This is a genomic window from Crassaminicella indica, assembly GCF_019203185.1.
Lineage (GTDB): Bacteria > Bacillota > Clostridia > Peptostreptococcales > Thermotaleaceae > Crassaminicella > Crassaminicella indica.
The window spans coordinates 865,071-980,413 of sequence record NZ_CP078093.1; the positions used below are offsets into that span (position 1 = coordinate 865,071).

Consider the following 115,343-nt stretch of genomic DNA (forward strand, 5'->3'; position numbering starts at 1 on the left):
ACCCCTTTGGACTATCCAATAAAAAATTAATATTTAATCCACATGCACCCTTAGAAAAAATATAACTATTGATATATAAAACTAAAACTATAAGTATGATACCACTTAAAACGCTCCATAGCTTTATCCCTATATATTTGCTTTTTTTCATAAGATCGTTCACTTCCTTGATTACATATCTATACTCTTTTTCATGTAATGAAAAAGCATATTCACCAAAAAAAGAATCATCATCAATACAAAGCCTGCCGCAAATAAAGCATGATAATGAAGACTATCTACCCCAGCTCCCCCCATCTCAAGGGCAATAAGTGATGAAATAGTCTGAGCTTTTCCAAAAAGCTTTGGGAAAACAGGACTATTTCCAATAACCATCATAACAGCCATTGTCTCTCCCATTGCTCTTCCGAAAGCTAATATAACTCCTGCAAGGATACTTTTTTTGCATGCAGGTAAAATCAAATAACGAATCATATGATATTTGGATACACCTAAGCCTTCTGATGTACTTTTATACTGTTTGCAAATTTTTATCATTGATTCATCACAGGTAGAAATGATAAATGGAAGAATCATAATAGAAAGGATTATCCCTCCAGCTAAAACAGATTCTCCAGATGAAAAATCAAAATGAACTTCGAAAAATTTTACAAAGACTAATAATCCTATTAGTCCATATATCACTGATGGAAGCCCTGCTAAAAGATCAATAGAAGGCTTTAATATTTTTCTCATTCTTTTATTTAGAATACTAGTTAAAAATACTGCTGATCCTACACCAATAGGAAGAGCAATTGCAACAGCTAATAAAGACACATAAATAGTTGCCAAAATCATTGGAAATATTGATACACTAGGAGGTTGCCCTAATGGGTCCCATTCTTTTCCAAGTAAAAATTCAAATACTGAAACTTTTTCAAAAATGCTTATGCTTTCTTTCATAATGAATATAATAATAAAGCTAAGCATTATTATAGATGAAAAAGTCAAACCTTTTATAAATATATTAAATATTTTATCAAGCCTCTTATACATTTTTTCCCCCCTAAAAAACAGAAAAATGCATAAATAAAATTCAGAAGGAAACCCCTTCTGAATTTTATTTATTTCGCAGGAACAAACCCCATTTTTTCAACTGTTTTCATTCCTTCTTCTGAAAGAAGCACATCTATAAAAGCTTTTTGTTGTGGCAATAATTCACCTTTTTTGATTATTAAAAGAGGTCTAGAGATTTTGTAATCACCACTTACAATATTTTCTTTTGTTGGAGCTATACCATCTACATCTAGTGGAACAATCTTTCCTGCATTTTGATTAACCATTCCATAAGAAGCATATCCAATTGCATTTTTGTTTTCCATAATTTTCGTAACTAATGCACCCATCGAAGGCGCTTGTATAGCATCTTCTCTAACTTTTTTATCTCCCATAACCTTCTTCTTAAATACTTTATGTGCACCACCACCTAAGTCTCTTGTAACAATAACAATTTCTTCATGAGGTAGACTACCTTCTACTTCATCCCAATATTTATATTCTCCTGAAAAAATCTTTTGGATCTCTTCTGTCGATAAGCTTTTTTTCACTTCATATATTTTATTTTCTGGATTTACAGATATAGTTAGTGCGTCTACCCCTAGTTTAAATTCTTGATATCCTTTTATTTTATCTTTTTCTTCATCAGAAACAGCTCTTGAAACCATTCCAAAATCACTGCTTCCATCCATAGCAGCCTTTACTCCTGCTGAAGAGCCTCCTGCTGAAACAAATATATCTACGCTTTTATTTGGAAAATCTTTATTGACTTTATCCCACGTTTTGTACTCTTCAATAAAATCAGTAGAGATCTTTGCAATCACTGGAGCCAATGTAGAAGATCCCTTAAACAGAATTTGTGACTTAAATACCTCTTCCGTATTTGAAGCAGCTTCATTACTACTTGCTTTATCAGCACATCCAGTAAGTATAATACTCAAAAGTAAAACTACAATGGTAATAACGCTCACTAACTTTTTCATTTATATTACACCTCTTCCATAATTTATAGTTTTCATATTACAGTATAGCATACAAAAAAATACTCCTGTTATTGTTTTTATCTATGCAAAATATTTTGTTATTGATTTTATCTATAATCATATTTCTATGTGCTTTTTTAAATCACTTTGAGAAAATAACATCAATATAAAAAAAAGAAATATATAAAGATAAGTGAATAAACTTACTGAAATTACACGAGAAATACGTTAAGAACCTTCATTGTTTAAACGAAGTGAGTTTTTAAGAATATTTATGGTATAATGTGTAAAGTAAAAGCATCTATTATCAGCCTATGCCTAATAACACAACAAATAAGGAGGAGCTTATGTTGAAGGAAATATTAGAATGGATCAAAACAATTACAGTGGCTGTTGTCATTGCACTAGTTATTACAACATTTGTTACACCCTTAATGGTAGATGGAATATCCATGTACCCAACCTTACATGATCATGACTATCTCATTTTAAAAAACACTCATACCATCAAGCGAGGAGATATCATTTCTTTTCAGTCAACCTTAGAATTTTCTCAAGAAGAACTAAAAAGCTTTAGTATTATCAAAAAATTAAAGCTAGGAAAAAACAAAAATCTCATAAAAAGAGTAATTGCTGTTCCAGGTGATGAATTGTTGATAAAAAACGGAAAGGTCTATGTAAATGGAAAAGAACTAAAAGAAAGCTATATTAATGGAGATTATACTTCTGGTGATATTCACATTAAAGAAATTCCTAAAGGTAAGATTTTTGTTATGGGTGATAATAGATGTAACAGCGTAGACAGCAGAGTTTTAGGACTAATAGATATTAATAAGGTTCAAGGAAAAGTATTGGTAAGACTTTTACCTATTTCAAATTTTGGAAAAATCCCATCACAAAAATAACTCAGCCTCCTAAAGACTGAGTTATTTTAAATATAAAAATCATGCAATTTAATGGTTTTATAGTATTTCCTATTACTCACAATCCAAAAATTCCTAGATTTTCGAGGATTTAAAAAATATAAACAATCCCCAATATTATTTTTCCCCTCCAAAGCAAGTCTTGCCGCTTTTATGCTTTCTAAAGAAGGTTGTTTGTAAATTCTTCCATTGGATACAGGTGTAAATTGAATACCATAATTATCATCAAATATGACAGCTTTGATTGTATTAGGAAATTCATCACTATATTTCCTATTAATAATCACATTGGCAACTGCCAGCTTTCCATCAAAAGGTTCATCCTCTGCTTCAGCATTCACTAATCTTGAAAGCCAGTATAAATCTTCTTCCGAGTAATTTTTAGTGCTTTCATTTGTATAAATATCCACCGCATGTGTATAAGCATTCCACTTTACGCTGCAATTAAATGCTTCAGCAACAAATCTAACAGGTACAAAAGTTCTTCCTTTGTATACATTTATAGGTGCATCTAATTCTATATTTTTTCCATTTATACTCGCATTCTTTGCCCCTACTGGTAAGTACACTGTATTTTCATTATGCTTCAGAATCGCTGTTTGGGTATTAGAATCCCAACGAATCTCATCTACATCTAAAGCTTTTGCAATAGATCTAATAGGCACAAAGGTACGAGAATTTTCTAAATAAGGTGATTCATCTGTAAAAATTTCTTTTCCATTTACTTTTATAGCAATATTTTTTCCCTCTGATACAGGTTTTATTCTTATTAAGTTTCCTGCATATAAGGTTTTACCTATATCTTGATTCATTTTTTCTAGTTCATATACATCCTTATTATATTCTTGTGATACTTTGAAATAGGTATCTCCCGGCTGAACGGTATGCATAACGTAGGAATCTGCATAGACAGGAATGCTTGACAAGAGTAACGCAGAGGCAAGAAATATTGACAATTGTTTCTTCATAGTATATTCCTCCTATCTTACTCTACAAAATTATATCATTCCTTTTATTTTACAAACAATGTAAAAATAGTAGCAGATTCCCCTCAAATTAACTATATATGAAAAAAATTGCTTAGTTAAACTTATAAACTGGTGTGATAAAATATACAGAGCTAATTAATTTAATAATTAAGAGGTGATAATGGTGAAATTTGATAAAGCTTTCTATATGAGAGATGGCATTACTCTAGCAAAAGACTTATTGGGAAAGCTATTAGTAAGAGAGGTTAATGGGAAACGAATCGTGTGCAGAATTATTGAAACAGAAGGATATATAGGGCCTGAGGATAAGGCTTGTCATGCATATAACAATCGAAGAACAAATAGAACAGAAGTTATGTTTTGGGAAGGTGGACATGCTTATGTATATCTGATTTATGGCATGTACAACTGTTTAAATATTGTAGCTAATAAAAATAATAAGCCTGAGGCAGTATTAATCAGAGCTGTTGAGCCTTTAAATGAATTTGAGTTTTTAATGAAAAATAGAAATATAAAATCGAATAAATTAAAGGATCTGACAAATGGGCCAGGAAAACTATGCAAAGCTCTTAATATCACCAAAGAATTAAATGGATATGATTTAGTGAACGGAAATGAGTTGTATATATTAGACTGTAAAAAAAAGTTTGAGATAATAAAAGCTAAAAGAATAAATATTGATTATGCAGAAGAGTATAAGGATAAGCTTTGGCGTTTTTATATAAAAAATAATCCATTCATCTCTAAAAAATAAGATGTGGTTGTAAGAAATTTTAAAGATGTAAGGAATGATGTGTTGCTATGATTCATATTGATTGGAAACCTAGTAGGGATATCTCAAAAACTTTATATATGCAGATTGTAGATTATTTTAAAGAAAAAATAAGCAGTGGAGATTGGCCTGTAGGATCTAGTATACCTACTCAAAGAGACTTGGCAAGAAAATTTGAGGTCAATAGAAGTACCATCGTTGCTGCTTTAGATGAATTAAAAGCCGAAGGAATATTGGAAGGTAATGGAAAAGGCGGAACAAGGATTATTAATAATAGTATACCTCTTTTAAGTAATATTCAGCCTAACTGGCAATCATATATTGAAGAAGGAATTCATATTCCAAATTTGAATACCATTAAGCGAATTAACGAACTAGAGTTTGAAAGTAGCTTTATACGATTAAGTACTGGAGAAGCATCTCCCGATTTATTTCCTACAAAAAAAATGGAAATTATTTTAAAGGAAGTTTCCCAAAATATAAAGAATCTAGGATATGAAGAATCAAAGGGAATGTTATATTTAAGGGAACATATTAGTAAATATTTAAAAAAATATGGCATTCATGTATCTGCTTCTTCTATACTCATTGTATCTGGAGCATTACAGGCAATACAGCTTATTGCTATGGGACTTTTGCAACCAGGATCTACGGTGTTTTTAGAAAAACCATCCTATTTGTATTCTCTTCAAATACTTCAATCTGTAGGTATGAGAAGGTGTGGTATTCCTATAGATGAGGAAGGGATTCAAGGAAATTTGATTCCTAAATATACAAAAAAAAATAAATCTTCCATTCTTTATATTATACCTAATTTTCAAAATCCAACAGGTACTGTCATGTCACAAAGGAGAAGAAAAGAACTTATAAAAATATGCCAAAAAGAAAAAATGCCTATTATTGAAGATGATGTATATAGAGAGCTGTGGATTGATACGCCACCACCTAGTCCATTAAAAAGCTTAGATACGAATGGACTTGTTTTATATGTAGGGAGCGTATCGAAAACTTTAAGCCCAGGTTTAAGAATAGGATGGATTGCAGGACCAGAACCTGTTATTGACCGACTTGCCGATATAAAAATGCAAACAGATTATGGCTCTAGTTCTTTGGCTCAACTTACTGTTGGAAAATGGCTTGAAACAGGACTTTATGAAGAACATATTGAGTACTTGAGAAAACAATTACATATAAGAAGAGAAGTAACCATTGATGCTTTAGAGACGTATTTTTCAGATATTGCTACCTGGAAGATTCCCAGTGGAGGTTATTATGTTTGGGTTACTTTAAAAGATTCTATAGCTATGTATAAGTTATTTGATGAAGCCTGCAAAATAGGAATTTTACTGTATCCTGGATACATCTATGATTTAAGTCACAATCAAAGCTTGAGAATATCTTATTCTTATGCATCTATAAAGGATCTGAAAGAAGGATTATATAGGTTATCAAAGCTCATTAGAAAATTAAAGAAAATATAAAACGACCATAAAATTTATGGTTGTTTTTTTTATATTTATGGTTGGGTAGTAAATGTTCAATATGGATGGAGATGTAATATTCCAAATTTTTTATAATATAATTAATGATAAGAAAATTTTGGGATATAAAACAAAAAATTCAAAGAACACGAGACCTAATTTTATTTCATAAATAGATTTTTCTAAAGGGGGAATTAGTATGATTAAACAAAAGCAAAAATATCCTGTGCTGCAAATTGATTTAAACAAAATCTATGAGAATGTAAAATGCACCGTTGATTTATGTAATGAGAATGGGATTAGTATTGCTGGTGTAGTAAAGGGGTTTAATGGGTTATTTCCAGTTGTTGATCAATTTGTTAAAGCTGGATGTAAATATATTGCCAGTTCAAGAATGGATCAAATGATCAAGCTTAAAGAATCTGGAATAAATTTACCTATGATGCTCATTCGAATTCCTATGTTTAGTGAAATTGATGAATTAGTAGAATATATAGATATCAGCTTAAATTCTGAGCTTGAAATATTAAATCAAATTGAAAAAGTATGTGAAGTTCAAGGAAAAAGACATGGTGTTGTTTTAATGTTTGACCTTGGAGATTTAAGAGAAGGTTTTGTTGATGAAGATGAGTTTGTTGATTTGGCTTTATATGTAGAAAATAACCTTCAAAATGTTGATTTACTTGGTGTAGGAACGAACCTAGGATGTTATGGTTCTATAAAGCCTACAGAAAAGAATCTTGGAAGACTTTGTGATATAGCAGAAAAAATAGAAGAAAGAATAGGTAGGAAGCTTGATATTATATCTGGTGGAGCTACAAGCTCTCTTCCTCTTGTTATAGATGGGAAAATTCCAAAAAGAATCAATCATTTAAGAATTGGCGAAGGAATGCTTTTAGCAAAGGATTTAGATGATTTGTGGAAAATAGACATGAGTCATATGCATCAAGATATATTTGTTCTGAAGGCTGAAGTAGTAGAAGTAAAAGATAAACCTACCTATCCTATTGGAGAAATATTTATTGATGCTTTTGGGAAAAGACCTATCTATGAGGATAAGGGTATACGAAAGAGAGCCCTATTGGCTGTTGGAAAGCAGGATTTTGGATTGCCTGATAAATTGATTCCTCAAAAACAAGGAGTTGAAATTATTGGAAGTAGTAGTGATCATTTGATTATAGATATTCATGATTGTAATGAAGAAATAAAAATAGGAGACATTCTTGATTTTCATATGTATTATCCACCAATGCTTTATTTAAGTGGTTCTCCATATGTAAAAAAAGTATATATTTAATAAAAAAATCATCTACGAAATGTAGATGATTTTTTTATATTATTATTTTATGCGTTTTCTCTTTTTTCCCAGCACTCAATATTTTTTAGTCCTGGAATGCTATCTGCATAAAATACTGGGTCTTTTCCTTGTTTCTTTTGTTCTACGTAATCTGTTAAAGCAGCAAAAGCAACTTTTCCAAGCATTGCAATTGCGATCAAGTTTATTACAGCCATCATTCCCATGAATAAATCTGCCATATCCCAAACGATTTGAATTTTTTGCACAGAACCCCATAAAACCATTAATGATACAGCTACTCTATAAGCAAATAGCCAGGTTTTGCTTCCACTCATAAACTCTATATTGGATTCACCGTAATAGTAGTTTCCAACGATAGAACTAAATGCAAATAGCAATATACAGACAGCTATAAATGTATTTGCCCAAGCACCTACTTGAGTGCTTAAAGCTGTTTGTGTAAGTTGAATACCTTTTAAATCACCATTTGTATAAGCTCCTGATAATATAACAACAAAAGCAGTAGCACTACAGATTAATAAAGTATCAGTAAATACCCCTAGTGTTTGAATCAAACCTTGTTTTACAGGATGTGTTACTTCAGCTGTTGCAGCAGCATTTGGAGCACTACCCATACCTGCTTCATTTGAGAATAAACCTCTTTTAATTCCCTGCATAAGGGCTTGTTTAATAGCTACACCAGCAGCTCCTCCAACAGCAGCTTTTAATCCGAAAGCACTACTGAAAATTAATGCAAATAAAGATGGAATTTGAGAAGCATTTTTAATAAGAACAAATGCAGCAACTAATACATATGCAATTGCCATAACTGGTACGATAGCTTCAGCAACCTTTGCAATTCTTTTTACACCACCGAATATAATAATAGCTGTTAAGATCATTAGAGTTAAACCTACTATCCATCTTTGAATACCAAATGCCTGTTCAAATGCAAGGGAAATTGTATTTGCTTGTACAGAGTTAAATACTAAACCAAAGCATAAAGTTATTAAAACAGAGAATAATAATCCCATCCATCTCTTGTTTAGTGCTTTTTCCATGTAGTATGCAGGACCGCCTCTATAACCATGCTCGTCTTTTACCTTATAAATTTGAGCTAGTGTACTTTCAACAAAACTTGAACCAGCACCAATTAAAGCGATCAACCACATCCAAAATACTGCTCCGGGACCACCAATTGAGATAGCGATAGCTACCCCTGCTAGGTTCCCTGTACCAACACGAGATGCAGTACTAATACAGAATGCTTGAAATGATGAAACGCCTTGTTTTTCTTTGTTTGTAACAGATTTGCTGGCACCTTCTGTAAGAAGCTTGAACATTTCTCCGAACAATCTAAATTGTACGAATTTTGTTCTTATAGTAAAATAAAGGCCGAGACCAATCAACATATAAATTAGAAGATAAGACCACAATATCGTATTTCCAGTACCAACTATTGCATTTAAAAAATCCATGTAAACACGCTCCTTTAAATTTTTTACTTAAAATATGCTTAAATTTAATTTTTCTGAAAGCTCTTCTAAAACTTTCTTTCCTCCAATACTGTTTCCACTTTCATCAAGAGCTGGTCCCACTACAGCAATACCCATTTTCTTTGGAACAACAGACATGATACATCCACCAACACCACTTTTTGAAGGAACTCCAATTTTCACAGCAAATTCACCTGATGCATCGTATAGTCCACAAGTCATCATAATAGCTTGTACAATTTGATTTACTTCTTTAGGAACAATCCTTTCATTAGACCACGGAGTAATTCCTCCATTGGCAATAACTGCTGCGATTGTAGCAACATCCTTTACAGTAACTTCAATAGAACACAATTTAAAGTAGGCATCTAGTACATCTTCTACATCTCGTTCAATAATATTTGCTCCCTTTAAATAATAAGCAATAGCTCTGTTTGTATTACCTGTAAGCTTTTCTGATTGGTATACGTTGAAATTTACTTGAATATTAGGATTGTTTGCCATTTTTTTAACCATCTCAATAACACGTTCAAATTTTTCAATACCATTATCACCAGAAACCAAAGATGTACAAGCAATTGCTCCAGCATTAATAAAAGGATTTAATGGTTTATGAGAATTTCTTGTTTCTAACTTTATAATAGAATTAAATGGATCAGCAGAAGGTTCTGTTCCAACCTTTGAAAATACAGCTTCTTTCCCTTTATCTATCAATGCACAAATAAGGGTAATTACCTTCGAAACACTTTGAATAGTGAAGGCTGTCTCATAATCTCCAGCGTAAAATTCATTACATTCTAAATCAAAGATATGAATACCCAAAGCATCTGGATTCGCTTTTGCAAGTTCTGGAATATATGATGCCACTTTGCCATGCTTTGTCCAAATTCTATTATTATCTATTATTGTTTTTAGCAATTCTTCCATGCATCGTCACCCCCTTGTTATAAACATATAGTTGCTAAAGTTTTTTACAGCTATCTAACAATATTTACGATAATGAAATATTTAAATAATGAATATGCAATAGCTTTGAAATTCTAGTTTTGTAGTTTTGTGAAAATTCATGAAAGCATACTACCTTTAAATTTGTGGTGCGATGGTAGTTATATTATAGCATAATTGTCGACCCAAAGCACTATTTATCCTATGCATAAATGTGCAAGTTATATGTTTATTTATTATATCATCAATATATATATGGATCCAACTTCAAAATGAAATATAAAAGATAGTTCATTCCAGATAACTTTTGAAAAAACAAAACTTCATTCCATGAAAAAATACTAAACCTTCAAAACTCACTTCGTTCAAACAATGAAGGTTCTTAACGTATTTTTCATGAAATTTCAGTAAGTTTTTTTACAAAAGTTATCGAAGTCATTCACTTATCTTTATATATTTCTTTTTTTATGTTGATGTTGTTTGCCTATATATAGATAAAAAAGAAACGAAATATAAAAAAATAGTTCATAACGGATATAAAGATGTAATTATGTTGTAACGGTTTTGTAACATTTTACCATGATAACTATAGTAATATATATATGGTAGTAAAAAATAAGCTTTTCATCAATATAGCAATCATAAAGAGGCATAAAGGGGAGATAACAATGAAAAAATATTTGATACTTATTTTAGCAGTTTTTATTGTATTAGGAGGGTGTACAGAAAAGACTAAAAATGTATCTGATGAAGTATATAAAAATAAAGAAGTCAATAAAGATGTAGAAAAACCTATACAAAAAGACAAAAATGATCAGGATGAGAAAAAATTATCAGAGGAAGATGAAGAAAAAATTATGATGCATTATAATGAAATACTTGCAAACAAAAAGCCGTATGAGGTACTTGCATTTATCGATAAAAATATATATGTATTATCTGAAAAAAATGCAGATGAACTCCTTATAGGATTAGAAAAAGTACAAAACAAATATAAATCTGAATATACTGATAGCTTATTAGAAGATGATTTTATAAAACAAAATAAATTGCACAAAATTTTCGGATATAAATTCAATAAGCGAAAGATAGAAGCAATAGAAGATGAAGATTTAAAAGCGCTTGTAGTAGAAATGGTTAAGGGTGGATATAAGCTCGTTACATTAGAAGGTTCTTTTTATCCAATAATAGATTATGGATATTTGAAAAAATACATGCCTTATGTATCTGATGAAATGAAAGGGTTTATAAATATTGTATCTAGGGAATCAAATCATCTTACATGGAATGGAGATAAGGTGAGTATCTCTTGGGATGAATTAAGCAATAGAGCATTAAAAGCAGAAGAATATTTGAAAAAATATAAAGAAAGTCAAATGAGAAAAGAAGTAGCCAATTTATATATGATGTATATTAATACTTTAATGAATGGATCACAAAACATGCCATTATTAGACGTTAAAACAAATAAGGTTAATAATAAAATTTTAAACAGTTATCAGAAATTGCTTACTGAAAATGCAACAACAACTACTGCAAAGATTATAAAAGAGTATATTGAAGCTATTGAAAAGAATGAAGCAAAAATAGATGATACAATCATTGAAGTATCAGATAAGCTTCGTCAGAAGGTTATTGAAGATTTAAATTTAGGAAAAGGACTTACAGACTATACTGCACAATAAATAAAAACCACTCAAAACTTCCTGTTTTTCTATTGATGGTGGTTTAGATTAAATCATTAAACTTAATACCTGTTTTTCTATTGATGGTGGTTTAGATTAAATCATTAAACTTAATAATGGATTATAAAAAGCAGAAAACATCTTCTTTGAGAATGAATTCTGCTTTTTAGTTTGCACTAAATAATATGTGTTATACTCCAGTATTCTATAACTATTATCAATAAACAACAAGTAATAAAAATAATTAGTTTTATTATTCCTAAAGTTGCATCAATGCAATAATTAGCAGTTCCTTTAAAAAATTTCAATTTATCAGTATAAAATACAACACATTTAAAAAATTCATATATGTTACCAAAAAAAAATGTTACATAAATATCTATATATAGGGAAATTTAGTATGAATAGAAAAAATAATATATTTTTTTTCATAAATACTCCCTTCAATTTAAAAAATGACTTAATATGCTCTAACCATTAGTTTAACATATATTATCCTATTCTATTATATCACAATCCTATTCCATTTTTTATCATTTTAAACACAGCTAAATATCGTTATATCTATAATGATATAGTTGAAGTTTATTGATTATTTTTTATAAGTTATCCACATATATCCACAAGTATTTGTGGATATGTAAAGCTTGTCCACTATATCTTGTCCTCATATTGATTCAAATTTAAGAAATAATCTAAAGTTCCTCTATATAAACCTCTCTCAAAACGATTATTGCTTGTTAAAGTAATATTATGTCCTTTCTTTAAAAGAACATCCACAAAAGGCATTAGCTTTTCTTCATAAATCTTCATAGATTCTTTTGGAAGAACTCCAGGCCAACCACTACAGCTAAGCGTTACTCTTCGATGTTTTGTACTAACCTGAGATGGAATATCATTATAAGCAATATCATCCTTTTCAAATATATATTTTTTTACATCTCCATGAGGAATTCCTTCAATAGCTTTTACCTGAATAGGTGATACAGATGCATCGTAAGGATCAGCTGTCAAATCTAATATAATACTATCTTCTTTTAAAAACTTGATATATTCATTTGGAACAATATATTTAGAAAAATCTATTCTCCTCGTTGCATCTATCAATAAATCCGTATCAGAAAAAATATCTGGTAATAAATTTTTATGCTTTGTAATATGTCTTCCAATATATTGCACCATAACACCCGGCAAATCCTGTTCTATTATCTTATCTAATAGTGCTTCATCTCCAAAAGACATACATATTCTTCCTGCTCTTACTCCTAACTGACCCATTCCAATAATCGTTACCTTTATAGGTCCTCTATTCCTTGAAAAGAAATCTTTTTTTCTTTTTTTCATTTCCTGAAAAGCAGCTCTTATACCACCTAAAGCTGTTAATTCATATGTTACTACCATTCGATTATGTTCATCATCAACAATAGAATCCATAGAATAGGAAATAATTTCTTTTTCTTTTAATTTTTCAACAATCTTTGGTCTTGAATCATAATGGAGCATAGAAATTAAGCTGCTCTTTTTTGGCATCATTTCTAATTCTTGAATCTTTGGAGCCTTTAGTACAATTACTAAATCCTTTTTATAAATTTCTTCATGCGGTACAAATTTCACTTTATTATTAGCTTTTAAATAATCTTCCTTGTGAAAACCCATTTCAACTCCATAATTTTCTTCCAAAAAAATATCTATATCATATGAACACAGCTTTTCAATAAAGCTTGGAAGAAAAGCTCTAATCTCACCGTTAATACCGTATATTTTAGGCAATCCTATTGAAGTAATCTTTTGCACATAGCTTCACCCTTTCATTTCCTATACTATATCTACTATTTTATGAATTATTTTAATATTTATAATACATTTTTTCAACCCCTAAAAAAATAGAGAGACATCAAATAGTCTCTCTACTTACTTAACATTTCCTTTACTTCATCCTTCGAAACCACTCTTCCAGAAGCTTTCACAGCTCCATCTACTACTATAGCTGGAGTTTTCATTACTCCAAAGGATAAAATCTCCTTCATTTCTGTTACCTTTTCAAACTCTGCATCAATTCCTAGTTCTTTCGCTGCCTGTACTGCATTTTCATAAAGTGCTGTACAGTTTTTACATCCTCCACCTAAAATCTTAATATTCATAAATAACCCTCCTATAAAATAATATTAAATAAATACCCTACAAATATAATAGATATTCCTGTAATAGTAATAAATATCCCAATAAGCTTTGGTTTCATCACCTGCTTTAAAAGAATCATTTCAGGCAATGATAAAGCTACTACACTCATCATGAACGAAAGAGCTGTTCCTACTCCTACCCCTTTATTAATCAAAGCCTCTACAATAGGCACTGTTCCTACTGCATTTGAATAAAGAGGAATTCCTAATACAACTGCTACAAATACTGCCAATGGATTATTAGGTCCTGCATATTTTACTAAAAAATCCTCTGGAGCATAACCGTGAATCCATGCCCCTATACCAATTCCTAATATTACATAAATCCATACTCTCTTTACAATATCTTTTACTGCATTAAAAGCAAATTTTACTCTTTTTTTATGATTCATCTCTTCGATGACTGCTTCACCCATATGCATCTGATAAACATATTCTTCTACTAAATGCGTTAAATTAAGCTTTTCAATAACAATTCCTGCAACAATTCCTATCACCATTCCTGCTGCCGTATAAAGAAATGCTATCTTAAATCCAAAGCTTATGAATAAAAATCCTAATGCAATTTCATTAACAATAGGTGATGTAACTAAAAATGTAAATGTAACCCCAAGTGGAATACCCGATTCCACAAAGCCTATGAATATAGGCACTGTCGAGCATGATCAGAAAGGAGATAATACTCCTAATATAGCTGCTGCTACATGTGCCCAAATACCACCAAACTTTGAAAGCATTCCTTTTACTTTTTCTGGTGGAAAATAGCTTCTCACATAAGAAATAGTGAAAATCATAAAGCTAAGAAGTAAAATGATTTTTAGTGTATCATATATGAAAAAATTTACACTATCTCCTAATCTAGAATGTAAATCTAGCCCTAATAACTTTTCTACAAACCAATCGGCAAATCCTTTTAACATTAAAAATTCCTCCCTTCTTAATTTTCTCCACAATATACATAAATTATTTTTTCTTCATTTCTAATTGTTCATGTGCCTCTTTTAATTTTTTTGCTAAAATATCCTGTACTACCTCTAAAACCGTATATATTTCTCTATATCTTACACTATATAAAACCTGTAGTCCTTCCTTTCTGCTTGAAAGTATACCCTGATCCTTTAAAATCTTAAGATGCTGAGATACATTTGATTGCTCTAATTCTAAATCTTCATATATGTGACATACACAAAGCGCTTCTTCATCTTTCAACCTCTCAAGAATTTGTATTCTAGTTGGATGAGCTAATGCTTTTAATAGTGATGAAGATAATTCATAATACATTGCATTCATTTTATCTCTCCTTACTATATTAGAATATTATAATATAATTATATGTTAAGAAATATATCAATGCAACTATTTTTTTCATCTTTCCTTTCCTTGTTTTTTTCTTCTATTATGGTATACTAGATAAGGAAAATAAGATAATTAGGAGTGTGCTTATGTCAAACAATATTGAAGTTGGAAACATTATAGTAGGAAAAGTAACTGCTATCAAGCCTTTCGGTGCTTTCGTAGCATTAGAAGAAGGAAAAGAAGGATTAGTTCATATTTCACAAATCGCTCACGGTTTCGTAAAAAATATTAACGAACATCTTTCTATTGGGGATGAAGTAAAAGTAAAAATATTATCAGTAGATGAAGAATCTGGCAGAATTTCACTTTCTATTCGTGAAACATTACCAGCTCCTGAAGCTACTGAAGGAAAATCAGAACGTCCTCGCCGTCCAAGACAAAAAAAGAGTGGAATGAACTATCAAGACCCAAAAAATAGAGAAAGCTTTAACTCTCTTGGAGAGCACTTAAAAGCTTGGTTAGAACAATCAAAAAAATAATCAAAAGAACCCACTGCTTTATAACAGGGGTTCTTTTTCATTATAAACTTAATAACGCTGTATAAAAAGGAATAAAAATTAAACTTGCAATAGTAGTCACACTAACCATCACTGTTGCATACTTATAATCTGCTTCATATGCCTGCGCCACGATTGCACTTTGAGTCATTACTGGCATAGCAGCTTCTATAACAAATACCTTTTTCATTAATAGAGGTACATCAAAATAATAGCAAGCTGAAAAAACGATCAATGGGCAAAATATAAACCTTCCAATCAAAAGCATAATCATATTTTTATCAAATCGAATATCCTTTATATTGATTTCATGAATAATTATTCCTATAAAAAACATAGAAAGTGCTGTAGTAAGATTTCCTATAGACCTACAGCTGTTTATAATAAACTTCGGCAACATTATTTTTAATAATATAAAAATAAGTGCTACTAAAAAACCCATCAGTGGTGGAGAAAAAATTCGCTTAACTGTATTTAGTGTAAAAATCCCTTCTTGATCATTTCTTCCACTATCCTTTCGAATATTATACACACCAATAGTCCAAAATGTAGTAGTGTTTGCAATATAATAAAGCAGTACCATTGGAACACTTTTTTCACCAAACAATGATAAATTTACAGGAAGTCCTATGAAAATCGTATTTGATAAAGCAAACATAGATTGAAATAATCCTCTCCTATTTGGAGGAATTTTCAAAAGCCTTGCTATGAGGATACTCACTCCATAAGCTAAAAACATGGTAAAAAAAGCTATCCCTATTCCAAGCTTTGATTCCATCAGCATGTCCTTATTAAAATTCTTCATTAAATTTGAAAACATCAATGCCGGTAGTGATACACTTACTACTAGCTTAGAAAATAATTTAGAAGCTTTATCATCTAACCATCCTTTATGCGCTAAAAAATATCCTACACCAATCATAATCACTATACTCAACACACTTTGTACAGCATCTGCTATTATCAATTTACTATCTCCTCGTATAATAAGTTTAAGTAATAAATTATTATCTATTGACTTGGATATTGAGCCCTATTCCTAGATAATAGAAGTATGGAATAAGGATCTATCTGGAAAAAGGCTGATGTCTCCTGCAGCAAGACTGCATTGAAAGACTGTCTCCCAGCCAACAGTTGTACTGCAAACTCACAAGCTGTATCTCTTGCCTGTCATACCGAATGTTAGCAGCTTCGGAGCAGCTTATGATTGGCAAGTATTGAATACTCATAAGCGAGGTTGTTGCCACCCTGTTGGTAACTAGGGATAGGTTTCAGTATCCAAGCCGTTCCAAATTCATAGAAAGGAGGTCCTATCCATGAAATTGTTTATTGGTATTGATGTTAGTTCTGAAAAACTTGACATTTGTTTTCTTGATAGTGAAGATCAAATTCTGCTTGAGATTTCACTACCAAATAATATCATTGGTGCTAGTAAAATCAAAGAGCATATTATAAGATTTACTGAGCATATCCAATATAAGCGCATCATTGTTGGTATGGAAGCCACTTCTGTTTACAGTTTTCATCCTTCAGCTTTCCTAGCAGAAGATGCTGAATTAAAGTCCTTAGGAATCGAAGTTGTTGTCATGAATCCAAAGACCATTCATCGCTTTAAAGGACTCTTTGAAGAAGACAAAACCGATAAAATAGATGCTTACCGTATTGCAGACTTTCTTCGTTTTGATCGTTTCAATATTTCTTTGATTAAAGAAGAACAATATATGGCTTTGCAAAGATTAACTAGATCACGTTACCAGCTCATTGGTCAACTGACTGAAATGAAGCAACATTTTTTAGAAAATCTTTATTACAAATGTAATACCCTCACTAAAGAAATCGATACATCTGTCTTTGGTTCAACTATGATGGACTTACTAACAGACTCTATGTCTCTTGAAGACATTGCCAATATGTCTTTGGAAGATTTGGCAACTGTTTTACAACAAAAAGGTCGCGGTCGCTTTAGCAATCCTCAAAAGCTTGCAAAGTCACTTTCCAAAGCCATTAGAGACTCTTATCGACTAGGAAAAGTCATGAAGAATTCAGTCGATGTTGTCTTAGCTTCATACGCTATGATGATCAAAACTATAAAAAAGCAAATCAAAGAACTTGATAAAGCTATTCAGGCACTGTTTGAAGTTCTGCCCGAATCTAAATCATTGCTCAGTATTCCTGGTATTGGACCAGTTTATGCTGCTGGTATCATCGCCGAAATCGGTCAAATTGAACGATTTGAAAATGAAGCGAAGATTGCCAAGTATGCAGGTCTTTACTGGAAACGAAAACAATCCGGCAATTTTGAAGCTGAAAGAACGACTATGACCAAAACGGGGAATCATTACCTTCGTTATTACTTGATTGAAGCTGCCAATTCAGTTATGCGAAATGAACCCGTTTATAGAGAATACTATCTCAAAAAGTATCATGAAGTTCCCAAACATCAACATAAAAGAGCCCTCGTCCTTACCGCAAGAAAATTTGTGCGCATGGTGGATGTGCTGCTACGCAATCACCAACTTTATGCACCTGAAAGGAGTGTATAATATCGAATAATATTCGATGCGTAATCCTTTCGTTTTATGCCTAATTTTCCTTAGGTTTATTAAGTGATGCCTTTTTTAAGAAATATTTTCATAAATTTAGTAAAAAATTATCTGTTTTCATCTTGACTTATTACCACAAGTCTTTTTTCTTTTTCTCTAAATTTATCTTATTATGCAAAATCTGTCAACTACATAAAAATCACTTGCTATTTATGAAAACAGCAAGCGATCACTCAATAAATCCTCTGATTGTGTCTTTTCAAAACAAGCTAAAAGCTTTTCTATTGTTAAATTTTTCTTTTCTTTTCCTCTAATATCTAATACTGCTTTTCCTTTGTGCATCATAATAAGCCGATTACCTAGTTTTATGGCTTGATTTAAGTTATGTGTTACCATAAGTGTTGTCATTTTTCTTTCACTTATAATATTTTCTGTCAAATTGATAATCCTCTCAGAGGTTTTTGGATCTAACGCTGCTGTATGTTCATCTAAAAGGAGAATATGAGGCTTGGATAGAGTAGCCATAAGGAGAGATAATGCTTGCCTTTGACCTCCTGATAATAATCCTACCTTTGTATTTAACTGGTTTTCAAGTCCTAATGAAAGCTTAGATAAAAGTTCTTTAAAAAATGGAATATCTTTTTTGGAAACGCCCATTGATAAATTAAATTTCTTCCCTTTATTCAATGCCATAGACAAATTTTCTATGATATTCATTGAAGGCGATGTTCCCATAGTAGGATCTTGAAACACTCTTCCTATCATTCTTGTACGTTTAAATTCCGGCTCATATACTATCTCATTGTTCTTTAATAGAATAGAACCTTCATCTGCTTGAATAGAACCAGCTATCATATTTAAAAGTGTTGATTTTCCAGCCCCATTACTTCCAATAATAGTAATAAAATCTCCTTCTTCTACATCCAATGAAAATCTATCAAAAACAACTTTTTCATTAACCGTATTTTTATTAAATGTTTTACACAGATTTCGGATTAGTAGCAACAGCTTCACCCCCTATTGAAAATAATTTCTTCCCTTTGAAAGGATTTTTTCCCTGATTGACTGCTAATGCTATAACAACAATAATAGCTGTAATCAATTTTAAATCAGTTGGTGGAAATCCAAGCTTTAATGCAAAAGCTGTACTGGTTTTATATAAGATAGATCCTAACAGAGCCATTGTAGTAGGAACAATCAAAGGAACTCTTTTAAAAATAGCTTCCCCAAAGATAATAGAAGCAAGACCCATAACAATAATTCCTGTCCCCATGCCAACATCTGAAAATCTTTGATATTGAGCAACAAGTGAACCTGATAATGCTACTAGTCCATTTGAAAGCATAAGAGCAATTATCTTAATCCTACCTATATCAATGCCTAGAGATGTAACCAGCTGAGGATTATCCCCTGTAGCTTTTACAACAAACCCAAATTTTGTTTTTAAAAAGAAATCTAATAAAAGCTTCAATAAAATGGCAAATATAAAAATAATCCAAATAGATTCTAAGCTACTGCTAAATATAGTTTGTTTATTAAATAAGGGAACATTTGCTTTTCCCATTATCCTTAGATTAACTGAATATAACCCAATCATCACTAATATACCTGATAATAGATTAGTAATTTTAAATTTTACATGAAGGTATCCTGTAACACCTCCTGCAATCATACCTGCTATAAATGAAGCAGCTGTTGCTGCAAATGGATTAATATCAATAACCAAAAGGGCAGCTGTAACAGCCGCTCCCAATGGAAAACTGCCATCTACTGAAAGGTCTGGAAAATCTAATATCTTATAAGTAATATATACACCAAGAACCATTACCCCAAATAGTAGTCCTTGTTCTAAAATATTTAACCAAAAGCTCATTATTGATCGCCTCCTAATAATTTTGCTTTATTCTTCAATTCCTGAGGCAGTTTTATCCCTAATGCTTTTAAAGTATCTAAATTGATTACTAGCTCAGTTTCCTTTAAAGTCTCTATAGACATATCCTTTGGAGCTTTTCCTTTGATTACTTCTACTGCTAAAAGTCCTGTCTGAAATCCTAATTGATAGTAATCAATTCCTTCTGTAGCCAACGCTCCATTTTCTACATGCGCCTTTTCTGCTCCAATGATTGGAATTTGATTTTTTATACATTCTGCTGATACTAAAGGCATAGCTGAAGCAACAAGATTATCAGTAGGAGTATATAAAACATCTATTTTATCAATTAGTTCATTTAACGCTTGTGGTACTTCATTCACACTTGTAATCCCTGCTGTAATTATTTCTAACCCAAACTCAGGTGCTACTTTTTTTGCATGATTGATTTGTATTTCAGAATTTGTTTCACTTGTATTATATAAAATCCCAACTTTTTTCCCTTCAGGCACTAATTTTTTTATTAACTCAAACTGTTTTTTAATAGGTGCCATATCACTTGTTCCTGCAACATTTGTTCCTGACTTTTCCCAAGATGAAACAAGTCCTGCTTCTTTAGGATCTGTTACAGCTGTGATGATAATAGGAATATCCTTTGTAGCATTAAAAGCTGCTTGAGCTGTTGGTGTTGCAATAGCCAATATCATATCCTTTTTTTGAGCTACAAAGTTTTGTGCAATTGTTTGTGCTGTTGGCATATCCCCTTGTGCATTTTGAAAATCAATTTCTACATTTTCTCCATCTTTAAATCCTCTTTCTTTTAGAGCATCAATAAAGCCATTTCTTGCTGCATCTAAGGCTGGATGCTCTACAATTTGAGTAATCCCTATTTTTATGGTGCTTTCTTTGCTATCTTCCTTTGAGGTTGTTGAAGCTTTCTTATTTGTGCATCCTGCCAATAATAACAAGCCTAACAATAATAATAAAATTCTCTTTGAAAAAATTTTTCCTACCATGCTACCATCCTCCTAAATATTTATTTTTTAAAATAAAAAAACTCCCACAAGGAGAGTATTTTTGTACACTAAAACAAGCCCTTTTAAAAAGGGTGATTTACCTTATTTCCTACAAAACTACCCACCTACATATTTCAATAACATTTATGAAACAAGCTCTACCAACCTACTAAATTAAATCTGATTATACAGAAAATTCATATATATGTCAATACCAAATATAAAATTTAAAAATTATTTTATATCAGGAATAGATCTGTGCGCTAATCCGATTACAACTTCATTCAAATGAAGTAATCCTATGCTCATAAAAATACATACACTTAAGTGTTCTCCATATCTTGCAATGCCTATTTTCCCGCCAACATTAAGTCCATTTGCTTTTGCTGCTACCTGCATTATGGCTTCTCTAGCTGCTCCTGCAACAGCCCCGTCATGAACATGAGACTCTACAATCACACCTGTTCTCCTTGCTGAAATAATCGCTCTTTCTATAATTTTTGGAATGGAATCAATTAAATTTCCACCTATATCAACAGCTACCGTTTTAATTCCTATATTTTTAAACTTTTTTATCATCTCCTCTTCTCCACTTCTTGAAGAAGAAATAGCTATTTTAACTGCTGCTCTAGCAACATCAATACTGTCATATTTCATGATTTTCCTCCTCTTTATTCCTTCCAATATTTTATTTGATTTATTTGTTATCTTTAGAGTACCTAACTTATAGCTTATTAATGGTTAACAATACTCTTTGATTTTCCATTTATACATACTAATCTTATCATATCAAAATATATTGTCCAAATATTCTAGGAGGGTAAAAAATATTAACATCCATAAAATTTTAGATATTTTTCAATATTTGATTGTATATATTCAGCACTATGATTACCATGAAATACATGATTTTGAGAATTTATGCCTTTTTCTTTCAATATTTTATGTAAAATTGAACAACCTTCGTAAAATCTACCTTCATCCTTATCTCCAGCATCAAGATAGACATCAATATCAGAAGAAATATTATTGTTTCTTGCAATATATATTGGATCATATTTTTTCCATACATCCATGTCTTTATAATATGGCTTGTCTTCATCTGCAAGTTCCAGTTCTAAAGCAGGCATATGCCCTCCTACTTTTGAAAACATATGCTGATGTCGAAATGTATTGTGAAGAGCTACATAACCCCCAGCAGATATCCCTCCTAGATATCTTCCTTTTCTATCTTTTATAGTATTGAACGTTTTATCTATTAAAGGTACTATTTCTTTCATAAAGTAATCTTCATACATTCCTAAATTTATGATTCTATTATTATCTCCAGGATCAGGTACCTCTTTACAGATTAAGGATGAATTCACTCCTCTGCTGTTTTCAATTCTTGGACATACAATTATCATAGGCTTAATTTCCCCGTTCTTTATCATTCGATCAACTTTAGTATTTATATCTATTTCAAGCATTAAGTTTTCACTCCCACTTCTTCCATGTAGAAAATATAATACAGGTAGAGGAGTTAAACTATTATAACATTCAGGTAAATACACCAACATTGACATTTCTTTACCAAGCACATCACTATAAAAATTTACTTTTTCTACTTTTGATTTACTCATTTTTATACCACCTTTTGAACTTAAATTGTTATGTTTCTAATACCACCATTAACCATATTTTTCATTTCGAAAGCTCGGCTTCAATAAAATTAATCCATCATATTTTACAATCACTAATTAACTTATACTTAATAGTATACCACTATATGTCATATATTGTTATTATATAAGGTGAAAAATTAGCATCATTTAAATAAAACATTTGATTTTAATATAAACAATTTCCATAGTTATTTATTAACTTTATGTCATTATTCAAATGAAGGTAGAAAAATTACTGATAGAGATATACAAGCTTTAAAAAAAATTATAGAATTAGAAAATGAATTAATACCAAAGAACTGTGATTTGTCTTTATTTAGTAAAAATTCTTATTATAATAGTCTTGTCCCATTATATAATAATTGTACTGACCTGCGCTATGCATCACAACGCCTTAGGAATATATTTAAAGAAATAGATAAAATAAGCATTAAAGCAACATCTCTAATACATTAGGAACAAGACTCAATATCAAGAGTAGATCATAAATAGATGATATATATTGATATAATGAAAAAACTGTAGAAATAAAAGAAGAATGGATCTCAATAATAACTTATTCCGATAACAATATCTTATAGAGAATGATAATAATAAAACATATACGTACTAAAACAAAATTTGCATGGAAAAACAAGGTGAAGTTTACAAATAATTGAATCGTGTAATAATTTTACATATATTCAAAATAATATTATAATAGTTTTAGGCTTTAAAGAAAAGAAAGGATGATAATAATGAGTAACGTTTTAGCAAATTTAAAACCAACCTCTGTTTTTAAGTATTTTGAAGAAATATCAAATATCCCTAGAGGCTCTGGCAACGAAAAAGAAATAAGCGACTATTTAGTTAATTTTGCGAAAAAACATAAACTAGAAGTTATACAAGATGAAGCTCTTAATGTGATCATTAAGAAAAAAGGAACAGCTGGCTACGAGAATGCACCTACTGTTATTCTTCAAGGTCATATGGATATGGTATGTGAAAAAAATAATGATACAATCCATGATTTTGAAAAAGACCCTATAAAATTAAGAATTGAAGGAGATATGATTTATGCTACGGATACTACACTTGGAGCTGATGATGGTATTGCTATAGCTTATGGACTTGCAATTTTAGCATCTGATGATATTCCTCATCCTCCTTTGGAAGTACTTATTACAACATCAGAAGAAACTGGTATGGACGGTGCTATCGCTTTAGATCCAAAAAATATTACAGGAAGATTTCTAATAAATATAGACTCTGAAGAAGAGGGTTTTCTTTTAGTAAGCTGTGCAGGTGGAATCACAGCAAGACAAATACTTCCAATTGTTTGGGAATCTCCAAATAAAAATGATATAGCTTATGAAATCAGCATAAGAGGACTTCATGGTGGTCACTCAGGATCAGACATTGAAAAAGGAAGAGGAAATTCTAATAAATTAATGGGAAGATTTTTAAATGATTTATTAAATACCTTTGATTATACTATTCATAAAATCAGTGGTGGATCTAAAAACAATGCAATTCCAAGAGAAGCTGATACGATTATTTTAATCAATCCAAAGCATGCATCTAAATTGGAAGAAAAAATCAATGAATGGAATAATATTTTTAAAAATGAATTAAAAGCTTCTGATCCAGAAATATATATAGATTATAAAAAATTAGAAAATACCTTTGAAAAAGCATTCTCAAAAGAAACCGCTAAAAAAGCAGTGCAATCACTTGTTCTTATTCCAAATGGCATTCAAACTATGAGTATGGAAATTGAAGGTTTAGTAGAAAGCTCCACAAATTTAGGAGTTGTAACAACAACTGATAATGAAGTAATATTTGAAAGTGCTGTTCGAAGCTCTATAAAAAGCTTAAAGCATAATATATTAGATCAATCAAAGCTTGTTGCTGATCTTTTAGGATGCAAATTTATAGCTAGTGATGACTATCCTGAATGGTCATATAATCCTGATTCAAAGCTTCGCCCAATATTTGTAGATGTATACAAAAAGCTATATGGAAAAGAACCTAAAGTAACAGCTATCCACGCAGGACTTGAATGTGGATTGTTTAAAGAAAAAATCAATGATTTAGATATGATTTCTATAGGTCCTGATATGTTCGATGTACATACACCAAATGAACATTTAAGCATATCTTCTACAGAAAGAACTTGGAATTATCTTCTTGCTGTATTAAAGGAAATAAAATAAGACCAGGCTTTGCCTGATCTTATTTTTTTATAGCTTCACAAATCATATCTCCTACTTCACTAGTAGTACCATTCCCACCTAAATCAGGAGTAAGCTTTTTTCGATCCTTTAATATTTCCTCAATAGCTCCCATTATTTTTTGTCCTAAATCTTCATGCTCTAAAAAATCAAGCATCATTTTTACTGTCCAGATCATAGCAATAGGATTTGCAATTCCTTTTCCTGCAATCTCTGGTGCTGAACCATGAACAGGCTCAAACATAGATGGATATTCTCTTTCAGGATTGATATTTGCACCAGCAGCAAACCCAAGCCCTCCTTGTAGCGTTGCTCCGAGGTCTGTAAGAATATCGCCAAAAAGATTAGAAGCTACCACTACATCAAAGCTTTCTGGACGCTGAATCATATACATAGAAGTTGCATCTACATGAAAGGTTTCTGTTTTTATATCCTTATGCTGTTCTGCTTTTTCTTTAAATATTTTATCCCAAAAAACCATGCTATAATTTAATGCATTAGATTTTGTTACACTAGTAACCTTGTTGAGTTTATTTCTACTCTTTGCCAATCTAAAAGCATACTCCATTACCTTTTCTGTATTTTTTCTAGTAAATACGCTAGTTTGAATAGCTAATTCTTCCTCTGTTCCTTCTCTTTGGATACCTCCAACCCCTGCATATTCACCTTCTGTATTTTCCCTTACAAAAACCATATCAATATCTTTTACTCCTTTATTTTTTAAAGGACAGTCCTCTTCTGCTAAAAGCTTTATAGGTCTTAAATTTATATATTGATTAAATTCCTGTCTTATTTTTAGCAATAAGTCTCGAAGGGATATATGATCTGGCACTCCCGGAAATCCTACTGCACCAAGAAGGATAGCATCATAGCTTTTTAATTTTTCAATTCCATCATCATCCATCATTTTTCCAGTAGTTAAATAATATTCACAGCCCCAATCATACCAATCAAAAATAAACTTGATATCTTTATTTAATTTTTCTAATGTATTCAATACCTTTATCCCTTCCTGCATAACTTCTATACCAATCCCATCTCCAGGAATTACTGCTATCTTATAAGTTTTCACAATTCTTCCTCCTCCGTATATTTATACCTTTTAACGAAACTTTATCATTATCATACTATATTATCATTTATGGTTCAATACAACTATAAAGCGGTAACTTCGTTAGAGGTTTGTGGAGTAGGGGATATTACGGGTACAGTATCTTCTGAAACAATTCAAAAGGAAGAGGCTAGAACTAATGAAAGGAAATACAATTATAATTTACAATCAGGATGCTTCTTTTGTTTTCTTTTGTGAAAATAAAAAGCTTAGCTTCGTTTCTGCAATAATAATCGCACAAAAGATCAGTATACAACCTATAATCATCCGTTCATTTAAAATGTCGCTCATAAAGATTACCCCAAAAATCGTTCCAAATACAGACTCTAATGATAAAATAATAGCTGCATGAGTAGACACAGTATATTTCTGTGCTACATTTTGAATTAAAAATGCACCCATAGTAGATACAAAAGTCATATAACTAAGGGAAATCATTAAATCAACTGCATTCCCCGAAAACTTTGGTACAGGCTCAAGGATTACTGCACCAATAATGCTTAGTATCGCTGTTGCTCCCATCTGTATAGTAGCAAGATTAATAGGGTCCATTCCCTCTGCAAAATATCCTACAGAAGTAATATGAGCTGCAAAAAACACTGCACAAGCAAGTGTAAGGCTATCTCCTATACCTATACTTAAACTTTCTTGTAATGTTAGAAGTCCTATTCCTAAAGCACATAAAAACGCTCCTATTAATGCATACCAATCAGGATGCTTTTTCGTTATTATCCAAACTAAAAATGGTACAATGACTACATTTGTTCCTGTTAAAAAAGCTGATTTGCTAACAGTTGTATATTGTAATCCTATCGTTTGGGTAATAAATGCAATCCACAAAAATATTCCTACAACAAATCCATATTTTAAATCCTTTTTAGTAATTTTTATTGTTCTTTTCCAAAATATAATGGCTAAGGTAATAGAAGCTATACTAAAACGCAAAGCATTCATATAAAAAGGCGTAAGAATATCTAAAGTATCTTTCATTGCTATAAATCCTCCACCCCAAATCATTGCTACTAAAAGTAACGAAAGATCTGCATATAAGCTCGTTTTTTTCTTTTTTGCATTTGATAAACCCACCATTTCTTCCCCGTTACAAAATACCTACAAAAACTTATAAATAAACTAAAGATTTATAAGTTTAATGCTTTATTCCTTGTTCATAGAGTCCAATTTTGCCTAAGCTACTCCTGTTTGATATGACTCTCAAAAGGCGTAAATTCCCCACTAACGAATGGGTACATATCAGTAGTATCTTTTTAAGTGATTAAGCTACTGATTTATCATATTTAGGATAATCTCTAAGGTTAAGGCTTGCATTATAATCTCTATCAATTGCATTTCCACAATCACATTTGTATATTCTATCAGACAACTTTAAATCCTCATTAATCTGACCACATTTACTACACAATTTGCTAGAAGGGAAATATCTATCTGCAATGATTAGCTCAACATTATACCAATTACATTTATATTCAAGTTGCCTTCTGAATTCCCTTAAAGATTGTTTCTGTATAGCTTTTGATAGTTTTCTATTTTTAAGCATACCACTTACATTCAAATCTTCAATAACAATATACTTTGGCTTGGCTTTCACCAAAGATGTTGTTATATGATGAATGTAATTGTCCCTTAATCCTTTAATTTTCCTATAAAGCTTTCTTAGTTTATTTTCAGCTTTTATAATATTTTTAGTTTTGTGGTATTTGTAACGGTTTTCACCTCCTTCTATTTTTGTTTTATTCATTTCATATTTTCTTGAAATTTGTCTTTGAAGTCTTTTATATTTCTTAATTAACTTCTTCATTTTTAGTGATTTGTTAATATTCTTATACTTATCACCACTACTAATTATTGCTAAATCTTTTACACCTAAGTCGATTCCTATAGGCTCTGTTTCTTTATCTTTTATTTCAATTTCTTCTTCAATGCCAACACTAATCCACCAGTTAAGACCATCAAAAGTTATCCTTGGATTAATATATTTAATGTTTTCACCTGTCGGTATCCTATCTTTTTCACCCAACTTAATCCAATTTAATTTTTGTCTATTTTTCTTTTTACTTGTAATTAACTTTTCTAGTTTAACATGAGTATCTGTAAATTTTATCTTCTCTATATCTTGATAAAAGCTAGGTTTAGTTCTTTTTTTAGACTTAAACTTTGGAAATTTACTATATCCATTGAAAAATCTTTTATAAGAGTTACAAGCATCTTTAATAGCTTGTTTTGTGATATTGTTAGAATACTCATTAAGCCATTTATATTCTTCTGTTTTCTTTAGCTGTGTTAGTTCTTTCCTTAAAACGCTATCATTTAAGAATTTACCACCATTTTTATAATTTTCTTTTTGTCTACCTAAAGTCCAATTATATGCCCATCTCGATACCCCTGCACACTCAAAGAGTTTAGTTCTTTGCTTGTTGTTAGGTTTTAACATTACTTTATATGTCCTAATCATCATTTCTCAACTCTCTTATCATTTTCTTAGCTTTGTTAGCTATTTTACCTTGCAGTTTAGCACTAAATACTGTTACAATTTGTATCATATCTTCAACTAACTCTTGCTCATCAGTTTCAGGGGTATTATCTATAATTTCTATTGTAGTACCATATTTTTTACATAGATTTTCAATGAGTTCAAATCCAAATCTAACTAATCTATCTTTGTATAAAACTACTATCTTATCTACTTCTCTATTAGTTATCATGTCTATTAATTTATTTAAGCCTTTTTTATCGTAGTTTATTCCACTACCAATATCAGTTATTATCTCAAACTGATAGCCTTTTGCTATCATATACTCTTTTACATATTTAACTTGTCTTTCTAAATCATCTTTTTGCTTATTGCTACTAACTCTGCAATATCCTATAGTTATCTTGTTTTTAGGATTTATCCCTAACATAGTATTTAATTGTTCTTTACTGTACATTCTATGTCCACCATCAGTAACATAAGCAGGTTTTAATTTACCACTATTATCCCAGTTTCTCAGTGTTTGCTGAGTTTTTCCAATTAATTTAGCAAACTCGCCTATGCTATAATATTTCATATTAACCACCTCATAATTAATTATAGTATAAAACTATAAAAAATTACAAGATTTTTATAAAAATTTATAAATATCTTTTGGCTGTTAATTTACCTCCTTATTTTGTAATAATATGTAATACGAAACAATTTCTGTATTTAGCGTCTCACGAATTAATTTTTCCGTCAAGCTATATTTGATTATAAAAAAATAAGAGCACCTAATTTTAGATACTCTTTATACTTCATAACATATTCCTTTTATAACTATATTACTTTCTCTTTTTAAATCACACATAAAAGGTTCCACAATCCTACCATCCTGCTTAATAACCCTAACAATAGGTCTTAATATATATTCACTATTTATTTCTTCTACTACAGCTATGCTATTATTACTCAAATATACAATAGTTCCGATTGGATAAGGATTTACATTTTTTACAAAAGCTTTTACCATATCCATATTAAAGTGTCTTCCACCTGAACCCATAATATATTCTACTGCTTCATTAGGAGGTAATGGATCTCTATAAGGTCTTCCTGATGTAAGTGCATCATATACTTCTGCAACAGCTGCTATTTTTGACAATTTATAAATTTGTACATCCTTTAAGCCATAAGGATACCCACTGCCATCTACCTTTTCATGATGCTGTAGTGAAATGATTCGTACCTTTGTACTCATATTTGTATTTTCTCTTAAATAGTTAAAGCCTCTTGTTACATGTTCTTTTACTATTTTAAATTCATTATCATCTAATTTTCCTTGTTTGTTGAGAATCTCTTGGGGTATGAACATTTTTCCAATATCATGAACCATCACCCCCATTGTCAAATCATAAAGCTCATTTCTATTTAATCCATAACCAATACCTAAGACTAGTGCCATAATTGCTGAATTTACACTATGATTATATGTATAATTATCTGAACTTTTAATATCCACGAGATTTATCATAATATCTCTTTGGGTAAAAATATCATCAACAATTAATTTTGCCAATTGCTGAATTTGATCTAACTCCTGCTGTGACCGTTTCTCTATTTTTTTTCTTTCAAATTTATTTAATTTATCATCCTCTAGATTTACACAGGTATTAAGGGTAGCTCTAACAGTAGCAATAGCCTTTTGTCTTATTTGAGGCTTTATAATATCATCTAACTCACCTTGACTATACTCATCAATAATATAAATACAATAAAAACCATGCTCTTTTATTCTATTTAATAGACTATTCGTAAGCTTTACACCCTTTGCCAATAAAATACGACCTTTATCATCATATATAGTTTGAGCCAAAAATGTGCTCTCTTTTGCTGCATTTATTGGAACTAATCGCATATAGGCTCCCCCTCAGTTGGGTATTTCATTATTTATAATTAATTTATCAAAATATATCTAGAAAATCAAATGGCTAATTTCCCTATAAAACGACATTTATATATTTTTTAAAAAAGAGGCTCTATCTGAGCCTCTAAAAGCTTATTTTGTAATTTTTTCAATTCCTCCCATATAAGGTCTTAAAACCTCTGGAATCACTACAGAACCATCTTCTTGCTGATAATTTTCAAGTATTGCAGCAACTGTTCTACCTACAGCTAAACCTGATCCATTAAGTGTATGAACATATCCTACCTTTCCTTTAGGCTCTGGTCTGAATCTGATATTTGCACGTCTTGCTTGGAAATCTTCAAAGTTACTGCAAGAAGATATTTCTAAATAACGGTCATAGCTTGGCATCCATACCTCTATATCATAAGTACAAGCTGAACTAAATCCCAGATCTCCTGTACATAGTTTAACTACTCTATAAGGAATATTTAATCTCTTTAATACTTCTTCTGCTGATAAAAGTAACTTTTCTAATTCTGTATCTGATTCTTCAGGTTTTACAAATTTAACTAATTCTACTTTGTTAAATTGATGTTGACGAATCAGCCCTCTTGTATCTCTTCCTGCAGAACCAGCTTCTTTTCTAAAGCATGGAGTATAAGCTGTATGATAAATAGGTAGTGTTTCTCCTTCTAATATTTCATTCATGTAAAGATTTGTTATAGGTACCTCAGCTGTAGGAATCAAGAAAAAGTCCTTACTTGGAATATGGAACATATCATCTTCGAATTTTGGAAGCTGTCCTGTTCCCGTCATACTGTCTCTATTTACCATAAATGGCGGAAGAATTTCTGTAAAACCATGCTCTGTTGTATGTAAATCCAACATAAAGTTAATCACAGCTCTTTCTAATCTTGCACCAAGACCTTTATATACAGTAAATCTTGCTCCTGTAATTTTTCCTGCTCTTTCAAAATCTAATATCCCTAAATCTGTACCGATATCCCAATGGGCTTTATGTTCAAAATCAAATTTTGTAGGCTCTCCCCATTTTTTCACCTCTACATTGTCCTCATCGCTATTTCCTATAGGAACATCTTTTTGAGGAGTATTTGGAATACCTAAAAGAATATTTTTTATTTCCTCTTCAACGTTTTTTACATTCTCATCTAGTTCTTTTATCTTTAAAGATAATGTTTTCATTTCTGCAAGTACCATTGAAGCATCCTTACCTTCTCTTTTAAGCTTTGGAATTTCCTTTGATACGGTATTTTGCTTATTTTTCATTTGTTCTACTTCTTGTAGAATTTTTCTCCTTTTTTCATCTAATACAACCACCTGATTTAATCCAAAATCTCCTTTTCCTCTTCTTTCAACAAGCTCTTTTACTTCATCAAAATTCGTTCTTATCCTTTTGATATCTAACATTTTTAAACCTCCTCTTTTATTTTCAAAAATAAAAACCCCTCATCCCTGTCTAGGGACGAGAGGTTATTCTCCCGCGTTGCCACCCTTATTGGCTAAAATTAAGTCCTCTCTACTGCGATATAACGGTCGCTCCCGACAAAACCTACTACAATTTCAGCCTGCGACTTCAGGATGGATTCAATAACAAATTTCATCGGTTTTCACCAACCACCGACTCTCTAAAGAAATTTTATTATTTACTAATTCCCTTCATTGTCTTTCCTATTTTTTAGGATATTTTAACATATTACATATAGCTTTTCAATGTTTTTATGATTTTATTCATTATTTTTTATCTATTTTCACATTTATAACATTTTCTTGTATACCCAAAAAGCTTAAATATCCACTGGTAACAGCTATCGTCCTACAATACAAGATTACCAATATTTATTTCCTCTAATATAGATGATTGTATCTTTCTACGAAATATAGCATTTATTTTCGCAAAAAGAATCCCCATACTAAAAGGCTTTGTAATATAATCGTCTGCTCCAAGTTCAATTCCTCTTATTTGTTCACTTTCCTCACTTCTTGCAGATAAAATTATAATTGGAAGATTATATTTTTTTCTAATCAATCTTAGGTAGTAAATACCATCAAATTTAGGAAGATGGATATCCAAAATAATTAAGTCCGGCTCTATACGTTTCATACTCCCCACTACATCATTAAAATCTATTTCTTTCTAGTGCTATTTTTAATACTATCTATGATACCACACACAATTTAACATTATTACATAAAATATATTTAAGTCATTCATTTAATTACTCAACTTTCGCATTACAAAAACACCTAACTACTTTTTCCTAAACCTCATTCGTTTTTTATCCTCATATGGTGGAGGTTGCGTAATGATACGGCATATTTGCTTATTTATGATACGGTTCACCCTTATTAACTAAATACATTACTTTCTCTTTCGTTATTTATATTATATACATAATGTAGTATTGTTTAAATAAAAAAAAACTAATATTGTGCTTAGTATAACAACCAAGGGCAATATTAGTTATTCCAATGCTTATCTGTCGAGTAAATACCCGAGACTTCAGCATTAACTATTCAGTTTGAGATTTACTTATTGAGTAAATACCCAAGACGTAAATATCTTATGGTGTTAGTATAGTTTTATGGACACAAATTGGTTAAATATATAAAATAATAACTGAGAGGATGTGTCCATAATGAACAATAAAAAATTCAATCAAGATTTTAAAAAGACAATTGTAGATCTTTATTATTCTGATCGTTCTGTAAAAGAATTAAGCAGCGAATATGGTGTTTCAGATGTCACTATATATAAATGGATTAAAAGATTTTCTCCTATATCTACATCAGATGGAAAAACTACTACATTAAATGATGTAGCAGAATTAAAAAAACAAATTGCACGCCTTCAGGAGGAGAATACTATCTTAAAAAAGGCTATCACCATATTCGCCAAAGCATAAATGACGATCAATTATTTAAAGTTATTACAGAGCAGTCTGATAAACATTCTATACAAGCTATGTGCAAAATACTAGAAGTTTCTCGTAGCTCTTATTATAATGCACTTTGTCATACACCTTCTAATCGAGAACTTGAAAATAAAGAACTAAAAGAAACAATTTATAACATCTATACTCAATCTAAAAGAAGATATGGTGCTCCTAAAATATATCATATGCTTTTAAAAAAAGGATACACAGTTAGCATAAAAAGAGTACAGAGAATAATGCGAAAGCTTGGTATTTATGCTATTACAGTCAAAAAGTATAGACCTTATTCAACAAAACAGAAAGTCATAGAATATCCTAATCTACTTAATCGTGATTTTCAAACCACTGCACTTAATCAAAAATGGGTAACGGATATCACTTATATACATACGATAAAAGATGGATGGTGCTATCTTGCATCTGTTATGGATCTTCATTCTCGTAAAATAATAGGGTATTCATTTGATACTGCTATGACTGTAAATGTAGCCTTACAGGCTGTAAAGAATGCTTATATTTCACAAAACCCTACAGATACACTTGTATTGCATTCCGATTTAGGCTCGCAATATACAAGCATGGAATTTGGGAGGTACCTTAAATCTAAGGGGATACAGCATTCCTTTAGTCGTAAAGGGTGTCCTTATGACAATGCTACTATTGAATCATTCCATTCTGTATTAAAAAAAGAAGAAATTCATCATGTAAAATATATAGATTTTTATACCGCTAAATTAGCTATATTTGAATACATTGAAAGTTGGTACAATAGAAGTCGTATTCATGGATCATTAAAATATAAAACCCCTCAACAAGTAGAAGATGAGGCTAAAATTGTATGTTAAAAACTAACTTTTTGTTGTCCAAAATATTGACATAGATCCACATAATGAAAAATAGTTTAAATCTTTCCCTGTTGCTGTCGGTAAACCAACTGAGTTGATACCCACGTAAAAAAGCTACCTCTTTAATTGAGATAGCTTTCATCTTATCTGCTTTAAAAATTAATCCTTAAAATAGTATTTCCTATATATATCTTTATTTCCCTGTCTCTTTAACAGATTCAAATTTCATATCAAAACCATTTACATAATTCCCATTCAAAGAAATATCTATGATTTTATTTCTACCTGTTTTTTCATCTTTTCCATATATAAATTCGTATTCTCCTAAACTATTACTTTCTACGAACTTGATGGCTTGGATACGTCTTCTTTATTTTTACGGCTAATCTTTTAAATGTATTAATTTCACAATCCATCGTAATTCTTCTTTGCTTACTTTAAGAGCTTCTTCCTTTGATATAGGCCATTTAAATTTGCAACAATCAAAAGTGCCTGATGTCCAAAGCTCCAGGCACTTTTAAAATTATAGAATTTGATTATTTACTATTTGTGATTCACTTCTGCGATATAAATCTTTGAATTCATTCTGCCTGCAATATCTATTGCTTCTCCGGCATCATCCACTGATAAAATAAACCTTCTAGATACCACATCCTTACCAATATGCAGCTCCACATTTGGTCTGGATTTGATTGAATCTGTATGAATTGTGTTTATTTCGGTCCAGTCCCACATATTATGAAACTGGACTCCACAGACAGTGTACAGAATATCCACTCCTTCTTGTGAAATCACATGTTTTCTGTCAGAAAAAGTGGCAAGAATCATGATAATTCCAAATGGTAGGTAAAACCAGTTATGATTTACAGCTGCGTTATAAACAACATAAGCTCCAAAGATGATAACTGCCACCTTTACCCACAGTTTTCGTTCCGGAATGATTCCGTAATATTCCATAGTATCTCCTCTCTTATATTAGCTATATTTGTTTCTATACGTTCTTACATAATCCAGCAGTTCTTCTTTCTGCAAGAGCCTTCATCGCCTTTTTATGTGCTTCTTCAGGTGCACCAGCAGGTCCATGACCCTTTTTTAGCTTACCAAACATATTAGTTCTTGATCCATCAGCATATAAAATATTTCCACCCCAACTTGCAGTAACAATAGCATAAATAGGGTTGATAATATTCATGAAGCAAAATGGCAAGTATGACAGTGTTGGAACTCCAAGTACTGCTGAGTGGTATGCACCGCAAGATGACCAAGGGATAAGTGGTGACCATAAAGTACCACCGTCTTCAAGTGTTCTTGACAGCATGTTCCTACCAAGACCCATTTCGTCAAAGTTATTCTTATACATTGATGAAGGAATGATTAATCCTAAGTACTGGTCGCACATAGTTGTGATACAGAACATTGAAGTCGTAATGGTAACAACAACTAACTGGAATGGAGTCTTAACCTTCTTGATAAGTCCACCAAGAAGTGATTCTACTGAACCAATCTTCTGAAGTATACCACCAAAAGCAACCGCAACTATTACAAGATTGTTAGTCCAAAGCATACTATCCATACCACCTCTATTTACAAGCTTTGTAAACAGTGCGTTTTCTGATTCAGCTGCATATCCATAGTGTAACATTTCGATGCAGTCAGAGATTCCGGCACCCTGGAAAATTAAAGCAAATACACATCCTATCAAGGAAAGAAGTACAACTGAAGGAATAGCTGGCATCTTTATTACTGCTACTACTATAATCAGTAAAATAGGAATAAGAAGAATTGGACTCATATATGTATAGTGGTGAATGATTGAAGCTGATAACTCATTTGCAAGAGTAGGGTCATAGTTCTGAACCTCTGAAAGTGAGAAAAATGCATATATACATGTTGCAATAACTACACTTGGGAAAGTTGTAGTTACCATAGCTGCTACATGATCAAAAAGTCCAGTTTGTGCAGAACCAGCAGCCAGATTTGTTGAGTCTGAAAGTGGTGAGAATTTATCGCCACAACATGCGCCTGAAAGAATAGCACCTGCAATAAGTGCTGGATTTAGTCCCATTGTTGTACCTATAGCCATAAATGCAATACCAAGAGTTGCTGTGACTGTCCATGCTGATCCAAGTGCAACACCTACAACTGCACAAAGAACTGTTACAAATGGAAGGAATACATCCGGTGTAAATAGCTTCAACCCATAATAGACTACCGCCGGGATAGTTCCACATGCAGTAAATGAACCAATCAGGCATCCCACAAGAAGAATGATAATTATTGCTTCAAGGGACTGATTAACAGCTTCCAGACCTGCAGCAAGCATTTCTTTGTAGTTATAGCCGCACAGTTTTCCAATAATCATGGCAACTGCACATGCAAGAGTTACAGGAATATGAGGATCCATTCCCCAGCCAAGTGCATAATTTGTGATCATTACTATCAGAAGAAAAAGAATTGGAATAAGAGCTTCCACTTTGTTAGGCAATCTGACTATCTTGTTTTTTTCACTCATAAAAACACCTCCGAAAATATAATGATTTATCAAATTACAATTCCATCATAATATTCTCTGCGTCAAGGAAGTGTCAATAAATATGAATATTAGTCAATTTTTTTAATATTTATTTTTCATATTTCTCCCTTTCGATGAAAGCATTAATCTCTTCAGCCCAAGAATACTGAGCCATATATTCGCCATGATAAAGCTTTCTGCCCTCTACACTGTTTTCTACCCATTTAAAGTAGTCGCACTGGATACATTCTAAGTTTGACAGTCCAATCTGGCCTCTTGCACTATATATTATTTTTCCACATCCAAGCTGGTTCATCACATCCTGCAAATCTTTTTTCAGCATCCTGTAGTACGAATCATGACCATCTTCCTCCCATAGAGTTGCAATTACTTCCTTTGAAGTACATCTTGTGCCCTTTCTGTGAACAAGATATGCCAGAAGCTCCTTTGTCTTTTCAAATTTAAATTTTACAGGTTTTCCATCTATACGTATCTCAAAATTTCCAAAGCAGGTTATCTGTATCCTCCGTTCCTCTTCCCCTACTGGATTCTCCTGAGATGAATATCTAAGATTTTCAAGTGCATGACGTATCTGCTCCACATTTGCTGGCTTCATGATATAATCACTGGCATCCAATTTAAATGCCTCTCCCATATGATCCGAATAACCAGTCACAAATATGAAATTGGTCTTAGGGTACAATTTTTTAAGCTTGTTGGCAAACTCTATCCCATTTAATCCCGGCATTTGTATATCAATGAAGCACACATGAAACTGCTGCTGCTTGGCAAGCTCCAGTGACTGAACAGGATTATTTGCCATTACAATTTCTGCTTTTTCATCAACTTCACATATTAATGCTACAAGATACTCTGCTGCAATTATCTCATCGTCCAATACTAAGTATTTCACGTCGTTCACCACTCTCCAGTCTTACATTTTTTCTTTCTCCCGGAATAATAATTTTTACAGTTGTTCCAATTCCTATAAGACTTGTAATTTCCATTTTTGCTTTAACCATACTTTTTAGCCGTTCATTTACATTATGTATGCCAACATGAGGCTTTCCATCATTTAATGCCTTGTCTATTTCAAAGCCTATTCCATTATCTTCAATTATTATGATGTGATCCCTTCCCTGCTTTTCTGTAGAAATCTTTATTGTTCCTCCCTCAAGCTTTTTGCATATTCCGTGCTTGACTGCATTTTCCACAATTGGCTGCAACGTCAGTCTTGGCATATTAAAATCATCTGATTTTATATCATATTCTACCTTTACCCGATCCCCAAATCTCAGTTTTTCTATATCAAGATAAATATTTGTATACTCCAGCTCCTGAGAAAAAGGATGTGTGTCATTTTCGCCCATGCTATACATATTTTCCCTAAGATATCTGGAAAATTTTATAGTAGTTTCCTCTGCAAGCTTCGGATTTGCTCGGCAAAGTGCAGTGATAGTATTTAATGTATTGTATAAGAAGTGAGGCTGTATCTGTGAAAGCATCAATGATACTCTTTGTTCCCTCAGCTTTATTTCCTTTTCCTCATTTACCTGCTGTGATATATATACATGTATTACAAGGTAATAAAACAAAAATGCTACAGCATAAGTTTCGTTCAATATTCCCGCTCGTACCCCTATTGATTCCATAATATTTGCAGTCATCAGCCAAGCTATACAGAAGAAGACTCCAAGAGGATTTACATCTGTTTTTTTATAAAATTCCATATTCAATATAAGAAGGAATATAACCCAATATACCCAGTCCGTAACAATAAAGGTATATCCCACAAGTCCAAGTTCAAGGCTTCCATCGGATCCAAAATAAAATACATTATTTTTAAAAAATGCACCACAGTAAAAAAGGAAATTCACTATGGCGGGAACATAGATTAATTTATTTTTTGGTTTCACCATATTTATGATTGTAGCCATAACCAAAGGTTTTAGAGAGTAATAGGTTATACCTGTTATGATGAGCGGCAATCCCACCATAGCTTGCTCCTTAAGATAATTCATATAGAACTCCGCTATAGACAGAATCAAAAGCAGTGTCATATTTATAACCATTCGTTTTTTTATAAATATATCTACTGCGGATTTCATGAAAACAACAAAATATATCCCCACTACCATTGCAATAAGTATATAGTTTTCAACAAGATAATTTTGCAAATATGTCTCTTTCACGTACTTCACCTCATACTATTTAAAAACACTTTAAACTGCCTAGCCTCATTTCAAATCAAGTGAGCTTTAGCGACTTTTCGCAAAATGGATATGTCATTTTTTCACTTCCATATAAGCATACAATAACTAACACTAAGAATTTTATTTTTACTTGAGGAAATTGCATAATTAGCATTTTCAAAATAGAAATTGAAACAACATGATAGCAAAGGCTCGTTTTCGAGCTAATTTAAAATCCTATTCAAATTGTAATTTGCTAAGCAATATTTTCCTCCATAAATTCTATTATTATGTTACCTTATTAGGCAACTTTCTTAATCTGATTTTTTATATTTAATGCAATTGTTCCTGAGATTAATACTATGCAATTTAATAATGCATGCATTTTTGCTTTTTTAATACCCTTAGATCTTATGTTATCAGTATTTAGATACTCCTTAAGCCTACTATTGCATCTTTCAACAGATGTTCTGCTATTATACTGTTTCTGCCATTGTTTACTGGATCTTAATGGATATCCATTAAGTCTAGGATTTTCTTTGTAATTGAGTTTTAGTGTGTATCCATAATTTGAATTAGAACACCAAGTCATTCCATGAGGGCAATTGCATCTGCCTACAGCATGAGGGCATCTAAATTTTATATAATCACTATCTTTTCTCCAATAAACTAGTTTATATCCTGCAGAGTAGATAGGATCAAAATCTTCATCTAATCCTTCTGGTGGAGCGTAGCTTCCTCTAGGATTGTATGCAATGATTGGAATCCCTTGAAATTTATTAACTATATCGTTATAAATATAGTCATAATCATATCCAGAATCCATTGAATAATAAGTTGTATTAAAGTGGTTTTTGTAGTGATTCTTAAATTGTTTAATCAATGGTATTGCAACTGTTCCATCATGTACACTAGCTGGAGTAATTTTTATATCTAACGGTAACTCGCTTTTACAGTCACATAGAATATGCAATTTCCAGCCAAACCATCGTATGTTATTACCGTTTGTATCTCGCTTCATACCCCAGTTAGGATGTGTTCCATCATCGATAATTTTTGATTTAGGAACCGCAGCTTCATAGCAATTTAGTTTAGTTGAATCAATAGATACATTATTTCCATCAATGATATCTTGTTCTTTAGCTTTAATAACTAAATCATGAAATAAGGTCTCTAATTCGTTTGATTCAGCTAATTTTTCTAAAAATCTACTGAAAGTTGATTCTGATGGTGTTTTTCCTAAAACTTCAAAGCCACAAGAATATCTTAAAATTGGATTTTCTTTAAGTTTTAGAACCAAATCTTTTATAGTTGGGATTCTTTCAACTTGCATTGCAAGCAAAGAGTATATTAAACATACAGGATCATAGCCTTTCGGACCTTTTTCAGAACTTGATTTTCTAATGCTGCTAGCTAAAGTAGAAATATCTAATTGTGAGAAAATCATTTCTAATTTTGTTTCTTGTTGAAAACTAATAATTTCTTCAAAGGAAAATAAGGTTGTTTGTCGAATATACATTAAGTGGTTTCGCTCCCTTCGGGTATTAGGTTTGGTCACTTAGTATATTCGACACTGTGGGGTGAAACCCATTTTTGTATTCAAAAATATTTAGTAAAATCAACACTTAGAAATTATGAAATTTGCTCATTTATAATATTACTATATCATTTTTACTTAATTAATCAATATGCACATGTGGAGTCTGTATCTGATGTTACTTTCAAACTTCTTAAATAGCATTTTCATACTTCCGATTATGTTGAGCGTAATCTTTTTCTCCATCTATCTGCCACATTTACAACAACTAATTTCGAGTAGTTATTGGACTTTAACTTGTCGTGCAGTCTTATATTTTTCGTTCTGCAATATCTTCTTCACAGTTTCTGATCTCCACTTTAGACTAGAGCTGCTATCAAAAGATAAAAAATAAGACTTCCAGCAGTCGGTGATTGTTAGCGAAAGTCTGGAAAGCTCTGATTTAAGACTTTCTAGACCTATTTATCTTTGCGTGACATCAAGACAACTGTCTCCACGTGTGTCATATGTGGAAACATATTATAAAAAGACCGCCGTTACTTGTGGTACGGTTCACCCTTATTAAATAAATACATTGTTTTTAGTAACCGTCAAAGATTTTCTGCCTAGTAGTTTGTACCTTACTTTGCTAGAATAACAGATAACAAAATCTATTGTATAGGAGGAGTTACCTGTTATGAAGGAAGAATCACCAGCTATTGACTAGGAAGATATTTTGAATAGATTTTCTTTACATAAAGGAACTATTAGATCTTTTTGCAAAGAAAATAACATTAGCATCCATCAACTATATTACAGAAGAAAAAATATCAAAAAGAAAGATCATCAAGTATTTCATGCTATCAACATTAAAGAAAAAACTTCTAAAAACGTATCTACTACATCTACATCGTATCCAGCAAATAGTATTAAAATTGAGATAGGAAAAGCCAAAATATATATTCAAAATAATGACAAGGCTTCTCTATCATCCGTTTTGGAAGCGATTATGAAGACATGTTAAATATAGATAAAATAGATACAGTATACTTAGCCTGTGGGGCTACTGATCTTAGGAAAAGTATTGATGGATTAAGTATCATTGTTCAAACCCAGTTTCAGCTAGATCCTTTTGAAAAGGCATTATTTGTTTTTTGTAATAGACAGATGAATAAGCTTAAAATACTACATTTTGATGATGGATTTTGGTTATACTACCATCGCTTAGAAAGAAATAAGTTTAAATGGCCTATGTCAAAAGAAGAAGCCCTTAAAATTACAGTAGAAGAATTAAGATGGTTGCTTAAAGGATACGAAGTAAGAACTGTTTCAAAATTTAAACCAATCAAAGGGAAAAATCATTTCTAAAAGATACCACAAAATCAAATTGGAGCTTAAAAATTCAATGATTTTGTGGTATAATTACCTGAATTTTAATAAAAAATGAGGGTAAAAATATGAGTGATTTGTTCAACAAAAATCAGTTAGATAAAAAAACTAAAGAACTGATTTCAAAAATGGAAAAAGAAATTGCATCTAAGGATAAAGAAATTACTAATCTAAAAAATGAGTTATTCTACCTTAAAAATCAAATTTTAAATAAAAATAGAAAAATATTCGGCTCTTCTAGTGAGCAAACAAACTCAATGCAAATATCCATCTTTGATGAAGCTGAAAAATTCAGCAATTTAAAAATAGAAGAACCAACAATAGAAGAAATCACTTACAAGAGAAATAAGCCCTCTAAAAATATAGGTAAAAAAGATAATTTAGCGAATTTAGAAAAAGTAGTGATTGAACATAAATTAGATGAAAATGAACAAGTCTGCGAAAAATGCTCATCAGATTTAGTAGTTATAGGGAAGAAATCAAAAGAGATTCTGAAAATAATTCCAGCAAAATTATATGTAGAAGAGCATATAATCTATAGCTATGCCTGTAAATCCTGTGAAAAAAGAGATGATCAGGCAAATATTATAACAACAAAAGCTCCTAGTACCTTACTATATAAAAGTATGGCATCAAATGAGATACTTAGTCATGTGATCAATTTAAAGTATCAGTATGCGATGCCTTTATACAGGCAAGAATCATACTTTAAAATGATGGGAGCAAAGCTTTCAAGACAAACCTTATCAAATTGGATCATAAAATCGGCAAATGCACTCATACCTATTTATGACCTTATGAAAGAAGAGCTTGTAAAAAGAGACTATATTCAAGCTGATGAAACCACCCTTCGGGTAATAGATGATAAGGGAAAAGATTCAAAGAAAAAGAAATATATGTGGCTTTATAAATCTCCAAGCAAAAAAGCCCCAATAGTCCTTTATGACTATCAAAAGACAAGGTCAGGTTCTTGCCCTAAGAACTTTCTAAAAGATTTTGCTGGGGTTATTCAAACAGATGGTTATACAGGTTATAATCAGATTGAAAATGTAAAAAGGATATATTGTCTAGCTCACATAAGAAGAAAATTTCATGAAATTATAGTAAATCTAAATGAAGAAGCCCTAAAAGAATCAAGAGCATTAATAGGGTTTAATTATTGTGCCAAGCTTTATAAAATCGAAAAAAAGCTTAGAGAAGAGCATAGTGAAAAAGAAGATTACTATAATATACGTTATAAAACAAGACTTGAAAAATCTAAGCCAATAATAGAAGAATTTATGAATTATGTAGATAGAGAAATAAAAGATGCAGTGCTTAGAAGTCCACTAGGAAAAGTGCTAGAATACACAAAGAAACTTTTACCAAATTTCTTTATCTTTTTAGAAAATGGAACACTTGAAATAGATAATAATGGAGCTGAAAGATCCATAAAGCCATTTGTAATAGGTCGTAAAAACTGGCTCTTTTCAGCATCATCAAAAGGAGCAGATTCAAGTGCACTGCTTTATAGTATTATAGAAACAGCAAAGCTTAATCACCTAGCAGTAGAAAAATATCTACTATACTTAATGGATGAATTATCAAAGCTTCAAAACAAAGATAAATCATCTTTATCAAAACTTCTTCCTTGGGCCAGTGAAATCCCAAAAGAACTAAAAATTTAACTTAAAAAAGATTAATCCAGTAAGAGATAATTCTGCTACTGGATTAAATTTTATCAGGTATTAAATTTATTTTCTATGCATCTATTTTTTGACGGATACGAACAAATCACTCATGTTTTTACCCTCATTTTTTATTAAAATTCAGGTAATTATACCACAAAATCATTGAATTTTTAAGCTCCAATTTGATTTTGTGGTATCTTTTAGAAATGATTTTTCCCTTTGATTGGTTTAAATTTTGAAACAGTTCTTACTTCGTATCCTTTAAGCAACCATCTTAATTCTTCTACTGTAATTTTAAGGGCTTCTTCTTTTGACATAGGCCATTTAAACTTATTTCTTTCTAAGCGATGGTAGTATAACCAAAATCCATCATCAAAATGTAGTATTTTAAGCTTATTCATCTGTCTATTACAAAAAACAAATAATGCCTTTTCAAAAGGATCTAGCTGAAACTGGGTTTGAACAATGATACTTAATCCATCAATACTTTTCCTAAGATCAGTAGCCCCACAGGCTAAGTATACTGTATCTATTTTATCTATATTTAACATGTCTTCATAATCGCTTCCAAAACGGATGATAGAGAAGCCTTGTCATTATTTTGAATATATATTTTGGCTTTTCCTATCTCAATTTTAATACTATTTGCTGGATACGATGTAGATGTAGTAGATACGTTTTTAGAAGTTTTTTCTTTAATGTTGATAGCATGAAATACTTGATGATCTTTCTTTTTGATATTTTTTCTTCTGTAATATAGTTGATGGATGCTAATGTTATTTTCTTTGCAAAAAGATCTAATAGTTCCTTTATGTAAAGAAAATCTATTCAAAATATCTTCCCAGTCAATAGCTGGTGATTCTTCCTTCATAACAGGTAACTCCTCCTATACAATAGATTTTGTTATCTGTTATTCTAGCAAAGTAAGGTACAAACTACTAGGCAGAAAATCTTTGACGGTTACATAAATATAGCTGAAATATTAGTTTTTAACTAATGTTTCAGCTGTAAATTTTAACCCTCATATTTTTGTATTTTACCTATTATTTTAATTTTTAAGCATAAAAAAACATTTATTCTTCTATTATTAAAAAAATAAATGCTTTTCTTAATTACATCTTTTTCTTTATTTTTCATTTAATACCACATGTATTTGAGAATTGAAAATTCCAATTTTCACTGAACATAAACAATTTTGCTATTACAGATAGCGTTCTCGAAGTTCGCGATCGCGCCTTACTCATACTCCACTTATAACTCCATAGCCATCATACATCCGTACTTGCGCAACACCTAGTCCTAAGATTGGCATGTCGCTAACTCGCGTATTAGATGAAAGATTAAATGATTATGCTCTATTAATAATGCTGTACAGTTCACAGATTTTTTCATCAATTATCTTGTCAATTTTTTTCTTATTCTCGTTGAATCTCATCACACGTTCTTTTTTATTATTTGGATCTTGAAAAATATCCAAAACCGTTGAACAACCCTTTTTATTGAAAAAATCAATACTTGAACTATTTGTATAAGGAACAATTGAAGATTCCTTTTTGTTTATAACTACACCTTTTGCCTTAAACTTGCCTAATACTTTGCGTAAGTTTTCATCGAAAGTTAAGAAAACAGGTATAGAGAATTCTGCTTTATCATTATCTATAATAAACCTTTCCATCACTCTAGTAGCCTGAAAATCCCATGCTATATTACTTATTTCCTTCTTCAATTGAGGATGACTTTTACCTCTCTGTATATATTTAAATATCTGATAATGACCTTTATTTTCAAAATAATCAAATGCAATCCTACTTTCTCGTTCATAAAAAATACCAATTTCGTCATAACAATATTTTATAAAATCAGGCATTTTGTTTTTTGCAGATTTTTTACTCTTCATGCCAACAATTAACATGCCTATTATCATTACCATCAATATTTTTTTCTGGACTATCGTTGATTCTAATACTTCCTTTCCTCTATGTGAATTATAGAATCCATTTATAATCTCATCAGCAAATATATACGCTTCACTCTCACTTATTGTAAATTCTATTTTTCCTGTTGATTTATAAATATTTTTATCAATACTTTTAAACAATTCTAAATTAACAAGATTTTTATAGAACTTTCCTATATCATCTTCTCTTGTCTTCTTATCCTTGCCTTTCGCCAAATATACATTTTCATAGTTTTCTAATAAGTAGAAGTAATAATCATAGTTAATATCTTCTTTGAGCAAAATATCAATTGTATTGTAAAACCTATAATCTGTAGTCACTTTAGAAGAATCATTTAAAAAATCATTTATATATCTAGTAAAATTCGAATCAAATGATACTGAGTGATCAATAGTAAAAGTATAACTTCCTAAACCTGCATTTTTCATTTCTTCAAAAACACTTTTACTTAGAAAATAAAAATTGCTAGATTGAAAATATGGTTCAAAATATGTTGCTTCTCTATTTAATATTTTTTGTAACTTGTCATTTAAAAGAATATTGGTACCTTCATCTAAACACGTTTGAATTGAATACTCACTATAATCTCCTAAAATGCTTGTCCATCCACTATACACATCAGATGGTGTTTTTGAATAAATTAATTCATATAAAGCATACAAGATTTTTTCGCTCATACAATCCCTCCATTTAATCTCTCGTCTAACGTTTCTAGAATGTTACAAACAGTCCACATGCTTTTTGCGGACTGTTTGCAAATGCTATATTATATGATGTTTAGAACCAATCCTCTGTAACAATCACTTATTCAATATTATACAATTTACTTTCAAAGAAATCTTCGTTCTCTATTATATCTCAAACTCAATATTGTAAATATCTTTTATAGTAATATTCTCAATAATACCATCAACAAAGGATGTAAAAGTTAAACTTACTGGCAAATTGTATTCTCTAGTATTTCTAACCCCTTGTAATGTTTTAATATTATCAGTATTCATAATTCCACTAAGAGTATATGTTCCTAAAAATACATGAAAACTTATCTCTCCTGTTAACCTTTTGAAAATTTTAATAGAAACTATTCCTGATTCATCACGGAATGTACTAAAACTTCCATTATATGATTTGTCTTCATATTCAATATTTAATTTTTCAATGTCTGAATGTTTATATTCTATCTTCAACTGTCTTATGACTTCTCTTTTTATTTTTTTGAAATAGTCTTGATCCTCAATACTATAGGCAACAAGTCTACATAATGAAATCCCTAGTTCTTCAGAGTCAGAACTAACAAAAAACCACATCCCTCTTGTATTGTTTTTCGTTTTTTGTTTATTATTTTTATTCCTAATAAAAATGCTACTCTCATTAGTATTTTTTAGATTCTCTAAAGAATTTTTTAAAATTACATCTCTCTCAATGTCTTCTTGATCTAAATCTTTTCCAATAGCTCTTAAGCTTGGTATTCTATTAAACAACGCGAATTCTGAAATACTAGTTATTTTTATATCATTGTTATTTAGATTTAGTGTAATTATATATGCACATTCATAACCAATATCAGTAATATTAATTTCATGATTCTGAGCGTCAAATTGGTTTATAGATAGTGAAAAATGCTTCAATGCATTGGTCTTATCCCCCAATCTACAATATAATAAAGCAATATTGCTATGGCATATTTTGCACTCAGTATCGTTAATAAGTGCATTCTGAAAGTAATTCATGGAGTCTTCGTTCTCATTTAAATCTTTTAACAATGTAGCTAGATTAATAAAAGCTTCATTTCTTTTTTGTGAGATTGCAATGGCATTTACATAACATTCCTTAGCTTCTTCTATTCTAAATAGTGAAGCTAGTAGGATTCCTTTATTGATATATGCATCATAGAACTTATTGTTTATATGTATTGCTTTATCATAGAATTCCAAAGCTAATTCTACTTCATTAGCAGAAACATAGCATATTGCTATATTAAAATATATTTTAGCATTTTCTTGAATCTCAATAGACCTTTCAAATGCTTTAATTGATTTTTGATGTCTTTTCATACAGTAATATAGTAATCCCAAACTATTCCATATATGAGAACACTTACTATTTAATGATATTGCTTTGTTGAGAAATTCCTCAGCTCCTCTGTAATTTCCGATACTAGCAAGATAATTCCCAAACAACTCATAAGTTTCAGCCCTATTTGGATGTTCAATGTATAATTTATTAACAATTTCAGAAACTGTATCAATCTCACAAATATTTAATGCACAGACCCCAGCATTATACTTCAACCAAAAATTACTCTGAAATGTTTCTGTTAAACTCATAAATATGTCATAAGCATTTTCATATTCATTTTTTTTAACAGATTCATAAGCTTTGTTGATTTTATTTTCCATTTCACCTGTAATCTCACTATCTAAATCTGTAAACCCAATCTCACTTAAAGTATCTGAAAAACTTGCGATATTCGTTGACAATCGGTGGTAATACCTAGACAAAATTATTGCTAAATCAGCTAATGCACTCTCATTAAACAGTGATTTTGTACTAACCTGTATTAAAGTATCTTCTGCGTTATCAACCCTTGTCCAATATAGTGACTTATTAGCATCATCATATACTACTAAGATTACTGGACGTCCACTACTTGCCCAATGATCTAAATTTTCTTGTGTTACAGTAATAGAGGTAGTATTTTTTTTAGTAATATAAGGTTTTGTTCGAGATTTTAACTGTACACTAATTCTTTTCTTAGGTACATTGACATGTGCCAACTCAATATCACCATCAATACCCTTATCATGATCTTTCTCATTCCTAAACAATATTCCGAGTTCACTACAAACATATGTAAAATACCCTGTTCCTCGTTGATCCACTAATCTGTTATTTTCTTTTGTCATACTCCACCGCTCTTCATCTAATACAAAAAATTACAGGAAGAGATATATCAAAATGTCCTCACTGTAGCTCTATCAACCTTAATAGGTTTATTTGTTGCAAATCTCCTCCTATCACTGTAAAAACTTCATAACATTAAAAATATGCCCTATTATGATGAGAGGGAAATGCTGTCCATATTTCTTTGTTTTATCTTATTTTTGTATATTCGCTATTATATTTTTTAACTAAACATTTAATTTATTTGAAAAATTATCCAATAAAAAACCATTCTTTCCCTATAGTAACTACCTATATTCCCGCAGTTTCGCGCTATCTTAATTATCCAAAGTTAGGCGAGGTAAATTTAATTTCAAACTCAAGTCCTTATTTTAGGGGTTGAGCTTTTTTACACCTACCTTCGTATAATTTGCTATGGATAATGGGAAGCTACTTTATTTTATATTCTTTTTAACCTACCCTTTTCCAAATATGCCAACATAAGTACCGAAGTATCAACATTCTCTCTAGCCGCCAATACATTTAGCTCAACAATTATCAGTGGGACATCATTTTCAAGTTTATGATGCCTTAAGAATTTAGACATTAGATCATATAAATATTTTCTCTTGGGTTTTGTCATTTCTTTATACATTTTTATTGTATATTCCGGTTTCATAATACTACCAGTAAACATTTTGGTAACAGTTAATATATCATACATTTTCTGTACATAACCCATAAATTTACTCATACTCCTTCCACAATTTTTGAACTTCTTCAAATTCTAGTATATCTTTATGATGTGTAATAAGTTTTTTAACATCTTCTATTTGACTTTTTTCATAATAGTAGAATATAATTTTTTTGATTTTTTGATTATTATCAATCATCTCAAATATATGAATATCATTATTTGGAGATAAACCAACTATAGTTAATGTACCTTTGATAGCTTCAAACTCTTTTATCGGATAATTCTCATCAAATTTCATATCTGGATTATTAATTTTTATTTTAATTGTCTCATACAGATTCTTTACTAAAATATTTTCATCATTTTTCCACATATCAACATCTTGTTGAATCTCTGGCTTTTCTATATATCCTTTTGCAAATTTATCCATTCCTTCATTTGCTAAAATCGCCTGCTTAATAATAAATAGTTTTGAGTTTCCACTATAAGAAGTCAACGCATTTGAATATAAGTAAAAATGCTCATCATCTATTACACAGTTATTTATTGGCCTATCAGACAAACTATTCCTTAAAGAATTCGGTTTATATATATCTTTTTTTATATAAAATGAGCCATGTAAATAGTTTATTTTCTGACCACTAAATATTTCAACATTTTTATCGTAGTTTGTTGTAAATATATCTTGAAACTGTCCAAAAAACTCCTTGAGACCATTTGGATAATTGTAATATATCTTTTCAACTTTTCCATGATTATATATAGAATAGAGAAAAAAGCATTTTAATGCCTCTCTAATATAAAATTTATCTGGATTATATATCTTATTTTTATAGCAAAAAAGATCATATATTAAATAATAATCTTCAAACCCAACATCCACTAAATTAATACTGTCCCATTTTTCATAGCGTTCAATAAAATCATTCAAACTGTTCTTTTCATCCGTTGTAAAAGCATATTGATCATACTTATGATCTAGTATATCACCTATTTGAGCATATAAATATCCCAAAAGTTGCAGTATAAGAACAGGTTCATCTACTATGATGTGTCTTGGATAATCTTGCTGTTTAGTTTCATTTATTGCACGTAAAATTATTTCTCTATTTGAATTCTCTTTATCGCCAAATTGAATGTTTATTCCATTCCCGAATAACAGTGTATTTTTTGTATCCATGTAATCCCCCCGATTATATTTGCAGCAAAACACATTAAATTTTCAGCTTTCCATTATTAGCCTAATAGATATATAGATAATTGTATCCAAGCATATCTTACAAATATTGTAATTACACTTTTTTAAAAAATAATTATCTAATTTCATATCCACAGCTATATTTATTTATGCTTCATTGAGGAATTTTCGTCTTTACAAATTCTATAAATTTTTCTACGTTGTTACTAAGTTCTATTGCAGTCGGTATATTGGTAATGGCCACTTTTAATCCCATTATACAAGTCTTAATAAGTCCTTTCTTGGGTATATCTTTTTTCAATTCTTCTTGTATGGTTTCTATATTTTCCTCAATCATTTCTTTTTCATCTTTTGGAACATTGTCATCCAATAATTCTTTAATACTATCTACTAATTTTATTAATCCATCTGAATTAGTTCCATTATTTTGTATTGCATTAATTGTTGACTGATCTTTTGCAATATTAACTTGTTGACCATTAACTGTAATCATATATTTCACATCCTCATCATAACCCATTTCAATTCCTATTCTAGTTAAATAAGCTTCAATATGATTTATTAATACCAAAGTTACTCTATTGTTAAAATCTTTAACCATATCTTGATATGCTCTTGCGTCAGAATAACTCCTTGCTATTCCCACAATGTCTCCTTCAGTTTCTGAAATATATTTCAATATAGTATATACAGTATAAATTTCTTCTTCAATTGTATTCCCTAAATCAAATATTGCTCGTCCATAACTAGAGCTAACTTCCTGTACTTCTTGAGTAACATCAAAGTCTTTTCTTGTACATGCTCTAACATAATCATTAATTATTGATGTATTTTCAATATATCCTATAAACATTTTGAGTACAGAATAAATTTCTATATAAGAAACTCTAAGCAACCTATTTGCCATACAATTAAAGTTATAACTAATTATTTTTAATTCCTTTTTATTCAAATTCATCATACATCACCCCACAATACGGGCAGTAACTGCCACACATTTTTATTAAAGGTTTTATTTTGGCTTCTTTTTTGCAACATTTATATTTCTGCATCTCCAAAGCTTCAATACCTGATACAATAGGTGTTTCTATTTCTTTTGGTGGTCTCTTTCCAGCATTAAATGAAACTCCACACCCTTTAAACTGTTTTTCCCACTTTTTCATTTCGTCAAATATCCTATCCATTGCAATATTAGTCCCCATTTTCATTGCAAGTTCTATTACATCTTCTGTAAAGTAATTTTCACTTCTTAATCCACAGCATGGACACCAAATTTCTATAACGTTATCTTCTTCCATATCCCTTGGCTTCAATTTAAAAAACTCTCCACATAGTGGACACTGCAATAACACAAAACCATCATTATCCGCTGGAATAGATATTTCCATTTGTATATCAGTCATATGCTCGCCCCCTTCTATATTCTAATTTTCTATTACAGGTCTTTTTAATAACTGTACCTTTTCTATCTATTCTCCACTTAACTTCCCTTAAACAAATTAAAACTTTTAACTGTTCACAATTTGAGCTTAATACCCCTGTCAAAAGATTCAATTCTATTATTTTAATAAATTCATGTCGCTTGGCTATTGTCCAAGTATCCCAGAATTCAGGACTTATTACAATATTCTCAGCATATAGTGGTAATAAATTATTAAGATACTTAAGTAAAAAATTTTTTGGGGACTAATTTAATTACTGTATAAATTTCCCATATAACTCGTCAGATATGCTAACACAGGGGATCATTCCTCATACTTATTTTTCAATCTATAATATGCAATTATTACACTAGTATAATATTGCATCATCCAATCATACCAAATTTCTTTACTATAATCTTCCTTTTGATCTGCTCGATTATGTCTAATACTAAATCCATTTACAATACTGAAAATCAACTTATCATGCTCGTTTTTATTTATTTTGTATTCATCGTTTAAGATATTTTTAACACCTTCACGTTCACCCTCTAAAATATCAGCTAAGATATTAATAGCTTTTTTCTTCATTTCCATATTTGAATCAAATCTATAATACATTTCTGTTGCTGTAGATAATTTAGTATAAACTGCATTCGTCATTTCATCACCCTTATAAGATAATTGCTGTTTTAATGCTTCATTGGGCAATTTCATAATAAATCCATTTTGTGGCTCAAGATAATATCCATCGCAATACATTTTTAAGATATTATTAATGTACTCTGCAAACTCTTTTTGTGGTTCTTCTTTCTTTAATTCGGAATTAATATAATCGTACACAGCAATATGGTCATACAATATTTCAATTACTGTGAATAATATCTCTTCAGTATAGTCTTCGGAATATTGCAATATTGGCCATATTTCAGAAGACTGTAATTGATTTGCAAAAAAGATTTCAGGAGACGGTGCAAGAGTTGGAGCTATAATTTGTTCTTCATCATTTGTATATGGTATCTTTCGCCATATACCATTTTGAGCACAATCAAAATACTCTTTATTACTAAAATATCTATATATCTGTTCAAAAAAAGTAATTAATTCATCAAGGCATATATTTAAATTCTTCTTTATTAAACCATTTCTCTCTACATAATATTTCTTCATAAAAATCTCCTTTACTTATTTTTTTATAAAACTTAGTTGATTCTGCTATCTAACGGTTGTGAGCTTTGCAACGTAAATATTGAATTACTCTATATTGACAAATACCTATTATAAACACAATCTATAATCAATCTAATATTTCAAATGACTCTAAAATTTTAACTAGGTATATTTTACCATATATGTAGGCTTATTGTTTATTTTCTTGTATAATTTTGTAAATGTAAAAAATAAAAAACAGCATCTTTTTCAGATACTGTCACAATACTCGTTTATATAATATATTTAATATCTCCTAATTTGCTAGATCCACTTACTATGGATAATGTGTAATTGATTAAGCTATATGTTTATTGGTTTTCTGTTTAGTTGGTATTGATGAGAGTCAACCTCCATCTTATATATGCTTTTTTCTAGGTGTGCTAATTGTTTGTTTCTTTTAACGAGCATTTGTACCTTTTTATAATTACATTTACATCCACAGTAAATGCCACTTATTGCCTTTGGATTTATTCTAAACAAATGTATACTGGAAGAATTAAAAGAAGATGTATGCATATATATTTCTGCTTTTATACTTTCATCCCCCATGTTTTCATGCATCTCATACTCATTTGGATAAGTTATTTGAATTTTGCCATCAGCAAGATCCTCTGTTCTAATTTCAGGACATTTTGACAGAACATCTATAAGATGATTATCTTTTGTACAAATAATTCTATCTGCATCGCGTAACTGAACAATAGAACGTAATTCCTTTTCATATATCCAATCGTTAGACTTTGTAAAAAATAAAGAATAAAGGAACTTAATCCAATGATACTCTCCATCTGAATTAGGTTGTAATTGTTCAGGTCTATCAAAACTTGGCATTTCTCTTCGATACATAACTTTTTCTGGGAATTCATATATGTGTCCTAAATAGGGCTTACCAAATCTGGATTTTCGATTCCCTAAAAACTTTATAGAATCTTGAAATAGCGGTTTTTCAGAATCAAATTCTAATACTATTCCTTTATACTGGTCCGCGTAGTGTGCCCACATTAACGGATTCGTATAATCTTCTGTGAAGGACAAAACACCTACATCATCAAAATCACTTTGTAATGTACCCATTATCCCATCCAATTCATAGTCTTCCAATTTATCCACAATATTTCCCTGTTTAGTGAAATAAGCATTCAAACTATTATTTGCATCTTTAAATTGTTTTTCATTAAAAATTCCTTCAAACGGATCGTTAAGAGCCTTAAATGGTGTAGCTCGAAGCATGAAATCCCTGAAAAAATCTTCTCGCAAACGTGTATATTTGTAAAAAAATTTGACCATATGTACACTTTCTCCTTATCTGATTTTATAAATATACATTCTTCACATTATTGCTAAAACATTCAGTATATGAACTCCAGATTATTAGCCTAATGTGTGATTACTATGGATAATCTAAAGTTATATCATTGAGTTACGAATGCACTGCGCATTCTAAGTTGTATAAATAATGTTCACCCTATTATTCCACTCTAATATATGGAATTTTGAATACCTTCAGTCTCTCAAAAAATGATTGAGATCATCATACAGATATTGCTGATATCCCGCATGGAAATTATATCTACAATCACCCAAATAATTGCGTGATTGTGCAGCAGCTAATTGCAAGAGATAATTATATTCATAGTTTTCTCTTTCTTTCTGTATTTTTTTCGTGTTTCCCAAAAAGCTCCGATTACGCCTATTCCAATCCCTAATACTCCTAGATGTTTAAGGGTAGTTTCAGGCATATCAGCAAATAATTGCATTACTGGAAGTAGAGCAGGCACCATTAAACTTCTAACTCCCATCCACCCCAAAACATTAGTATCACGCATACTTTTTTTATACTCTCTTTCAGATTCTTCAATTTCTTGTAGGTAATCTTCAATAATATCTTCAATGATTTTCTCATCTTCACATGCTGATATCCTAACACTCAATTCTTTAATACTGTTGAAAAAGCGTTGTCTTTCATTTTTTCGTTTTTCTCTTAATTTAATTAACTCTCTTGGCTGAATATCCATTATATTAATTGGTATAAAATCACTAATAGTTATGCAAGCTAATTGAGTTTGTGATTCTTCTTCATAATCCGAAATATTTCCATCATGTTGAAAAAAATTCGAACCACACCAACACACCAAGCTTCTGTATAATCTGTGGATAAAGATATATCATTGCTTTTTGCAATGTAGTTCGCTAAGAACAACATGTATATTGAAGCCATATCGTGTGGTACATTAAGCCAATTATTGTCTTTTGTATCTTGTGCGAGTATCATTTCACGTAATCTCACATCAGCTTTGTCTTTATGCAGTTTTACATAATTTTTACGCGTATATTTTGAGTTATCTAGTGCTGCTGCCCACCAAGTTTCCTTTTTACAACCTTCTATAAACGCTTCGCCTGCTTTTAATGAATATTTACTTGGATCAATATTCGATATAAAGTCGCTATTTGATATGAGCTCCTTAATATTTCTGCTATCTTTTGGTTGATAATCGGTTGGAACAATTCTATATATTCTATCCCATAATAGAGCAGCAGACCATAACCATTCTGAATTACTAAATTCAATAGTTGGATAATATAAAGTATAATTCTTTGGCATTCTAACCCCTCCTATTTTACTGCATTAATATGATTAGTTGAATTGTACATTGCTTGCCACCTAATCTAAATGCTCTAGTAGATTCTCATTATAAACATATTGAGAATCTAATCTATAATAAGATAGTATTTCATTATAATGATAAATATTTTTCAAGTACATACATATTATAGCATTCTTATGATTATATTTACATTAATTTCAATCTTTAGATGTCAATTTACATTTCCTAACTTAAATTTCAAGAAAAGAAAAATGCAGGATCTTTAATCCTGCATTAAATACAAATTTAATATCATTTTGATCTTGCTTGCTTCTACTTACACTCTATAAACCATAGATTGATTAAATGTTATAGAATTTCATAAGCTAATAGGTATTATTCCTATTAAATTAAGCTTCTTTATAAAAGGTATATATAAACTATCCTTACTTTCTTTAACCTCTATCTCTTACTTGATTACTCTAATCAATGCAATAGATTTTTATAACTAAATTTGCTATTAGGCTATTTATGATACGGTTCACCCCTCATAATCCTAAACCCTCTATAAACTTGCTCAAGTAATATTACTCTCATTAACTGATGAGGAAAAGTCATTGCAGAAAAAGAAAGCTTATAGTCTGCTCTTTTTAATATTTTCTTAGATAAGCCAAGAGAACCTCCAATAACAAAGGCTATGCTGCTATTTCCTCCAACCCCTAGCTTTTCTAATTTATCTGAGAGTTCTTCTGATGAGAGCATTTTTCCTTTTATATCTAATGCTATTACATACATTCCATCTTTTATGTGCTTTAATATTTTCTCTCCTTCTGCATCTTTGATCTGTTCCATTTCCTTATCACTTAAATTTTCTGGTGCTTTTTCATCTATCACTTCAATCATATGTAGTTTACAATATCTAGAAAGCCTTTTTTTATATTCATTAATTGCACTCACTAAATATTTTTCTTTTATCTTTCCTACTCCAATAATAGTTATATTCATAAAATCTCTCCCCTCATAAAAACAGACGAGGCTACCCTCGTCTATACAACTAAATATTTAGGTGGTAATTCACAAAAATCACAGGTATGGGGACTAGTCCAATCTGTAAATGAAACTTTGTCTAATTCATAAATATCTGGTGGTTGCTCATAGACTTCTACAAATTCATCAATTGCTTCAGGAAGATGCTCAGAACACACTACATACATATTTTTCACTCCAAACCAGTTTTATAGTATTTCTTTTCATTATAAATCTTATCAGATAAACAACTTCAAAATAAAACATAAAAGATAGTTCATTCCAGATAACTTTTGAAAAAACAAAACTTCATTTCCTGGTCTGTATTTATACTTGTATTTTCTCTATATCTCTTATTATATTATTTCTTTATATTATATACACTACTCACCTGATCTCGATAAGTCAAGTCTATATGAATATCTAATCCAATTTTTATATCTTTAGATGCCAATATATTTTTAACTGTCTCAAATGCCAATTCTGGAAAATTATTTTCTTTACTCAAATGACCCAACAGAATATTTTTTACAGGCATATTTAGCTCCATCAATTCTGCTATAATCTCTCCTGCTGTCTCATTAGAAAGATGTCCCTGATCACTCATAACTCTTTTCTTTAAATACCAAGGATATCTTCCCATCTTCAACATCTCTACATCATGATTAGCTTCAAGCATCAAGAGATCTGAACCTTGTATCTCATTTTTTACTGTGTCTGGTACATATCCTGTATCTGTAACAATACTTACCTTTGCATCATCATGGTAAAAGGAAAATCCTACTGGATCTATCGCATCATGAGATATACTATAAGGTTTTATCTTTATGTCTTCTATAAAAAAAGCTTCTCCCGTCTGAAAATATCTTATATTCTCTTCATCAATTTTACCTATTTTATTCTTCATCTCTTTCCAAGTATTATTATTTGCATATATTGGAATATTAAACCGTCTTGATAAAATCCCTACTCCCTTGATATGATCATTGTGTTCATGAGTTATTAATATTCCCCGTATATTCTTCATATCTTTTCCTATAGCTTCCATAGACTGATAAATCTTCTTTCCTGATAATCCTGCATCTATTAATAAGCCTGTATTTGCACTTTCAATATATTGGCAATTCCCACTACTTCCACTAGCTAATGAACAAAATGTAAATCCCATAATATTCCTCCTATGTGATTTTGATGATGCTTAAAATGAAAAGACAGGCGCATGCACCTGCCTTTTTTTATTCCGCTCTTTTAATTTTTGCTCCTAAATTTAAAAGCTTTTTCTCTATAGCTTCATATCCTCTATCAATATAATGGATGTTGTCTATTTCTGTAATCCCTTCTGCCATCAATCCTGCAACTACTAAAGCTGCACCTGCTCTTAAATCTGTAGCAACAACTTTTGCAGCAGATAATCTTTCTACTCCTTGAATTATTGCCACATTGCCTTCAACTTTAATCTTTGCACCCATTCTTTTTAATTCATCTACATGTTTAAATCTTCCCTCGTATATGGTTTCTGCAACAATGCTTGTCCCTCGTGCCTGAGTTAAAAGAGCTGACATAGGTTGTTGAAGATCTGTAGGGAATCCTGGATACACTAATGTTTTGATATTAACATTTTTTAATTTTTCTTTTCCTATAACTCTTAAAGATTCTCCATTTTCTTCCACTCGCAATCCCATTTCTCTCAGCTTTGCTGTAATAGGATCAAGGTGCTTTGGAATTATATTATCAACAATCACATCTCCACCAGTAGCAGCTGCCATTATCATAAAGGTTCCTGCTTCTATTTGGTCAGGGATTACACTATAAGTACATCCCCTCATTTCATCTACCCCATTGATTCTAATCACATCTGTTCCTGCACCTCTTATATCTGCTCCCATTGCATTTAAAAAGTTTGCTACATCTACGATATGAGGTTCTTTAGCTGCATTCTCAATAATAGTTTTTCCTTTAGCTCTACAGGCTGCCATCATAATATTGATGGTAGCTCCTACACTAACAACATCTAAATATATTTCTGCACCTATTAATTCTTCTGCTTCGGCATGAATAATACCATGCTCAATAGTTACCTTTGCCCCTAATGCTTCAAAGCCCTTAATATGCTGGTCGATAGGTCTTGACCCAATATTGCATCCTCCTGGAAAAACAGCCTTTGCTTTTTTAAATCTTCCAAGAGAAGCCCCTAATAAGTAATAAGAAGCTCTTAGCTCTTTTGCTAATTCATATGGTACAAAACACTCTTCTATATTTGCTGTATCTGCACGCATAACCTTTTTTTCTTCATCAAATTCTACTTTAGCACCTAAGTCTCTTAATATTCTTTTCAATACATGTACATCTTCAATGTTTGGTAAATTTTCTATAGTACATAAATCTCCTGCTAAAATGGAAGCTGGAATAATAGCAACTGCAGCATTTTTAAATCCACTTATATTTACCTTTCCTTTTAGCTTATGTCCGCCTTCTATCAAAAGTTTACTCATTTGGTATTTCCAACCCTTTCAATAATCTATGCATTATATTCTGTTTAGTTTCTTTCTTTGTCATTTATAGGTAAACAACATAAAAATCTAAACATGAAATATCAAAACATAAAAAAATCACATGAACATTTTTGATGATATTTCATTTACAAGCTGTTAATCTATAAATGGAAACGATCTCTGATTATATGTAAATCTCATTACATTATATCATCAATATAATTATTTGATAAGTATTTAATGATAAGAAAATAATAACATTTAAAAATGATTTTTCCACTAAAAAAGCAGAAGTCATTATAAAAAACTTCTACTTTTTAGTTTATTCATTTATTTTCTAATAATTTTCATAAGCTGGAACAAATATAGTCTGCCCATCAGCTAAGAGTATTCTCCACGCAGGCACTGCTGTTCCTGATTTTATATTTTCTGAATTGGTTAAGCTAATGTGAGATGGATCAAACCAATAGCCTAAAGCTATATTTTTTATTACAACTTCTCCTTGTAATGTTTCAATATCATTCATGCATTTGAGAAGTGCTTTTGTAGCAGGTATAATTTCTCTTTTATTAGCATCTGTATTTAACGGTTTTAACCACATTCTTTCGAATTTGTTGACACCAGATTTGCTTACAGTTACACGCATATAGCTATTTTCTAAAAATCTTCCATTATATTTTTGCTTAAATAAAATATGATATTCTCCTCTATCATGCTTCGTTTCCCAATATACTGCATCACTTCTCTTAAAACCATACTTTTTTATAAAATTTTCTGCTTCACGAATAGCCTTTTTTTTATTTAAGTTCTTTATATGATATTTTTCGTCATAATTTTCATATTTAATAACCTTGCCATTATCTTCTATGCAAAATTTTTCGTTTCTTTTCTTCTCATCATAAGTTTCGTATTCTACATTTAATAATGGTAATTCTAAAACTATTCGTGGTACTTCTGTTTCTACTTTTATGTTCTTTTCATTCAAAATAGCAACAACGTCCTGTATATTTTCCTCTTTTATTATAGAGGAAGCATGTTCCATAAATATATCCTTTTCTATATTATAGATCAAGAAAATATTTGTAATAATTAAAGCAATAATCAAAATGTTTTTTGCTTTTCCCCAATCCACAAGCTTCACCATCCGTTATATTTGGGTTCGACTAATCATTCTACCATTATATGCATCAAAATAATAAATCATTTTATCTGTTTTTATAATCCATACAGGCGTTAATTGATTTGGTTCTCTCTCAGGCTCATTATAATATCCTATATCTACTTGTTTAATAGTTGACAGCACTTTTTTTTGAATTTCTTCTTGATCCAAAACTACATCTTTCTGAATATTTCTCAGGAAATCTCCTTTTATGAAGCCAAAATTCATATCGAGTATTTGAGGTGCTGTTAAAATCGTCATATTTTCTTCATCTTCTAAGAACTTGATAGAAATTTTTTCTCTTTTTAAAAATCTTTTGTAATATATTACCTGTTCCCCTAATACTTCTACTTGAACAGCTGCATCTGTCATATTTTTTGTATCTTCAGTTTTATAATAAACAGGCAAGCCATTTTTTCTATATCCAAAAGAAAAAATATATCTATTCTTTTCAGGTTCTTCTACATCTTTCAAATAAATATCTATATTCGCCCAACTACCATGATTATTAATAAACTGAAGAGCTATTTTTAACGCATCTTCAAAGGAAATATTCTTAGAAGCTTTTTCAGCATCTATCTTTTCTATATACTGAAGTACACCTAAATCATCAATTTTCAACTCTTTTTGTCCATATCCATACATAAATATAACTGAGCCACTCGTTTCTCTTATTTTTCTAACAAAATCAAGATTTTCTCCAAAAAAAGTACCTGCAAAGGATTCTACCTGCCCTTCATTTGTTGGGTCAATTTCTTGAATAACTTTTACTTCATGTATATCTTTATTTAATTCAATAGGCATAAGACTTTCATTTTCTACTGAATATATATCCTGCATAGCATAATAAGCATCATATCCGCTTTCTTCAATATTTTTTATAAGCTTCAAAATATTATTATTTTTCTTTAAACCCTTTATCATATAATAATTTCCTTTTGTATGATCAGCCATGTAGATACTATCATTATCCTTAGATGAAATCAAGATGCTATCAAAACCATCTAATGTATCAATCTTTTTTATATCATTAACTTTGACCAATTCACTTAATAGATTCACAGAAATATTATATCCAAAATTTATTTCAATTGATCGAAAAGCTCTTGCTTTTTCCCACGATTCTTGATCAATTGACTCTACTTGAAGCTCTTCCTTAAAGGTCTCATCTTTAAAGCTTTGAAGAACTCCTTCCCATATGCCATAAGCATCAGCATAAAAAACTGTATGAAGACCACCCCCAAAGTTAATACAAAAACTTTGGGGGCTTAGAATATCAGCAATATTATCTATGTTCCCTTTGTTTTTTACCTCTATTGTTTCCGTCTGCCTTATAGACGGTATTATTTTAGTTAGTGAAATACGCTTCCACAACTGTTGATTAAGTGCTATGCTCAACATAAAAAGCATACATAACAGAACTGTTTTAAAATTTTCTTTGCCAAATTTCTTCATAAACACACACCCTGATCTTCATATTGTTCTAGGATGTTACTAAGTACACGGATAAAAAATCTACTCTTTTAAATTATCTAGTACATCTACAGCCTTTGTTTCTCTTATAAGCTCTAAAGTTTCATTAATTTCTTCCTCTTTATCTTTTACTGTAAATTTCTTAGTAATCGTATCCTGATGATTGCCATCTTGATCCTCAATTTCAAATACGATTTTGTATTTTCCTGGTGTTAAATCCTTTAGTTGCTTTGTATACATATTAAGAGCTTCTCCTGGCTCTACCTTTTCTTCATCTATGATAAGTTCTTCTTCTTGATCCTCTGTTCCCTCTTTGTAAACGCTCAATGAAACAGATACATCCTCTCGTACCTTCACAGAAATCAAAAGACTATCCTGTACAATAATCTCTTTCTTAGGACTAATTATTTCTAAAGCTTTCTCATTTTCATTAATAGAATATATATAGCTTGGGACTGGTCTATATGCAGCATAACCAGTACTAGCGGAAGCTCCTAATATTACTAGAATCAACGCACTAGTAATGATACTTTTTTTCATTTTAATTCCTCCTAGTGTTTACACGTATCCTTTATAACACCCACATTATATCCTATTATTATTACAAACATATTACATACATTTTAAAATAGAATTACACGTACTGTCCTTTTAATGGTAATTTTATTATTACTTCTGTCCCTTCTCCTTCTTCGCTTTTTACATTAATATCTCCATGATGTGCTTTTATAATCTGATGAGCGATAGAAAGGCCTAATCCTGTCCCTCCCATCTCTCGAGATCTAGCTTTATCCACTCGATAAAATCTTTCAAAAAGTCTTGGAATATCTTTTTGTGGTATACCTATTCCATTATCAATAATACGAATAATCCCTTGATCATCTTCCTTCTCAAGAAACACTTCAATAGTTCCATTTTCTGGAGTATATTTTATAGCGTTGCTGATGATATTTATAATCACCTGCTCCATTTTATCTTGATCTATCAACCCTATAACACTTTGTTCATGTGTCTTAAAAGATAATCTTTGCTGTTTATTTTTTGCATTAATGTCCATTTTTAAAACTATATTTTCAAGTAATTTTACCAAATCAATTTCACGTATATTCCATGTCTCTTTTTGATAGTCAATTCTAGAAAGCTGGAGTAAATCTCTAACCAATCTATTCATTCTATCAGCTTCACTATTTACTACATTTAAAAAATGTTCTGCAATCTCTCTATTATCTAAAGCACCATCTAGAAGAGTTTCTGTATAGCTCTTAATACTTGTAAGCGGCGTCTTCAGCTCATGAGAAACATTCGCAACAAATTCCTTTCTCATATTATCAAGCTTCTGTCTTTCTGTAATATCTTGTATTACCATAACAATACCTTTTTTTTCACCTTTTTTATCTTTAAAAGGTGCATAATTTACTTGAAATACAGAATCATTAAACTCTATTAACTCACTACCTACTCGCTCAGGATTATTTTCTTCAATATAAGAAATAGTAAGCTTTTCATTATATTCCTTTATAAGCTCATCATAATATCTATTTTCTATATTTTCTGATGTCAGATTAAGCATTTTCATAGCAGTAGGATTGGCATGAATAATTTTTCCTTCATCATTAACAGCTATAAGCCCATCCGTCATGTAACTAAGAATAGTCTCAAGCTTACTTTTTTCACTTGATATCTCTGAAAGAGTAATATTCAATTTTTCTCTCACATAATTAAACATTTCAGCTAACTGACCAATCTCATCATCAGATTTCACTTCAACAACTTGATTAAAATCTCCCTTTGCCATCCTTGCTGCCTTCACTGTAACATCTGTGATAGGCTCAGTAATACTTCGTGCAATCCAAAAGCCTAGCACAACAGTAATCAGTAATGCCAAAAGAGTAGCCTGCGTTAATATCATTTTTGATTTATCTAATGTTTTATAAATATCGGATAAATCTGCCCTTATATACAAAATCCCCTTAACAAATTCACCTTCATTTTGTATGGGAAAAGCCAAATTCTTTGTAATGATCTGACGTGTATTCGTATTGATGGTAATATCCTTTTCCCCTTCTTGTCCGTTTCTTGCATTCGTAAGTAGTGTATAATCTAATACTTCTATGGCATTATCATTTGTACCACTATTTTTACTTCGAGCAATAATTTTAAAATCTCTATTTATAACAAATATTTCTTCTTTCAAACCTGTTGGCCATTGTTCTATATTTTTTTGAATTTCTTCTTTACTATCATCTAGATTATCAAATTGTGCAATAGTATGAACAAGCCCTTCTCTATTTCCTAAATTTGTAAGATTTTCACTAACCATATCTAAATGATATTTTTGAAACTCTTGAATAATAAATACGCCAACAATAAGCATGGCAATATAAACAGGCAAGAAGTATATGGTAATAAATTTCCACCTTATACTTTTAAACATACTATGCCCTCCTGAAGTAGTATCCTACTCCTCTTTTCGTTAATATATATTTAGGGTTACTTGAGTGATCTTCTATTTTTTCTCTTAATCTTCTTACAGTCACATCTACCGTTCTGATGTCGCCATAATACTCATAGCCCCATACTTCCTCTAATAATTTTTCTCTTGTAAAAACTTGATTTTCCTGTGTAGCTAAATACTTTAAAAGCTCGAATTCTCTTAAAGTAAGCTCTACAACTTCTCCTCTTTTTTTCACTTCATATTTGTTCAAATCTATATTTAAGTCCCCTGAAACAAGTATATTGCTTTTTTCATTTGTTCCACTTGCTTCCATTCTTCTAATATTTGCTTTTACTCTTGCTAAAAGCTCCCTCATGCTGAAGGGCTTTGTAATATAATCATCAGCACCAAGCTCAAGTCCCAATACCTTGTCTACTTCTTCTTCCTTTGCTGTAAGCATCAAAATAGGCATATTGAAATTTTCTCTTACCTTTTTACATACTTGAAAACCGTCCATTTTGGGTAGCATAACATCTAACAAGATAAGATCAGGTTCCACTTGGTAAGTTTTTTGTACAGCTTCTTCACCATCAGAAGCTACACTCACATCATACCCTTCTTTTTCCAAGTTAAACTTTAATATCTCCGAAATAGTTCTTTCATCATCTACTACTAATATTTTTCTACCCATTCTCTCACCTCATTGTTATCTTCATTCTTTTCTTGATATGTCTTATATGATTATATCATAAAAATATTTATACACAGAAAAAAATAATTCTTATAAGTACATTTACAGGAACTACTTTTAGCAGTTCCTGTAAACTATTTGTATTATTTTTTCATAAAAAGCTCTTCAAAACGCTTTCCATCTCCTAAATCTTCTAAAAGCCTGTTTATATCATCAAAGCCTTTTCTTTCTGCTCTTTCTTTTATAAGCTCAAAAGACCTTTTATAAGCAAGCATTACATCAATTTCATCGAAATCATTTGTCAATTCCTCTATTGTATAAGGTTTCCCTTCATATGCTAAATTTTCTCCCCATATATACCCTGTTTCCAAATACTCCTGATACAGAGCAACCCCTTCCGTAAACCATAAAGGATAATTCCCTTTTGCTAAATCATCTACTAATAAATGAGTAAATTCATGAACCATCGGTCCTTCATTCATAAAAACATCTTCTATTTTCTCAGTTTCAGGAATCCATAATCTAGGAGATAATATTTGAATAGTAGAAGCAAAATACACACCCATAGGTGGCTTTCCTTGCTTAAGAGACGCATTTTTCATAAGATCATCAGGATTATCATAAACAATAACAGTTGTTTTATTCTTAGGATAGTAGTTAAAGCGATCGCAAACCTCCATGTAATGCTTTTCAGAAGCCTTTGCAATAAGATCTATCATTTCTTCATCTTCCATACAATATCTTATGATAAAATGTTCTGTTTCTTTTACCTTGTAGTTCTTTGTTTTATAAAGAATTAGTTCATGCTGAAGCTCCCTAAAAAAAGGATATGCGTGAACTTTTAAAATTTCATAATTAAATATCCCTGTCATCATTATCAAAACTAATACAAATAAAATTAATTTGCTGATTTTTCTATTTAATATTCTCTTCATTGGTATCCCCTCCCTTTATCAGCATATGTAAACGAGGAGACACATTGCTATTATAGCATAATATTATGTAAACTTCATTGGAAATAAAAGGAACCCTCTGATGAACACTTCATCTAGCTTTCGCATACATTAGTAATGAAAATAGATAATATGGAGTGAGCATGATGAAAATGAATATCAATAAAATCAGAGCCCAATTCGTTCATCCTATAGTCGTAGCACGCATGTCTGCTGGAACAAAAGAAACAATCAAAACTATCGTTTATAGTCAAGGAACATGTGAACATATCCATGACTTAATATTAGATGCTGGTGGAAAAATAAAGTATAGTATACCTCTCATTAACGCTGTGGTAGCAGAGCTTCCAAGCAAAGCAATAGATCATGTCGCAGCACACCATATGATTCAATTTATAAACCATGATGCTAAGGTTTTTAAATGTATGGACAATGCAGCATTAGCTGTTGCTGGTCATTTAGTACACGATATAGGCTACACTGGAAAAGGAATAGGGATTGCAATCCTTGATACAGGCATATACCCTCATGATGATTTGGTAAAACCAATAAATAGAATCATCGCATTTAAAGATATTGTCAATAATAAATCATATCCTTATGATGATGATGGACATGGAACTCACGTTGCAGGTATTGCTGCTGGGAATGGATATGCTAATAAAAAATATAAAGGTATTGCACCCGAAGCAAATATTATAGGCGTGAAGGTTTTAGATGAAACAGGAAGTGGATCTACATCTGATATATTAGCAGGACTCCAATGGGTTATTGATAACAAAGATAAATACAATATTAAAATTGTCAATATGTCTTTAGGTGCTGCAGCAGAAAAGTCTTATAGAGAAGATCCTCTAGCAAAAGGTGCTGCACAAGCTGCTCGTCAAGGTCTAACAGTTATCACTGCTGCCGGAAATAGCGGTCCAAATCCTCGTAGCATTACAAGCCCCGGAATTAGTCCAGCTGTTATTACTGTTGGTGCTGTAGATGATAACCGTACTACATCTTATGAAGATGATTTTGTAGCAAACTTTTCAAGTCGTGGACCTACTATTGGTGGCGTATCTAAGCCTAATATAGTAGCTCCTGGCGTAGATATTGTTTCTTTATCTAATAAAGGTCATTCTAGTTATGTAAGTCATTCTGGTACTTCTATGGCAACACCTATGGTTTCAGGAACAGCTGCACTAATTTATCAAAAATATCCAGATATCTCTTCGTCAGAAGTTCAAGCTAAGCTTACTAATACTGCTATAAATATAGGCAGCAGTAGATATTCTGAAGGGGCTGGAATACTCAATATAAGAGGAGCATTAGATTTGGATAATGAAGAAATTCAAAAACCTGATGAACATAATCCTTTTGAACCAGACCTATATAATAACAGAAGAAAAAGACCTTACAAAAGACCTAAAGGTGGTTTAAATCTAGGTTTTTTAAGCAACCTTTTAGATCCTAGTTTGCTACCCCTTCTTTTATTACTACTATAAAATAATTTTAGCTCTTAAATGAAAAAACCTAGCTCAATCAGCTAGGTTTTAATACCTTACATATCTTAAAGGATTTACGGGAACACCATTTTTTCTTACTTCAAAATGAAGATGTGGTCCTGTACTATTTCCTGTACTTCCTATTTTAGAAATAACTTGTCCTTTATATACTCTTTGCCCTACTTTCACAAGAATACTACTATTATGAGCATACCAAGTCTGTGTATTGGCTCCATGGTCAATAATAACACATTTTCCATATCTGCCCTTCCAGCCAGCAAAAATAACTACTCCTCCATCTGCTGCTTTTACAGGAGTTCCTCTTGGAGCACCAATATCAATTCCTGTATGCTTTCTTCCCCATCTCCAACCAAATGGTGAAGTCAGTACCCCTCTAGTTGGATTACGTAAACTCCCCGTCCCTTTCTTTGGTGGAGGGTTTTTAGTTCCCTTTAGTACAATTTGCTTTTTAGGCTTCTTAACGATTTTCTCTTCTAAAATATTTTTATTATGTTCAACACCATTGTAACTAACAACTTCTGCTACAATTTCTCTTTTTCCATCTTCACCTTTGACTTTGATCTTTTTATCCCCTTTATAAAGGGCACTAGTTTCTTCGAATTCTACTTCATAAGGGATTGTTTCCTCATATTTTACTTTTTCAACTGTTGCAACAGTTAAAAGAGGCTTTGGTACTACCAAGCTAATCTTTTGATTAATCTGTAATCTTTCTGGATTTACATCTGGATTCGCTTTTACTAAATCATCAACGCTTAGCTTATATTTTTTTGCAATCGTCCAAAAGCTTTCTCCTTTTTGCACTTCGTGTATCTGCTCTTCTTCTGTTCCTTGCAAAATCATTTTCAATGCATCTTCACTAGTTTTCACACTATTTACTTCTGCTTCTATTGAAGCTATTTTTACATTTTCAACAAAATATACCTTCTCCAGCTTTTTCTCTTTATCTACATAAATTTTTTTGATTTGATCCAGTACTTTTTCTGCATCTTCTTTTTTAGCTACTGCTGCAATTACTTTATTACCTGCTTTAATTCCATAAGCCTTCACTTCAAAATGTACCTTGCTCTTTATTACCTTTTCTATTTCATCTAGCTTTATCAATGCTTTATCTTCTGCTTTCGTTCTTTCGTAAACAATACTCTCATGTATATTAACGTCTTTACCATAAACCTTATGTAATCTTGCCTGCATATGCTCAAGAACATCTGTAAAATCTTTTTTGTCTCTTACAATTCCTAATACTTTTCCATCTATTTTTACAATATAGGCTGTATGATAATTATAAGCAAATATTCCTATAAACAATACTGCTGTAAGAATTAATCCTATGTATATTTTGCCTTTTCCATTTTTATTCAATTTTTCATAGTATTTAGAAACCTTATTTCTCAAAATCTGAGAGCATTCCTCTGTTTTCATCCTTTGAGGCTCCCTTCTTCTTCCCTATGTTTCTTATCTATTTTTTCTATATGCTATCCTTATTTTCTTTTTTATACAAGTTTTATAATAAATCTACAACTATTATATTATATCATACTTTCACGATCTAGCAACCTTCAACAAGTTTTTCCAGTTAAAGATAGTTTATGTATAATATTGGATATTATTCCTTGTCATACCTAATCCATTTTTTAAAGCTTCCTCTTAAATTTTTATTTGCAACCTTTTCACACACTTGGATAAAATCCTCTGTACTTGCATTTTTATACTTATATTTGTCGAAATAAATCTTCATAGCTTTAAAAAAAGCCTCATCTCCTAATTGTTTTCTCAAGTTTTTTATAAACATTGCTCCTTTATAGTAAACTAAAGCTTGATATTCTTGGCTGTTTTTAAATTGGTTCAATTTTCTACAAACAGCCTGCTCTTTATTATGTTCACTATCTTTATAAGCATTGTAATATCTTACAATCAAATTTTTATAAACCTGCTCCTCCATCTTTACACCATATTTTTTTTCATAATATAAAAGAGTTGAATATTCTGTTAATGCTTCATCAAGCCACGCTTCATTTACTTGATCATTTCCTACAATCCCATACCACCATTGATGTGCAGTTTCATGGGCAACAATATACTCTAATATTTCTTTCTTCTCTTCTGTATATAAAGTTTTATCAATAAAAACTATGTTCGGATATTCCATTCCACCAATAAAAAAATCAGATGCAGCAACAGAAAACTGTTTATAGGGATATTCTCCATAAGTCTCACTAAATATTCCTATTGCATCCTTTGCTACATCAAGAGCTAAATCTCCAAATTGATCATTAAAATAATACGAATATATTTTTATATTATTTATTTGATCATCTATTACTTTAAATTTCTCACTAGCAACCATCGAAAAATCTCTTACATTTTTCCCCTCTAGCGTCCATCTAATCTTCCCATCTATGCTCTCTTTTTTTACACATTCTCCTGTATGTGCAAGTACATATTCTTGCGGCATTAAAATTTCTACTCTATAATTTGCTACATCACTATAAAAAGGATCCCCGATGGCAAAATACGGCTCTAAATGCCATCCTTTTTTATCAAATACAGAAAGAATAGGATACCAATTTGCAATATTGATTGTATCTTCTCCATATCCAAACCTTCCACAAGAAGGAGGAATTTTTACAGAAAAGTCTATTTTAAGATCTATTTTTTCTCCTGGCTCTAAAGGTGTATCCAAATGTACTTTCAAAATACTTTCTCCAACTCCCATAACCACATAATTTAATGGTACATCATTCTTTTGTATAGAATGAATCTTAATATATCCTTGTTCAAAGCCCTTAGGATAAGCATATTTCATTTCACTTTTTTCAAAGGGTACTAATTTTTCATCTTTAAATGCATTTGGATATAAATGAAAGTATAACGCATTAAAAGAAGTATTCTCATCGTTTGTATATTTTATATATTCATTTCCTGTTAAAATTCTTTCTACAGGATCAAAATCAACAGTAATTGTATAACTATTGATCTTTTTTGTTTTAGGTATTTTCTCTCCATAAAAAATAGTTATCATCGTTTCAACAACTCTTAAATTTGTACTAACAAATGACAATGTTAAAATGCCCACTACTATTGTTAATAATAATAATTTCTTCCTATAACTACTCCTAGTCAAGATATACCCCTTCCTTCCTTGTATTTATCTACTTATATATCTATATGTGCTGTATTTTCCAATATGTAAATAATTTCACCCTTTCCTAAACTTAACGTATTACATTAAAAGCTAATGAACTGTTAATAAATGGATTGTGCATAGAAAAAGAATAAGGATTGACGACTTATAATGTATTTGCCAATTATGATATAATGATTATGAGAATAAAAAGGGAGGCATATATATTGCAATTTATTAAACAAACTGCAGATTTTGATTTAGGTGATACACCTATAGAAAATATATTTATAAATGATTTTATGCCTATGGCTAATGGAACCTACGTGAAGGTATATCTATTAGGCTATAAATATGCAAATGATAAGGATCCATCCCTTTGTATCAATCACCAAACCATTGCAAAACACCTTAATATCCCATTATCAGATGTTTTAGATGCTTGGGATTTTTGGCAACAAAAAGGGATTATCAAAAAACATTTTGAAGATTCAGAGGATAAAACAAAATATACAGTTGAATTTTTAAATCTAAAACAACTATATGTTTATAATAATTTTAAAGCTATAAATATTTTAGAAAACAACGAACAAGATACTACAAAACCATACTACTGTTCTCCAAATGATTTGATTGAAGCAAATAAAATTCCTGAATTTAAAGAAATGTTTCGTTACATTGACCAAATTTACAGAAGACCTCTGCTTCCTCGTGAAAAGAAAAAAATATTAGATTGGATTTATAACTATAACATAGATACAGATCTTATGGTAAGAGCTTTTATGTATTGTGTAGAACAAAAAAATACCAAAAACTTAAATTATATAGGCGCTGTCATTAGAAGCTGGTATGATAATAACATTACAAACATGGATCAATTAGATAAATACCTTGAAAAGACAGATACACAATATGCACAATATAGAAAAATATACAAATTCTTAGGACTCACTACCAATGAAATCCCTGAACCTACTAAAAAAATAATGAACAAATGGCTTACTGAATGGAATTTTTCTATAGATATTATATTAAAAGCCTGTGAATACGCTGTGAAAAAAAATAAAATTGATTTTAGCTATATTGATGGGATTTTGAAAAATTGGAAAGAAAATAATATTCAATCGGTAAAAGATATAGAAAAAATGAGAAATACTGAAAAATCCACACAAGTACAAGCTAAGAAAACTCCTAACAATCGATTCCACAATTTCGAACAACGTACAACAAAATACTCTAAAGATCAATTAGAAAAATTATTTAGAAAGAATAAATAAGGTAGGTGTCTACTTTGTATGACCACTTTACAAAAGAAATACTATTAGAATATGAAAAGATACGTGATTTAGAAGCTAAAGCATTAGAAAAAAGAAAACTAGAAGTATATAAAAAAGTTCCTGAAATCAAAGAAATTGACGAAGAGATAGGAAGATTCGGCATACTCATTTCAAAAGCAATATTAGAAAATCCCCAAAATTATGAAAAAGCTTTAGCAAATATTCATGAAAAAATGGAACACTTAAAGCAAGAAAAAGCTATTTTACTTACAGAAAACAATATTCCTATGCATTATTTAGAAATGAATTATCAATGTCCAGCCTGCAAGGATACAGGATTTTTAGATAATCACAAAAAATGTAATTGTTTTAAGCAAAAGCTCATTAATCGTGCTTATTCTATGTCCAATATGGAAAAAATATTAGAAAAAGAAAATTTTCAAACCTTTAACATTGACCTATTTTCAGATGAACCATTTGAAAATGAAGTTTTAACTCCTAAAGAAAATATGCAAAACATATTAACAGTCTGTGAAGGATTTGTATTCAACTTTGATACAAAATCAAATGAAAATCTTTTATTTTACGGTACAACCGGACTTGGAAAAACTTTCTTATGCAATTGTATTGCAAAAGCATTATTAGATAAAGGAAAAATTGTAATATACCAAACAGCTTTTAAAATTTTAGAAATCCTAGAAGAATATAAATTCAATAAAAAAAGAACCAAAGATATTGAGTCAAGCTATCAGCTTTTATTTGATAGTGATTTATTGATTATTGATGATTTAGGTACAGAACTCACAAATACTTTTACAAACACAGAGATTTTTAATATTCTCAACACAAGGCTTATTCAAGATAAAAAAATTATCATTTCTACTAATTTATCACCTGCCCAACTTGCAAATACCTATAGTGACAGAGTTTTTTCTAGAATAGTTGGTGCCTTTACAAAGCATAAATTTTACGGTCCAGATTTAAGGTGGGAAAAATAACTCCTTTATAATTTTATAAAGTCTGTAGAAGTATATCCATATTGCTTCTACAGACTTTATTTTATACAATATATTCCATTAAATTTTTACAAATTTTTTATTGACATTTAATAAATCGTCATGTATTATATATAACTGTGAGTAGCAAGAAATGACCCATTAGCTCAGTCGGTAGAGCACTTGACTTTTAATCAAGGTGTCCCGCGTTCGAGCCGCGGATGGGTCACCATGATGCTGGTGTGGCTCAACGGTAGAGCAGCTGACTTGTAATCAGCAGGTTGGGGGTTCGATTCCCTTCGCCAGCTCCATTTTACCTTTAGAAAAAAGGGGCGTAAGATACGAGTTCTTATGCTTCTTTTTTATTTTTTGAATAATATCAGAGATAAAGCAACTTTTATAAATAAAAGATTTTTCAGTTGATAAGTACATCATTGACATATAAAAAATATTTTTGTACTATAATAATATAGAAGATTATTACAATTATGTATTAAAATAACTATGCTAGTGTGGCTCAATGGTAGAGCAGCTGAATCGTAATCAGCTGGTTGGGGGTTCGATTCCCTTCACTAGCTCCAAAAACTAAAATAGGTCAGGATTAGATAAACCCTATCAATCCTGACCATAATTTTTTATTTGAATATTTTCTCTCTTACAATAGTCTGACTTCTCTTTGGTCCTACAGATACAATCTTAACCTTTGCACCTACTAATTCTTCTATTCTCTCCAAATATTTTCTTGCATTTTCTGGAAGTTCTTCGTATGTTGTACAACCTGTTATATCTTCCGTCCATCCAGGTAGTGTTTCATATACTGGCTCACATTTAGCAAGAGTTTTTAAACTTGCTGGAAAATGTTCTATGATTTCATCTCCTAGTTTATAGCCTGTACAAATTTTAAGCTCTTCAAGCCCTGTTAAAACGTCCAAAAGCATAATAGATATAGCTGTTACACCATTTATTCTTGAAGCGTATTTTACCATTACTGCATCAAACCAGCCACATCTTCTTGGTCTTCCTGTTACTGTTCCAAACTCATTTCCTGCTACTCTGATTTTATCTCCTACTTCATTATCCTGCTCTGTAACAAAAGGGCCTTTTCCAACTCTTGTAGTATAAGCTTTTACTACACCTACTACCTCTTCAATCATATTTGGTCCTACACCTGCACCTACAGGGAAACCTCCTGAAATAGGATGTGAGCTTGTTACATACGGATATGTTCCTAAGTCTATATCAAGCAGTGCTCCTTGAGCTCCTTCAAACAATACTTTCTTTCCAGCCTTAATAGCATCGTATAATACAACAGTAGTATCTGTAACATATTTTCTTATTTTTTCTGCATATTCTAAATATTGATCTATAATTTTTTGAGCATCTAGCTTTTCTCCACCATAAACCTTCTCAATAAGAACATTTTTTCTTTCTATTTGCTTAGATACTTTTTCAATGAATACATCCTTATCCATCATATCGCATATCCTTATTCCAGATCTTTCTACCTTATCCATGTAACAAGGACCTATTCCATTTTTAGTTGTACCAATTTTTTCTCCACCACGAGCCTCTTCTGCTAAAGCATCTATTATCTTATGATATGGAAAAATCACATGAGCTCTATCACTAATTTTTATATTATCTGTGTTTACTCCCTGTGCTTCTAGTGTTTCTATTTCCTTCAAAAAACCTTCTGGATCAAATACAACACCATTTCCTATAATATTGATTGTTTCTGGGTATAAAATTCCTGAAGGAATTAATCGAAGTGCATACTTTTGATCTTTAACGACTACTGTATGTCCTGCATTATTTCCACCTTGAGCTCTTACAACTACCTCTGATTCACCTGCTAAATAATCGATTACTTTACCTTTTCCTTCATCTCCCCATTGTGCACCAACAACTACAACTGTTGACATAAAAGCCACCTACCTTTGAACATTTATTTAAATCAAGTAATATTTATTATTTCCGAACATACATATTTAATAGTATCAGAACACACTATTTTAGTCAATAAAATACGAATGTTAAAATCCTTTTATTTATTTTTATTCGGTGAACAGATTATCTTTTCGATCAATATATAAAGGTGCCTAAAATCATTTAGACACCTTTCCCTTTTACTTTTCTTTGCTTTCAAGATAATCATTTAAATCTTTTAGTAAAACATCTGGATCTATTCCATGCACTACTGCTACATCTGCAATGCTTTCCATTGAAGACGCTGGGCATCCTAAACAAGTTAATCCATGCTTCATAAAGATTGGAGCTAACTCTCTATCCATTTGTAATACTTCTGCTATAATCATATCCTTTGTAATTTTAGCCATATTTTTATCCTCCTTGTTAGTATTTTATAACAACCTATTTAACATTATACCATTTTTTAAAGGAAATCAAACGTTAATTTCTTATAATCTTCTCCACGAATTTATCCACATATCCACAGATTTATTCCACAGATGCATATATTTTTGTGGATAAGCTGTTGATTTTGTTATAAAATTCATCTTTTGTAACCTTCATATGCACATAACAGGTTTTCTTTTTTCCATTTGAAATAATAAATAATCTTCTTAAATGACTATATAAAGGATTATAAAATATTTCTGAATACTGATCTTCAAATTCATCTATACTTTCTTTTACAATTTTAAATCCACAGCTCTTATAACACTTTATAGCCCTTTTATTAAACTTTGCTGCTCTTAATATAAGGATTTTCATTTTGAGGGTTTTAAAATAATAATCCAAAAATAGTGTGATTGCTTCTTTTCCATATCCTTTATTAATATGCTTTGCATTCAAAACAATACCCAATTCACTTTCTTTCTTAATCCATTTCATATTTCGAATAGAAAGATAACCTACTACTTCCCCGTCCTTATTCTCTATAGCAAAGCTTTTTCTTTTAAATTTTTTAGTCTTAATTTTATACCATTCATCACTCTGCTCTTCGTTCATTTTGGGAAAATTATAATGAAAATACAATGGATCTTTATGGGTTGCCCAAAATTGCATTTTATCCACATCTTCACGAACCAATTTTCTAATATTAACCTTTTCTCCCTCTAACTCCTTCATATCCTACACCCCTATATAATAAACTATCTATATTATTATAACGCATTACTCTAATGATTTTTATGCTTTTAATGATAAAAAAATGTATAAAAAAATAAAAGCAGTCCATTTGAACCGCCTTTATACCTATTGTTAGCTTTTAAGCTTTAGCTTTCTCTATATTTATCTAAATTTGCAAATTTAGTGAATTGTCCAAGCCAAGCTAATTCTACCGTTCCTGTTGAACCATTACGTTGCTTTGCTATAATAACCTCTCCAATATTTTTCTTTTCACTATCTGGATGATAATATTCATCTCTATATAAAAACATAACTAAGTCAGCATCCTGTTCAATAGCTCCTGATTCCCTTAAGTCTGATAAAATAGGCCTATGATCTGCACGCAATTCAGGCGCACGAGATAGCTGAGATAGAGCAATTACAGGACAATCCATTTCTCTTGCAAGACCCTTTAATGAACGAGAAATATTAGAAATCTCCTGCTGCCTACTTTCTGATCTACCGTCTCCAGACATTAGCTGAAGGTAATCTATTAAAACTAAATCTAATCCCTGCTCAATTTTTAGCCTTCTGCATTTTGCTTTCATTTCCATAACACTAATCCCTGGCGTATCATCAATAAAAATTTTTGCTTGTGCCAAAGGTCCCATTGCCCTTGCTAGCTTTGGCCAATCATCTTCACTTAAAGTTCCTGTTCTAATCTTTTGTATTTCTATAAGAGATTCAGAACTTAACATACGCTGTACAAGCTGTTCCTTTGACATCTCAAGACTAAATATAGCAACAGATGCACCAGCCTTAATAGCTGCATTTTGGGCAACATTTATTGAAAAAGCTGTTTTTCCCATACTTGGTCTTGCTGCAACTAAGATCAAATCTGATTTTTGCAGTCCACTTGTCTTTCTATCTATATCTGTAAAGCCTGTTGTAAGTCCTGTTATGCCACCTTTGTTTTTATATAGCTCATCAATTTTGTCAAAGGTTTCTAATAATACTTCTCGAATACCAGTAAATCCCTCTTGCGATTTCTTTTGAGAAATATCAAAAATACTTTTTTCTGCCAAATCTAAAATGCTAGTTACTTCCTCTTCTGCTTGATATCCCTTTTCTAATATCTCAGAAGAAGCCTTAATAAGTCTTCTTAAAATAGATTTTTCTTCAACTATCTTAGCATAATATTTTACATTAGTAGTTGTCGGCACAGCTGAAGAAAGACTTGTTAAATAAGTAAGTCCTCCGATCGCTTCTAAAGTTTGTCTTTGCGTTAATTCCTCTGACAACGTTATAAGGTCTACTGGCTCATCTCGACTATATAATGCTATAATCGCATCAAAAATTTCTTTATGGGCTTCCTTATAAAAATCCTCTCCACGAATAATTTCTGTTGCCATAATAATAGCTTCTTTATCAAGAATCATAGCTCCTAGTACAGACTGCTCTGCATCTATATTATGGGGTGGGACTCTTCCAAAGTGCTCCATGTTATCACCTTTCCTAATCTTATAAAGACCAGCATAGCTTTTGCTGGTCTTATATATTTACCCTTCTAAAACCTCTACTCTCATCTTTGCTGTTACTTCTGGATAAATCTTCACTTCTACAAACCTTGCTCCTAATGTTTTTATAGGGCTATCTAACTGAATCTTTCTTTTATCTATTTTAATTTTATGCTGCTTCATAAGCCCCTCTGCAATATCCTTTGAAGTGATAGACCCAAACAATCTTCCACCTTCTCCAGCTTTTCCTTTTAATTTAACTGTTAATGCTGAAATTTTATCTGCCAAAGCCTTTGCCTTTGCAAGCTCTTCATCCTTTTTTCTCTTTTCAGCAGCTTTTTGTTTTTTTAAAACCTTTATACTCCCAGATGTAGCTTCTTTTGCTAGTCCTCTTGGAATTAAAAAATTTCTAGCATGTCCATCACTAGCATTTACCACATCACCTTTTTTTCCTAAACCCTTTACATCTTTTAATAAAATTACCTTCATGATTCTTCACCTTCCTCAAAATATTCTTCTATTGCTTTTTCTAACATTACTTTAACTTCTTCTATTTTTTTTCCTTTAATTTGCGCACCTGCCACTGTCAGATGTCCGCCTCCACCAAATTTTTCCAACATTACTTGTACATTTATATCCCCTAGTGATCTTGCACTAATAATAATCTCTTCATTGCTTCTAATTCCCAAAACAAACGAGGCAGTAATCCCTCGAATGTTTAGAAGTTCATCAGCTGCTTGAGCTGCTACTAAAGAAGGATTTTCTATATCCTTTGAGCATACAGATAAAGCAATATTATTGCTAATCACCTGTGCATTTTTTACAACCTCTGCTATGGCTACAAAAGTATTTAAGTCATCTTGAAAAAGCTGTCTTACATTTGTTGTATCTGCCCCTGCACGTCTTAACCAGGAAGCTGCTTCAAAGGTACGCACACCTGTTTTAAAAGAAAAGTTTTTTGTATCTACAGTAATTCCAGCAAGTAATGCTTCTGCTTCTATCTTCTCAATACTTATCTTATCATCCATATACTGAAGAATCTCAGCAACAAGCTCACATGTAGAAGAAGCATATGGCTCTAGATATATGAGAACTGCTTGATCGATAAATTCTGCTCCTCTTCGATGGTGATCTATAAGAACAATTCTCTCAGCATATTCTAATGCTTTTGGACATTGTGTAAATCCAGGTCTATGTGTATCTACAACTACGACCAAAGTATCTTTATTTATTTTATTTAAAAGCTCTTCGTTTGTAATAAATTTATATGCTTCATGCTCTTTTATGTAATCATATAGATTTTTTATAGCTTCATTCACATCATTTAATACAATATATGCATCCTTTTCTCTATTTCGTACAGCCCTATATACGCCTAAAGCCGCACCTAAACTATCCATATCAGGAAACTTATGTCCCATGATTACAACTTCTTTTGATTGATCTATTAATTGCCTTAATGCATGTGCAATAACCCTTGCCTTTACTTTTGTTCTTTTTTCAACTGCTTTTGTTTTTCCTCCATAGAAATTCAGCTGCTTAATTTTTTTTACAACAGCTTGATCTCCACCTCTGCCCAAAGCAAGATCCATAGCTGCTCTTGCATATTCTTCTAAATGTGCTGGATTTTTCCCATTTGCTCCAACACCTATGCTTAAAGTAATAGGTATTTGATTGCCTACCTGAATTTCTCTTATATCATCTAAAATAGTAAATTTCTTTGCTTCTAAAAGCTCTAAATATTGATTTTCTATAAATAAAATATATTTATCCTTTTGGTATTTCTGAATAGCAGCATTTATTCTTGAACCCCAAAGTCCTATTCGTCTGTCTATTTCAGCTATTACCAAAGGTCTATCTGCTTCTTTTGTATTCTTTAACACATCATCATAATTGTCAACCTCTACTAAAACAACAACAGGCTTTTCCTCATTATACTTTACTTTTAGGTTTTGGAAATTTGTAACATCTATCCAATATAACATAATCATATATTTTTCATCAATTCTAGATACTTTTACTATATTATATAAAACCTTATAATGTCTATCTTTAATTGTTACTTCAATGCTCATATCTTCTTTATCTTGCAAAATATTGTTTAGTTTAAACCCTCCAATTGCATCTTCAATATTTTTTTCAAGAAGATCATTTGTACCAAGCATTTCTGAAAACATAGCATTGTACCAACTAATGCTTCCATCAAATTCAATGACTACAAGAGGGATCGGCATATCTAATACAGCATATCTTGTAACCGAATCTATATTAGAAGATAAATTTTCAATATACTTTGTCCACATTTCTTCCCTATTATGCTGTGCTTTCCAATTGTAGTAGGCAAAGTATATCAATACAATAATACCAATACTGCCTATCAATAAATTATAATAAGCAATAATCCCTACAAATAAAGTCATAATCCATAAATGTATCTTCGTATCAGGTATTAACAATTTAGTAAACCTTCTATTTCCCATATTTGGCACTCCTAAAATTCTTCCTTGTCCCTTTTTAATTTTCTAAAATTGATTATTGCATCAATAAAGCCTAATACTGCAATGATCAAAACACCTTCTCTACTAAATAATAACAGCAAATAAATAAAAATCCTTAACACTTTTGTTATCTTAAAATGATTTAAAAAATAACTTACAACTGCAATTCCTTGTATAAAATAAATAAGCTGGAAAATTAAAAATTCATTTAATACTAATGTTTGAAAATCTACAACGTTAAGATATTTAGTTATTGCTGTAAGACCCACAATCAAAAATGTTCCCATGATAAAGCTTTTCGGCAAACTCATATATCTTAGAGGCATCAAGCCTTCAACTTTATATCCTATTCTCTTTAATATCCTTATAGCTATAACATAATTCATATATACAAAAAATGCTGACCCTACAATCATACCAGCAGGGATCGTCATAGCTATTATTTGGATAAAAAGTTCTAGACTTTCTTTTAATTCTTTTATTTTATAAGGCTCAACACCCATGTCCTTATACATTTCCATCTGCTTTATATAAATATCCATAGCTGTTTTCATTTGTTTTATTACCTGATCTATTACATTCACATTAGACAACACATTTACAAGGCTAATAGATAAAAGCATTCCTAAAAGAGCAGCTACAGCCCCACCTGCTAACACCTTATAAGGCGCATAGCTTTTATTCATCATATACCCCATAGCAATAGCAGGTATTCCTATAAATAAAACTAAAAATATCGTCTGCATAAGCCCTATCAAACTTGTTATGACTAATCCCCAAACAACAACTGCTAAAATCGTAAAATATATCCCTTGTCTTTTTCCTAATATTATAAAAGGTACTGGAACTAAAAATATCACAGGTGTCAATATAGGTATATATATCAGCAAAATTGTAAAAATGCTAATTAAAGCTGCCATCAATGCTGCTTCAACCAATGCCCGTGTTTTTTTCTGTGTATTCAAAATATCACTCCTAGCTACGATTCTTATCCATATACTGCTTTAAGCTTGATAAATCTCCATGCCAATCCTCTATCTTATGTTTCTCTAAAATCCCCAATTTTATCTTATCTTCTATACGCATATCAATCCTCGTAAAAGGGATTCCTAATCTTTTTCCTAAAATATAGGTTACCATAATAATATTGGCTAAAACATCTATCAACAAATCCTGAGATCCTTTTGCACCTTTTAATAATATTTCATATAGTGATGCAATAGTCATAAGCAATTCACTCTTTAGCCATTCAATGGTTTTTATATTTTTAGTTATATCTATATGATGATCCCCTAAATTCATAACCCTTATCCCCCTTTATATACATTATAGCAGATTAAGCCATATTGTATAGATACCCCATTTTAAAATTTGCTGTTCTACTCTATTATAATCCCTTTCTGTAAAAAAATACAAATACTAAAAAAGAGAAGTGATCACTCACTTCTCTTTTGATTATTCTGCTGTATATGGTAGTAATGCAACTGTTCTTGCTCTTTTAATAGCTGTAGTTAAAGCTCTTTGATGTGTTGCACAAGTACCAGTAATTCTTCTTGGAAGTATTTTACCTCTTTCAGTAATATACTTGCCAAGCTTCTTAACGTCTTTGTAATCTATATAAGTTGCTTTGTCTGCACAAAAGCTACATACTCTTTTTTTACGACCACGTCTCTTTGGCTTTGCCATTTTCATTTCCCTCCTTTTTAGAATGGAATATCGTCATCATCTTCTATGGCTTGGAAACCATCCGGATCTATTTGAGGGGGATTAAATCCACCTTGTTCATCCCTACTTTTTCTTGTATCAAGAAATTGTACTCTATTTGCTACTATATCTATAGTATAATGCATTACTCCGTCTTTTTCATAATTATTATTTTGAAGTCTTCCTTGTACTGCAACAAGACTTCCTTTTGCCAAGTAATTTGCACAATTTTCACCTTGTTTATCCCATACAACTATTCTGAAAAAATCTGCTGTCTTTTCTTGGCCATATCCTCTATCTACTGCTATACTAAAGGTGGCAACTGCTTTTCCACTTCCTGCTGTAAATCTAAGCTCAGGATCTCTTGTCAATCTCCCGATCAATATTACTTGATTCATGAAAACACCACCTTAAATTTACTTTTCTTCTAAGCTTACAGTTAGATGTCTCATTACGTCATCAGAAATTCTGAAATTTCTGTCTAGTTCTTTTGGAACATCAATACCAGCCTTGAAGTTCATTACAACATAGTAACCTTCGTTCATCTTGTTGATTTCGTAAGCTAACTTTCTGTTACCCCACTCTTCAATCTTTTCGATTTCTCCGTTTGCTTCAACGATTCCTTTAAACTTTGCGATTACTTCGTTTCTTTTTTCTTCTTCAAGGTTTGACTTTAATATGAACATTGTTTCATATTTTCTCATTCTTTTCCACCTCCCTATGGACTAATTCGGTCCTGTCAGACAGGACAGAGAGTTATATACTCACATCATGATATTATATCAGTTGTCGTTAAATTATGCAAGGATAAATGGAAAAATCAATTATATTTAGAATTTAAATTTTTCGATATGTACCTGCATAGCATTTGAACGCTCTTTTAATTCTTTACTTGTATTTAAAATATCTTTTGTAGCTTCACTCACTATCTGTGTTGTAGCAGCAATTTGCTGAGTTGCAGCTGATACTTCTTCAGATACAGCTGATGCTGATTGTACTCTTTCAATAATTTTTTCTTTCTTTCCATTTATTACAGATGTAGAAGCATCAATATTTGTAACTTTAGGAATGATTTCCTCTACTTCACTAATAATATCTTTAAAAGCTGCAATAGAATCTTTTACAATCTTTTCTTGTTCAATCAATTGCGTACTTACATTCTCTGCTGTATCTACTGACATTTTTGCATCCTTTGAAATGCTATTGATAATCTCATTAATACTGCTAGAAGACTGTTTCACCTGTTCTGCCAATCCTCTTATTTCATCTGCTACAACTGCAAAGCCTTTACCAGCTTCACCTGCTCTTGCTGCTTCAATAGCTGCATTTAATGCTAAAAGATTTGTTTGTTCAGAAACACTATTAATAACCTCTGTAATTTGCGTTACTTGATTAATGTTTTCACTTAATGTAGAAACATTTTCTTTTACACTTGTTGAAGCTTGATTCATAACCTCTATAGAAGAGATTAACTTTTCTAATTGCTCATTACTTATATTTGCTTTTGAATTTATTGCATTGGTTTTATTATTTACTTCAGAAATAAGATCAGCAACAACATCTATTTCTTTTCCAAAGTTTATTAATTCTTGGGCTATCTCTGTTAAATCTTCTGCTTGTAAATTTGTTCCTTGTGCAACATCACTTACAGAGTTTGCAACTTCATCATATGAATGATTAATTTTTTCAGCTACCTCATTTAAGTTTTTTGCATCGTTATCAACAAGTTCAGACATATCCTTTATTTTTATCATCATATTTTTCTGTCCCTGTATCATATTTTCAAAGCTATCAGCAAGCTTTCCAAATTCATCTGAGCTTTTATTATTTATTTTAATTGTAAAATCTCCTTTTTCAGCGCACGCCATTAAATCGATTAAATGATGGATAGGCTTTGTAATAATTTTACTGATAAAATATGCAGCTACTACAGCAATAATCAGTCCAAGTAATATCATAATCGTTTGAAAAATTAGCATTTCTTGTACCTGTGATAAGATTTCACTTTTAGGAGCTGTTGCAATAATAACAAAACCATTATTCAATTTTGAAAAGCTGGTTAATTTTTCTACCCCTTGAAATTTTGTTTCTTGAATACCTAATTGTTTTTTATCTATAACATCTTTTAATTTCGCTAAGCTATCATCTCCTAAATCTTTTAAGCTTTTATGCTCTTTTATTGTAGGATGCACAATAACATCATATTTTGAATTTAATAAGAAGGTATATCCAGTATCATATAATTTCATTGAAAGGATACTTTTTTCAATAATCGAAAAATCTATGTCCATTCCTACAACACCTATTAATTGATCTCCATTATATACTGGTGAAGAATATGTAATCATATTTTTATTTAGATTTTTGTCATAATAAGGATCACTCCATACTCCATGCCCTGTGTTAATAGGTCTAAAATACCAAGCCGCATTTTTATTTGAAGGAGTTAAATCTTCAAGCGGTGTAGCCTCTCCAATATTTTTATAATCACCATTTTCATCTGTAAAATATACAGATTGATAAAGCTTGTCTGCATGAATTAATTTTGGATTAAATGCAAAATACGCATCAATATTTCCTACTGCATTTTTTGCTGCATTATAAACTAATGGATTTACACCTTCAATAAAAGCATCCATGTAATTTGATGTACTTAATTGCTCTTTATTATATATTCCTGCAATACTATTCCCTAGATTATCTACAGAGCTTTCAAGAGAATTCATCATTTTATCAAACTCATTTGCTTTATTTTGCACCATTAAAAGCATTTTATCATTAGCATTACTACCAATAATCTTTCTGCATTTTACATAGCTTACCCCACTTATTACAGAAGATACTAGCACAGTACATATGATAATCGCTAAAGCAATTTTATAAGATATTTTTTTCACTCTTATAACCCCCCATTATTTTATCAATAAGTCATTTATAAACTCATCTATCATATCTGTTGAAACATGAGGCATAATATCAAGATGAGATGTTGTATCATTATTTTCATCTATTTCCTGAGGCATTCCCCACTTCTGACAAATCTCAGCTTTAGGAGCAGGTTTTAAAATAATAATATTAGAATTTTCATTTCTAAAAGCTGAAATATTAGTCTGTTTTTCTACTTCCTTTAGCTTTTGCTCTGCATATCTACTTACATTTATAGTATTTTGTGCAAACTCATATAGTCCTTTTTCTCCTAATTCACATATTCTTTTCCAAATCACAACAGACATATATGTATTCTTAGACCCTGTAATAATCGTTCCGTATTGTTCAAAATAATTTTGAATCTCCTCCTCTGTATATATATTTTTGCTATCTCTAATAATATCTTGAAGCTTTGATAATATTTCATTGACAATAATATCTATATTACTTTTTCTAAATATCCCTATACCGCATGGAAAAGGAGCTCCTAAAAACTTATGTCCACTAACAGCAATAGAATCTATAGGAATATAGTTTTCATCCTCTGGTGATAATTTAAAAGGCAGTATTTCCTTGTACGTGCTCAAAAAAGGTAGAATATGTCCATGCAGTGCTCCATCACAATGAATATATACTTGTTCTTGAGACATTTCACATTCTCTTAAAACTTCTCCCACTTTTTTGATATTATCAATAGCACCTTTCATAGTTGTCCCTAAATTAATATTTATAATAGCTCCTAAGTCAGGATTTAATTTCTTATTGAACATGATTTTTTCTTTTAATGAAGTATAATCCATTTCTCCTGATACAGGATTGTTTTCTATCTTTTCTGTTTTAATGTCAAATATTGCTGCTCCCTTTGATAAGCTATAATGAGATTCTGCAGTGAAAAATAACACAGCATTGTTTTTAAATTTTCTTTTTGCCGTAAGCAGCCCTATATAATTACCTTCTGTTCCTCCTGTTGTAACGTATCCTGTAAATTCTTTTTGTACATCTTTATGGAAAAATATAGTCTTATAAAATTTAATAATCTCTTCATTAAATTTATCTGTATAAGAAATATCCTTTATAGAATCTTTAATATTATCTAAATTTAAGTCTGCTGAGAAAAGGCTATTGCAAGTATTATACATAATGCTTTCTTTTATCAGCATTTCGAATAACTTATTCAATTGACTATTATCCCAAAGTTGATTAATTGGATAACCCATTGATATAGGCTTGAACATTTCTAATTTTTCCATAAATTTCTTATACCTAAGGTAATCCTCTTCTAGTAATTGATTCTTACTAAAAGCTTCAGTCAATTCTTTTTTATTTAATTTTTTTAACGTCCCTATTTTCTCTAAGCTAAACCTATTGAAAAAATAATCATCAAAGAAAAGAAAATTTCCATTTCTCGAACCAACAACAGTACTATCTTCTGCACCTATATACTGCACTGTCGCATCATTAAAGTATTTTTGAACCTTTACACTAGTAATTAACAATCCTGTTAAATAAGAAGATTTGATACAAGTACAGCTAATAGATACTGCATCAACATACATACGAGATTCATTTTGCTTTAGTATATTCTTCCCTTCTGAAAAAAGCTTCAGATCATCTACAGAATGAGCCATTAAATGAATATAACAATGATTAAAATAGCTCCTTACTACTTCTATAATCTTTTTTATTTTATTTGCCTGCTCTTGTGTATATTGATTTTTTAATGAAATTGTAAAGAAAATCCCTTTATTCTTTAAATATTTATTTTTACTTTTAAAGTACTCTTCAATTTTTTCCAATTGCTCTTCTAGAATTATTTGTTCTTCAATATTTAATAAGCTTGCTGCTTCATAAACACTAAATGGAACCTTTCCACAGCTTATCAAAACTGTTTCCAATTTTTCCTTTTTAAATTTTGTCTTTGCTGCTTTAATAGAAAAAATAGCAGCTTCCTTATGTCCTAATGTAAAATAACCAAAACTATTTGTATCCTCTCCTCCATAAGTAGGCATATGTAGATATTTAAATATCTTATTTAATAGCTTCAACTCAATTTCTCTTGTTTCTAACCCATATTTACATTGTCCATCTGGATTTCCTACATTGTTAATATGGTAGTTAAATAATTTCATCAATACTTCTTTATCTCTTTGAGGTAAAATATTTTCATCTATATCATAAAAATATTGATTATATTTTTTTAATAATTGTGAAATAAAGCACTCATAATTCTGTAAATTTTCTCCATCAAATTTATATCTTTCAGCAATTATATTTGGATCTACAAGACAAAGATAGTCGTTTGGCGTTTTCAAGTCTTTCCCTCCTTCATCTAAAGCTTTAAACATTTTCATCAGCTTATAAAAAAGATTTTTTCTTTTTTCAACATCATTTTACAACATTTCTTTAGATATTTTTGTCATATATTGCGATATTTTGTATTTCTGAATATTCTTTACAATTAATACTAATCAAAAAAGAGAATCCTTTTTAATAAAGAATTCTCTTACTTCTCTTTTCTCTCTACAATTTTTTTGATCCTCTTTTCAAGCTTTACTCTTGGAATCCATACCTGTTTATCACAACCAAGACATCTAATTCTAAAATCCATACCTGTTCTCATTATTTCAAATTGGTTGCTTCCACAAGGATGATTCTTTTTTACTTGTATAATATCTCCTAATTTTAAATCCATAGGCATAAAGTATTCTCTCCTTCCATACATAATTACCCGAAACAGTAGTTTCGGGCAGTCTTTATAAAATATTTTAACTTTTTTTATTCGTGATGACAACTCTTCTTGGATAAGGAATTTCTATTCCTTTTTCATCAAATCGTTCTTTAATTCGCTTTCTTAACTCTCTTTCTACTGCCCACTGCTCAAGCGGTACTGTTTTCGCAACAATCGATATAACTACATCCGATTCTCCTAAATTTGTAACCCCTAAAACAGTAGGACCTTCTATAATATCTTTATTTTCATTAGCTATTTCTTCACATAATTCCTTTAAAACATTGATAGCTTCATCTATATTTTCTTCATATGCAATGCCTACATCTACCCAAGCCCTCATATTTCCTCTACACTTGTTTGTTACAATATCAATACTTCCATTAGGAATAATATGCAAATCCCCATTGAAATCTCGAATAATTGTAACCCTCAAAGTCATATCCTCAATAATTCCCGATTTATTTCCTATTTCTACATGATCTCCTACTTGAAATTGATCCTCTAATAAAATAAAAAATCCGGAAATCATATCTCGAACCAAATTCTGTGCCCCAAAACCAATTGCCAACCCTCCAATTCCAGCAGCTGCAATCAGAGAAGAAATATTGATTCCAACAGTTTGAAGGATTGGTGTAAAAGCAACAAAATAAATAGTATATTTAATAATACTATTTACAATCCCTTTAATAGTATTGATTCTTTTTTCTTCACCTACAATCTTAAATTTCTCTCTATTGTCAAAAAACTTATTTACAGCCATGTTGGAAAAGCGCACAGCTAAAATCATTGCAATAAATATCAAAATAATTTTAACCAAATCTCCTGTATACATTCCTAGTTTTTCTGGATTTGTCCATATCTGAAAGGTTTCTGCTATTTTTTCTGAAAATTTATTATAAAAGCTTTCCAACCTATACTTGTCTCCCCTCTATACAACCTTCTTAATCAATTTATTTTTTCCTCTTTTTTTGATCTTATATACATCTACCTTTTCTTTATCCTCCCCTAAGGCTTTCATAATCTCTGAAAATATTTCTAATGAAAATTTTATAGAAAGTCCACAGCTTGCACTAATCTCCCTCGGAGTAGGAATTGTTTCTATAGAAAATTTATTTTTTAATCTATTTTCTGTTTTAATAGCATGATGAGTAGATTCAAAAGATATTACATAAAATTCTTGTTCTAACATAAATATTCCTCTCTATAATTCTAATCTGTTTTTTGCACTATGAAGGGCATCCACAATAGAATACATGTTGCTTACACTTCCTACAGCCAATTTTTCCTTTAAATGAAAATAATCAAGGCAAGTCCCACAAGAAAGAAGCTCTACTCCTTCACGTTCTAATTGTTTTAGATAATCTAAAACCTCTGATCCTTCTACTGTTAATTTTACACCACTGTTCATGAATAATAAAGCCTTAGGATATGGAGTATATTCTGTTAATGTATAAACATAACCTTTCATTAATATTTTTCCTAACTCATCAGAGCCTTCTCCTAAAGTATCACTTTTAAACAAAATCACTAAATCTCTTTCTTCTTCACATTGGCAATCTATTTCCTCATTCCCTTCTCCTTTATAAATATGCACATAATAATCTTTATCTACTTTTTTTACATCCACATTATAGTTTAAGCTTTTTGCAAGCTTTGATACATTCTGCATTGCCACTTCATTATCTACAATAGTAGTAACACTTCCCTCTTTTAATCCATCTAAAACCTTCTTTGTCTCAATTACTGGCTTTGGACAGCTAAGTCCCCTTGCATCTACTTGATTATTCATTTCTATTCCCCCTCTATATCTTTTCTTTTGTAAATCTAGATCAGCTCCTATTATTTATTATAATCCATAGTTCAAATATTGATCTTATAAAATTTTTCTATAAATGATAAGTTTCTCATAAATTATTTCTATCTATTTATCGTTCCTTGAAGTATTTCAATAATCGGATTTCGGTAATACAAAATTTTTGCCACAACAGATTTTTCTAATCCTTCTACTAATATTCCAGAATTAGTCATCGCTGTAAAGGGTGTAATTATGGCAAGAAAAATAAGAACGATTAACAACCCCTTTGAAAATCCAAAAACTACTCCTCCAATACAATTAAACTGCTTTAGTACTGGCAATGTGGCAATGCCATCTAGTATATATGCCACAAGAAATAATATTATTTTTACAGCAAAAAAAATAATCAATATGCTGATAAAATCAATAAACATACGTGCGAGAATATCTGACAAATAGCTGTAAACTCCCTCCATTGCTTGTTGATTATAAGCTCTCATGGTTTCACTCTTCATAAAAAAATTTTCTATTGCCTTTGGAAATTTTAAAAGCTCAAAAATATTTGTATTTCCTGTCACAGTAGAAGCTGCTACACTATGACCATAAGCTTCTTGAACTCGATCACCTATTAATGCTTGTACTTTTAAAAATATGGTAGAATTTCCCATGATATATTTTGAAACAGATGGGTAATATATTTTTGCTGCAATTCCTGCAACAATAAAACTACTCATATTAAAAAATGATAAAATCAATCCATTTTTCCATCCCTTTATCACATTGATAGCAAGGATAACAAAAATTAAAGCATCCATCCAGCCCATCATACCACCTCTATCGTTCCTTATATTTTACCTGTATAATTTCTAATTTATCCTTTAACACCAATACCAATTGATTATCAGAAATAATATATACAGATTGAATATCATTGTTCACTTTCTTTTCCATAAGTTTTTTCCCTGTTTCTAAGATCATATATAAAGTACGATCTGTAAAGGCAACAATATTATCTCCTTTGCTATCAATTCCTAATACTTCTCCTTGGATAGGGATTGGCTCCATTTTTTTTCCTTCTATATCTATAATAGATAGATAATTTCTATTTTTTGTATCTAGAATTGACTTTTTATTATCTACAAGATACATAACTATAAAGCCTTTTTTGTTCCAAGCTATCCGATTAATAGAATCAGGTATATCCTCACTCCATAATACTCTGTCTTCTTTACTAAAAACCATCAACTGGCTATCTCCTACATTCATTAGTCGATGATCTTCACTAAAAAACAAATTGCTTACGATTTGAGGTTCCTTATCATATTTGTGTCCTCCAAGAAGCTTTCCTTTGTTAGAATAAAGTGCAACATTTGTCTCTATTTTATTGTTATCTATATTCAAAACAGAGATAGCAATCATATTATTATCAGATATAGCAATCCCCATAATACTTCCCTTATTTACAATGATTTTTCCTTCTTCTTTTCCATCTATATTTAGTATATATATTTTACTTTTGCCATTTTCTTCTGTATAAAAAGCCGAGATTCCTTCCTTATTGCACACAAATTCTCTTATTGGTTTTTCTATAGAAAAATCCCATATAACACTACCTTGAAGATTTACAGCAGTAATGCTTCCTTTTTCTCTATCACCTAAAAAAATTATATCTTCACTGCTTTTTAGAAAAGGATTCTTTATTTCTTTTTCTATGTCCCATTTTTCAATCCCTTCTAAATTAAATGCCTTCAATTTATTTTTATTATAAACAATAATATCCTTTTTCAAAGGATGCACAATCAAATTTTTATCTGTATCATAATCAATAACAGCTAATTTTTGAAAATCTAACACACTATCACAAAAAAATTTCTGTACCAGCTCTATAGCCTTTATTCCTCCTATAAATATCAAGCATATAAAAATAAGAACAAATATCTTAAATCGTAAAGGTCGTTTTTTCCTTGCCATTTATATTCCTCCTGCGTAAAAATACAGTCTAGTATTTTATATTCTCTGAAGCTTCTTTAAATCCTCTAATTTTCATTGAGTCTTACCCTTCCTAAATATGATTAGGAATATAAGTATTATACCAATATATCCAAACATTGGATAAAGCGTATGTACAAGCCTTTTAAATCCAAACTGAGCTAATGGAATAGTCACAATACAAAATGAAATACAAGCATATAAATGCTTTAGCTTTAGTTTTCTCTCCATGCTCTGTATGAAAACAAATCCATTTGAAACAGCTGTTGTAAGCATAGCAAACCATAATAAAGCACCGTAAATATTCCCCATATTTTTTCCAATTGAAAATGCAATCGTCATCATTGGGATTTCAACAGCTTGAATATCTCTATATAATATTAAAGTTGGCAAAAACAAAAAAAGCAACATTATTCCTAATAAAAATCCACCCAAGCTCCCACCAGCAATAGCAATTCTTTTATTATTCAATAAAGGATACATAGAGCTTAGTACCATCACTGCACATATACTATTATAGCTTACATAAAGAAGACATGAAGTAATCCAATTGTCCCCTATTGTATATGGAAATAAATCTACATCACAAATATTATGTATTTTATCAGGAATAACAATAATACCTACAGCAATAATTCCTATGATTAGCAATGGTACTAAAACACTATTTATAACTGCCAAGCCCCTCATACTAAAAAGAAATGTAATAAAAGAAATCACACTCATAAAAATGATCCCTATTTCTTTTCTATATCCAAACTGTTGCTCAAATAAAGCTCCACTTCCTGCAAGCATAACACAATATAATGAGAGTAGTAAAAAAGCTAAAAAAATTTCTATCAATTTCCCCACATAAGGACCAAAAAAAGGGACAATCCAATCATAATAAGAAATGATTTTATCTTCATATACCTTTAATAAAATAACGATTCCAATTACTGCAAATAAAATAGCTGTTACAATAACACCATAGATTCCCCTTATCCCATACCTTGTAAAAAAGCGCATAGTTTCCTGTCCAGAAGCAAATCCAGCACCAATAAGTGTTCCTATATAAATACTAGCAATTTTAAAAGCATTTCTCTTTCCCATAAAAAAACCTCCTTTATGCTATATCAACATTAAAAAAGAAATATATAAAGATAAGTGAATGACTTCGATAACTTTTGTAAAAAAACTTACTGAAATTACATAAAAAATACGTTAAGAATTAAACAAAGTGAGTTTTAAAGTTGTTTATCTATAATACATTTTATGTTCATATAAACCTGTCTAATGAATAACAAAATAGTTAATTATTTAACACCAGATTAAACCTATAATTGTAAATAAATTCATATTTATTTATTAGTTGCATTTCCAACACAAAATGATTTTTTTAGACAATACTTTGTATTATTAATATTGGATACGTTTTCCTAAGTTAATTATTTTTTTAACAAAGTGGTTTATTTTTGAAAAGAAATATGTTATGATATTGTTAAACAAAGTTAATTTTTTAACAATCAATAGTAAAATTTTTAATGGAAAGAAGATGATATAGATGTTATTAAAATTGATCACAATGATAGCAGTAGTATTATTTGTGAGATATGTATCTACAATAAACAAAATAGAAAAAGCAAGACAGCATAAAAAAAGATATAACATATATTAAAAGCTCAACGCTTCTGATTTTTTTCAGAAGCGTTTTTTTGTATTAGCCTCCCACAAATATAAATCTTTATATCCATTGCTTATCTTAAGCTTTTATTGTACAATTTTAAGAGATTCATATGATTTTTCATTTTAACTTAATGTATGAAGGGAGAATATTATGATACAAAAAAAGCTTCATAATACACATAAAGGATATCTCGCTGGTATATTATCAGCCATTTTTTTTGGCTGCTCTGGTTTATTTGTAAAAAATGCACAAAGCAGTGGCTTAGATTCTATCAGCATTTTAGTTTTACAATATGTTCTTATTCTTCCAACACTGTGGGGGATCTCTTTTTGGAAATATAGACAACAAATAAAAATAGGTAAAAAAGAGCTTTTAAAGCTATTTTTCTTAGGTATGTTCATTCAAAGCTCGGTCAGTCGATGCTATTATGAATCATTTCAATATTTGGATATATCTATTGCAACCATTTTGCTTTTTACTTATCCAATTATCATTACAATACTTTCATCTATTTTTGGAAAATCAAAATTAAATAAAATCATTATATTATCTGTAATAATTGCTTTTTTTGGTTGTGTACTTATATTAGATTTATTTCACATGGATGCTTCCTTCCCTATGAAGGGTATCTTTTTAGGTCTTGGAGGTGCTGTATTTCTTGCAATTTCCAATATATTTCTTGAAAGCTTTGCAAATAAAATCCCTCCTTTTGTGTTATCAAGCTATACATCTAGTTTTATATGCTTAAATTTTTTAATTTTTAGTTTTCCATCAAATCTACTGAATCAAAATATCAGTAGTTCTCAATGGTTAAATATAGCTTTACTAGCTTTTTTATGTCAAATCCCACCTACAATTTTAATGGTTACAGCAATTCAGTATATTGGTGCTGTCAAAACAGCTATTATTGGAAATACTGAAATTCCTACAGCAGCAATTCTTGGATATATTTTTTATAACGAAACATTGAATTTTTTACAAATCATAGGAATTTTCTTTGTCATTGGAGGCATTATGCTAATGCAAAACAGTGAATATGTTCAAAATAAATTAAAAGCAACTTTACTTAAACCTACTAATAACAAAACTTGATCCAAATGAATTAAGTTTTGTTATTTTTTACTATAGGTAAACAACATCAACATAAAAAAAAGAAATATATAAAGATAAGTGAATGACTTCGATAACTTTTGTAAAAAAACTTACTGAAATTTCATAAAAAATACGTTAAAAACCTTCATTGTTTGAACGAAGTGAATTTTGAAGTTGTTTACCTATAAAAAACTTTTATTTTATTATTCTTCTTAGCAAACGCTAATGAGATTTTTATGTGAAATTCACTTATCTAAAGCTCTTCATTTTATGGTATTATATTAACATGAAAGGAAGTGTGAAAAAATGTTTCGAACAATATACATTGCTTTTTATTTTCTAGTAGATCAAATCTTTTTAATCCCTAAAGCATGGCAGATTGAAAAGCTAGAAAAACAAGGAAAAATAAAAGAAATGAACAATCTATTGCATACCATTTCATATTCATGGGGAAGACGCATTGTCCATGCAAGTGGTTCAAAAATAAATATATCAGGACTTGAAAATATACCAGAAGGGCCTGTTGTATTCATCAGCAATCATCAAGGAAATTTTGATATTCCTATACTATTAGGCTTTATAGATAAACCAAAAGCTTTTATAGCAAAAATAGAGCTTTCTAAAATCCCTGTATTTAGTAAATGGATCAGAAAAATAAAATGTATATTTATCGATAGAAATGATCCTAGACAATCTCTAAGAGCGATTAATGATGGTGTCAAAATTTTAAAGGAAGGTCATTCCATGATCATATTCCCTGAAGGAACGAGAAGCAAAGGTCCTAAAATGGCAAGATTTAAAAAAGGAAGCTTGCGACTTGCTACAAAAGCAAAGGTTCCAATTGTTCCAATCACTATTGATGGCTCTTATAAAATAATGGAAGCTAACGGAAAACTTAATATAAAGCCAGCAGAAGTTAAAGTAACTATCTCTAAACCTATTTATACAGATAACCTTACAAAGGAAGAAGAAAGTGTTTTAAGTGATAAGGTATACGAAATTATTAAAAGTCATTTATCATAGAAACAAAAAGACAGCTCTTTTTATCATAGAGTTGTCTTTTTTTATTATTTATTTAACTGTAAACCATTCTGGACTCACCCTTTTTAGCAAAATATTTATAAAATAATATTGACAAATTTTTATTGAAACTATTGCAGGAAAAGGCTCATTTGTAGCTCATCAAAACAAAGCACTTTTAAAGGAACAGCGTTTGAAAATTATCGAAGAAAAGCTTACAGAGGTTGTAGAAGAAAGTAAAATGTTAAATATCAGCCTTGAAGAATTAAAAGAAATGCTGATTCTTTTATATGAAGAATAAATATTTAATATGAGTACTTAATGCATATATGGAGGTTCAGTCATGGAAAATATTTTATCATTAGAAAATATTAATAAATCTAGTGAACTCTCCCTCCACTTGCTCACGCTGAAGTGGGGGCTTCTTGGTGTATTCAAGTATAGTAACAAATTTATACCAACTTACATCTGAAATACTTTGTGCTAATTTATCATTTTTCATCATATTTTTGACTGCTAAATCCTCAAGAACTATAACTTGGTTTTCGCTTATAATTCTTTTAGATAATTTGTGAATAAAATCCAATCTTTGATTAGTTACTTTTTCATGTAATTTAGCAACCTTTATTCTTTGTTTGTGAAAGTTATTACTGCCTTTTTGTTTTCTGCTTAATTTTCTTTGTTCTTTTACCAGTTTTTCTAATGATTTCTTTAGATATTTTGGATTTTCTATTTTTTCACCATTAGAGAATATAGCAAAATGGCTTAATCCTAGATCTATTCCAATATTTTCAGTTACTTTCTCTAAAGGCTTCACTTCTCTTTCGACACATATAGATACAAAATATTTTCCACTTGGAGTTTTTGAAACAGTAGCATTTATTATTCTACCTTCAACGTATCTATGAACTTTTGCTTTTATCCACTTTAATTTAGGTAACTTTATTTTTCCCTTATTTATCTCAATATTGTTATTTACAAAATTACTTGTATAACTTTTATAGTTATCTCTTTTACTTTTGAATTTAGGTTTATCTGCTCTACCTTCAAAGAAATTTTTGAATGCAGTATCAAGATTTCTTAGTGACATTTGTAGTGAGGTGCTATTCGAATAGGTAAGGATTTGAAGTTATCTCCACCTTTTCCCCTCGACCACACCCTGCATGAGACTTTCGAACTCACAAGGCGTTCCATCTTAAACTTTTAATCTAAATTAATCAAATTACATTCTTTACGATATTTGTTTACTTTCTTCAACTGTTTTACGTTCAATTGAAGTTTGTTCATATATCTATCAATCGTCTCTTTTAGTGTTGCATGTATTAACTTGTGAACATCCTTGTGTATTGCTATGAGATTAGCAAATTCATCTTTTCCACCTAATTCTGTTGGCTTTATATGATGTATCTCCACTTCATTAGCACATAAGAATTTACCTGTGACCAAGCATTTTCCTTTCTGTGATGAGTATTTAGAGAGTTTGTTATCTGCTAATTCAACCGTATTATATTCGTATATATTATTCATAAGCCTTTGTATTTCAGTAGACACATTAGGTTTTAGTTTCTTGTATATTAATTCTCTACCTTGAGATGTATAGTTACATATATTTTGTGAAAAATTCATCACATTTTTAGTCTGTATGTCTGCTATTGGATGGAGATATAAACCTGCTACCTTATGTGTTTTAAAGTTATTTTTATTGAACTTTTTGTATGTTTCGTTGGGTTTAATAGGAATTTCACATTTACCTATTGATTTTAGACGATTGAATAGGGTTTTGGAAATTTGATAGGCTATTTTACTAAAATCTCTGTTAATATGCGTTGCATATTTGTAGTAGTTTTTAATCCCTATAATATATATGTTGTATTTATTGACTGTACTTGTTAAAGGATTTTTTTGTATATTTAAAATTAAATCTCTTAATCTTGATTTAATCTTCTCCTTTTTCTTTTCCATGACGAATGTATTAGCAACATGTTTGTTTCTCTTTTTTACTACTTTAATCTTGAATCCTAGAAAATCTGAACTTTTCTTTCTAAGATTTGTTATTTGAGATTTTTCTGTTGATATATCCAGTTTCAAATTATTCTTTAAATAGTTTTTAATTGCATGAAATATTTTATTTGCTGTTATGTGATTTCTAGTGTAAATTTTGAAATCATCAGCGTACCTTACAATGAACATTTCTTTTAGATTACTATATTTTTTAAGTCCCAAGTATTTACTGTCTACTCTTGAATATCTGTATTTGGTTTCAAAGGTTTCCCATTGGTCACTAACCCACCAATCTAATTCATTTAACACAATATTAGACAGTAAAGGAGATAATATACCTCCTTGTGGAGTACCTTCAGTTGGTATCCCTATTCCTTCTATTGGTGCTTTTAGCATTTTACTAACTATTCTAAGAACTCTCTTATCTTTGATACCTATATCATACATCTGTTTTAATAATTTTGTATGATTTACGTTATCAAAGAAACCTTTTATATCTATATCTACTACATGATGCATCTTCCCTATATTAATTAGGTATTGATTTCTTGACATAGCATGATGAGTTGACCTATTAGGTCTAAATCCATAAGAATGTTTGTGGAATCTTGCTTCGCATATTGATTCAAGAACTTGTTTGAACATTTGCTGTATAATTCTATCTCTCATAGTTGGTATTCCTAAAGGTCTTGTTTTACCGTTATCTTTAGGGATTTCTACCCTTCTAATCGAGTTGGGTTTGTAATTCTTTAGTGTGTCTCTTATTTCTTTCACAAATGTACCTTCATCCTTGACTTTATAATCTGCTATTGTCAATCCATCAGTACCTTTAGTTTTACTTCCTGTGTTAGCCTTGATGTTTCTATATGCAAGAAGTATATTTTCTCTTGATGTTATGATTTCATATAATCTAAGACCGTTAGTGGCTCTTTTCTTACTTCTATCATATAACCAATCGAATGTTTCTTGCATACCGTAATATTCGCTATATCGTAATGCTGTACTCATTGATGGCGTGTTGTTCTCCTTCCATACAGAAGTCCCATCATCTTACCTGACCCTATGAGTTTCATTTAATTAGTTCAGTTTTCAAAGTTCAAGACTTGGGACTATCCCTCCGCCACTTATTATCATGGTTTCATAGGTACTGTGTCCCTACTTTCACAAAAGTAAATTCATTTCAATATCATTTGATATCTTATAGAAACCAACCCGATTAGTAGTCGTTTAGATAGTTGACTTTTGCTTACAATGTTCCGATTAACTTAGCTTTTACATATATCCTTAGATGCTTACTATGAGCCTGTTAATTTATACCTTCGTTGTTAGGTATTCCGAATTTCTTAATTGACAAACATACTTTTCGGTAATTAACCCCACTAGTTGTGGTTTAAATATTTCTATTTAATAAGAATTTAGACTCGTACATTCGCAAGTTCGTCAGTTCATTTAAGAACATTCTCACCGTAGATATTTTCTAGCACTCCGACCTATCATACACTCAACCACCTCTGGTTCGCATTTCGTGGTGGTAGGTTATTATCCCACATGCCTTACGGTATACTCTTAGCCGACTTTACCTAGCTTCAAACCCTTAATGTCTACTAAACATTAAACGCTTGTAGGAGTATCAAGTAATTCGTTTCAGCCTACATGAAGGCTTCATTCCAAATTTCAGTTAATCAGTTAGATTAAATGTGATTTCATTAATCCTCTCTTTTCGTGATTAATCACTTATAGAGAAACATTTCGCACGTCAATTTCTTCAAGCCATACAAATTCTTTTTTCATGCTTGGTAATTGATTTTGCTGCTGAGTATATTTCATACATCTTTTTTCATTTTTATATACTTCATTTCTTTGATTTAAGAAATAGTTATATACAAATCTTGAACAACCGAAAGTCTTTTCAATAATTTCTATCTGATTTTTATTTGGATATATTCTAAATTTGTATGCTTTATTGATTTTCACTACTTTTTACCACCTTTACTTTTTACCTTGACTCTGAATATATTTCTTTATTACTTCTATAGGTGAACCACCTGTTGTAAGTAAGCAGTAACTTCTTGACCAAAAATATTCTTTCCATAATTTTTTCTTTATTTGAGGAAACTCTTTTTTTATAAGTCTACTACTCGCACTTTTATAAGCATTTATAAATTTTGATAATTCACTATTTGGATGTGCTTTGAATAATACATGAACATAATTTTTGTCATGTTCCCATTCTTGGGTAGTTATATTATAATTTGGACTTATTTTCTCAAATATATCTTTTAGTCTATTGCTTATATCATCATTTATTACTTCTCTTCTGTATTTTATAACTAATACAAGATGATAATGCAACAAGAACACTGAATGATTATTTGTATCTAATTTCATTATTATCACTCATTTCTATTATTTACTACTAACTTTATTTTAGCACAAAAAAATAATAGAAGCAAGTTGTGTTTACGCATTCATCTCCCACCTATAGAGGATGGGAGACTTCTGCTAATCGTGTTAAAATATATACAAATAATGATTTCTAAAAAATATCGTATTTGATTTTTTTTACCAAAAATGCTTTAATATGTTTAATCGAATTTAATATATTACTTAATTTTTCACTTTATGTTTATCAATAATCATTTTAAAATGATTATTCATAATAAATAATAAAATGGAGGGATATCAATGAAAAACAGAAAAATCGCTTTATTCATGGTACTAATATTTATAGTATCAATGACAATCACAGCAGTGGCTCAAGAAGATATTACAAAGGATGGTTTAACTGCATCAGAAATGCTAATCAAAGCAACAAATACCTTTAACAACCAATATACGACTTGTAAATTCAGCAATACAACCAATGTTAATACAAAGACTACAGGTTCTATGAATATCAAAAAACCAGATCCAAATGCTGAAGGTAAATTTATTGAAGAAGAACAAAAAATTGATGAAAATACAAATATGGTAATACTTCAAGAAGGAATATTTGAAAAACCAGAAAAAATATATGTAAAAACAACTATTTCTTTAAAAGATATGCCACAAGAACAAAAACCTCAAACCTCTGAAACTTTTATGGATAAAGGAATTATGTACATTAAATCAGGAGAAAATGCAAAATGGATAAAAATAGATATTAATCCTTTAATGGCAGAAATAAAAAAGATAATAGGAAACGATAGAGCAAATGTAGGGATGACAAAAGAACAAATGGAATTATTCGGTATGTATGCTACTTATGATGAAGATACTGTAATTGATGGCAAAGAATACTATGTAATCAATGTAAACATGGACAGTGCTGCTTTAAAAGAAGTATACAACAAGTTAATTAATAAAATGTTTGATCAACTTGGAAAAGTAATCGAACAAACTGAAAAAATTAAAACTGAAAAATCAACAACTGAAACAAATCCAGTACAAACAGAAGAAAAACCAAAAATGAATAAAGAAGTATTAATGCAACAAATGAAAGAAATGTTTTCTAAAATGAATATGAATATTACTTACAAATACTATATCAATAAAGAAACAAAACTATATGAATTCATTGATATTACACAAACAATGGATATGACTATGGATAAATTACATACACAAACAACATCTAGTAGTAAATGTAAATATTATGATTTTAATAAAGAAGTTACTTTCCCTGTAATAAATGCTGACGATATTCAAGATATGAATCAATCACAATTAAAATAATTTAGCCTAAAGACTAGAAAAAATTAATTTTTCTAGTCTTTTTTATTGTATAAATAAAAATCTTTTACAATATTTCTTTCTAATGCATTTTATATACACATTTGGGACAAACTTTTACTATATTATAATAAGGAGGTATTATGCATTCATGAATACTGCTATTTCCTCACACACTCACTCAATCGATATACATTCCCCCGTAGCAATTTATGATTTTGATAAAATATTTACAGAATATCTAACCAATTATTTTACAAGCGAATACAAAGCATTAGTCATTATGTGTATTGGTACAGATCGTGCAACAGGCGATTCTTTAGGTCCTTTGATTGGTTACAAACTAAAAAAAAGCTTAAAAAATTATAAAAACATTTTTATACATGGAACTCTAGAAAATCCTGTTCACGCAAAAAATCTTCGTGCTTCTATTGACTTTGTTTATAAGAACTATAAAAATCCCTTTGTCATTGCTATTGATGCTTGTTTGGGAAAATTTGATAGAATTGGATATATCACAATAGGCTACGGTCCTTTAAAACCTGGAGCTGGTGTAAATAAACAACTTCCTTCTATAGGAAATATGCATATTACAGGCATTGTAAACTTAAGTGGATTTATGGAGTATATTATATTACAAAATACAAGACTAAATCTTGTAATGAAAATGGCTGATACTATTGCTGATGGCATTCAGTATAGCCTATGGAAATTTTTAAAAAGAATTACAAAGGAGCAGTATGAACTAAACTAGATCATCACTGCTCCTCTTTATTTAAAATAAAGATTCATATGTTCTTTTTTCTATAGCATAAATAATCTCATCAATACGCTTATTTTTTATATTTATCACTATCGCACCTTTATCCATATCAATGACACTATCAAAATTGCCCAAATAGCTCAATCTACCATAATCACTATCATAAAGAATAGCATCTACATATCCGTCATAATTTTCATGTACCACTTCATATCCTCTCGCTTCTAATTCTTTGCCTATATCCTTTAGATGATCCTGTATAGCTACTATCTTTGGCATACAAACACCTCCTAGTTGTATTATAACTAGGAGGTGTTATATTTATACTATTTATGTTAAATTTATATAAAATTATCCTGCGGTACAAGAACTTTCAAGCATTTTGGAACCATTTCAAAGCATATATTAAAGCTTTTTCCTATAATATCTCCATCTAAATTGATAGATAACAGTTCTTGACTTTTTATTTTTATCTGCTTTCCTCTATAAATATCTACCTCATCATAGCCCACATGTTCACCTGAAAATATTTTAGGAAATACCATCATAAGCTTTAACTTTGAAATTTTATCAACAACACAAACTTGAAAATCTCCATCTTTTATATCTGCCATTGGAGCAATTTTCATTCCACCACCATAATATTTTCCATTTGCAACTGCTACTAGAGTAATATTTTTATGGTCCTTTGTTCCATCAATATTCATATCTACTTTTTTATACTTATAAGAAAAGATTGTCTTCAGCAATCCTCCAATATAAGCCCACGAACCTGAAATATATTTCTTAATATCTTCTGTTCCCCTCACAATTTCTGCATCTAATCCAACACTTGCAACATTTACAAAATGGCGATCATTAACTTTTCCACAATCAATATGTACTGTTTTTCCATAAATAATAATTTCTAACGCTTTCTCTAAATCCTTTGGTATCCCTACAGTTTTAACAAAATCATTTCCTGTACCAGTTGGAACTACACCAAGAGAAGCATCTGATCCTATTATTCCATTAACAACTTCATAAATTGTTCCGTCTCCACCTACTGCTACAATTTTTTTATATCCTTGTATTACTGCATTTTTTGCTATTTCTTCCGCTTCATTTTTTCGAGTAGTTAATTTGATTTTATAAGGTATATGCAAAGAGTCCATATTTTTCTTGATTTTTTCTATAATAAAATCGCATTTACCTTTCCCTGCTACCGGGTTTACAATAAATAATATATCCATTTACATCCCTCTATAATGCTATTTTTGTGTATTCATCTAAAGATTTATTTTTTGCTCTGTCTAGTGCTTGTATTTCTTCTGCTGAAAGAGTATGGGATGATTTTCCTTTCTTGATAGGTTTTCCATAAATAACATTGTTGCTTCTACTATATATACTTGTAAGTATAAAACCATTATTTTGTTCATCTAACAATGCAATAGAAAAGCTTAAGCTTCCACCCACATCATCAAAAGCATTGTATTGTACCATTCCTACCTTTTGAATACTATAAAGAAGTTTTTCTTGTATTTTTTCTACAAGCGTATCCATTTTATTCATTCTAATATCTAAGTTATCTATTTTTTTGTAATATTCATAAATAATATCTTCTATACTTTTCCCTTCAATATTATTTGATAAGGTTTCATATTTTTTCTTCAGCTTTGATATTTTGGCACTCTGTACACATATAATAATCAATAATAACATGCTAATAACTCCACTATAAAAAACAATTATTTCTAAATTCTCTCTGATGATCTTCAATATATGCTCCACTATTTTCCCCCCTTTACAAAACATCATCCCAATATATTATCTCATGGAAGTGAAAAAAAATAAATAGTATGTCAGATTTTCACACATACTATTTTTTTCTATTTGCACTTAAACCTATCTATTTTTTAATTCGTCACAAATTTTCTTTAAAGCTTCTACTGCTTTTTCTACATCTTCTTTTGTATTAAAATACCCCAAGCTAAACCTTACTGTACCTTGCTCAAATGTTCCCATAGTTTTATGAGCCATAGGTGCACAATGAAGTCCTGAACGAACAGCTATATGAAATACTTTATCTAATATATAGCTTATTTCCGATGAATCTTCATCTTCAATATTGATTGATATTACCGCTGCTTGTTTTTTTGCATCAAGTGGACCATATATACGTACATTATCAATTTTTTGTAGTTCTGAAATCATATATGCTGTTAATTCTTCTTCATGCTTGCGTATTTTTTCTATTCCTTCTTTTAAAATAAATTCAATTCCTGCTCCTAAACCTACAATTCCTGGTGTATTTGGTGTACCACTTTCATATCTATCTGGAATAATCTCTGGTTGAGTAAGAAGTTCCGATTTGCTTCCTGTTCCGCCTTCTTTCATTTGCTGAAGATCCAATCCTTCTCTTATATAGAGAAAACCTGTTCCTTGAGGTCCTAAAAGTCCTTTATGTCCTGGAGCTGCAAGTAAGTCTATATTCATCTTCTCCACATCTATATTATATACACCTGCTGTCTGAGCAGCATCTACTAAATATATTATATTATTTTTCTCTGCAATTTCACCTATTTCCTCTATTGGCATTAATGTTCCAGCTACATTAGATGCATGAGTCGTAGCAATCATTTTTGTATTCTCTTTTATTGCCTTTTCTATATCTTGAGTATCAATCATCCCTTTTTTATCACATTGAATCACTGTGTATTCAATACCTAATTTTTCAAGAGTAACAATAGGTCTAATCATAGAATTATGCTCCATGCTTGTTGTGATAATATGGTCTCCTTGTTTTAATATTCCCTTTAATGCCAAGTTTAATGAATCTGTAGCATTACATGTGAAAATAATCTGCATAGGATTATCTATATTAAATAATTTACAGATCAGTTCCCTTGTTTTATAAATTGCTCTACCTGCTTCTAAAGCTAATTGATGTCCAGCCCTTCCTGGATTTGCCCCATATTCTCTCATACATTTATCCATAGCTACATATACCATTTCTGGCTTAGGATAAGTTGTTGCAGCATTATCTAAATATATCACCATTAAACACCCCCACTTTTATCTCTTTATCATTATATGCACTACATGTTTCACATGAAACACTTATATAGACTGTGCAATAATGATAATATTTGCTACATCAAATATTTCCTTTAGCAAACCAAAATACTCTCTAATAATAATTGCTCTATGATTCTCTTTAGGTGTAATAATCATCATATCCTTTTCATGCTTTTTTATTTTTATTAAACGATTAAAATACTTTTGAAAATCTTTGTCTCCTATTTTATCTTTTAATTTTTTGAATTCTTCTTCTATATTTGTTCCTTTCACTCGTTCTTCCATAGGGGTAAAATCTTCCATATATACTTCCTTTGGAATATCTAGTATAGATTTTATATATTGTTCTTCGTTCATTTTTCTCCGTTACTAAATACCTATAAAAACTTATAAATAAGTTGATGGTTTATAAGTTTTACGCTTTGTTCCTCATTCATCGAACCTGATTTCATAACTAAAAGTTATTACTCTCATTTTTATAGCTCTCCAAAGGCTTAAATTCCTGTGTAACGACACAGTACACATCAGTAGTATCTTTTAAAGTAATGAAGCTACTGATTTAACTTCATACCATTTATATTTATATTCAAGTCGCCTTCTTATAGGTAAACAGCATCAACATAAAAAAAGAAATATGTAAAGATAAGTGAATGACTTCGATAACTTTTGTAAAAAAACTTACTGAAATTACATGAAAAATACGTTAAGAACCTTCATTGTTTGAACGAAGTGAGTTTTGAAGGTTTAGTATTTTTCATGGAATGAAGTTTTGTTTTTTCAAAAGTTATCTGGAATGAACTGTTCTTTATATTTCATTTTAAAGTTGTTTACCTATAGCTCGTTCTTGTATAGCTTTTGATAGTTTTCTATTTTTAAGCATACCACTTACATTCAAATCCTCAATAACAATATACTCTAGCTTGATTTTTACCAAAGATGTTGTTATTTTATGAATATAATTATCTCTTAACCTTTAATTTTTCTATATAACTTTCTCAACTTATTTTCAGTTTTTATTATATTTTAGTTTTATGGTATTTGTAACGGTCTTCACCTCCTTCTATTTTTGTTTTAAATTAAATCTTCAACTAATTATTGTTCATCTGTTCTTTTGCATAATATCTATATCCATTGGTTGACTTATAATGTGATTTCAATTTACCGTTTTTATCCCAATTTCTTAATGTTTGTTCTGATTTTCCTACTAATTTTGAGTATAATACTTCTTCAATCAAATCACTCCTTGAAAAAAGGATGAACTATTGCTTGTTATAAGTCATACTTACTTTTTACTAAAAAATAAATGCGAAAAATCAAAGAAGCAATAATCACTCCAATCAATCCTCCATTGATTAAAGTAACAATATAGCTTCCAATATATCGCAAATTGAACCCACCTAATATCCAAAATATTCTATATGAACTGCTCACTACTGTTATAAACAAAATACATGCATAATAAAATAATTTTGTTTTTGTTGATGTATGATAATTTTTCCCTTTGTATTGATTTCGATTCCTATAAAGATATAAAAATATAATCATAAATCCTATTAAAGTACTGCCATGCTGAAAAAACTTATACATAGGTATTTGATTATTTATAAAATAAATATATTTTCTCAACAAAGGAATCCTATTTACAAACATTCCACCATCATGCGTAAAGCCATCCCACAATACATGAGAAAACATACCAATAATCGCTGAATACACAAAAACAAAAAATCCTTTTACAGATTTTATAGACCATGAATTAACAGCTATATGATAAAACCAACCATCTATAGGTTTGGGTAAATTAAAAATAAAAGGTTTTTTTACAATATAATGAAATATATAAGCAATAATAAAGCATAAAGGAAGATTAAAATAAAAAAATCCACCTATAGTATGTCCAATAGTTCCCATTGGTTTAAATCTTAAAAAATACTCAAAGTCAGGGGCCATGCTACCAAGAACTAAAGCAGTAAAATCAAAGTATTTTCCAAGCTTATTTTTTATAGGAATAACGATTGCTGGGTGTGAAAATGTAAAGGGCATAAAATCGTATCCTTTCGTTAATTATTTATGTCAACTAATACCAAGACATTAAGTAGTGGCTTGTTCCTAACCAAGTAGTACCGTGGAAGGGACTGGTACCTATCGGCAAGTAACAATTCCTCCAACTTTAACAATTAAAAGTTTCACGTGAAACATTAACTTCCTTGAAGCAATTCTACTAATCTTTCTAATTCCTCATCACTATAGTACTCTATTTCTATTTTACCTTTTTTCTTGCCTTTTATAATGTTTACCTTTGTTCCTAATCTAGTTTGTAATGTATCTTCTATAAACATTAAAGTAGTGTCCTTTGTTTTTTGCTTTTTTTTCTTTTCCCCTTTATCGTTTATAAGCTTTGTAACTAAGCTTTCTGTTTCTCTAACAGATAAATTATTTGCAATAATTTTTTCACCTATTTGTTTTTGCAGATTACTATCTTCAATTCTCAATAAAGCTCTAGCATGACCACTTGATAGCAAATTATTCATCAACATCTTTCTTACTTCTTCAGAAAGCTTAAGAAGCCTTATCATATTGGCAATATAAGGTCTACTTTTCCCAATACTAGATGATATTTCCTCTTGAGTTAATTGGTAATCTTCTATTAACATCTTATATGCTAAAGCTTCTTCAATAGGATTCAAATCTTCTCTTTGTAAATTTTCAATAAGTGCAATTTCCATACGTTCCTTTTCATTCAACTCTTTTATAATACATGGTATTTCTTTAAGTCCTGCTTGTCTACAAGCTTTCCATCTTCTTTCACCTGCTACAATTTCATATCCCTCTTTAATAGTCCTTACTACAATAGGCTGAATTACACCGTAATTTTTAATAGATTTAGCTAGAGCATCAAGCTTTTCTTGATCAAAGCTTTTTCTTGGTTGATTTCTATTTGGATTAATTTCATGAATATTAATATTTTGTATATCACCTTTAATTTCTCTATTTTTTTCTATATCAGTATTTCGTTCAGGAATAAGAGCACTAAGTCCTTTACCTAAACCACTTCTTTTTTTTACCAATTATATCACTTCCTCGTCAAGATCTTCTTCTAGATATAAAAATTCTTCTGCAAATTCAGAATATGCTTCTGCTCCTTTAGATTTTGGGTCATATTCAATAATAGATAATCCATAACTAGGAGCTTCTGCTAAACGAACATTTCTAGGAATTAAAGTAGTATATACTTTTCCTCTAAAATATTTTTTCACCTCATCAACTACTTGTATAGAAAGATTTGTTCTTCCATCAAACATACTAAGTATTACCCCTTGAACCTCTAATTTAGAATTTAAGCTTTCTCGTACAAGCTCAATAGTATTCATTAATTGACTTACTCCTTCTAACGCATAGTACTCACATTGAATAGGAATAAGCACACTATCTACAGCAGTTAATGCATTAATTGTTAATAGTCCTAATGATGGTGGGCAATCTATAAAAATATAATCATATTGATTCTTTACTTGATCTATTGCTTTTTTTAATCTTTTTTCTCTATCTCCCATTCCTGTCATTTCAATTTCAGCACCTGCTAGTTGTACACTTGAAGGAATAATAGACAGATTTTCTCGATGTTTTTTAATAATACATTCATTAACTTCTATATTATTTATCAGAAGATCATATGTTGTATAATCTGCATGATCTTTGTCTATTCCAAAACCACTAGTGGTATTTCCCTGAGGGTCAATATCAACAACCAATATTTTCTTTCCTTTTGCCGCTAAACAAGCACTCAAATTTACATTGGTAGTAGTCTTTCCTACTCCACCCTTTTGATTAAAAATTGCAATTACCTTTCCCACCTGAATCACCTCACGAATTCATAATAATACTTATAAATTTCGTTACTGTTTTTAGAATTCCTTCTCTAAATTCTTATATTTTGACACTCCACACACATGAATGCACGTACTACTCCATCTAAAATTATAGTAAGTATAAATAAAGGTATCTGTGAATATAATTTAACATCACGGGTTTGTCTTATAGGAGGTTAAAATTTAATGCTAAGAATTATTATCACTTCCTTTTGGATTGTATTCATTGCAGAATTAGGAGATAAAACACAACTTCAAACTATGATGTTAGCCACCCAATCAAAATCCATATTAGGTGTTTTTATTGGTGCATCCTGTGCTTTAGTACTAAGCTGTCTATTAGGTGTATTTGCTGGTTCTTATATTACCAAGTTTATACCAGCTAATTATTTACAAATAGCTGCTGGTTTTATTTTTATTGTTTTTGGCATATTGACTATGTTTGGTAAAATATGAAAAAGTCGTAGGACATTTGCCCTGCGACTTTTATTACTGATTTTTAGGAATTTTTACAACAACTTCTATATATTCTCCTTTATCTGATTGCTTATATTCAGCCTTTAACCCGGTTTCTTTAATAGCATTATATGCATTCTTTAATGTATTTAAATAAATTTTAAAATTAAAAGCACTTTTAATTCGTTTTTTTGTGCCTTCTTCATCACCCTTAGTAACTTCATCTAATATCTCATTAATTCTTTTTTCTGTCTTCTTTACATTCAAATCTTTATCAATAATCTCTTTTAAGACCATTAACTGCAACTTTTCATCATGTAATTTCAATAAAGCTCTTCCGTGTCTTTCAGTTAATCCGTTCTCTATTAATAATTCCTTTACTTTACTAGGTAATTTTAAAATTCTTAATTTGTTTGCAATAGTTGATTGATTTTTTCCAACCTTTTGTGCAATTTCCTGCTGAGTAAAATTATGATCCTCCATTAAATGAAGATAACCTTCTGCTTCCTCTATAAAATTCAAATCTTCTCTTTGTAAATTTTCAATCAGTGCAAGAACAGCCGAATCCTGATCTGTCATTTCCGTTACAATTGCAGGTATATTTTTAAGCTCAGCAAGCTTTGCAGCCCTTAATCTTCTTTCTCCGGCTACAAGTTCATAACGATTTTCTCCAATTTTTCTAACACTTATAGGCTGTAATACCCCATATACTTTTATGGATTCACTTAATTCTTCTAAATTCCCTTTTTTAAAAACCTTTCTAGGTTGATATGGATTTGGCAAAATAGAATCAACAGGAATTTGTAGAATTTCTGTGCCTATGTCTTTTATCATGATCACTCTTCCCCTTATACTTATAACTATTCTAAGTAATTATTCGTCAAAGAATTTAAACTTCCTTCATTTTTGCAAAATTTTCTAAGAATTTTGTTCTACAAAATATTTATCCTTTCCTTATAGTAAAGGTTTTTTAGTCGGAGTTCCAGCCTTTCTAGGATATTTTGTCGGTGTTTCTTTCACTTTCTCAATTACAACAATATTATGAGTAATATCACAAAACGGCAATTTTATATCTTTCTTTTCAATAAATTTACCGCCTAATACTTCTATCGCTTTTTTTGCATCCTTCATTTCTTCATCAATGTTAGGACCCTTTTGGCAAATAAAATATCCACCTATACTTACAAATGGCAAACAATATTCACATAATACATTTAATGGTGCAACAGCTCTAGCAACAGCAATATCATAGCTTTGCCTGAAATTTTTATTTTTCCCAAAGTCTTCTGCTCGTCCATGCTGAAAATCTACAGCTTTTAATCCTAAATTCTCACAAACCTCTTGAAGAAACTTAATCCTTTTATTTAATGAATCTAATAGCGTTAAGCTTATAGTTGGATCATAAATATTTATAGGAATACCGGGAAACCCTGCACCTGTTCCTACATCAATCACTTTAGAATTTTTCTTTATAAAGGGAAGTGTCATACAGCATAAAGAATCTAAAAAATGCTTAATCATAACTTCTCTTTCTTCTGTAATAGCTGTTAGATTCATTTTTTTATTCCATTCAATTAATAAATCCTTATACTTTAAAAATTGATTGATTTGATCACTATTTAAATTTAACCCTAGTTCTTTTGAGCCTTCTTCAAGAAGCTCTACATTATTCATTTTTTTCACCTCTTTTTCTTCGCTGTTGCTCTAGGTAAATTAAAAGCACAGAAATATCAGCAGGTGATACTCCAGAAATTCTCGATGCCTGTCCAACAGATAAAGGCTTTATAGCATTTAACTTTTGTCTAGCTTCAAGCCTTAACCCATCAATTTGACTATAATCCATATCTGGATTTAATTTTTTCATCTCAAGCTTTTTAAACTGTTCAATCTGTTTTAACTGTTTCCCAATATATCCTTCGTATTTTATTTGTATTTCACACTGCTCTACTACTTCTAACGGAAGATTTGGACGATTTTTATCTAATTCCTTTAAAGCTTCATATGTGATTTGAGGACGCTTTAATAAATCCTTTAAAGATACACCACTTTTTAAAGTAGATGTACCCATTTTTTCTAAAAATTCATTTGCTTGACTAGGAGTTACAGTAGTTTGCTTCAACCTTGTCATTTCTTTTTCTATCAATTCTTTTTTCTTTAAGAATTTCTCATATCTTTCCTTTGTTACTAATCCTATATTATATCCTTTTTCTGTAAGTCTCAAATCTGCATTGTCCTGTCTTAATACTAATCTATATTCTGCTCTAGATGTCATCATTCTATAAGGTTCATTAGTTCCTTTTGTTACTAAATCATCAATAAGTACCCCTATATATGCCTCTGAACGATCTAGTGTAAAAGATTCTTTTCCTTGAATTTTAAGAGCTGCATTAATCCCTGCAATAAGCCCTTGAGCAGCAGCCTCTTCATATCCAGAGCTTCCATTAAATTGTCCTGCTGAAAATAAATATTCAATATCCTTACATTCTAAAGTTAATTTTAATTGTAATGGATCAATACAATCATATTCGATCGCATAAGCCGGACGCATTATCTTTACATTTTCAAGACCTGGAATACTTCTATAGAATTTGACCTGTACATCTTCTGGGAGGCTTGTTGACATACCTTGTACATACATTTCATTAGTATTTAAACCTTCTGGTTCAATAAATAATTGATGTCTTTTCTTATCTGAAAATCTTGTTATCTTATCTTCAATAGAAGGACAATATCTAGGTCCTGTCCCCTCTATTTCTCCGCCATACATTGCAGAACGATGAATATCCTTTCGAATAATTTCATGAGTTTTTTCATTTGTATAAGTAAGCCAGCAAGAAATTTGATCCTTTTCTAATGATTCATTCATAAATGAAAAAGGAACAACTTTTTCATCTCCTGGCTGCTCTTCCATTTTAGAAAAATCCAAAGTAGACTTATCTACCCTTGCTGGTGTACCTGTTTTGAATCTTCTCATTTTTAATCCTATTTCTTCTAAGCTTTTTGTTAATTTTTTAGAAGAAGCTAATCCATTTGGTCCACTTTCATAGCTTGTACGTCCAATAAATATTTTTCCTCCTAAATAAGTTCCTGTAGCTAATATTACTGCTTTTGCAGTATATACAGAGCCTGTACTGAATACAACTCCTTTTACACGATTTTCTTCTACTATAATTTCAATAACTTCTCCTTGCTTTATATCAAGATTTTCTTGATTTTCCAAAACTTTTTTCATTTCTATATGATAAAGCTGTTTATCAGCTTGAGCCCTTAATGAATGCACAGCAGGACCTTTTGCCGTATTGAGCATACGACTTTGTATAAAAGCCTTATCTATAATAAGTCCCATCTCTCCACCTAATGCATCGATTTCTCTTACAAGGTGTCCTTTTCCTGTTCCTCCTATGGAAGGATTACAAGGCATCATAGCAATAGAATCTAAGTTTATGGATACAAGTAATGTACTACAACCCATACGAGCAGATGCTAAAGCTGCTTCACATCCAGCATGCCCAGCTCCAATAACAACTACATCATAATCGCCTGCTCCAAATTTTTCTAGCATTCATATCCCTCCTATTTTCCTAAACAAAAGTTAGCAAATATTTGATCGATTACATCTTCTCCTACTGTTTCTCCTGTAATTTCTCCTAAATATTCCAAGCAATTTTTCACATCTACTTCTACAAAATCTAATGGTAAGCCTTGTTTTATTGCATCAATAGCATCTAATATACTCATTTTTGCTTTTTCTAATGCATCTTTATGCCTTACATTAGTAATAAAAGAAGCCTCTCCTTGCTTTACTTTACCACCATAAACTAACTCAACAATAGTTTCCTCTAATTCATCTATTCCTGTTCCTTTCAAAATAGACACTTTAATGATTTTTTTATTTGGAAGAAGCTTTTTGATTTCATCTATATCTAAAACAACAGGTAAATCAGTTTTATTCATTAAAACAATTGTTGGTCTATCTTTAAGTAGTTCTATAATTTTCCTATCTTCGTCAGTTAAAGCTTCTGAAGCATTTAATACAAAAATCACTAAATCTCCTTTGTTGAAAAATTCTTTACTTCTCTCCACACCAATTTTTTCAACAATGTCTTCCGTTTCTCTAATACCTGCAGTATCAACAATTTTTAGAGGAATTCCTCTTATACTTACAAATTCTTCAATAATATCTCTTGTTGTTCCTGGTACTTCTGTAACAATCGCTCTAGATTCCTTAAGCAATGCATTCATTAGAGATGATTTTCCAACATTTGGTTTTCCAATAATTACTGTATGCAATCCTTCTTTGATAATTCTTCCTGTATTTGAACTTTCAAGAAGGCGCTCAATATCTTCATGAATCTTATTTGAACTTTCCATAAGCTCATTATATGTAATTTCTTCAATATCTTCATCTGGAAAATCAATGTTTACCGTAATATGTGCCATCATTTCTAAAATATTATCCCGAATAGCTTTTACCTCTTTAGATAATGAACCTTCTAATTGACCAAAGGCTACATCAAAGCTTTTATCTGTCTTTGCGCTGATCAAATCCATTACAGCTTCTGCTTGTGAAAGATCAATTCTTCCATTTAAAAACGCTCTCTTTGTAAATTCTCCTCGTTCTGCCATCCTTGCTCCATTTCTTAATACAAGTTGAAGAATCTTTCGTACAGGAACAATACCTCCATGACAGTTAATTTCTACCACATCTTCTGCAGTATATGTATATGGTGCTTTCATATATACAACTAATACCTCGTCTATTAATTTTTTTGTATGAGGATCTACAATTTTTCCGTGGGTAAGTCTCCTCGGTTTATATTCTTTTATACTATTTCCTTTTGTAGGAACAAAAATTTTATCAAGTATTTCTAAAGAAGCTTCTCCACTTAATCTTACAATCCCAATTCCTGCTTCTCCTGGTGCTGTTGCAATAGCTGCAATTGTATCGCTCATTTTATCACCTCTTTATTATCACTTCTTTATTCTATCATTAGTATGCCAAAATATTAATAAACAATAACAAAACCCAGCAATCGCTACTGGGTTTTAGATAATTGTTTTACTGCAATTACAACTTTTCTAAAAGGTTCTTCACCTTCACTTCTTGTCTGAACATATGGATGATTCTGTAATGTTGAATGAATAATTCTTCTCTCATAAGGATTCATAGGTTCAAGTACTATATCCTTTCCTCTGATTTTCACTTGATTGGCTAACTTATTTGCAAGTCTTACTAAAGTCTGTTCTCTTTTTTTACGATAATTTTCTGTATCTACTATTACTCTTAAATAATTTTCCCTATCCTTATTAACAACTAGACTTACCAGGTATTGTATAGCATCTAAAGTCTGTCCTCTTCTTCCAATCAATACACCCATATCTTTACCTAAAATTTCTATATATAAGCTGTCTTCCTTTAGTTTTGTCTTGCAGTGAGCTTCAAGCTTCATATCTTTAAATATACTATTCAAAAATTCTACTGCTGCCTCTTCTGGATGATCCTTCACAGTAACCCTTATTTTTGCCAATCTTGTACCAATCAAACCTAGAAAACCTTTGCTCGGCTCTTCTATTACTTCGATTTCTACCTTATCCCGTGTAACTTTTAATTCTTCAAGAGCACTTTTCACAGCTTCTTCTACAGTTTTCCCTGTTTTTTCTGTGAATTTCATATTAACTTAACTCCTCCTTAGATACTATACCTTTTGATATAAAGTACTGTTGAGCCATTTGGAATATATTACTTACCACCCAATATAGCGTAAGTCCTGCTGGAAAGCCTCTTCCCCACCAAATAATCAAAAATGGCATCACTAAGTTCATCGTCTTCATGGTTTGATTTTGAACAGCTCCAGTATTTGTGGTACTCATTGAAAAATATGTTGTAATCCCTGCTAATATAGGCAGTATGATTGGATCTGGATTGCTTAAATTTGGTATCCATAAAAAAGATTCACTGATTGCTTGAAGAAAGCTAGGCTCAGCAATATATTGTGCAGGCGTTCTCAGTACTGAAAAAAGTCCAAATATTATTGGAATTTGAATCAGTAATGGTAAACATCCACCCATAGGATTGATTTTATGTTCTTTGTACAGTTCCATTGTTTTTATGTTAAGCTTTTCTTTATCATTTTTATATTTTTCCTGAAGTTCCTTTAGCTTCGGCTGTATCTTCGCCATTTCTTTTGTACTTTTTAATTGCTTTATAGTAAGCGGTAATAGCACTAACTTTACAATAACCGTAAATAATATAATGGATATTCCATAGTTTCCTATTAGCTTATATAGATATAATAAAAGGTATCCCATTGGTTTAGCTAAAAAACGCATTAAAATTATTACCCCCTATTCGATTATTTTAAAGGGTCATATCCTCCTGAGTGAAAGGGATGACATTTTAAAATTCTTTTTATACTTATAATTGTTCCTTTAATTGCTCCATATTTTTCTAAAGCTTCTAATGCATATTGAGAACATGTTGGATAAAATCTACAAGTTTGAGGTTTTAATGGCGAAATATACCTTCTATATATCTTCACCATACCTATTAATATTTCCTTCAAATTTTTTTCACCTGTTTCAATAATTTTGATTTTTTTAAAATATGCATCATTGCCTTTTCTACATCTTTATACGCTGCGTCCTTCATATTTACTCTAGCGATAAAAATAAGATCATATCCTCTTTGAATATCTGAGCTATATAAACGAAAAGCTTCTTTCATTAATCTTCTTGCTCTATTTCTGATAACACTTTTACCAACTTTTTTACTAGCAATAAACCCTACTCGATTGTATTCTTGTTTCTTCTTTAAATAAAATAGTACCAAATATTTATTGGCTAATGAATTTCCTTTAGAATAGATCCTTTTAAAAGCA

Annotated in this window: 114 protein-coding genes, 3 tRNA genes, 1 pseudogene and 1 other annotated feature (2 of these 119 cut by a window edge); of the genes and pseudogenes, 24 read left to right on the forward strand and 94 right to left on the reverse strand. The window is 30.5% G+C overall.

Annotated elements, in window-relative coordinates; translation table 11 throughout:
* From KVH43_RS04140 to KVH43_RS04150, 3 genes are all read right to left on the reverse strand, one after another.
* Positions 1 to 151: the 5' end (the start) of a PstA family ABC transporter permease gene (locus tag KVH43_RS04140; RefSeq protein WP_218283610.1), read on the reverse strand. It extends 680 nt beyond the left edge of the window; the window shows 151 of its 831 coding nt (coding positions 1–151); the start codon lies at positions 149 to 151; the stop codon falls past the left edge of the window.
* 20 nt (positions 152 to 171) lie between these two features.
* Positions 172 to 1,035: a phosphate ABC transporter permease subunit PstC gene (pstC, locus tag KVH43_RS04145; RefSeq protein WP_218283611.1), complete on the reverse strand. Its 864-nt coding sequence runs from the start codon at positions 1,033 to 1,035 to the stop codon at positions 172 to 174.
* Positions 1,036 to 1,103: 68 nt separating this feature from the next.
* Complete coding sequence (locus KVH43_RS04150; RefSeq protein ID WP_218283612.1) at positions 1,104 to 2,018, reverse strand: phosphate ABC transporter substrate-binding protein; 915 nt, start codon at positions 2,016 to 2,018, stop codon at positions 1,104 to 1,106.
* Between the two features lie 350 nt (positions 2,019 to 2,368).
* Between KVH43_RS04150 and lepB the strand changes: the two genes are divergently transcribed.
* Positions 2,369 to 2,923: a signal peptidase I gene (lepB, locus tag KVH43_RS04155; RefSeq protein ID WP_338028358.1), complete on the forward strand. Its 555-nt coding sequence runs from the start codon at positions 2,369 to 2,371 to the stop codon at positions 2,921 to 2,923.
* Between the two features lie 26 nt (positions 2,924 to 2,949).
* Here the strand turns inward: lepB and KVH43_RS04160 are convergent, their stop codons facing one another.
* Complete coding sequence (locus tag KVH43_RS04160; RefSeq protein WP_218283614.1) at positions 2,950 to 3,909, reverse strand: stalk domain-containing protein; 960 nt, start codon at positions 3,907 to 3,909, stop codon at positions 2,950 to 2,952.
* A gap of 184 nt (positions 3,910 to 4,093) precedes the next feature.
* On the opposite strand from KVH43_RS04160, the gene KVH43_RS04165 reads away from it, so the two are divergent.
* From KVH43_RS04165 to KVH43_RS04175, 3 genes are all read left to right on the forward strand, one after another.
* Entirely contained in the window at positions 4,094 to 4,684 is a 591-nt protein-coding gene (locus KVH43_RS04165) for a DNA-3-methyladenine glycosylase (RefSeq protein WP_338028372.1), read from the forward strand.
* A gap of 47 nt (positions 4,685 to 4,731) precedes the next feature.
* Positions 4,732 to 6,183 (forward strand): aminotransferase-like domain-containing protein, encoded by a 1,452-nt coding sequence (locus KVH43_RS04170; RefSeq protein ID WP_218283616.1) that lies wholly within the window; start codon positions 4,732 to 4,734, stop codon positions 6,181 to 6,183.
* A gap of 199 nt (positions 6,184 to 6,382) precedes the next feature.
* Positions 6,383 to 7,480 carry an alanine/ornithine racemase family PLP-dependent enzyme gene (locus KVH43_RS04175; RefSeq protein WP_218283617.1) on the forward strand — a complete coding sequence of 366 codons (1,098 nt, stop codon included), beginning with the start codon at positions 6,383 to 6,385 and terminating at the stop codon, positions 7,478 to 7,480.
* Positions 7,481 to 7,527: 47 nt separating this feature from the next.
* Here KVH43_RS04175 and KVH43_RS04180 read toward each other — a convergent pair whose 3' ends face one another.
* Positions 7,528 to 8,958 (reverse strand): alanine/glycine:cation symporter family protein, encoded by a 1,431-nt coding sequence (locus tag KVH43_RS04180; RefSeq protein WP_218283618.1) that lies wholly within the window; start codon positions 8,956 to 8,958, stop codon positions 7,528 to 7,530.
* A gap of 27 nt (positions 8,959 to 8,985) precedes the next feature.
* Positions 8,986 to 9,903: a glutaminase A gene (glsA, locus tag KVH43_RS04185; protein WP_218283619.1), complete on the reverse strand. Its 918-nt coding sequence runs from the start codon at positions 9,901 to 9,903 to the stop codon at positions 8,986 to 8,988.
* A gap of 686 nt (positions 9,904 to 10,589) precedes the next feature.
* Here glsA and KVH43_RS04190 point away from each other — a divergent pair.
* Positions 10,590 to 11,606 carry a hypothetical protein gene (locus KVH43_RS04190; RefSeq protein ID WP_218283620.1) on the forward strand — a complete coding sequence of 339 codons (1,017 nt, stop codon included), beginning with the start codon at positions 10,590 to 10,592 and terminating at the stop codon, positions 11,604 to 11,606.
* A gap of 654 nt (positions 11,607 to 12,260) precedes the next feature.
* Here KVH43_RS04190 and KVH43_RS04195 read toward each other — a convergent pair.
* The 5 genes from KVH43_RS04195 to KVH43_RS04210 all read right to left on the reverse strand — a co-directional run bounded on the left by KVH43_RS04195 (position 12,261) and on the right by KVH43_RS04210 (position 15,076).
* On the reverse strand, positions 12,261 to 13,400 hold the full coding sequence (locus tag KVH43_RS04195; RefSeq protein WP_218283621.1) for a Rossmann-fold NAD(P)-binding domain-containing protein: 1,140 nt from the start codon (positions 13,398 to 13,400) through the stop codon (positions 12,261 to 12,263).
* 113 nt (positions 13,401 to 13,513) lie between these two features.
* Positions 13,514 to 13,747 (reverse strand): thioredoxin family protein, encoded by a 234-nt coding sequence (locus tag KVH43_RS04200; RefSeq protein ID WP_218283622.1) that lies wholly within the window; start codon positions 13,745 to 13,747, stop codon positions 13,514 to 13,516.
* Positions 13,748 to 13,758: 11 nt separating this feature from the next.
* Positions 13,759 to 14,439 carry a permease gene (locus KVH43_RS04205; protein WP_338028359.1) on the reverse strand — a complete coding sequence of 227 codons (681 nt, stop codon included), beginning with the start codon at positions 14,437 to 14,439 and terminating at the stop codon, positions 13,759 to 13,761.
* Between the two features lie 12 nt (positions 14,440 to 14,451).
* On the reverse strand, positions 14,452 to 14,706 hold the full coding sequence (locus KVH43_RS13365; protein WP_338028360.1) for a hypothetical protein: 255 nt from the start codon (positions 14,704 to 14,706) through the stop codon (positions 14,452 to 14,454).
* Between the two features lie 43 nt (positions 14,707 to 14,749).
* The gene (locus tag KVH43_RS04210; protein ID WP_218283623.1) at positions 14,750 to 15,076 is read right to left on the reverse strand and encodes an ArsR/SmtB family transcription factor; all 327 of its coding nucleotides are present in this window, start codon (positions 15,074 to 15,076) and stop codon (positions 14,750 to 14,752) included.
* A gap of 152 nt (positions 15,077 to 15,228) precedes the next feature.
* Between KVH43_RS04210 and yugI the strand changes: the two genes are divergently transcribed.
* Positions 15,229 to 15,621 carry a S1 domain-containing post-transcriptional regulator GSP13 gene (gene yugI, locus KVH43_RS04215; protein ID WP_218283624.1) on the forward strand — a complete coding sequence of 131 codons (393 nt, stop codon included), beginning with the start codon at positions 15,229 to 15,231 and terminating at the stop codon, positions 15,619 to 15,621.
* Between the two features lie 40 nt (positions 15,622 to 15,661).
* Here yugI and KVH43_RS04220 read toward each other — a convergent pair whose 3' ends face one another.
* The gene (locus KVH43_RS04220; protein WP_218283625.1) at positions 15,662 to 16,606 is read right to left on the reverse strand and encodes an AEC family transporter; all 945 of its coding nucleotides are present in this window, start codon (positions 16,604 to 16,606) and stop codon (positions 15,662 to 15,664) included.
* 349 nt (positions 16,607 to 16,955) lie between these two features.
* Between KVH43_RS04220 and KVH43_RS04225 the strand changes: the two genes are divergently transcribed.
* Positions 16,956 to 18,182, forward strand: a complete 1,227-nt coding sequence (locus KVH43_RS04225) for an IS110 family RNA-guided transposase (RefSeq protein WP_218283626.1) — start codon at positions 16,956 to 16,958, stop codon at positions 18,180 to 18,182.
* Positions 18,183 to 18,392: 210 nt separating this feature from the next.
* On the opposite strand, the gene KVH43_RS04230 is transcribed toward KVH43_RS04225, so the two are convergent.
* The 5 genes from KVH43_RS04230 to KVH43_RS04250 all read right to left on the reverse strand — a co-directional run bounded on the left by KVH43_RS04230 (position 18,393) and on the right by KVH43_RS04250 (position 22,690).
* The gene (locus KVH43_RS04230) at positions 18,393 to 19,187 is read right to left on the reverse strand and encodes an ABC transporter ATP-binding protein (protein WP_218283627.1); all 795 of its coding nucleotides are present in this window, start codon (positions 19,185 to 19,187) and stop codon (positions 18,393 to 18,395) included.
* The gene (locus KVH43_RS04235; RefSeq protein ID WP_218283628.1) at positions 19,162 to 20,055 is read right to left on the reverse strand and encodes an ABC transporter permease; all 894 of its coding nucleotides are present in this window, start codon (positions 20,053 to 20,055) and stop codon (positions 19,162 to 19,164) included. The genes KVH43_RS04230 and KVH43_RS04235 overlap by 26 nt, the downstream gene beginning before the upstream one ends.
* Positions 20,055 to 21,068 (reverse strand): ABC transporter substrate-binding protein, encoded by a 1,014-nt coding sequence (locus KVH43_RS04240; RefSeq protein WP_218283629.1) that lies wholly within the window; start codon positions 21,066 to 21,068, stop codon positions 20,055 to 20,057. Before KVH43_RS04240 ends, KVH43_RS04235 begins: the two co-directional genes overlap by 1 nt.
* Positions 21,069 to 21,302: 234 nt before the next feature.
* Positions 21,303 to 21,725: a HutP family protein gene (locus tag KVH43_RS04245; RefSeq protein ID WP_218283630.1), complete on the reverse strand. Its 423-nt coding sequence runs from the start codon at positions 21,723 to 21,725 to the stop codon at positions 21,303 to 21,305.
* 173 nt (positions 21,726 to 21,898) lie between these two features.
* Positions 21,899 to 22,690 (reverse strand): alpha/beta hydrolase, encoded by a 792-nt coding sequence (locus KVH43_RS04250; protein ID WP_218283631.1) that lies wholly within the window; start codon positions 22,688 to 22,690, stop codon positions 21,899 to 21,901.
* Positions 22,691 to 23,469: 779 nt separating this feature from the next.
* Between KVH43_RS04250 and KVH43_RS04255 the strand changes: the two genes are divergently transcribed.
* Complete coding sequence (locus KVH43_RS04255; protein WP_218283632.1) at positions 23,470 to 24,927, forward strand: aminoacyl-histidine dipeptidase; 1,458 nt, start codon at positions 23,470 to 23,472, stop codon at positions 24,925 to 24,927.
* Between the two features lie 19 nt (positions 24,928 to 24,946).
* On the opposite strand, the gene KVH43_RS04260 is transcribed toward KVH43_RS04255, so the two are convergent.
* From KVH43_RS04260 to KVH43_RS04290, 7 genes are all read right to left on the reverse strand, one after another.
* The gene (locus KVH43_RS04260; protein ID WP_276572122.1) at positions 24,947 to 26,017 is read right to left on the reverse strand and encodes a tartrate dehydrogenase; all 1,071 of its coding nucleotides are present in this window, start codon (positions 26,015 to 26,017) and stop codon (positions 24,947 to 24,949) included.
* Between the two features lie 207 nt (positions 26,018 to 26,224).
* Positions 26,225 to 27,142 carry a DMT family transporter gene (locus KVH43_RS04265; protein WP_255547806.1) on the reverse strand — a complete coding sequence of 306 codons (918 nt, stop codon included), beginning with the start codon at positions 27,140 to 27,142 and terminating at the stop codon, positions 26,225 to 26,227.
* Positions 27,143 to 27,329: 187 nt separating this feature from the next.
* Positions 27,330 to 28,526, reverse strand: a complete 1,197-nt coding sequence (locus KVH43_RS04270; protein ID WP_218284071.1) for an RNA-guided endonuclease InsQ/TnpB family protein — start codon at positions 28,524 to 28,526, stop codon at positions 27,330 to 27,332.
* Positions 28,519 to 29,121 carry an IS607 family transposase gene (locus KVH43_RS04275; protein ID WP_218283634.1) on the reverse strand — a complete coding sequence of 201 codons (603 nt, stop codon included), beginning with the start codon at positions 29,119 to 29,121 and terminating at the stop codon, positions 28,519 to 28,521. The genes KVH43_RS04270 and KVH43_RS04275 overlap by 8 nt, the downstream gene beginning before the upstream one ends.
* A 216-nt stretch (positions 29,122 to 29,337) precedes the next feature.
* Complete coding sequence (locus KVH43_RS04280; RefSeq protein WP_218283635.1) at positions 29,338 to 30,444, reverse strand: HD-GYP domain-containing protein; 1,107 nt, start codon at positions 30,442 to 30,444, stop codon at positions 29,338 to 29,340.
* Positions 30,445 to 30,585: 141 nt separating this feature from the next.
* Positions 30,586 to 31,863 carry a serine--tRNA ligase gene (gene serS / locus KVH43_RS04285; RefSeq protein ID WP_218283636.1) on the reverse strand — a complete coding sequence of 426 codons (1,278 nt, stop codon included), beginning with the start codon at positions 31,861 to 31,863 and terminating at the stop codon, positions 30,586 to 30,588.
* 48 nt (positions 31,864 to 31,911) lie between these two features.
* Positions 31,912 to 32,125, reverse strand: a binding site (T-box leader).
* A 144-nt stretch (positions 32,126 to 32,269) separates the two neighbouring features.
* Positions 32,270 to 32,566, reverse strand: a complete 297-nt coding sequence (locus KVH43_RS04290) for a response regulator (protein WP_255547807.1) — start codon at positions 32,564 to 32,566, stop codon at positions 32,270 to 32,272.
* Positions 32,567 to 33,092: 526 nt separating this feature from the next.
* On the opposite strand from KVH43_RS04290, the gene KVH43_RS04295 reads away from it, so the two are divergent.
* A protein-coding gene (locus KVH43_RS04295) for an IS3 family transposase (RefSeq protein ID WP_420829648.1) occupies positions 33,093 to 34,234 on the forward strand; the annotation gives its coding sequence in 2 pieces (ribosomal slippage) (positions 33,093 to 33,333 and positions 33,333 to 34,234; 1,143 coding nt in all).
* A gap of 543 nt (positions 34,235 to 34,777) precedes the next feature.
* Here the strand turns inward: KVH43_RS04295 and KVH43_RS04300 are convergent.
* The 5 genes from KVH43_RS04300 to KVH43_RS04320 all read right to left on the reverse strand — a co-directional run bounded on the left by KVH43_RS04300 (position 34,778) and on the right by KVH43_RS04320 (position 40,457).
* Positions 34,778 to 35,191, reverse strand: coding sequence for a hypothetical protein (locus KVH43_RS04300; protein ID WP_218283639.1), 414 nt, complete (start codon positions 35,189 to 35,191; stop codon positions 34,778 to 34,780).
* 34 nt (positions 35,192 to 35,225) lie between these two features.
* Positions 35,226 to 36,746: a Na+/H+ antiporter NhaC gene (gene nhaC, locus KVH43_RS04305; RefSeq protein ID WP_218283640.1), complete on the reverse strand. Its 1,521-nt coding sequence runs from the start codon at positions 36,744 to 36,746 to the stop codon at positions 35,226 to 35,228.
* Positions 36,747 to 36,855: 109 nt separating this feature from the next.
* On the reverse strand, positions 36,856 to 37,659 hold the full coding sequence (locus KVH43_RS04310) for a response regulator (protein WP_218283641.1): 804 nt from the start codon (positions 37,657 to 37,659) through the stop codon (positions 36,856 to 36,858).
* Positions 37,634 to 38,938, reverse strand: a complete 1,305-nt coding sequence (locus tag KVH43_RS04315; RefSeq protein WP_218283642.1) for a sensor histidine kinase — start codon at positions 38,936 to 38,938, stop codon at positions 37,634 to 37,636. Before KVH43_RS04315 ends, KVH43_RS04310 begins: the two co-directional genes overlap by 26 nt.
* 301 nt (positions 38,939 to 39,239) lie before the next feature.
* Positions 39,240 to 40,457, reverse strand: a complete 1,218-nt coding sequence (locus tag KVH43_RS04320) for a transposase (protein WP_218283643.1) — start codon at positions 40,455 to 40,457, stop codon at positions 39,240 to 39,242.
* Between the two features lie 733 nt (positions 40,458 to 41,190).
* On the opposite strand from KVH43_RS04320, the gene tnpA (KVH43_RS04325) reads away from it, so the two are divergent.
* The 3 genes from tnpA (KVH43_RS04325) to tnpC all read left to right on the forward strand — a co-directional run bounded on the left by tnpA (KVH43_RS04325) (position 41,191) and on the right by tnpC (position 43,510).
* Entirely contained in the window at positions 41,191 to 41,478 is a 288-nt protein-coding gene (gene tnpA, locus KVH43_RS04325; protein WP_218283644.1) for an IS66 family insertion sequence element accessory protein TnpA, read from the forward strand.
* Positions 41,472 to 41,822 (forward strand): IS66 family insertion sequence element accessory protein TnpB, encoded by a 351-nt coding sequence (gene tnpB / locus KVH43_RS04330; RefSeq protein WP_218283645.1) that lies wholly within the window; start codon positions 41,472 to 41,474, stop codon positions 41,820 to 41,822. Before tnpA (KVH43_RS04325) ends, tnpB (KVH43_RS04330) begins: the two co-directional genes overlap by 7 nt.
* Before the next feature lie 89 nt (positions 41,823 to 41,911).
* Entirely contained in the window at positions 41,912 to 43,510 is a 1,599-nt protein-coding gene (gene tnpC, locus KVH43_RS04335; protein ID WP_218283646.1) for an IS66 family transposase, read from the forward strand.
* 203 nt (positions 43,511 to 43,713) lie between these two features.
* Here tnpC and tnpB (KVH43_RS04340) read toward each other — a convergent pair whose 3' ends face one another.
* The 22 genes from tnpB (KVH43_RS04340) to KVH43_RS04445 all read right to left on the reverse strand — a co-directional run bounded on the left by tnpB (KVH43_RS04340) (position 43,714) and on the right by KVH43_RS04445 (position 65,677).
* On the reverse strand, positions 43,714 to 44,064 hold the full coding sequence (tnpB, locus tag KVH43_RS04340; protein WP_218283645.1) for an IS66 family insertion sequence element accessory protein TnpB: 351 nt from the start codon (positions 44,062 to 44,064) through the stop codon (positions 43,714 to 43,716).
* Positions 44,058 to 44,384: an IS66 family insertion sequence element accessory protein TnpA gene (tnpA, locus tag KVH43_RS04345; RefSeq protein ID WP_218283647.1), complete on the reverse strand. Its 327-nt coding sequence runs from the start codon at positions 44,382 to 44,384 to the stop codon at positions 44,058 to 44,060. The genes tnpB (KVH43_RS04340) and tnpA (KVH43_RS04345) overlap by 7 nt, the downstream gene beginning before the upstream one ends.
* Positions 44,385 to 44,861: 477 nt before the next feature.
* Complete coding sequence (locus KVH43_RS04350) at positions 44,862 to 46,148, reverse strand: hypothetical protein (protein WP_218283648.1); 1,287 nt, start codon at positions 46,146 to 46,148, stop codon at positions 44,862 to 44,864.
* Positions 46,149 to 46,322: 174 nt separating this feature from the next.
* The gene (locus KVH43_RS04355; protein ID WP_218283649.1) at positions 46,323 to 48,377 is read right to left on the reverse strand and encodes a tetratricopeptide repeat protein; all 2,055 of its coding nucleotides are present in this window, start codon (positions 48,375 to 48,377) and stop codon (positions 46,323 to 46,325) included.
* A gap of 437 nt (positions 48,378 to 48,814) precedes the next feature.
* On the reverse strand, positions 48,815 to 49,108 hold the full coding sequence (locus KVH43_RS04360) for a hypothetical protein (RefSeq protein WP_218283650.1): 294 nt from the start codon (positions 49,106 to 49,108) through the stop codon (positions 48,815 to 48,817).
* Positions 49,101 to 50,231: a hypothetical protein gene (locus KVH43_RS04365; RefSeq protein ID WP_218283651.1), complete on the reverse strand. Its 1,131-nt coding sequence runs from the start codon at positions 50,229 to 50,231 to the stop codon at positions 49,101 to 49,103. Before KVH43_RS04365 ends, KVH43_RS04360 begins: the two co-directional genes overlap by 8 nt.
* 172 nt (positions 50,232 to 50,403) lie before the next feature.
* Positions 50,404 to 51,207, reverse strand: coding sequence for a hypothetical protein (locus tag KVH43_RS04370; RefSeq protein WP_218283652.1), 804 nt, complete (start codon positions 51,205 to 51,207; stop codon positions 50,404 to 50,406).
* The gene (locus KVH43_RS04375; RefSeq protein WP_218283653.1) at positions 51,194 to 51,652 is read right to left on the reverse strand and encodes a TFIIB-type zinc ribbon-containing protein; all 459 of its coding nucleotides are present in this window, start codon (positions 51,650 to 51,652) and stop codon (positions 51,194 to 51,196) included. Before KVH43_RS04375 ends, KVH43_RS04370 begins: the two co-directional genes overlap by 14 nt.
* 342 nt (positions 51,653 to 51,994) lie before the next feature.
* The gene (locus KVH43_RS04380) at positions 51,995 to 52,840 is read right to left on the reverse strand and encodes a hypothetical protein (protein ID WP_218283654.1); all 846 of its coding nucleotides are present in this window, start codon (positions 52,838 to 52,840) and stop codon (positions 51,995 to 51,997) included.
* Between the two features lie 342 nt (positions 52,841 to 53,182).
* On the reverse strand, positions 53,183 to 54,169 hold the full coding sequence (locus KVH43_RS04385) for a DUF2971 domain-containing protein (protein WP_218283655.1): 987 nt from the start codon (positions 54,167 to 54,169) through the stop codon (positions 53,183 to 53,185).
* Between the two features lie 320 nt (positions 54,170 to 54,489).
* A complete protein-coding gene (locus KVH43_RS04390) occupies positions 54,490 to 54,897 on the reverse strand; it encodes a hypothetical protein (protein WP_218283656.1) in 408 nt (135 codons plus the stop codon).
* A gap of 38 nt (positions 54,898 to 54,935) precedes the next feature.
* A complete protein-coding gene (locus tag KVH43_RS04395) occupies positions 54,936 to 55,484 on the reverse strand; it encodes a hypothetical protein (protein WP_218283657.1) in 549 nt (182 codons plus the stop codon).
* 508 nt (positions 55,485 to 55,992) lie between these two features.
* A complete protein-coding gene (rlmH, locus tag KVH43_RS04400; protein WP_218283658.1) occupies positions 55,993 to 56,472 on the reverse strand; it encodes a 23S rRNA (pseudouridine(1915)-N(3))-methyltransferase RlmH in 480 nt (159 codons plus the stop codon).
* 41 nt (positions 56,473 to 56,513) lie between these two features.
* Complete coding sequence (locus KVH43_RS04405) at positions 56,514 to 56,681, reverse strand: CxxH/CxxC protein (protein ID WP_218283659.1); 168 nt, start codon at positions 56,679 to 56,681, stop codon at positions 56,514 to 56,516.
* 173 nt (positions 56,682 to 56,854) lie between these two features.
* A complete protein-coding gene (locus tag KVH43_RS04410) occupies positions 56,855 to 57,661 on the reverse strand; it encodes an MBL fold metallo-hydrolase (protein ID WP_218283660.1) in 807 nt (268 codons plus the stop codon).
* Positions 57,662 to 57,728: 67 nt separating this feature from the next.
* On the reverse strand, positions 57,729 to 58,985 hold the full coding sequence (locus KVH43_RS04415) for a UDP-N-acetylglucosamine 1-carboxyvinyltransferase (RefSeq protein WP_218283661.1): 1,257 nt from the start codon (positions 58,983 to 58,985) through the stop codon (positions 57,729 to 57,731).
* A gap of 337 nt (positions 58,986 to 59,322) precedes the next feature.
* On the reverse strand, positions 59,323 to 60,117 hold the full coding sequence (gene yycI, locus KVH43_RS04420) for a two-component system regulatory protein YycI (protein ID WP_218283662.1): 795 nt from the start codon (positions 60,115 to 60,117) through the stop codon (positions 59,323 to 59,325).
* Between the two features lie 15 nt (positions 60,118 to 60,132).
* The gene (locus KVH43_RS04425) at positions 60,133 to 61,599 is read right to left on the reverse strand and encodes a hypothetical protein (protein WP_218283663.1); all 1,467 of its coding nucleotides are present in this window, start codon (positions 61,597 to 61,599) and stop codon (positions 60,133 to 60,135) included.
* Between the two features lie 60 nt (positions 61,600 to 61,659).
* Positions 61,660 to 62,157, reverse strand: a complete 498-nt coding sequence (locus KVH43_RS04430; RefSeq protein WP_218283664.1) for a hypothetical protein — start codon at positions 62,155 to 62,157, stop codon at positions 61,660 to 61,662.
* A gap of 94 nt (positions 62,158 to 62,251) precedes the next feature.
* Positions 62,252 to 64,051, reverse strand: coding sequence for a sensor histidine kinase (locus KVH43_RS04435; protein WP_218283665.1), 1,800 nt, complete (start codon positions 64,049 to 64,051; stop codon positions 62,252 to 62,254).
* A 1-nt stretch (position 64,052) separates the two neighbouring features.
* Complete coding sequence (yycF, locus tag KVH43_RS04440) at positions 64,053 to 64,742, reverse strand: response regulator YycF (RefSeq protein WP_218283666.1); 690 nt, start codon at positions 64,740 to 64,742, stop codon at positions 64,053 to 64,055.
* A gap of 143 nt (positions 64,743 to 64,885) precedes the next feature.
* Positions 64,886 to 65,677, reverse strand: coding sequence for a gluzincin family metallopeptidase (locus KVH43_RS04445; RefSeq protein WP_218283667.1), 792 nt, complete (start codon positions 65,675 to 65,677; stop codon positions 64,886 to 64,888).
* 164 nt (positions 65,678 to 65,841) lie between these two features.
* On the opposite strand from KVH43_RS04445, the gene KVH43_RS04450 reads away from it, so the two are divergent.
* Positions 65,842 to 67,185: a S8 family peptidase gene (locus KVH43_RS04450; protein ID WP_218283668.1), complete on the forward strand. Its 1,344-nt coding sequence runs from the start codon at positions 65,842 to 65,844 to the stop codon at positions 67,183 to 67,185.
* A gap of 48 nt (positions 67,186 to 67,233) precedes the next feature.
* Here KVH43_RS04450 and KVH43_RS04455 read toward each other — a convergent pair whose 3' ends face one another.
* Positions 67,234 to 68,625 (reverse strand): peptidoglycan DD-metalloendopeptidase family protein, encoded by a 1,392-nt coding sequence (locus KVH43_RS04455; protein ID WP_218283669.1) that lies wholly within the window; start codon positions 68,623 to 68,625, stop codon positions 67,234 to 67,236.
* Between the two features lie 184 nt (positions 68,626 to 68,809).
* On the reverse strand, positions 68,810 to 70,327 hold the full coding sequence (locus tag KVH43_RS04460) for a M1 family metallopeptidase (RefSeq protein ID WP_218283670.1): 1,518 nt from the start codon (positions 70,325 to 70,327) through the stop codon (positions 68,810 to 68,812).
* Between the two features lie 227 nt (positions 70,328 to 70,554).
* On the opposite strand from KVH43_RS04460, the gene KVH43_RS04465 reads away from it, so the two are divergent.
* The 5 genes from KVH43_RS04465 to KVH43_RS04485 all read left to right on the forward strand — a co-directional run bounded on the left by KVH43_RS04465 (position 70,555) and on the right by KVH43_RS04485 (position 73,180).
* The gene (locus KVH43_RS04465) at positions 70,555 to 71,604 is read left to right on the forward strand and encodes a DnaD domain-containing protein (protein ID WP_218283671.1); all 1,050 of its coding nucleotides are present in this window, start codon (positions 70,555 to 70,557) and stop codon (positions 71,602 to 71,604) included.
* Positions 71,605 to 71,609: 5 nt separating this feature from the next.
* Positions 71,610 to 72,602 carry an ATP-binding protein gene (locus KVH43_RS04470; protein ID WP_255547809.1) on the forward strand — a complete coding sequence of 331 codons (993 nt, stop codon included), beginning with the start codon at positions 71,610 to 71,612 and terminating at the stop codon, positions 72,600 to 72,602.
* 153 nt (positions 72,603 to 72,755) lie between these two features.
* Positions 72,756 to 72,831 (forward strand) — tRNA-Lys (locus KVH43_RS04475).
* A 4-nt stretch (positions 72,832 to 72,835) separates the two neighbouring features.
* Positions 72,836 to 72,910, forward strand: a tRNA-Thr gene (locus KVH43_RS04480).
* 195 nt (positions 72,911 to 73,105) lie between these two features.
* A tRNA-Thr gene (locus KVH43_RS04485) sits at positions 73,106 to 73,180 on the forward strand.
* A gap of 54 nt (positions 73,181 to 73,234) precedes the next feature.
* Here the strand turns inward: KVH43_RS04485 and KVH43_RS04490 are convergent.
* The 20 genes from KVH43_RS04490 to KVH43_RS04585 form a co-directional block, all read right to left on the reverse strand.
* On the reverse strand, positions 73,235 to 74,521 hold the full coding sequence (locus tag KVH43_RS04490; protein WP_218283672.1) for an adenylosuccinate synthase: 1,287 nt from the start codon (positions 74,519 to 74,521) through the stop codon (positions 73,235 to 73,237).
* Positions 74,522 to 74,725: 204 nt separating this feature from the next.
* The gene (locus tag KVH43_RS04495) at positions 74,726 to 74,935 is read right to left on the reverse strand and encodes a DUF1858 domain-containing protein (RefSeq protein WP_218283673.1); all 210 of its coding nucleotides are present in this window, start codon (positions 74,933 to 74,935) and stop codon (positions 74,726 to 74,728) included.
* Positions 74,936 to 75,056: 121 nt separating this feature from the next.
* The gene (locus tag KVH43_RS04500; protein WP_218283674.1) at positions 75,057 to 75,689 is read right to left on the reverse strand and encodes a GNAT family N-acetyltransferase; all 633 of its coding nucleotides are present in this window, start codon (positions 75,687 to 75,689) and stop codon (positions 75,057 to 75,059) included.
* 146 nt (positions 75,690 to 75,835) lie between these two features.
* Complete coding sequence (gene dnaB / locus KVH43_RS04505) at positions 75,836 to 77,170, reverse strand: replicative DNA helicase (RefSeq protein ID WP_218283675.1); 1,335 nt, start codon at positions 77,168 to 77,170, stop codon at positions 75,836 to 75,838.
* 57 nt (positions 77,171 to 77,227) lie between these two features.
* A complete protein-coding gene (gene rplI, locus KVH43_RS04510) occupies positions 77,228 to 77,674 on the reverse strand; it encodes a 50S ribosomal protein L9 (protein WP_218283676.1) in 447 nt (148 codons plus the stop codon).
* Positions 77,671 to 79,665, reverse strand: coding sequence for a DHH family phosphoesterase (locus tag KVH43_RS04515; protein WP_218283677.1), 1,995 nt, complete (start codon positions 79,663 to 79,665; stop codon positions 77,671 to 77,673). The genes rplI and KVH43_RS04515 overlap by 4 nt, the downstream gene beginning before the upstream one ends.
* Positions 79,666 to 79,676: 11 nt before the next feature.
* Positions 79,677 to 80,648 (reverse strand): YybS family protein, encoded by a 972-nt coding sequence (locus KVH43_RS04520; protein ID WP_218283678.1) that lies wholly within the window; start codon positions 80,646 to 80,648, stop codon positions 79,677 to 79,679.
* Positions 80,649 to 80,658: 10 nt separating this feature from the next.
* Positions 80,659 to 80,985: a MazG-like family protein gene (locus KVH43_RS04525; protein WP_218283679.1), complete on the reverse strand. Its 327-nt coding sequence runs from the start codon at positions 80,983 to 80,985 to the stop codon at positions 80,659 to 80,661.
* A gap of 153 nt (positions 80,986 to 81,138) precedes the next feature.
* Positions 81,139 to 81,369 carry a 30S ribosomal protein S18 gene (gene rpsR, locus KVH43_RS04530; RefSeq protein WP_218283680.1) on the reverse strand — a complete coding sequence of 77 codons (231 nt, stop codon included), beginning with the start codon at positions 81,367 to 81,369 and terminating at the stop codon, positions 81,139 to 81,141.
* Between the two features lie 17 nt (positions 81,370 to 81,386).
* Positions 81,387 to 81,785: a single-stranded DNA-binding protein gene (locus KVH43_RS04535; protein WP_218283681.1), complete on the reverse strand. Its 399-nt coding sequence runs from the start codon at positions 81,783 to 81,785 to the stop codon at positions 81,387 to 81,389.
* A gap of 18 nt (positions 81,786 to 81,803) precedes the next feature.
* Positions 81,804 to 82,091, reverse strand: coding sequence for a 30S ribosomal protein S6 (gene rpsF, locus KVH43_RS04540; protein ID WP_218283682.1), 288 nt, complete (start codon positions 82,089 to 82,091; stop codon positions 81,804 to 81,806).
* Between the two features lie 126 nt (positions 82,092 to 82,217).
* On the reverse strand, positions 82,218 to 84,284 hold the full coding sequence (locus KVH43_RS04545) for a methyl-accepting chemotaxis protein (RefSeq protein ID WP_218283683.1): 2,067 nt from the start codon (positions 84,282 to 84,284) through the stop codon (positions 82,218 to 82,220).
* 15 nt (positions 84,285 to 84,299) lie between these two features.
* Complete coding sequence (locus KVH43_RS04550) at positions 84,300 to 86,627, reverse strand: pyridoxal-dependent decarboxylase (RefSeq protein ID WP_218283684.1); 2,328 nt, start codon at positions 86,625 to 86,627, stop codon at positions 84,300 to 84,302.
* A gap of 191 nt (positions 86,628 to 86,818) precedes the next feature.
* Positions 86,819 to 87,007: a DUF951 domain-containing protein gene (locus KVH43_RS04555; RefSeq protein WP_338028373.1), complete on the reverse strand. Its 189-nt coding sequence runs from the start codon at positions 87,005 to 87,007 to the stop codon at positions 86,819 to 86,821.
* Positions 87,008 to 87,080: 73 nt separating this feature from the next.
* On the reverse strand, positions 87,081 to 87,956 hold the full coding sequence (locus tag KVH43_RS04560) for a mechanosensitive ion channel family protein (protein ID WP_255547810.1): 876 nt from the start codon (positions 87,954 to 87,956) through the stop codon (positions 87,081 to 87,083).
* An 18-nt stretch (positions 87,957 to 87,974) separates the two neighbouring features.
* Complete coding sequence (locus tag KVH43_RS04565; RefSeq protein WP_218283686.1) at positions 87,975 to 88,235, reverse strand: putative Se/S carrier protein; 261 nt, start codon at positions 88,233 to 88,235, stop codon at positions 87,975 to 87,977.
* 12 nt (positions 88,236 to 88,247) lie between these two features.
* Positions 88,248 to 88,835: a sulfurtransferase-like selenium metabolism protein YedF gene (yedF, locus tag KVH43_RS04570; protein WP_218283687.1), complete on the reverse strand. Its 588-nt coding sequence runs from the start codon at positions 88,833 to 88,835 to the stop codon at positions 88,248 to 88,250.
* A gap of 128 nt (positions 88,836 to 88,963) precedes the next feature.
* Positions 88,964 to 89,668 (reverse strand): CvpA family protein, encoded by a 705-nt coding sequence (locus KVH43_RS04575; RefSeq protein WP_218283688.1) that lies wholly within the window; start codon positions 89,666 to 89,668, stop codon positions 88,964 to 88,966.
* A 7-nt stretch (positions 89,669 to 89,675) separates the two neighbouring features.
* Entirely contained in the window at positions 89,676 to 90,812 is a 1,137-nt protein-coding gene (locus tag KVH43_RS04580; protein ID WP_218283689.1) for a DUF5711 family protein, read from the reverse strand.
* Positions 90,813 to 90,884: 72 nt separating this feature from the next.
* Positions 90,885 to 91,922, reverse strand: a complete 1,038-nt coding sequence (locus KVH43_RS04585; RefSeq protein ID WP_218283690.1) for a YkvI family membrane protein — start codon at positions 91,920 to 91,922, stop codon at positions 90,885 to 90,887.
* A 724-nt stretch (positions 91,923 to 92,646) separates the two neighbouring features.
* Between KVH43_RS04585 and KVH43_RS04590 the strand changes: the two genes are divergently transcribed.
* The 3 genes and pseudogenes from KVH43_RS04590 to KVH43_RS13415 all read left to right on the forward strand — a co-directional run.
* Positions 92,647 to 93,588 (forward strand): DMT family transporter, encoded by a 942-nt coding sequence (locus KVH43_RS04590; RefSeq protein WP_218283691.1) that lies wholly within the window; start codon positions 92,647 to 92,649, stop codon positions 93,586 to 93,588.
* A gap of 306 nt (positions 93,589 to 93,894) precedes the next feature.
* Positions 93,895 to 94,611, forward strand: a complete 717-nt coding sequence (locus KVH43_RS04595; RefSeq protein WP_218283692.1) for a lysophospholipid acyltransferase family protein — start codon at positions 93,895 to 93,897, stop codon at positions 94,609 to 94,611.
* A 118-nt stretch (positions 94,612 to 94,729) separates the two neighbouring features.
* Positions 94,730 to 94,909, forward strand: a pseudogene (locus KVH43_RS13415) (GntR family transcriptional regulator); the annotation flags it as partial.
* Between the two features lie 60 nt (positions 94,910 to 94,969).
* Here the strand turns inward: KVH43_RS13415 and KVH43_RS04600 are convergent.
* From KVH43_RS04600 to tnpA (KVH43_RS04615), 4 genes are all read right to left on the reverse strand, one after another.
* Complete coding sequence (locus KVH43_RS04600) at positions 94,970 to 95,731, reverse strand: RNA-guided endonuclease InsQ/TnpB family protein (RefSeq protein WP_255547839.1); 762 nt, start codon at positions 95,729 to 95,731, stop codon at positions 94,970 to 94,972.
* Positions 95,732 to 95,811: 80 nt separating this feature from the next.
* Positions 95,812 to 97,617 carry a group II intron reverse transcriptase/maturase gene (ltrA, locus tag KVH43_RS04605; protein WP_218282640.1) on the reverse strand — a complete coding sequence of 602 codons (1,806 nt, stop codon included), beginning with the start codon at positions 97,615 to 97,617 and terminating at the stop codon, positions 95,812 to 95,814.
* A 726-nt stretch (positions 97,618 to 98,343) separates the two neighbouring features.
* Positions 98,344 to 98,583: a helix-turn-helix domain-containing protein gene (locus tag KVH43_RS04610; protein WP_218283694.1), complete on the reverse strand. Its 240-nt coding sequence runs from the start codon at positions 98,581 to 98,583 to the stop codon at positions 98,344 to 98,346.
* Between the two features lie 15 nt (positions 98,584 to 98,598).
* Positions 98,599 to 98,997 carry an IS200/IS605 family transposase gene (tnpA, locus tag KVH43_RS04615; RefSeq protein ID WP_218283695.1) on the reverse strand — a complete coding sequence of 133 codons (399 nt, stop codon included), beginning with the start codon at positions 98,995 to 98,997 and terminating at the stop codon, positions 98,599 to 98,601.
* A gap of 297 nt (positions 98,998 to 99,294) precedes the next feature.
* On the opposite strand from tnpA (KVH43_RS04615), the gene KVH43_RS04620 reads away from it, so the two are divergent.
* Both KVH43_RS04620 and yyaC read left to right on the forward strand, forming a co-directional pair.
* Positions 99,295 to 100,323 carry a hypothetical protein gene (locus KVH43_RS04620; RefSeq protein WP_218283696.1) on the forward strand — a complete coding sequence of 343 codons (1,029 nt, stop codon included), beginning with the start codon at positions 99,295 to 99,297 and terminating at the stop codon, positions 100,321 to 100,323.
* A gap of 148 nt (positions 100,324 to 100,471) precedes the next feature.
* Positions 100,472 to 101,074: a spore protease YyaC gene (gene yyaC / locus KVH43_RS04625; RefSeq protein ID WP_218283697.1), complete on the forward strand. Its 603-nt coding sequence runs from the start codon at positions 100,472 to 100,474 to the stop codon at positions 101,072 to 101,074.
* A 21-nt stretch (positions 101,075 to 101,095) separates the two neighbouring features.
* Here yyaC and KVH43_RS04630 read toward each other — a convergent pair whose 3' ends face one another.
* From KVH43_RS04630 to KVH43_RS04670, 9 genes are all read right to left on the reverse strand, one after another.
* Positions 101,096 to 101,362, reverse strand: coding sequence for a YkuS family protein (locus tag KVH43_RS04630; protein ID WP_218283698.1), 267 nt, complete (start codon positions 101,360 to 101,362; stop codon positions 101,096 to 101,098).
* Positions 101,363 to 101,424: 62 nt separating this feature from the next.
* Complete coding sequence (locus tag KVH43_RS04635; RefSeq protein ID WP_218283699.1) at positions 101,425 to 102,315, reverse strand: diacylglycerol/lipid kinase family protein; 891 nt, start codon at positions 102,313 to 102,315, stop codon at positions 101,425 to 101,427.
* A gap of 10 nt (positions 102,316 to 102,325) precedes the next feature.
* Positions 102,326 to 102,853 (reverse strand): DUF4446 family protein, encoded by a 528-nt coding sequence (locus KVH43_RS04640; RefSeq protein ID WP_218283700.1) that lies wholly within the window; start codon positions 102,851 to 102,853, stop codon positions 102,326 to 102,328.
* 114 nt (positions 102,854 to 102,967) lie between these two features.
* Positions 102,968 to 104,122, reverse strand: coding sequence for an aminotransferase class V-fold PLP-dependent enzyme (locus KVH43_RS04645; protein WP_338028361.1), 1,155 nt, complete (start codon positions 104,120 to 104,122; stop codon positions 102,968 to 102,970).
* A gap of 60 nt (positions 104,123 to 104,182) precedes the next feature.
* On the reverse strand, positions 104,183 to 104,497 hold the full coding sequence (locus KVH43_RS04650; RefSeq protein ID WP_218283701.1) for a hypothetical protein: 315 nt from the start codon (positions 104,495 to 104,497) through the stop codon (positions 104,183 to 104,185).
* A 731-nt stretch (positions 104,498 to 105,228) separates the two neighbouring features.
* A complete protein-coding gene (locus KVH43_RS04655) occupies positions 105,229 to 105,375 on the reverse strand; it encodes a MerR family transcriptional regulator (protein ID WP_218283702.1) in 147 nt (48 codons plus the stop codon).
* A 34-nt stretch (positions 105,376 to 105,409) separates the two neighbouring features.
* Positions 105,410 to 106,183 (reverse strand): DUF4184 family protein, encoded by a 774-nt coding sequence (locus KVH43_RS04660; RefSeq protein WP_218283703.1) that lies wholly within the window; start codon positions 106,181 to 106,183, stop codon positions 105,410 to 105,412.
* A 155-nt stretch (positions 106,184 to 106,338) separates the two neighbouring features.
* The gene (locus KVH43_RS04665) at positions 106,339 to 107,208 is read right to left on the reverse strand and encodes a ParB/RepB/Spo0J family partition protein (RefSeq protein ID WP_218283704.1); all 870 of its coding nucleotides are present in this window, start codon (positions 107,206 to 107,208) and stop codon (positions 106,339 to 106,341) included.
* Positions 107,209 to 107,994 carry a ParA family protein gene (locus KVH43_RS04670; RefSeq protein ID WP_218283705.1) on the reverse strand — a complete coding sequence of 262 codons (786 nt, stop codon included), beginning with the start codon at positions 107,992 to 107,994 and terminating at the stop codon, positions 107,209 to 107,211.
* Positions 107,995 to 108,195: 201 nt separating this feature from the next.
* On the opposite strand from KVH43_RS04670, the gene KVH43_RS04675 reads away from it, so the two are divergent.
* Complete coding sequence (locus KVH43_RS04675) at positions 108,196 to 108,465, forward strand: TMEM165/GDT1 family protein (protein WP_218283706.1); 270 nt, start codon at positions 108,196 to 108,198, stop codon at positions 108,463 to 108,465.
* Positions 108,466 to 108,498: 33 nt separating this feature from the next.
* On the opposite strand, the gene noc is transcribed toward KVH43_RS04675, so the two are convergent.
* The 8 genes from noc to rnpA form a co-directional block, all read right to left on the reverse strand.
* The gene (gene noc / locus KVH43_RS04680; protein WP_218283707.1) at positions 108,499 to 109,299 is read right to left on the reverse strand and encodes a nucleoid occlusion protein; all 801 of its coding nucleotides are present in this window, start codon (positions 109,297 to 109,299) and stop codon (positions 108,499 to 108,501) included.
* A 120-nt stretch (positions 109,300 to 109,419) separates the two neighbouring features.
* Entirely contained in the window at positions 109,420 to 110,139 is a 720-nt protein-coding gene (gene rsmG, locus KVH43_RS04685; RefSeq protein ID WP_218283708.1) for a 16S rRNA (guanine(527)-N(7))-methyltransferase RsmG, read from the reverse strand.
* Positions 110,132 to 112,027, reverse strand: coding sequence for a tRNA uridine-5-carboxymethylaminomethyl(34) synthesis enzyme MnmG (gene mnmG / locus KVH43_RS04690; protein WP_218283709.1), 1,896 nt, complete (start codon positions 112,025 to 112,027; stop codon positions 110,132 to 110,134). The genes rsmG and mnmG overlap by 8 nt, the downstream gene beginning before the upstream one ends.
* A gap of 11 nt (positions 112,028 to 112,038) precedes the next feature.
* Positions 112,039 to 113,418, reverse strand: a complete 1,380-nt coding sequence (mnmE, locus tag KVH43_RS04695) for a tRNA uridine-5-carboxymethylaminomethyl(34) synthesis GTPase MnmE (protein WP_218283710.1) — start codon at positions 113,416 to 113,418, stop codon at positions 112,039 to 112,041.
* 83 nt (positions 113,419 to 113,501) lie between these two features.
* Entirely contained in the window at positions 113,502 to 114,137 is a 636-nt protein-coding gene (gene jag / locus KVH43_RS04700; protein WP_218283711.1) for an RNA-binding cell elongation regulator Jag/EloR, read from the reverse strand.
* A 1-nt stretch (position 114,138) separates the two neighbouring features.
* A complete protein-coding gene (locus tag KVH43_RS04705; protein ID WP_218283712.1) occupies positions 114,139 to 114,795 on the reverse strand; it encodes a YidC/Oxa1 family membrane protein insertase in 657 nt (218 codons plus the stop codon).
* 23 nt (positions 114,796 to 114,818) lie between these two features.
* Positions 114,819 to 115,028, reverse strand: coding sequence for a membrane protein insertion efficiency factor YidD (gene yidD, locus KVH43_RS04710; protein WP_218283713.1), 210 nt, complete (start codon positions 115,026 to 115,028; stop codon positions 114,819 to 114,821).
* On the reverse strand, positions 115,025 to 115,343 hold the 3' portion of the coding sequence (gene rnpA / locus KVH43_RS04715) for a ribonuclease P protein component (protein WP_218283714.1). It continues 32 nt past the right edge of the window; 319 of the gene's 351 nt are visible here — the last part of the coding sequence; its start codon lies off the right edge, out of view — the gene reads right to left on this strand; it ends in the stop codon at positions 115,025 to 115,027. The genes yidD and rnpA overlap by 4 nt, the downstream gene beginning before the upstream one ends.

Excerpts from the sequence above, each read along its gene's own strand:
- KVH43_RS04235 (WP_218283628.1), bottom strand. The coding sequence starts at position 20,055 with ATGAGCTTTTGGTTAAATATTTTAGAACAAGGACTACTATTTGGGGTA.
- KVH43_RS04425 (WP_218283663.1), bottom strand. The coding sequence starts at position 61,599 with ATGAAGAAATTTGGCAAAGAAAATTTTAAAACAGTTCTGTTATGTATG.
- KVH43_RS04580 (WP_218283689.1), bottom strand. The coding sequence starts at position 90,812 with ATGGCAAGGAAAAAACGACCTTTACGATTTAAGATATTTGTTCTTATT.
- KVH43_RS04250 (WP_218283631.1), bottom strand. The coding sequence starts at position 22,690 with ATGAGTAAATCAAAAGTAGAAAAAGTAAATTTTTATAGTGATGTGCTT.
- ltrA (WP_218282640.1), bottom strand. The coding sequence starts at position 97,617 with ATGAGTACAGCATTACGATATAGCGAATATTACGGTATGCAAGAAACA.
- KVH43_RS04495 (WP_218283673.1), bottom strand. The coding sequence starts at position 74,935 with ATGGCTAAAATTACAAAGGATATGATTATAGCAGAAGTATTACAAATG.
- KVH43_RS04275 (WP_218283634.1), bottom strand. The coding sequence starts at position 29,121 with ATGAAATATTATAGCATAGGCGAGTTTGCTAAATTAATTGGAAAAACT.
- rplI (WP_218283676.1), bottom strand. The coding sequence starts at position 77,674 with ATGAAGGTAATTTTATTAAAAGATGTAAAGGGTTTAGGAAAAAAAGGT.
- KVH43_RS04410 (WP_218283660.1), bottom strand. The coding sequence starts at position 57,661 with ATGGGATTTACATTTTGTTCATTAGCTAGTGGAAGTAGTGGGAATTGC.
- KVH43_RS04620 (WP_218283696.1), top strand. The coding sequence starts at position 99,295 with ATGAAAAACAGAAAAATCGCTTTATTCATGGTACTAATATTTATAGTA.
- jag (WP_218283711.1), bottom strand. The coding sequence starts at position 114,137 with ATGAAATTCACAGAAAAAACAGGGAAAACTGTAGAAGAAGCTGTGAAA.
- pstC (WP_218283611.1), bottom strand. The coding sequence starts at position 1,035 with ATGTATAAGAGGCTTGATAAAATATTTAATATATTTATAAAAGGTTTG.
- mnmG (WP_218283709.1), bottom strand. The coding sequence starts at position 112,027 with ATGCTAGAAAAATTTGGAGCAGGCGATTATGATGTAGTTGTTATTGGA.
- KVH43_RS04525 (WP_218283679.1), bottom strand. The coding sequence starts at position 80,985 with ATGAATTTAGGGGATCATCATATAGATATAACTAAAAATATAAAAACC.
- tnpA (WP_218283695.1), bottom strand. The coding sequence starts at position 98,997 with ATGAAATTAGATACAAATAATCATTCAGTGTTCTTGTTGCATTATCAT.
- KVH43_RS04630 (WP_218283698.1), bottom strand. The coding sequence starts at position 101,362 with ATGCCAAAGATAGTAGCTATACAGGATCATCTAAAGGATATAGGCAAA.
- KVH43_RS04635 (WP_218283699.1), bottom strand. The coding sequence starts at position 102,315 with ATGGATATATTATTTATTGTAAACCCGGTAGCAGGGAAAGGTAAATGC.
- KVH43_RS04645 (WP_338028361.1), bottom strand. The coding sequence starts at position 104,122 with ATGGTGATATATTTAGATAATGCTGCAACAACTTATCCTAAGCCAGAA.
- nhaC (WP_218283640.1), bottom strand. The coding sequence starts at position 36,746 with ATGAGTGAAAAAAACAAGATAGTCAGATTGCCTAACAAAGTGGAAGCT.
- KVH43_RS04200 (WP_218283622.1), bottom strand. The coding sequence starts at position 13,747 with ATGAATATTAAGATTTTAGGTGGAGGATGTAAAAACTGTACAGCACTT.
- KVH43_RS04515 (WP_218283677.1), bottom strand. The coding sequence starts at position 79,665 with ATGGGAAATAGAAGGTTTACTAAATTGTTAATACCTGATACGAAGATA.
- yycF (WP_218283666.1), bottom strand. The coding sequence starts at position 64,742 with ATGGGTAGAAAAATATTAGTAGTAGATGATGAAAGAACTATTTCGGAG.
- rsmG (WP_218283708.1), bottom strand. The coding sequence starts at position 110,139 with ATGAATAATGTAGAGCTTCTTGAAGAAGGCTCAAAAGAACTAGGGTTA.
- KVH43_RS04445 (WP_218283667.1), bottom strand. The coding sequence starts at position 65,677 with ATGAAGAGAATATTAAATAGAAAAATCAGCAAATTAATTTTATTTGTA.
- KVH43_RS04380 (WP_218283654.1), bottom strand. The coding sequence starts at position 52,840 with ATGAAGAAATATTATGTAGAGAGAAATGGTTTAATAAAGAAGAATTTA.
- glsA (WP_218283619.1), bottom strand. The coding sequence starts at position 9,903 with ATGGAAGAATTGCTAAAAACAATAATAGATAATAATAGAATTTGGACA.
- KVH43_RS04575 (WP_218283688.1), bottom strand. The coding sequence starts at position 89,668 with ATGATGGGCTGGATGGATGCTTTAATTTTTGTTATCCTTGCTATCAAT.
- serS (WP_218283636.1), bottom strand. The coding sequence starts at position 31,863 with ATGTTAGATATCAAAAGGATAAGAACGAATTTTGATGAAGTAAAAGAG.
- tnpB (WP_218283645.1), top strand. The coding sequence starts at position 41,472 with ATGTTAAATATAGATAAAATAGATACAGTATACTTAGCCTGTGGGGCT.
- yugI (WP_218283624.1), top strand. The coding sequence starts at position 15,229 with ATGTCAAACAATATTGAAGTTGGAAACATTATAGTAGGAAAAGTAACT.
- KVH43_RS04190 (WP_218283620.1), top strand. The coding sequence starts at position 10,590 with ATGAAAAAATATTTGATACTTATTTTAGCAGTTTTTATTGTATTAGGA.
- KVH43_RS04395 (WP_218283657.1), bottom strand. The coding sequence starts at position 55,484 with ATGCCAAAGAATTATACTTTATATTATCCAACTATTGAATTTAGTAAT.
- KVH43_RS04555 (WP_338028373.1), bottom strand. The coding sequence starts at position 87,007 with ATGGATTTAAAATTAGGAGATATTATACAAGTAAAAAAGAATCATCCT.
- KVH43_RS04225 (WP_218283626.1), top strand. The coding sequence starts at position 16,956 with ATGAAATTGTTTATTGGTATTGATGTTAGTTCTGAAAAACTTGACATT.
- yyaC (WP_218283697.1), top strand. The coding sequence starts at position 100,472 with ATGAATACTGCTATTTCCTCACACACTCACTCAATCGATATACATTCC.
- KVH43_RS04500 (WP_218283674.1), bottom strand. The coding sequence starts at position 75,689 with ATGAAGGAGTTAGAGGGAGAAAAGGTTAATATTAGAAAATTGGTTCGT.
- KVH43_RS04350 (WP_218283648.1), bottom strand. The coding sequence starts at position 46,148 with ATGAGCGAAAAAATCTTGTATGCTTTATATGAATTAATTTATTCAAAA.
- KVH43_RS04450 (WP_218283668.1), top strand. The coding sequence starts at position 65,842 with ATGAAAATGAATATCAATAAAATCAGAGCCCAATTCGTTCATCCTATA.
- rpsF (WP_218283682.1), bottom strand. The coding sequence starts at position 82,091 with ATGAGAAAATATGAAACAATGTTCATATTAAAGTCAAACCTTGAAGAA.
- KVH43_RS04240 (WP_218283629.1), bottom strand. The coding sequence starts at position 21,068 with ATGGTAGGAAAAATTTTTTCAAAGAGAATTTTATTATTATTGTTAGGC.
- KVH43_RS04590 (WP_218283691.1), top strand. The coding sequence starts at position 92,647 with ATGATACAAAAAAAGCTTCATAATACACATAAAGGATATCTCGCTGGT.
- tnpB (WP_218283645.1), bottom strand. The coding sequence starts at position 44,064 with ATGTTAAATATAGATAAAATAGATACAGTATACTTAGCCTGTGGGGCT.
- KVH43_RS04360 (WP_218283650.1), bottom strand. The coding sequence starts at position 49,108 with ATGAGTAAATTTATGGGTTATGTACAGAAAATGTATGATATATTAACT.
- KVH43_RS04365 (WP_218283651.1), bottom strand. The coding sequence starts at position 50,231 with ATGGATACAAAAAATACACTGTTATTCGGGAATGGAATAAACATTCAA.
- KVH43_RS04390 (WP_218283656.1), bottom strand. The coding sequence starts at position 54,897 with ATGGATATTCAGCCAAGAGAGTTAATTAAATTAAGAGAAAAACGAAAA.
- KVH43_RS04355 (WP_218283649.1), bottom strand. The coding sequence starts at position 48,377 with ATGACAAAAGAAAATAACAGATTAGTGGATCAACGAGGAACAGGGTAT.
- KVH43_RS04180 (WP_218283618.1), bottom strand. The coding sequence starts at position 8,958 with ATGGATTTTTTAAATGCAATAGTTGGTACTGGAAATACGATATTGTGG.
- KVH43_RS04150 (WP_218283612.1), bottom strand. The coding sequence starts at position 2,018 with ATGAAAAAGTTAGTGAGCGTTATTACCATTGTAGTTTTACTTTTGAGT.
- mnmE (WP_218283710.1), bottom strand. The coding sequence starts at position 113,418 with ATGAGCGATACAATTGCAGCTATTGCAACAGCACCAGGAGAAGCAGGA.
- KVH43_RS04175 (WP_218283617.1), top strand. The coding sequence starts at position 6,383 with ATGATTAAACAAAAGCAAAAATATCCTGTGCTGCAAATTGATTTAAAC.
- KVH43_RS04585 (WP_218283690.1), bottom strand. The coding sequence starts at position 91,922 with ATGGGAAAGAGAAATGCTTTTAAAATTGCTAGTATTTATATAGGAACA.
- KVH43_RS13365 (WP_338028360.1), bottom strand. The coding sequence starts at position 14,706 with ATGTTAAAAGGATTTGCCGATTGGTTTGTAGAAAAGTTATTAGGGCTA.
- KVH43_RS04255 (WP_218283632.1), top strand. The coding sequence starts at position 23,470 with ATGAGTAACGTTTTAGCAAATTTAAAACCAACCTCTGTTTTTAAGTAT.
- KVH43_RS04300 (WP_218283639.1), bottom strand. The coding sequence starts at position 35,191 with ATGGAATATTACGGAATCATTCCGGAACGAAAACTGTGGGTAAAGGTG.
- KVH43_RS04280 (WP_218283635.1), bottom strand. The coding sequence starts at position 30,444 with ATGCGATTAGTTCCAATAAATGCAGCAAAAGAGAGCACATTTTTGGCT.
- KVH43_RS04705 (WP_218283712.1), bottom strand. The coding sequence starts at position 114,795 with ATGCGTTTTTTAGCTAAACCAATGGGATACCTTTTATTATATCTATAT.
- KVH43_RS04370 (WP_218283652.1), bottom strand. The coding sequence starts at position 51,207 with ATGAATTTGAATAAAAAGGAATTAAAAATAATTAGTTATAACTTTAAT.
- KVH43_RS04595 (WP_218283692.1), top strand. The coding sequence starts at position 93,895 with ATGTTTCGAACAATATACATTGCTTTTTATTTTCTAGTAGATCAAATC.
- KVH43_RS04160 (WP_218283614.1), bottom strand. The coding sequence starts at position 3,909 with ATGAAGAAACAATTGTCAATATTTCTTGCCTCTGCGTTACTCTTGTCA.
- tnpA (WP_218283647.1), bottom strand. The coding sequence starts at position 44,384 with ATGAAGGAAGAATCACCAGCTATTGACTGGGAAGATATTTTGAATAGA.
- KVH43_RS04210 (WP_218283623.1), bottom strand. The coding sequence starts at position 15,076 with ATGAATGCAATGTATTATGAATTATCTTCATCACTATTAAAAGCATTA.
- KVH43_RS04245 (WP_218283630.1), bottom strand. The coding sequence starts at position 21,725 with ATGAAATATGACAGTATTGATGTTGCTAGAGCAGCAGTTAAAATAGCT.
- dnaB (WP_218283675.1), bottom strand. The coding sequence starts at position 77,170 with ATGGAGCACTTTGGAAGAGTCCCACCCCATAATATAGATGCAGAGCAG.
- KVH43_RS04565 (WP_218283686.1), bottom strand. The coding sequence starts at position 88,235 with ATGTTAGAACAAGAATTTTATGTAATATCTTTTGAATCTACTCATCAT.
- KVH43_RS04405 (WP_218283659.1), bottom strand. The coding sequence starts at position 56,681 with ATGTATGTAGTGTGTTCTGAGCATCTTCCTGAAGCAATTGATGAATTT.
- rlmH (WP_218283658.1), bottom strand. The coding sequence starts at position 56,472 with ATGAATATAACTATTATTGGAGTAGGAAAGATAAAAGAAAAATATTTA.
- KVH43_RS04270 (WP_218284071.1), bottom strand. The coding sequence starts at position 28,526 with ATGATTAGGACATATAAAGTAATGTTAAAACCTAACAACAAGCAAAGA.
- KVH43_RS04320 (WP_218283643.1), bottom strand. The coding sequence starts at position 40,457 with ATGTATATTCGACAAACAACCTTATTTTCCTTTGAAGAAATTATTAGT.
- noc (WP_218283707.1), bottom strand. The coding sequence starts at position 109,299 with ATGATAAAAGACATAGGCACAGAAATTCTACAAATTCCTGTTGATTCT.
- rpsR (WP_218283680.1), bottom strand. The coding sequence starts at position 81,369 with ATGGCAAAGCCAAAGAGACGTGGTCGTAAAAAAAGAGTATGTAGCTTT.
- KVH43_RS04455 (WP_218283669.1), bottom strand. The coding sequence starts at position 68,625 with ATGAAAACAGAGGAATGCTCTCAGATTTTGAGAAATAAGGTTTCTAAA.
- KVH43_RS04375 (WP_218283653.1), bottom strand. The coding sequence starts at position 51,652 with ATGACTGATATACAAATGGAAATATCTATTCCAGCGGATAATGATGGT.
- KVH43_RS04435 (WP_218283665.1), bottom strand. The coding sequence starts at position 64,051 with ATGTTTAAAAGTATAAGGTGGAAATTTATTACCATATACTTCTTGCCT.
- KVH43_RS04660 (WP_218283703.1), bottom strand. The coding sequence starts at position 106,183 with ATGCCCTTTACATTTTCACACCCAGCAATCGTTATTCCTATAAAAAAT.
- KVH43_RS04385 (WP_218283655.1), bottom strand. The coding sequence starts at position 54,169 with ATGGTCAAATTTTTTTACAAATATACACGTTTGCGAGAAGATTTTTTC.
- yedF (WP_218283687.1), bottom strand. The coding sequence starts at position 88,835 with ATGAATAATCAAGTAGATGCAAGGGGACTTAGCTGTCCAAAGCCAGTA.
- KVH43_RS04430 (WP_218283664.1), bottom strand. The coding sequence starts at position 62,157 with ATGAAAAAAAGTATCATTACTAGTGCGTTGATTCTAGTAATATTAGGA.
- KVH43_RS04650 (WP_218283701.1), bottom strand. The coding sequence starts at position 104,497 with ATGAACGAAGAACAATATATAAAATCTATACTAGATATTCCAAAGGAA.
- KVH43_RS04535 (WP_218283681.1), bottom strand. The coding sequence starts at position 81,785 with ATGAATCAAGTAATATTGATCGGGAGATTGACAAGAGATCCTGAGCTT.
- KVH43_RS04170 (WP_218283616.1), top strand. The coding sequence starts at position 4,732 with ATGATTCATATTGATTGGAAACCTAGTAGGGATATCTCAAAAACTTTA.
- KVH43_RS04675 (WP_218283706.1), top strand. The coding sequence starts at position 108,196 with ATGCTAAGAATTATTATCACTTCCTTTTGGATTGTATTCATTGCAGAA.
- KVH43_RS04490 (WP_218283672.1), bottom strand. The coding sequence starts at position 74,521 with ATGTCAACAGTTGTAGTTGTTGGTGCACAATGGGGAGATGAAGGAAAA.
- tnpC (WP_218283646.1), top strand. The coding sequence starts at position 41,912 with ATGAGTGATTTGTTCAACAAAAATCAGTTAGATAAAAAAACTAAAGAA.
- KVH43_RS04415 (WP_218283661.1), bottom strand. The coding sequence starts at position 58,985 with ATGAGTAAACTTTTGATAGAAGGCGGACATAAGCTAAAAGGAAAGGTA.